Origin of the sequence: Pilimelia anulata (genome assembly GCF_014647895.1) — a bacterium.
Classification (GTDB): Bacteria; Actinomycetota; Actinomycetes; order Mycobacteriales; family Micromonosporaceae; genus Pilimelia; species Pilimelia anulata.
Genome location: NZ_BMQB01000004.1, coordinates 282,260 through 395,770 on the forward strand (window position 1 = coordinate 282,260; position 113,511 = coordinate 395,770).

A 113,511-nucleotide genomic window follows, 5' to 3' on the forward strand; every position below is an offset into this window, starting at 1 on the left:
GCGGACCATCCGGGTGCCGGCCGCGATGGTGGCCACACTGATGCTCGGGCCCGGCACCCGGATCACCACGGCGGCCGTGCGGCTGCTCGCCGACTCCGGTACGGCGATCTGCTGGGTCGGCGAGCACGGCGTCCGCTGCTACGCCCACGGCCTCGGCCCGCAGCGCGGCGGGACGCTGGTCATGCGGCAGGCGTACCTCGTCACCCGGACGCAGCACCGCCTCGCCGTGGCCCGCCGGATGTACGCGATGCGCTTCCCCGGCGAGGACGTCGGCACCCGCACGATGCAGCAGCTCCGCGGCCGGGAGGGCGCCCGGATCAAGAAGGTCTACCGCGAGCACGCCGTCCGCACCGGCGTCGCGTGGCAGGCCCGCCAGTACCGGCCGGGTGAGCCGTTCGCCGCCGGCGACGACGTCAACCGGCTCCTGTCGGCCGGGCACAGTTGCCTGTACGGCATCTGTCATGCGGCGATCGTCGGCATCGGCGCCAGCCCCGCCCTCGGCTTCGTGCACACCGGCGGCGCGACGTCCTTCGTGCTGGACATCGCCGACCTGTACAAGGCCGAGTACACGATTCCGCTCGCGTTCGACCTGGCGGCGGCGGGGCGGACGAGCGAGCGCGACATCCGGACCGCCTTTCGCCAGCGGGTCGCCGACGGGAAGCTGATGGCGCGGATCGTCGGCGACATCAAGCGCCTGCTGCTCGACGGCGAGCCGGTCGACGAGCACGACGCCAACGCGCTGTGGGACGACGAGGTGGGCGCGGTACCGGGCGGCGTCAACTGGGCCGGGACGTACGCCGGCGACATCGGCGCGCTCGACCTGATCGCGGTGACCGGGCCGGAGATCGAGGAGCCGAGGGTCGACTGGTGACGGTCATCGTGCTGATCGCGGCGGCCGAGGGGCTGCGGGGGCATCTGACGCGGTGGCTGGTCGAGGCGGCGGCGGGGGTGTTCGTGGGGAGTCCGAGTGCGCGGATCCGGGACCGGCTGTGGAACCTGCTCGCCGATCGGATCGGGGACGGGCAGGTGATCATGGTGGAACCGGCGGGGAATGAGCAGGGCTGGGCGGTACGGACAGCGAGGCGGGATCGGTGGGTGCCGGTGGACCTGGACGGACTGATCCTGATGGCCCGACCGCGCCGGTAAACCCCCAGCTCAGCAAGTGTCGTCCCCGCACGCGCGGGGATCTTCCCCCCGACTGCTGGGCCAGCAGCTCGGCGGCCAGGTCGTCCCCGCACGCGCGGGGATCTTCCCACCGTCGCGTCGACCCACCCGTCGCGCATCACGTCGTCCCCGCACGCGCGGGGATCTTCCCCCTTCGCGGACGGCGATGATGTCGGGGTCGATGTCGTCCCCGCACGCGCGGGGATCTTCCGCTCAGCCTGGCGATGCTGGAGCGGGCCATCGAGTCGTCCCCGCACGCGCGGGGATCTTCCGGGCTCGCGGTGTCCTTGAGCTGCCGGTTGCACTGTCGTCCCCGCACGCGCGGGGATCTTCCTTCGCGGACCATGTCGCGTAGCTCGTTCTTTCCGTCGTCCCCGCACGCGCGGGGATCTTCCGTCCGGCTGCCTCAACACCCTGCTCTGCTCGATGTCGTCCCCGCTCGCGCAGGGATCGTCCCTCATCGGCGTCAGCGGGCTGACCCCGTCGTCATCACCCGCCTGCGTGGGATGGTGCCCACCTGCACAAGCCGGCTCGCTCCCGGCCATCCGCGGTCAGAGGGCCGACCCTCGCGGGTGGCTTGCTCGGCTGGGTGAGCGAGTGCCGCGGGCCGCAAGGTCGGCCTGGTTGAATAGCGGGATGGTTGACCGGGACGTTTCATCGCGCGAGCGCCTGCTGTCGGGGATCCAGCCCACGGCGGACTCCTTCCACCTGGGCAACTACCTGGGCGCCGTCCGGCACTGGGTGGCGATGCAGGAGGAGTACGAGGCGTTCTACTGCGTCGTCGACCTGCACGCCATCACCATGGGCCATGATCCGGCGGTCCTGCGCCGCCGTACCCGCGTCGCCGCCGCCCAGCTCCTCGCCGTCGGCGTCGACCCCGAGCGCTGCGCCCTGTTCGTCCAGTCGCAGGTGCCCGAGCACGCGCAGCTCGCCTGGGTGCTGAACTGCATCACCGGGTTCGGCGAGGCGAGCCGGATGACGCAGTTCAAGGACAAGTCGGCCAAGCAGGGCGCGGACCGGTCCAGCGTAGGGCTGTTCACGTACCCGATCCTGCAGGCCGCGGACATCCTGCTGTACCGGGCGCACGCCGTACCGGTGGGCGAGGACCAGCGGCAGCACCTGGAGTTGACCCGGGATCTGGCCCAGCGGTTCAACCGGGAGTTCGGCGACACGTTCCGGGTGCCGGCGGCGCACATCGTGAAGGACACCGCGCGGATCACCGACCTGCAGGACCCGACGGCGAAGATGTCCAAGTCGTCGTCCTCGCCGGGGGGCGTGGTCGACCTGCTGGAGGAGCCGGCGCGGGCGGCGAAGAAGTTCCGGTCGGCGGTGACCGACACCGGGCGGGAGGTCCGGTTCGACCCGGAGGGCAAGCCGGGCGTGAGCAACCTGCTGACGATCTTCTCGGCGCTGTCCGGGCGGTCGGTGGCGGAGTTGGCGGCCGCGTACGAGGGGCGGGGGTACGGGGATCTCAAGAAGGATCTCGCCGACGCGTACGTGGAATTCGCCGCCCCGATCCGGGAGCGGACGGCCGCGCTGCTGGACGACCCGGCGCAGCTCGACAAGGTGCTCGCGGCGGGGGCCGCGCGGGCGCGCGAGGTGGCGGCGGGGACGCTGGCCGAGGTGTACGAGCGGGTCGGCTTCCTGGCCGCCGGCCGCGGCTGAGCCGTGGCGGTCCTGGTCGGGGTCGTGGTGAACGTCCCCCCGCCGCGCGGCGACATCCTGCACGAGCACCGGGTGCGCGCCGGCGATCCCCTGGCCGGCGAGGTGCCGCCGCACCTCACGCTGCTGCCGCCGGCCCGGCTGCCGGGGGAGCGGCTGCCGGGGTTGGAGGAGCACCTGGGCGCGGTCGCGGCGCGGACCGCGCCGTACGAGCTGCGGCTGCGCGGTACGGGCAGTTTCCGGCCGGTCAGCGACGTGGTGTTCGTGCGGGTGGTCGGCGGGTTCGCGGAGTCGGTGGCGCTGGCGGCGGAGCTGGCGGCGTTCGCGGGGCTGGCGCCGGAGTCGGGGTACCCGTTCCACCCGCACGTGACGGTCGCGCACAACGTGCCGGGTGACGTGCTGGACGGGGTGGAGGCGGCGCTGGCCGACTTCACGGCGGAGTTCTCGGTGACCGGGTTCCGGCTGTACCTGGGGGATGGCGGCGGGCGCTGGCGGCCGCGGCGGGCGTTCGGGCTGGCCGGGTGACGAGCCGGTGGCTGCGCGGGCTGGCGCGGGTGCGGCTGCGGTACGCGTGGTGTGATCACCTGTGGCGGGCGGGGGCGCGGTACGACGAGGTGTTCGGGTCGCGGCTGGCGGCGGCGATCGCGTACTACGGGTTCTTCGCCTGCTTCGCGCTGGCGCTGCTGGCGTACTCGCTGCTGGGGTACCTGCTCGCGTACGACGGGGACATCTTCCGGACCGTCGACGACTTCCTCAGCCAGAACCTGCCGTGGCTGGAGCCGCGGGCGATCGCGGCCAGCCGCGGGCACACGGGCCTGATCGGCCTGGTCGGGTTGATGATCACCGGGGTGGGCTGGATCGAGTCGATCCGGTCGTCGCAGCGGCACGTGCACGGGGTGGCGCAGCAGCCGGGGCACCCGGTGCGCCGGTGGCTGGTGGACCTGGCGCTGCTGGTCGGGCTGCTCGTGCTGGTCACGGTGTCGATGACGGTGTTCTACGCGCTGGAGAGCCTGGTCGCGCTGGCCTCGGGCGGGGCGTCGGCGGCGGTGGCGGTGCTCGGCTGGGTGTCGTCGGTGGCGCTGAACGTGCTGATCGCCGCGGCGCTGCTCGGCGGGGTGGCCCGGGTGCGGCTGAAGCTGGACCGGCTGCTGCCGGCGGTCTGGCTGGTCGCGGTCGGGATCACGCTGTTGAACACCGCCGGGCAGGCGGTGATCGCGTACGTCCGGCACAACCCCGCGTACAGCCTGGTGACGGGGGCGGCGGGGCTGCTGCTGTACCTGTACCTGTTCAACCAGATCCTGCTGTTCGGCGCCGCCTGGGCCGCGACGAGCGCCGGTCGCGGCCGGGCCGCGCGCTAGCCGGATGCTGGCGGCGTTCGGGCTGATCTGGGTGCTGGCCGCGCTGGGCTGGCTGGCCCGGCGGGCGGGGCTGCTGGATGGCGGCGCCGAGCGGGCGCTGAGCCGGTTCGTGCTGCACCTGGCGATGCCGGCGGCGCTGTTCGGGCGGGTGGCGGCGGGCGGGTTCGACCGGGGGCTGCTCGCGGCGGGGGCGGCGTTCCTGGCCGGGTCGCTGGCGGTGGGCGCGGCGGGGTACTGGGTGAGCGCGCGGTGGTTCGCCCGCGAGCCGGGGGAGCGGGCGATCGCCGGGATGGTCGCGGGGTACGTGAACTCCGCCAACCTCGGCATCCCGGTGGCGCTGCACGTGCTCGGCGGGTCGACGGTGGTGGTGGCGGCGATCGGCGTGCAGGTGCTGCTGCTGACGCCGCTGATGATCGTGCTGCTGGACCGGGCCGGGGGCGGCGGGCGGCCGCCGCTGGCCCGGCTGCTGACCCTGCCGCTGCGCAATCCGATCATCATCGCGTGCGCGGCGGGCGCGGGCGTCGCGGCGGCCGGGTGGTCGGTGCCGGCGTTCGTCGGGACCTGCGCCTCGACGCTCGGCGCGGCCGCCGTGCCGGCGGCGCTGGTCGCGCTGGGCATGTCGCTGGCCGCGCCGCCCGCGGACCCGCCGGTGGACCGGCGGGAGCTGGCCGCCCTCGGGGCGCTGAAGCTGGTGGCGCAGCCGGTGCTGACGTACGCGGTGGCGCGGTGGGGGCTGCACCTGCCGCCGGACGGGGTGCGGGCGGTGACGGTGTTCGCGGCGCTGCCGACCGCGCAGGTGACGTACGTGCTGGCGGCCGAGTACGGCACCGCCGTCGCGCTCGCCACCCGGGCGATCGTCGTGACGACCGCGCTGGCGATGGTGACGATCTGGCTGGTCGCGGCGGTCCTCCCGGCAGGGGGCTGAGCGGGCGTTTCGCCGCGCCGGGCGGCGGGGTTCGCGATGATCGGCGCATGGGGGCATTGGTGACCGTCCAGCTCGCCGAGGGGGCGCCGGAGTACGCGCTGCCGTGGCTGATCACGTTCGGGCCGCTGGCCGACGACGGGTCGTGGGAGCCGGTGGTGTGCGGGCCGTACGAGCGGGCGCACGCGCTCGGGCTGGCCGGTGCGGTGGCCGCCGACGACGAGGTGGTCGCGGTGGTCGAGCCGATGTGGCCGAAGGTGTCGGTGGACGAGATCCGGGCCGAGCTGGCCGCCGCCCGGCAGTGGACGGGCGCGGACGGGGAGTACGTGGGGGACCCGTTCGACGACGACCCGTACGCCGTCGGCTCGTACGTGGCCAGCCACCCGGAGCCGGCGGACGGCGACGGCGCCGACGCCGCAGCCGGGGAGGAGGCGCCGGAGCCGGCGGAGGTGCGGGCGGCGTTCGGCCGGATCTGGGCGGCGCTGCCGCGCGACTGAGCGGGGCCGCGCGGTCGCGGCGCGGCGGGGGTGCGGGGTGCGCTGGCGGCGGGCTGGCATACTCGCGCGCGTGGTGCTCTCCCGCAGGTGGGCGGCGTTGTTGGTCGGCGTCGGTGCCTGGTCCTGGCTGATCTGGCCGCGGTTCGCCGTGGCCATCTGGCGCGACGCCCGGTCGTGGTCCGGCGGGGTCGTCGGCGGCGGGGCACCCACGTCCTTCCTCTGGGTGCACGCCGCGCTCATCGCCGCCTCGCTGGTCCTCGGCACCGCCGTGGCCTGGTTGGGGATCCGCGCGTGGCGAGCCACCCGCGCGCCCCGCTGAGCCGGGGCGCCGACGATACGGAGTCGCCGTGGACCTCCTTCTGCACAGCCTGCGCTACCTGCACCTGCTGGGCTTCGCCCTGCTGCTGGGCGGCGCGGTCGCCCAGCTCGTGACCGGCCCGGTCCGGATCAACCGGGCGATGCTGTGGGGCGCGATCGTCCAGGTGGTGACGGGGGTGGGGCTCGCGGCGCCGCTGCGCGGCGGCGGGGACGCCGAGCCCGACCCGGCGAAGCTGGTGGTCAAGGGCGTGTTCGCCGTACTGATCTTCATCATGGTGTTCTTCTCCCGCAAGCGCGACGTGGTGGCGCGCGGGCACTTCCTCGCGATCGTCGGGCTGACCCTGGTGAATGCGGCAGTGGCGACGTTCTGGCGCTGATCCGGACAGCCGGGCACGAAACGATCACGATTGCCGTGCGGACCACAAAACACCTCGGCAGGGGTTACGCTCGGGCGGCCGGCACGTACCCGGGGTGAGGCACTCCCGGGGGCCGCCCGCGCCGGGGCGCCCGCGTGCCGCCCGAGCGAAGGAGCGCGCATGGCCCGTCCGACCGCCACCCGCCGCCTGCTGGCCGCGCTGCTGCTCGGCGGCCTCGTCGCGGGCACCGCCGCCTGCGGCGAGGCGCCGGACAAGGCGCCGAGCGGGAACGGGTCCGACAAGCAGTACACCGCGTGCATGGTGACCGACGTCGGCGGCATCGACGACCGGTCGTTCAACACCTCCGCGTGGCGCGGCATCGAGCTGGCGGCCAAGGAGGACGACTCGATCGAGAAGAAGTACGTCGCCTCCACGGCCGAGTCGGCGTACGAGCCGAACCTGACCGGCTTCCTGAACCAGGACTGCGGGTTCATCCTGGCCGTCGGCGGGCTGATGGCCGACGCCACGGCGAAGGTGGCCAGGGCGCACGCCGACCAGCAGTTCGGCATCGTGGACGCGGCCTCGGCGCTGCGCAACGTGTACTCGATGCAGTTCGACACCGCGCAGGCGGCGTTCCTCGCCGGGTACCTGGCCGCGGGGTACAGCAAGACCGGGAAGGTCGGCACCTACGGCGGCATGAAGATCCCGCCGGTGACCGTGTTCATGGACGGGTTCGCCGACGGCGTCGCCCACTTCAACAAGGTCAAGGGCGCCGACGTGAAGGTGCTCGGCTGGAACAAGGCCAGCCAGACCGGCTCGTTCACCAACGACTTCGTCAAGCAGGACGCCGGCAAGAAGGTCAGCGACGCGCTGGTCGCCGGCGGCGCCGACGTGGTCATGCCGGTCGCCGGCCGGGCCGGGCTCGGCACGGCCGCCGACGCGCAGCGCAACACCGGCAAGTACGTGGTGATCTGGGTGGACATCGACGGCTGCGAGAGCGCGGCGCAGTACTGCCGGTCGTTCCTCACCACGGTCGTCAAGAACATCCCGGACGCGGTGAAGGCCGCCGTGCTCAAGGGCGCGGGCGGGCAGGCGCTGGCCGGGGAGCCGCGGTACCTCGGGACGCTGGCCAACAACGGGGTGTCGCTGGCGCCGTACCACCAGTTCGAGGCGAAGCTGTCGCTCCAGGTCAAGAACGAGGTGGACGGGCTCAAGCAGCAGATCATCGACGGGAAGATCAAGGTCACCTCGGCGGCGCAGCCGAAGTAGCGGCGGCGTCGGGGAGGCGGCCGGATGCGGCTGGAGTTGCGCGGGATCACCAAGCGCTTCGGCGACCTGGTGGCCAACGACCGGATCGACCTGACCGTCGAGCCGGGCGAGATCCACGCGCTGCTGGGCGAGAACGGCGCCGGCAAGTCCACCCTGATGAACGTCCTGTACGGGCTGCACGAGCCGGACGAGGGCGAGATCCTGGTCGACGGCGCGGCCCGCCGGTTCCGGTCGCCGCGGGACGCGATCGACGCCGGGATCGGGATGGTGCACCAGCACTTCATGCTCGTCCCGGTGTTCACCGTCGCGGAGAACGTCCTGCTCGGCGCCGAGCGCACCCGCGGCCCGCTGGGCTGGCTGGACGCCCGCCGGGCCCGGCGCGAGGTGGCCGACGTCTCCGCCCGGTACGGGCTGCGGGTCGACCCGGACGCCGTGGTCGAGGACCTGCCGGTCGGCGTGCAGCAGCGGGTGGAGATCATCAAGGCGCTGACCCGGGACGTCCGGCTGCTCATCCTGGACGAGCCGACCGCGGTGCTGACGCCGCAGGAGACCGACGAGCTGCTGGCGGTGCTGCGGGCGCTGCGCGACGCCGGTACGTCCATCGTGTTCATCACGCACAAGCTGCGCGAGGTCCGCGCGGTGGCCGACCGGCTCACGGTGATCCGGCGCGGCCGGATCGTCGGCGCCGCCGACCCCGGCGCGCCCGCCGCCGAGCTGGCCGCGCTGATGGTCGGCCGGTCCGTCGCGCTGACCGTGACCAAGCCACCGGCCGCGCCGGGGCGGCCGGTGCTGTCGCTGGCCGAGCTGGTGGTGGTCGACGACCGCGGCCAGCGCGCGGTCGACGGCGTGGACCTGACCGTGCGGGCGGGCGAGGTGCTCGGCGTCGCCGGCGTGCAGGGCAACGGGCAGACCGAGCTGGCCGAGGCGGTGCTGGGGCTGCGCCGGGCGGCGGCGGGGCGGGTGGCGCTGTCCGGCACCGACGTCACCGGCTGGTCGACCCGGCGGATCCTCGGCGCCGGCGTCGGGTACGTGCCGGAGGACCGCAGCGCCGACGGGCTGGTCCGCGAGTTCACCGTCGCCGAGAACCTGGTGCTGGACACGTACCACCGGCCGCCGTACGCGCGCGGGCTCGCGCTGCGGCCGGCGGCGGTCGCCGCGGCCGCGGCGGAGCGGGTGGCGGAGTACGACATCCGGCCGCCCGCCGTGGACGCGCCGGCGGGCACGCTGTCCGGCGGGAACCAGCAGAAGGTGATCATGGCGCGGGAGCTGTCCCGGCCGCTGTCGCTGCTGGTCGCCGCGCAGCCGACCCGCGGGGTGGACGTCGGCTCGATCGAGCAGCTCCACGGGCGGATCCTGGCCGCCCGGGCCGCGGGTACGGCGGTGCTGCTGATCTCCAGCGAGCTGGACGAGGTGCTCGGGCTGGCCGACCGGGTCGCGGTGATGTACCGGGGGCGGGTGCGCGCGGTGCTGCCGGCGGACACGCCGCGGGAGCGGATCGGTCTGCTGATGGCCGGCGCCCCCGACCCCGGCGACGGCCGGGACGGTGCCGCGTGAGCGACGACCGGGACCCGACGGGCGGCAGCGGTGCGGCCGGCGGCGGGTCGCCGGACAAGGAGGTCGTGCGGGCCGAGCGGCACGCCGCGCGGGCCCGGGCCGACGCCGCGCTGGACCCGCCGGCCGCGCCGCCGGCCGGGCGGCACGAGCCGGACACCGTCGCCCGCCGCTTCCTGCACCACGTCTGGTCGGCGAACCCGGTCACCGTCACCGCGCTGGCCGTCGGCCTGGCGCTGCTCGCCGGCGGGGTGCTCGCAGTGCTGTCGGACCAGCGGGCGCTGGCCGCGTACGGGTACTTCCTCGCCCGGCCCGGCGACGCGCTGGGCCGGACCGGCGAGGTGCTCGCCGCGGCGTACGGGAACCTGCTCAGGGGGTCCGTCGTGGACCCCGGCACCGTCGCCGCGTGGCGGGCCGGCGACGCCGGCTGGCGGGACGTGCTGTACCCGATCTCGGAGACCCTGACGTACGCGGCGCCGCTGGTCCTCACCGGGCTGGCGGTGGCGCTGGCCTTCCGCGGCGGGCTGTTCAACATCGGCGCGCAGGGCCAGGCGACGACCGGGGTGATCGCGGCGGCGCTGACCGGCTTCCTGCTGCCGCTGCCCGTCGGGCTGCACCTCGTGGCGGCCGTGCTCGCCGGGGCGCTCGGCGGGGCGCTGTGGGGGTTCGTGCCCGGCTACCTCAAGGCGCGGACCGGCGCGCACGAGGTGATCAACACGATCATGCTGAACTACGTCGCGTTCGCGCTGCTCACCTGGGTGATCCGGCAGCCGGGCGTGCAGGACCCCGGCCGCACCGACCTGATCTCCCGCCCGGTCGACGGCAGCGCCCGGCTGCCCCGGCTGCTCGGCGGGGAGCTGCGGGTGGACGCCGGGCTGCTGCTGGCACTCGCCGCCGCGGCGGCCGTGGCCTGGCTGCTGGACCGGTCCACGGTCGGCTTCGCCGTCCGCGCCGTCGGCGCCAACCCGGACGCCGCGCGCACCGCCGGGATCGGCGTCGGCGGCACGTACACGCTGGTGCTCGCGCTCTCCGGCGCGCTGGCCGGGCTGGCCGGGGCGCAGTCGGTGCTGGGGGCGACGGCGAGCACGCTGACGCCGCTGGTGGTGGCGCAGATCGGGTTCGACGGGATCCTCGTGGCGCTGCTCGGCCGGGTCCGGCCGTGGGGCGTGGTGGCGGCGGCGCTGCTGTTCGGGGCGCTGCGGGCCGGCGGCAACGCGATGCAGTCGGCGGCCGGGATCTCGTTGGAGCTGGTGACCGTACTGCAGGCCCTGATCGTGCTGCTGATCGCGGCGCCGGCGCTGGTCCGGGCGCTGCTGCGGCTGCGGCCGGCGCGCGCCGCGGCGCCGCGGGCCGCGCTGACGAGGGGCTGGTGAGCGCGGTGGCGGCACCGGCGGTGCGGCGGGCGCGGCGGATCGGCGCCGGGCTGGTGCTGGCGGGGCTGGGCGCGGCGGCCGGGTTCGGGGCGGCGGCGGGCCCGGCGGCCGCGCGGTTCACCTTCGGCGAGGGGGCCGGGGGCGCGGGGGTCGGCGTACCGGGGCGCGGCGGGGCGGTGGCGTTCGGGGTGCTGGCGGCGCTGGCGGGCGCGGCGCTGCTGCTGCCCCGACCCGGCGCCGCGGACCCGGCCGGCGGTGCGCCCGCCGACGGCGCGGCGGGCGCCGGCGGCGGCGCGGCCGCGGGCGGCGGGAGCGCGGGCGGTGCCGGCGGCGAGCGGGTTCGGCGGCGGGTCGAGCGGGTGCTGCTCGGGGTCGGGGTCATCGGGGTGGTGCTGTCGTTCCTCTGCTGGCAGGTCTCGGCCGCGCCGGCCGGGCAGAACTTCCTGCCGCTGGCCAGCACCCTGCGCGGCACGTTCCTGCTCGCGCTGCCGCTGATCTTCGGGGCGCTCGGCGGGGTGCTGTGCGAGCGGTCCGGTGTGGTCAATGTGGCCATCGAGGGCCAGCTGCTGATGGGCGCGTTCGGCGGGGCGCTGCTCGGCACGCTCGCGCAGAGCCCCTGGGTCGGGCTGGTGGCGGCGGCGCTGGGCGGGGTGCTGGTCTCGGCGCTGCTCGCGGTGTTCGCGATCCGGTACCTCGTCGACCAGGTCGTCCTCGGGATCGTGCTGAACCTGCTCGCGATCGGGCTCACCGGGTTCCTGTACGAGCGGCTGATGCAGACCGACCAGGTCCGCTACAACGAGCCGCCGAAGTTCGCCGAGTGGCAGCTCGGCCCGCTCGCCGACCTGCCCGTGCTCGGGCCGGTACTGGGGCGGGGGACGCTGTTCGCGTACCTGGCTGTCGCGCTCGTCGTCGCGCTGCACCTCGGCCTGGCGCGCACCCGGTGGGGGCTGCGCACCCGGGCCGTCGGCGAGCACCCGACCGCCGCGGACACCGTCGGCGTGCGGGTGCGGCGGCTGCGGTACCGCAACGTGCTCGCCGCCGGGGCGGTCGCCGGGGTGGGCGGGGCGTCGTACACGCTGGTCAGCTTCTCCTTCACCAAGGACATGATCGGCGGCAAGGGGTTCATCGCGCTGGCCGCGCTGATCTTCGGCCGCTGGTCGCCGGTGGGGGCGCTGCTGGCGGCGCTGTTCTTCGGCTTCGCCGACCAGCTCCAGACGTACCTGGGGACGATCGACTCGGTGATCCCGAGCGAGTTCCTGCAGATGCTGCCGTACCTGGCCACGATCCTCGCCGTCGCCGGGCTCGTCGGGCGGGTCCGGGCGCCAGCCGCGGACGGCAAGCCGTACGCCGGGCACTGACACCGCGGACATGCCGCGGCGGGCCGCCCGGCGGCTAGAGTCAGCGGATGGGGATCGACTGGGGTGGGCTGCGCGACGCCGCGACGGCAGCGATGCGGCTGGCGTACGCGCCGTACTCCCGGTACCCGGTGGGCGCCGCCGGCCTCGCCGACGACGGCCGGGTCGTCACCGGGTGCAACGTGGAGAACGCGAGCCACGGGGTCACGCTGTGCGCCGAGTGCGGGGTGATCGGCGCGCTGCACGCCACGGGCGGCGGCCGGCTGGTCGCGCTGTCCTGCGTCGACGGCGTCGGCGAGCCGATCATGCCGTGCGGCCGGTGCCGGCAGTTGCTGTGGGAGCACGGCGGGCCGGAGTGCCTGGTCGACGCCGCGCCCGCGCCGCTGCCGCTGGCGGCGCTGCTGCCGTACGCGTTCGACGTCACCGACCTCAACGCGGCCCGGCGCGGCGACGAGCAGGCGCCGGCCGTCCCCGGCAAGCTCGCCGCCCGGCGCGGGCAGGGCACCGCGGTGATCCACCCGGACCTGGTGCACGGGGTGGAGATGTGGACGGGGTACTGGGAGCGCACCGAGCCCGGCCAGACCCCGCGCGACGGCGCCCCGCGCATCCTGGAGGAGGCGCCGACCTGGGGCAACGTCGCCGACGCCGTGGCCTGGGGGCGGGCCCGCACGCCGCGGGTGATCGTCATCGACGACGCCGGCACCGCCCGCTGGGCGGGCGAGGGGGAGCCGCCGGTGGAGGTACCCGAGCGGTGGGCCCCGGCGGGCGGCACGCGGTGACCGCGGCCGTCGACGTCATCCGGGCCAAGCGGGACGGCGGCGCGCTGAGCCGGGAGCAGATCGACTGGGTGGTCGCCGGCTTCACCCGCGGCGAGGTCGCCGACGAGCAGATGGCCGCGCTGGCGATGGCCATCCTGCTCAACGGCCTGAACCCGGACGAGCTGCGGCACTGGACCGCCGCGATGATCGCCAGCGGCGAGCGGCTGGACCTGTCCGGCGTCGGCCGGCCGACCGTCGACAAGCACTCCACCGGCGGCGTCGGCGACAAGATCACCCTGCCGCTGGCGCCGCTGGTCGCGGCGTGCGGGGCGGCGGTGCCGCAGCTCTCCGGCCGCGGCCTCGGCCACACCGGCGGCACGCTGGACAAGCTGGAGTCCATCCCCGGCTGGCGGGCCGCGGTGCCGCCGGCGGCGTTCGCCGCGCAGCTCCGGGACGTCGGCGCGGTGATCTGCGCCGCGGGGGAGGCGCTGGCCCCGGCGGACCGCAAGCTGTACGCGCTGCGCGACGTCACCGGCACCGTCGAGTCGATCCCGCTGATCGCCAGCTCGATCATGAGCAAGAAGATCGCCGAGGGCGCGGGCGCGCTGGTGCTGGACGTGAAGGTCGGCAGCGGCGCGTTCATGAAGAACCTCGCCGACGCCCGCGCGCTGGCCCGCACGATGGTCGACCTGGGCACGGCCGCCGGGGTGCGCACGGTCGCGCTGCTCACCGACATGGCCACCCCGCTCGGGTACGCCGCCGGCAACGCGCTCGAGGTCGCCGAGTCGGTCGAGGTGCTGGCCGGCGGCGGCCCGCCGGACGTGGTGGCGCTGACGCTGGCGCTGGCGGCGGAGATGCTCGCCGCGGCGGGCCTGCCCGACGCGGACCCCGCCGCCGCCCTGCGCGACGGGCGGGCGATGGACCGCTGGCGGGCGATGATCGCGGCGCAGGGCGGCGACCCGGCCGCCCCGCTGCCCCGGGCCCGGCACGTGCACGAGGTGCGGGCGGCGGCCGCGGGGGTGGTGGCGGCGGTCGACGCGTACGGCGTCGGGGTCGGCGCCTGGCGGCTCGGCGCGGGGCGCGCCCGGAAGGAGGATCCGGTCAGCGCCGGCGCGGGCGTGCTGCTGCGCCGCCGCCCCGGCGACCCGGTGCGCGCCGGGGACGTGCTGGCCGAGCTGCACACCGACGAGCCGGACCGGTTCGCGGCGGCCGAGCCGCTGGTCACGGCGGCGATCAGCGTCGGGCCGACGGCGCCGGCGGCGGGCGAGCCGGTGCTCGGCCGGGTCGCGTGACCGGGGTCGCATCACCGCCGGTGAATATCGACGATCGTCGGAGATCGGGCGTTCGGCCGAGGTCGCGGGGGCCGGAGCGCGGATAGGCTCGCCGCCACACCGCGACCCTCATTCGGCAGGCAACAATGACGATGCCCGTCCCCGTACACCACCCCCGGGCCGTACGCAACGCCAGCGAATCCGAGCTGCGCCGCCTCCGCCTGCCGCAGCCGCCGCCCGGCTTCCCGCTGGTCTGGGAGCCCGGCGACACCGTCGAGCTGCGCCCGACCGGCGACCTGGAGAACCGGCTCGCGGTACTCAACGTGGTGCTCGCCCGCTGCTTCGGGCTGCCGCAGGAGGCGGCGATGAGCTGGCTGCTCACCTCGCACCTGATGGACGCGGTGACCGAGCCGGAGTGGCACTTCCTGACCGCGGGGATCGGCGACCACCGGGCGTTCGTGCTGCACCTGGAGGCGGTGTACGGGCTGGCCTGGCTGCTCGGGATCAGCGGCCACCTGGACCCGGCGCGGCCGTCCGACGACCGGCTGGTCGCGCTGCTGCCGGACCTGCGGCGGCGGGAGACGTACGCACACTGGCGCTCGCGGACGCTGATCGCGCCCCGGCACCCGGCCGAGGTGGCGGCGGTGCTGGACCTGTACTACTGCCTGGACTGGGGGTACCTGGAGGCGGAGCGGCTGGGCGCGCCGCTGCCGGGGCTGATCGACGCGAACACGATCGGGCAGCGGCGGTGGGCGTTGGAGTGGAGCGTGATCTTCCACGGGCCGTACCACGACGGGGCGCAGGGCTGGGAAGAGGTCGACCTCTCCACCTGACGCTCAGTCCGGTGTGCGGAGCAGGGTGGTCAGGCGGACGCTGAACCGGGTCGCGAACGGCGTCGGTACGGCGCCGGGGCCCGCCGGGTCGGCGTGGTGGGCATTCGGGCCCATCGCCACCAGCGTGCCCACCTCGGCCGCGGACAGCCGCAGCGCGGCGGCGTGCGCGGTACTGCCGGCGACGGCGAAGCCGGGCAGCGCGGCGAGCCGGTCGGTCTTGTCCGGGGCGACCGTCAGCAGGTCCAGGGCGGCGACCAGCTCGGCCAGGTGGTCCGGCTCGGGGGTGACCACGAGCAGGGCGCCGCCGGGGGCCAGGACGCGGCGGAACTCGGCCGGGTTGCGCGGGGCGAAGACGTTGAGCAGGACGGCGGCGGCGCCGTCCGGCAGCGGCAGGCCGGACCAGGTGTCGGCGAGCGCGGCGCCGGCGCGCGGGTGGGCCCGGGCGGCGCGGCGCAGCGCCGGCTTGCTGGCGTCGAGGGCGAGGCCGAGCGCGCCCGGCAGGGCGTCGAGGACGGCGGCGAGGTGGTACCCGGTCCCGGCCCCGGCGTCGACCACCAGCGGCGCCGGGCCGGCCGTGGGGTCGGCGGCGGCCGCGGTGTCGGGGTCGGACGGCGGCGCGGCGGCGGGGCCGTCGGGAGGGGCCGCGGACTGTTCGCGGCCGGCGTCGAGGCCACGCGGCGGCGCGGCGGTGGGACGGGCGGTGTGGGCGGCGGCCGCGGCGGCGAGGGCGGCGGCGATCGGGCGGTAGTGGCCGGCGGCGAGGAAGTCGGCCCGGGCGGCGACCATCGCGGCGGTGTCGCCGGTGTGCGGGGCGCGGCCCGCGGTGAGGTTCACGTACCCCTGGCGGGCCACGTCGAAGCTGTGCCCGCGGGCGCAGCGCAGCGCCGCCCCGCCCGGCGCCAGCGCGCCCCGGCAGACCGGGCAGCACAGCCGCCCGGCGATGTCCTCGCGCACTCCGCCGCCTCCCCGCCCGTTCCCGCCCGGCGCACTCGCGCGGCGCCGCCGCGTCGGCGTCCGGACGGGCGCGGCGCCACTAGGGTGCACCCTATGGTCGCAGTCTCGTATGCCGACATCGTCCGGGCGCCGAAGGTCCTGCTGCACGACCACCTGGACGGGGGGCTGCGGCCCGCGACCGTCCTCGACCTGGCCGACGGGATCGGCCACCCGCTGCCGGCCGGCGACGCCGACGCGCTGGGGCGGTGGTTCACCGCGGCGGCCGACTCGGGGTCGCTGGAGCGGTACCTGGAGACGTTCGCGCACACCGTCGCCGTCCTGCAGACGGAAAAGGCGCTGCACCGGGTGGCCGCCGAGTGCGCCGCCGACCTGGCCGCCGACGGCGTGGTCTACGCCGAGGTCCGGTACGCCCCCGAGCTGCACCTGGAGCGCGGCCTGCGGCTGGAGCAGGTGGTCGAGGCGGTGCTGGCCGGCTTCGCCGCGGGCGCGGCGGCGGCCGGCGGGACGGTCCGGATCGGGACGCTGCTGACCGCGATGCGGCACGCCGCCCGCTCGCAGGAGATCGCCGAGCTGGCGGTGCGGTACCGGGACGCCGGGGTGGTCGGCTTCGACATCGCCGGCGCCGAGGCGGGCTTCCCGCCGACCCGGCACCTGGACGCGTTCGAGTACCTGCAACGGGAGAACTTCCACTTCACCATCCACGCCGGCGAGGGCTTCGGGCTGCCGTCGATCTGGCAGGCGATCCAGTGGTGCGGGGCGGACCGGCTGGGCCACGGCGTGCGGATCATCGACGACATCGCGGTGCCGGCCGACGGCGGCCCGCCGGAGCTGGGGCGGCTGGCGGCGTACGTGCGGGACAAGCGGATCCCGCTGGAGCTGTGCCCGTCGTCCAACGTGCAGACCGGCGCGGCCGGCTCGATCGCCGAGCACCCGATCAAGCTGCTGCACGACCTGCGCTTCCGGGTCACGGTGAACACCGACAACCGGCTGATGAGCGGCACGTCGCTGTCCCGCGAGCTGGCCCTGCTGGCCGAGGCGTTCGGCTGGGGCTGGCCGGAGCTGCGCTGGTTCACCATCAACGCGCTCAAGAGCGCGTTCATCCCGTTCGACGAGCGGCTGGCGCTGATCGACGGGGTGGTCAAACCGGGATACGCGGAGCTCATGGGTTAACGGGCGGGCCGAGGGGCGGGATACGGGCGGGCGGAACGGCTCTTCGGTGAAGGTTCGCTGCCCTACCGGTGATCGATGGATGTCCGAGCGGGCGGAACCTGCGGCCGCCGACCGGGCGAGGGGCCGGCCGGCCGGTGGACGCTCGGTGATTCATCGCAGTCATTAGCCCGATATTCCCGGAAACCTCCTCTACGGACGGTGAGCCGCAGTCTCCCATTTCCGAAGTAGACGGCGTATGCCGACATTTCCGGGACCCACAGGCTTCCCGCTGCCGTGGACTTTTCCTTTGCAGGGCGACGTGATGGAATCTCGTGGTCCGGCTCGTCATGCCGGTCGATCTTCATGCCCCGCTTCGGGTGTCATGAGCCAGGGCCCGACGTGGCCGGACCCCCACCCGGGGGCCCCGGCGCGGCGGGAAACGGCAGCCGGTCGGGCGTCCGGGTGCCGGAGCGCTCGTACAACGTGCCCGGTGACGGTGCGGCGACCGCCCGACGGGCGGCCAGCCGACACAGGGAAGGCGGTGACGTGAGCAGGGAGCCGACGGTGTCCGACACCGGAAGGTCGCGTCTTCGCCGGCCGATGAGCCGGCTGCGCGACGCGCCCATCTGGGCCAAACTCGGCCTGATCATGATCGTGCCGACGATCGCCACCGTGGTGGTCGGCACGACCGGCCTCATCGGCCACATCGAGACCCAGTCCGCGGCCGAGCGCGCCCGCAACCTGGCCGCCCTCTCCGAGACCGCGAGCCGGCTGGTCAACGACATCCAGCACGAGCGCGCCACCGCGGCCATGCTGCTGGCCAGCCGCGACGGCGCGGCCCGGGCGCGCAACCTGCAGGTGTACCGGACCGCGGCGGAGACCGCCGGGCAGGGCACCGCGCCGTACGAGCAGCAGCGCACGGCGCTCAGCGGCGTGCCCGCCAACGTCCGCGGCCTGCTCGACCAGATCGACTCCGAGCTGAGCTCGCTCGGCACCCTGCGCACCCAGGTCAGCGAGGGCAAGACCTCGCTGAGCGCCGCCGAGATCGACTACCAGACGCTGATCGGGTACCTGGTCAGCGTCCGCGACACCGGCGCCCACCTGGCCGGCGACAACGCCCTCAACGACCACATGCGGGCCGCCGCCGAGGTGTCCCGGATCAAGGACTTCGTGTCCCAGCGCCGGGTCGTCGTGCACCAGATCCTCGGCCTCGGCGTGCTCACCCCCCAGCTCCAGCTCGCGTACCTGAGCACGCAGACCGGCGAGAAGCAGGCCGTCGCGACGTTCAAGACGATCGCCTCGCGGGCCGAGCGGGAGCTGTTCGACCGGACGGTCTCCGGCTCCGGGCTGCGCAAGGCCGAGCGGTACCAGGGGTACCTCAACAGCCAGCGCGCCGACTCCCGGATGCCGGACCGCGACTTCACCGCCGACGAGTGGGACGCCGCCATGCGCGAGCAGGGCGAGCTGCTGCGCTCGGTGGAGAAGGAGCTGGACGCCGACGCCGTCGTCACCGCCACCGACATCCGCGACGCCGTCCGGCAGCGGGTGCTGCTGGAGACCGGCCTGCTGCTCGGGATGCTGCTGCTCGCCGTCCTGTTCGCCTGGCTGGTCGCCCGGTCCATGGCCCGGTCGCTGCGCGAGCTGAAGCACGGCGCGCTCGCCGTCGCCGAGAGCGGGCTCCCGCAGGCGGTGGCCCGGCTGCGCGACCCGTCGCTGTCCGCGCACCTGTCGCCGGCCCAGGCGGCGCTGCAGATCGCCGAGCCGCTGCCGGTGCGCAGCCGGGACGAGTTCGGCCAGGTGACCGAGGCGTTCAACGCGGTCCACCTGGAGGCGGTCAAGACCGCCGCCGAGCAGGCCGCGCTGCGCGCCTCCGTCGCCACGATGTTCGTCAACCTGGCCCGCCGGTCGCAGACCCTGGTCGACCGGCTGATCGGCCAGCTCGACCGGCTGGAGCGCACCGAGGAGGACCCGGACCGGCTCTCCGAGCTGTTCCAGCTCGACCACCTCGCCACCCGGATGCGCCGCAACGACGAGAACCTGCTGGTGCTCGCCGGCGCCGACTCCACCCGGGTGCAGCGCGAGCCCGCGCCGCTGACCGACGTGCTGCGCGCCGCCCAGTCCGAGGTGGAGCACTACACCCGGATCGACATCAGCACGGAGGACACCGACGCCCGGATCGCCGCGCACGCGGTCAACGACATCGTCCACCTCATCGCCGAGCTGTTCGACAACGCCACGTCGTTCTCGCCGCCGGACTCGCAGGTCGGCGTCGACGCCCGGCACGTCGGCGAGGACCTGGTCGTGCTCGTCACCGACCGCGGCATCGGCATCGGCGCCGAGCAGCTCACCGAGCTGAACCGCCGGCTCGCCGCGCCGCCGCAGGTCGACATCGCCGTGTCCCGGATGATGGGCCTCGTCGTGGTCGCCCGGCTGGCCAACCGGCACGGCGTCCGGGTCCAGCTCCGCAAGGCCGAGGGGCAGGGCACGGTCGCCGAGGTGCTGGTGCCCGCCGTGCTGCTCAAGAACACCGGCGAGCACCGGTCCGGCTCCGGTTCGGCGGCCGCCGCGGCGGCCCGCGGCCGGGCCGAGGCCGCCGCCCGCCGGGGCGACGCGCCGCCCGTACCCAGCCAGCCCACGGCCCCGCCGAACGGCGTCGAGCAGCCGCTCGGCCCGAAGCGGGTGCCGGCCTGGGCCGACCTCACCGGCGCCACGCCGCAGCTCCCGCCGCCGCCGGCCACCGGCAACGGCAACGGCAGCGGCCCCGGGCTGCCGCAGCGCAGCGAGCGGCCGCCGGCCGGCACGCCGCTCATCCCGCGGCAGGCCGGCTCGCCCGACGCGCCCGCCGGCACCCCCGGCGGCCCGCCGCCGATCCCGACCCCGCCGCGGCTGACCGCGCCGCCGGTGCCGCCGGCGCTGACCGCCGAGCCGACCCGGGCCGAGCTGCCGGCGGAGCCCGAGCACGACGACGTACCCGGACGGGGCGGCGACGCCCCGCCGGTCTGGCCGCCCCTGCCGGGCCGCGCAGGGGGTACAGTCCCGGGTGGTTCACCAGCGCCGGCCCGCGGCGGCGTACCGCTGGAGAACACGTCCGAGCTGCCCACGCTGACGTCACCGGCGGGGGTACCCGCGCTGCCGGTGGCCGAGGAGACCGTGGAGTTGCCGATCTTCCGCGAGCTGGAGTCGGCCTGGTTCCGCAGCCACCCGGCTGGACCGGACGGCGCCCTCGCGCTGCCCGGCCCCCTCGTGGACCCGGAACCCCTGCCGGAGCCCGAGCCGGAGCCGATCGTCCGCGCGGCGCCCGCCCCGCGACCCGTGCCGGACCGCGAGCCCGCGTACGCCCGGGCCGGCGAGGCCGCCACCCGCACCGAGCCGACGCCGGCCTGGCGCACGGCCGCCGACGACGGCTGGCGCGCCGCCGAGTCCGTCGCGGCCGCCGAGGCCCCGGAGAAGGAGACGACCAGCGCCGGCCTGCCCAAGCGCAAGCCGATGGCGCAGCTCGTCCCTGGCGGGATCGACGGGGACAACACGTCCGTGCAGCGCCGGACGCCCGAAGGGGTGCGCGGACTGCTGTCGGCGTACCACCGCGGGGTCCAGCGCGGCCGCGCCAAGCCAACCGATGAGGCAGCAAGCCCACCGAACGCCGGGCAATCCGCGAGGTCCGGCAAGGAGCGTGACGCATGACATCGACGCAGGACTTGAGCTGGTTACTGGCCAACTTCGCCGACCGGGTGCCGGGCGTGGCGCATGCCGTCGCCGTCTCGGCCGACGGGCTGCTGCTCGCCGCGTCCCGCGACCTACCGCGGGACCGGGCCGACCAGCTCGCCGCGATCGCGTCCGGCCTGGTCAGTCTCACCCAGGGCGCCGCGCGGTGCTTCGAGGGCGGGGCCGTACTCCAGACCGTCGTCGAGATGGACAACGGCTTCCTCTTCCTCATGTCGATCTCCGACGGCAGCTCGTTCGCCGTGCTCGCCGCGCGGAGCTGCGACGTCGGCCAGGTCGGCTACGAGATGGCCCTGCTGGTCGACCGGGTGGGCGAGGCGCTCACGCCGGCGCCGCGCCCGGCCGCCGGCATGATGGGCTGACGACAGTACGGCTGGAGCCACGCGGAGGGGTGATGAGGGGGTGACGGCAGCGATGGACGACCGCGGTGAGCCGACCGGCGCGCTGGTGCGCCCGTACGCCGTCACCCGGGGCCGGACCCGCCCGCGCCTCGAGATCGCCCTGGAGGCGCTCGTCGAGACCACCTCGCGGGGCCGCGACGGCGGCGGCCGCGGCGGGGAGCACCGCGTCATCGCCAGCCTGTGCGAAGGACGGGTTCAATCGCTCGCGGAGGTGGCCGCCCAACTGCGGCTCCCGCTGGGCGTGGCCAGAGTCCTGATCGCCGACATGGCGGCCGAGGGCCTCGTGGCGGTGTACGAACCGACCTCCCTGGAGGACGGCAATGACGCGGTGGGCACGGAATTGCTGGAGAGGGTGCTGAGTGGACTACGCAGACTCTGACATGGCCCGTCGCCCGAGTTCGGGCCGGGTGACGTCGGCGAAGATCGTCATCGCGGGTGGGTTCGGCGTCGGGAAGACGACACTCGTCGGCTCCGTCTCGGAGATCACGCCGCTGACCACCGAGGCGGTCATGACGGCCGCCGGGGTGGACGTGGACGACACCAGCGACGTCCCCGGCAAGACCACGACGACCGTGGCGATGGACTTCGGCCGGATCACGATCGACCGGGACCTGATCCTGTACCTGTTCGGCACGCCCGGGCAGACGCGGTTCTGGTTCATGTGGGACGAGCTGGTCCGCGGCGCCATCGGCGCGATCGTGCTGGTCGACACGCGGCGGCTCGCGGACTGCTTCGCCGCGATCGACTTCTTCGAGCACCGGCGGCTGCCGTACCTGATCGCGATAAACTGTTTCGACGGGATGCAGTACCACGACCCGCGGGACGTGCGCGACGCGCTCGCGGTGTCGCAGGACGTACCCGTGGTCGCGTGCGACGCCCGGAACCGGGAGTCCACCAAGCAGGTGCTGATCTCGTTGGTGGAGTACGTGCTCACCATGCGCCGCTCCCGCGCCGTCACCCACGCCTGACGACGGCGTTCCCGCCCGACCCCGCGGCGGTGCGTGCGAGACTGCCGGCGTGACGTTCCTCAGCCGGCGCCGGGACCGGAAGAAGAGGCCCCGGGAGCTGCCGTGCTGCGACCTGCTCGACGGCTGCGACTGCGCCTGGCTGTTGTTCGTACCGGGCCTGCTCCGACTGGTCGGCACCCGGACGCCGCCGGGGCGGGCACGCGCGGCGGCGGGGACGGCAGCCCGGGCCGGCGGGGCGGCGATCCGCGGGTACCAGCGGTGGCTCTCGCCGCGGCTACCGACGCGCTGCCGGCACGTGCCGACGTGCAGTGTGTACGGCGCCGCGGTGGTCGAGCGGTACGGGCTCTGGTCGGGCTCGCGGCTGACCGCTGAGCGGCTGGGCCGCTGCCGGCCGACCGTCCCGTACGGCACGCTCGACCCGCCGCCCTGACGCGGGCGGCGGTCGTCAGCGGTAGTCGTTCGGGTCCGGGTCCTCGCCGTGCGGGGTGCGGCTGAAGTCCCAGCCGCCCGCGCCGTCCCGGCCCGGCCGCCCGCCGACGGCGTACCCGCCGATCTCCTGGCCGCGCCGCCACCCCCGGAAGTAGCCGGTGGTGTGGGCGGCGATGCTGGACGGGTCGCGGACGATCCGCAGCGGCCGCTCCTCCTGCAGCGGGGAGCCGGGCACCAGGTTGGCCGCCGGCACCCGCCGGGGCAGCCCGGCCGAGGTCTCGTCGCCGATCGCCGGCTCGGCGGCCTCCTCGGCCGCCCGCCAGCCGGTGTCGGCGGTGAACGACCAGCTCACGTCGCTGGCCGCGGCGTCCCGCCCGGTGAACCACGCCGACCGGGTGGCCGCGAAGATCAGCAGGTCGCCGTCGCCGTCCCCGGCGATGGACTCGGGCATCGCGATCGGCGGCACCGGGTCGGCGACCACGCGCAGGGCCGGGGTGTCGGCGTGCGGGTCGCCGTACAGCGCGGCCGGGTCGATCCGCTGGGTGGCGGCCGGGCCGGGCATGCCGAGGGCGAGGTCGTCCAGCGGCGGCGGCTCGACCAGGCGCAGCGACGGCGGCTCCGGCGGCAGGTCGTCGGCCTGCCACGGCGGGGTGACCCGGCCGGGCGCCGGCGGCGGCAGCTCCGGGGCGGGTACGGGCGGCGGCCCGGCGTACGGGCGCGCGTAGTCGTCGGCCGGGTCGCCGGAGCCGACCAGCGGCCAGCTCGACCGGTCCACGATGGACCGGTCGCTCTCGGGCTCCGGGCGGCCGTTCGGCAGCGGGGTGACCGTGGGCCGGCCGGGGCCGGGCCGGACCTCCGCCAGCGCGCCGGGCCGGCTGTCGGGGATGGCGGCGGCGCCGGGGCGGCTGTCCACCAGCGGGCTCAGCCGGGGCTCGGCCGTGGCGGCCGGCAGCTCGCCGGCGGCGCGCGAGCGCCGGTCGGACCGGGACCGCTCGATCGCCGCCCGGGTGAGCCGCGGCTGGAACGGCTGGCCGTTCTCCGCCGGGCTGGTACCCGGCTCGGGTGCGGGCGCGAGCCGGGCGGCGGGCGCCGCGGGCAGCCGCGGCGGGGCCGGCGCGGCGGTGCCGCGCTGCACCGGTACGGCGCCGGAGTTCTCCGCCGCGGCCGCGGCGGCGAGCCCCCGCCCGCCGCGGGTGGGCGGCGGGGTGAGCCGGCCGGCCCGCCCGCGCGGCGCGTCGGGGATGCTCTCCCGGCGCGGCGCGTTCAGCGCCTGCCGGCGGACCTGGAACCGGGCGCCGGCCACGTGCGCCCGCAGCGTCTCGACCGCGGCCAGGCGCGCCTCGTCGTACGCCCGGACGGCGACGATCGCCGACCGGACCAGCAGCGCCGAGGTGTCCGCCCCGGCGGGCTCGATCCGGTCGGTCTCGGCGACGGCCACCCGCAGCGCGGTCACCGCGTTGTCGACGGCGCCGCGGTCCACGCCGGGCACCTCGGCCAGCCGCGCGACGGCGGCCTGCCCGGCCCGGCCGCCGACGGCCGCCGCCCGGGCGATGCTCGGTTCGGGCAGCGCCTCCAGGACGGCCAGGCAGGCCGGCGCGGACGGGTCCGGGAACGCCCGCAGCGCCGCCGGGAACACCTGGCGCAGCAGCTCGCGCAGCGCCTGCCCGGCGGCCTGCCGGGCGGTCACCAGCGCGCCCTGCGCCTGGAGCAGCGGGCCGGCGCCGACCAGCTCGGTGGGCGGCGGCAGGTTGGACGCCCACAGCGCCCCCGCCTGGAGCGCGCGGGCCAGGCCGACCGCCCGGCGCTCGCCGTCGGCGGCCGCCATCTCGTGCGCGGAGTCGTCGTCGGCGAACCGCTCCGCGTGGTCGGCCGCGGCCTCGTCGCCGGCCACCGCGAGCGGCTGGCCGGCGGTGCTGAACAGGCCCGCGAGCAGGTAGTCCGCCCGCTGGGTGGCCACGGCGACCTCGGCGCTGCCGGCCGCGCGGACGGCCAGCAGCGCGGTCAGCGCGGCGTACCCGTCGGTGTCGTCGGCGACCTCGAACACCTCCAGGAGCCGCCCGGCGGCGTCCACGACGGCCGCGGTCAGCGGGGCGTCGGCGCGGTCACCCGCGTCGTCGGTCGCGGCCAGGCCGCAGTACACCCGGACCAGTGCCACGCCCGTCGCCTCCTCCCCGACACCGCATTCGTGCCGACGATTGATGCTGCCTGCTGTGGGGTCAGTCGCGCCAGTCCACAACGGCCGAGATCTTGCCGATAATCGTGCGCCAGCCCAGACTTGCCTGCTGTGCCCCGATTTTCCGCATCCGTCGGCGGCCGAAGTAGCCGCGTACCCCGCCGTCGGAGGCGGCCCGCATGGCGTCGTCCAGGTCGTCCAGCGGGGAGCCGGAGGACAGCGCCGTGAGGACGGGCCGCAGCCGCAGCGCGTACCCGAGATCGCGCGCCACCTCGCCGGAGCGGATGAGCAGGTCGAGATCCCAGGTGTCGTGCCCGCCGCGGAGGTTCTCCACAACCAGGTCCAACTCGTACATATCATCGCGACTGACGACGATGTCCTCCGGCGTGATGCCCTCGGCCACGTCCGCCCACGTGCCCAGGTCGCTCAGGTCGTGCGGGGCACCCGACCGGATAAACGAGACGAGGGCCTCCGGGGTTTTGAACAGGATCAGGGAACCACGGTGCGTGAGGAAGAACGGCACCTCCTCGCCGGTGGCGTCGTCCTCGTCGGACTCGTCCGATTTGGTCGCCGCGGCGCTGTCCGCGTCCGCCCCGTCCTCGGCTTCCCCGCCCTTTTCGTCCCCGGGCTTGCCAGCCCTGCCGTCCTTCGTGCTGTCCTTGGCGGCGGCCTCCTCGGCCTCCTCCTCGGCGAGCGCGGCGGCGAACTCCTCGTCGAGGATCACCACCTCCTCGTCGTCCTCCTCCTCGCGGGCGGCGAACGGGTCCTCGTCCTCCTCGCGGCCCTCGACGTCGGTGCCGGGCAGGGCGGAGACCGGCTGGTACGTGCGCAGCGTGTAGCCCACGCCGGCCGGCAGGGCGATCTCCACGGGGGCGATCCCGCTGGCCGTCCACAGTGCGCGCTCGGTGTCGGCGACCTCCGCGCGCTCGGGCGCGCCGGACTCGTCGGCGGGCGCGCCGGACTCGTCGGCGTCGGGCCGGTTCGGCGACGTGTCGGCCACGGTGACCTCCGTTGTTCTCTGGCCGGCGGGCGGGCCGCGTCCGGCGGGTCGGCGGCCCGGGCGGGCCGCTCACGGTGGGTATCGGCGGCCCGGCGGGCCGCATCGTGATACGTCGCACACCCTAGTGCCCGCGGGCCGCCGCCGGGTGGCCGGGCCGACGATCATCGGCATTTCGCCCGGGCCGTGTGACGGGCGGACGGGCCGGTCAGTGGCCCTTCGGGTGCCAGACCGTCTTGGTCTCCAGCCAGGCCGTCAGCCGGCCGGTGCCGGGGTCGGCGGCGAGGTCCCCGACGCCGGGTCGGCGCACCCGGGTGAGGGTCTCCGCGGCGGCCACCTCGCAGTCGCGGGCGAGCCGCGCGTCGGCCACGCCGGTCAGGTCCAGGCCGTTGACGTCGCGGTGCGCGGCCAGCCACGGCGCCAGCTCCGCGGCGTGGCCGGTGAGCAGGTTCACCACCCCGCCGGGTACGTCGGACGTGGCGAGCACCTCGCCCAGCGTGATCGCCACGGTCGGGTGGTCGGCGGCGGCCAGCACGACCGCGGTGTTGCCGGGCACCAGGACCGGGGCGAGGACGCTGACGAGCCCGAGTAGCGCCGACTCGCCGGGCGCGACCACGCCGACCACGCCGACGGGTTCGGGCACCGACAGGTTGAAGTACGGGCCGGCGACGCCGTTCGCGCTGCCCCGGACCTGGGCCAGCTTGTCGGCCCAGCCGGCGTACCAGACCCAGCGGTCGACGGCGGCGTCCAGCTCGTCGGCCGGCACGCCGAGCGCGCCGAACTCGGCCCGCCGGGCCTCGAGTAGCTCCGCCACCCGGTACAGCACCTGGCCGCGCAGGTACGGCGTCGCCGCCGCCCACCCCGGCTGCGCCGCGCGGGCGGCGGTCACCGCGTCGCGCAGGTCCTTGCGGGTGGCCAGCGCCGCGTTCACCCCGTGCACGTCGTACGTCCGCCCCGACTCGCTGCGCGGGAACGCCCCGCCGATGAACAACTTGTACGTCTTCCGGACGGCCAGCCGCCCCGCCGTCGCCGCGTCAGGCAAGGTAGCCCTCCAGCCCGTGCCGCCCGCCCTCGCGCCCGTACCCGGACTCCCGGTACCCGCCGAACGGCGAGGCCGGGTCGAAGACGTTGAACGTGTTCGCCCACACCACCCCGGCCCGCAGCCGGTCGGCGAGCGCGAGGATCCGCGAGCCCTTCTCCGTCCACACCCCGGCGGACAGCCCGTACGGGGTGTTGTTCGCCTTCGCCACCGCCTCGTCGGGGGTGCGGAAGGTCAGCACCGACAGGACCGGGCCGAAGATCTCCTCGCGGGCGATCCGGTGCGCGGTCGACACGCCGGTGAACAGCGTCGGCGCGAACCAGAAGCCGCGTTCGGGCAGGTCGCACGGCGCCGCCCAGCGGGTCGCGCCCTCGTCCTCGCCGGCCGCGGCCAGGTCGGTGATCCGGGCGAGCTGCTCGGCCGAGTTGATCGCGCCGACGTCGGTGTTCTTGTCCAGCGGGTCGCCGACCCGCAGGTGGGCCATCCGCCGGCGCAGCGCGTCCAGCAGCTCGCCGGCCACCGACTCCTGGACCAGCAGCCGGGAGCCGGCGCAGCAGACGTGCCCCTGGTTGAAGAAGATCCCCTCGACGATCCCCTCGACGGCCTGGTCCAGCGGGGCGTCGTCGAAGACGATGTTCGCCGCCTTGCCGCCCAGCTCGAGGGTGAGCCGCTTGGTCGTGCCGGCGACCGCGCGGGCGATCCCGCGCCCCACCTCGGTCGAGCCGGTGAAGGCCACCTTGTCGACGCCGTCGTGCGCGACCAGCGCCGCGCCGACCGCCCCGCCGCCGGTGACGATGTTGACCACGCCCGGCGGCAGGTCGGCCTGCTGGCACACCTCGGCGAACAGCAGCGCGGTCAGCGGCGTCGTCTCGGCCGGCTTGAGCACGACCGTGTTGCCGCAGGCCAGCGCCGGGGCGATCTTCCAGGCGAGCATGAGCAGCGGGAAGTTCCACGGGATCACCTGGCCGGCGACGCCGAGCGGGCGCGGGTCGGGGCCGAAGCCGGCGTACGGGAGCTTGTCCGCCCAGCCGGCGTGGTAGAAGAAGTGCGCCGCGGCCAGCGGGACGTCCACGTCCCGCGACTCGCGGATCGGCTTGCCGTTGTCCAGCGACTCCAGCACGGCGAACTCGCGGGCCCGCTCCTGCAGGATCCGGGCGATCCGGTACAGGTACTTCGCCCGCTCCCGGCCCGGCATCGGCCCCCACACCCGCTCGTACGCGGCCCGGGCGGCGGCCACGGCCCGGTCCACGTCGGCGGGCCCGGCCTCGGCGACCTCGGCGAGCACCGCCTCGGTGGCGGGGTTGATCGTCTTGCGGGCGCCGTCGTCGGCCGGGGCGACGAACGCGCCGTCGACGAAGAGGCCGTAGGTGGGTTTCAGGTCGACGATGGCCGTCGACTCCGGCGCGGGGGCGTACTCGAACATGTCAGTCCACCGTCACGTAGTCGGACCCGTGGTATGCGCCCGTGGCCAGCTTGGCGCGCTGCATGAGCAGGTCGTTGAGCAGCCCCGACGCGCCGAACCGGAACCAGTGCGGGCTCAGCCACCGCTCGCCGGCGACCTCGTTGACCAGGACGAGGTACCTGATCGCGTCCTTCGCCGTCCGGATGCCGCCCGCGGGCTTGACGCCAACCTGGCGCCCGGTCAGCGCGAGGAAGTCGCGGACCGCCTCCAGCATGATCAGGGTGACCGGCGGGGTGGCCGCCGGCGCGATTTTGCCGGTCGAGGTCTTGATGAAGTCGGCGCCGGCGAGCATCGCCAGCCAGCTCGCCCGCCGGACGTTGTCGTACGTGCCCAGCTCCCCGGTCTCCAGGATCACCTTCAGGTGCGCGCCGCCGCACGCCTGCTTCACCGCCACGATCTCGTCGTGCACGGCGGCGTACCGGCCGGCCAGGAACGACCCCCGGCTGATCACCATGTCGATCTCGTCGGCGCCGGCCGCGACCGCCGCCCGCACGTCGGCCAGCCGGACGTCCAGCGGCGCCTGCCCCGCCGGGAACGACGTCGCGACGCTGGCCAGGTGGATGCCGCTGCCGCGCAGCACCGCGGCCGCGGTGGGGACCAGGGCCGGGTACACGCACACCGCCGCCACCGCCGGGCAGGCCGGGTCGGCCGGGTCCGGACGGCGGGCCTTGGCGCACAGCGAGCGCACCCGGCCGGGCGTGTCCGCACCCTCCAGAGTGGTCAGGTCGACCATCGAGATGGCCAGGTCGATCGCGTACGCCTTGGCGCTGGTCTTGATCGAGCGGGTGCCGAGCCGGGCGGCCCGGGCCCGCGCACCCACCTCGTCGACGCCGGGCAGGCCGTGCAGGAACGCGCGCAGGGCGCGGTCGGAGCGGGCGATCCCGGCCAGGGCGGCGTCGCGCGGGGTGCGCGTCCGGGGGCCGCTGTCGGGCCGGCCCGGCTGGTCCGGGCGGTCGGGTGTATCCGGTCGCGCCGGCTGTGTCGCCGTCATGGCCGCGAGTCTACGCTGCCGCACTGTGGTCGATCTTGCACTTTGGATGACCATCAGCCCCCTCGGGCCCACCCGCCCCGCGGGGTGCGCGCGGGGGGCGGGCGCCGCCGGTACCGTGATCGGGTGGACGTACTCGTCGTGGACAACCCGCTCGCGCAGGCCCGGCTCACCGTCATGCGGGACGTCCGGACCGATCCGGCCGCGTTCCGGGCCGCCCTCACCGAACTGACCACGATGCTGCTGTACGAGGCGGCCCGCGACTTCCCGTACGCCCTGTACTCGATCGAGACGCCCGTCGCCCCGACGCTCGGGCTGCGGCTGGCCGAGCCGCCGCTGCTGGTACCGGTGCTGCGGGCGGGGCTGGGCATGGCGGACGCGGCGCTCGGCCTGCTGCCCGGCTGCCAGATGGGGTTCGTGGGACTCGCCCGGGACGAGGTGACGCTGGCCCCGCGGGCGTACCTGGAGAGCCTGCCCGCCGACCTGACCGGCCTGCCCGCGCTGGTCCTGGACCCGATGCTGGCCACCGGCGGCTCGCTGGAGCACTGCTGCCGCCTGCTGGTCAGCCGCGGCTGCACGGACATCACGATCCTGTGCGTCCTGGCCGCCCCCGAGGGCGTGGCCCACCTCCGCGGGACGGGCCTGCCGCTGCGCGTGGTGACCGCCTCGATCGACGACCAGCTCAACGAGAAGGGCTTCATCGTCCCGGGCCTGGGCGACGCGGGCGACCGCCAATTCGGCCTGATGCCCCGCTGACCCCACCCCCGCCGGCGGTACCTCAGGGTGATCATGGGGTGGCTGGTCGGGTGGGGCGGAATGGACGGGGGTGCGCATGATCGAACAAGGTGGGCGCCCGCGGGAGGGGGAGTGCGGTCCGGGGCGCCGGGCGCGTAGCGTAGGCGGGCATGGAGCGGGTTGCCCTGGCGGAAGAACTGCTGTTGCTGGCGTACGACGATGAGACCGGCAAGGCCACCGGGTCGCGCATCGCCCTGGACCTGGGCATGTCGGCCGCGGTGCTGGTCGACCTGGCGCTCGTCGGGCGGCTCTCGCTGGACGGTCCGCGGCTGCGGCACACCGACGACGCCCCCACCGGCGAGGCCATCGCCGACGGCGTGCTCGCCCGGATCGCCGCCGACACCCCGCAGTCGCCGGCCGCCTGGCTCCAGCGGCTCCGGCACGGCCTGCGCGACGCGCTGCTGCGCGACCTGTGCGGCCGGGGCGTCATCCGGGACGTCGACGAGACCGCGCTCGACGTGATCCACCTGCACCGGTACCCGACCGTCGACCGCAGCGTGGAGAAGGACGTCCGGACCCGCCTCGCCGACGCCCTGACCGGCACCGGGACCGTGGACGAGCGGACGGCGGCGCTCGCCGCCCTGGTCGCCGCCACCCGGATGGAGCCGACGCTCGGCCTGCCCGCCGACGAGGTGCCGGCGGCGCACGCCCGGCTGGAGGAGATCGCGGCGAAGGCCGGGTTCAGCGGGGCGGTCATCGCGGCGCACTCGATCGTCCGGCCGTCGGTGGCGGCGCTGATCGGCGCGCTGTGCCGGGCCATCGAGACGGCCCTGGGCCGCACCCCGGCCCCCCGCTCGGCACCCCCGGCGGCCACCCCGACCCCCGACCCCACCCACTGACCCACCCCACCGGATCGGCCGCCGCCGGCGAGCCGGCCGCGGTCAGGGCTGGGGGAGCAGGGCGGCCAGCTCGGTGCGCAGGGCCGCGAGCTGCGCCGCCGCCGCGGCCCGGGCCGGCGCCGGATCGGTGCCCGGCACCGGTACGACCACCTCCAGGTACGCCTTCAGCTTCGGCTCGGTGCCGGACGGCCGGACCACCACCCGGACCCCGTCCGCGTGCACGGTCAGCACGTCCGCGCCCGGCAGCCCGTCGACCACCGCCGTCACCGCCCGCCCGAGCAGCGCCGCCGGCGGGCGGGCGCGCAGCGCGGCCATCCCGTCCGCGATGACCCGCAGGTCGCGGACCCGGATCGACACCTGGTCGGTGGCGTGCACGCCGTACGCGACGGCCAGCTCGGCCAGCCGGTCGGCGAGCGTCCGGCCGGCGGCGCGCAGGTCCGCGGCCAGCTCGCAGACCAGCAGCGCCGCGGTGATGCCGTCCTTGTCCCGGACCAGGTCGGGGGCGGCGCAGTAGCCGAGCGCCTCCTCGTACCCGTACGCCAGGCCCGGCGTCCGGACGATCCACTTGAATCCGGTGAGCGTCTCCGCGTACGGCCGCCCGTGCGCCGCGCACAGCGACCGCAGCAGCGTCGCGGACACGATCGTCGTGGCGAACGTGCCGGCCACCCCGCGCCGGATCAGGTGGTCGGCGAGCAGCGCCCCGACCTCGTCCCCGCGCAGCACCCGCCAGCCCCCGCCCGCGCCGCTGCCGCCCGCGCCCCTGCCCCCGCTGCCGTCGGCGGGAGTGCCGGCGTCGGGGTCGGGGATCGCCACCGCGCACCGGTCGGCGTCCGGGTCATTGGCCAGGGCCAGGTCGGCGCCGGCCGCGGCGGCGAGCGCCAGCACCCGGTCCATCGCGCCCGGCTCCTCGGGGTTCGGGAAGGCGACGGTCGGGAAGTCGGGGTCCGGCGCGGCCTGCTCGGCGACCACCCGCGGCGGGGCGAAGCCGGCCGCGGCCAGCGCCGCCGGCAGCACCGCGCCGCCGACGCCGTGCAGCGGCGTGTACGCCACGGTCAGCTCCCGCGGCCCGCCCGGCGCGACCACCGCCGCGGCCCCGGCCAGGTACCCGGCGACCGGGTCGACCACCGCGCCCGGCGGCCCGAGCGGTACCGCCGCGGCCGGGCCGGCCGCCGCGATGTGCCCGGCGATGGCCGCGTCGACCGGCGGGGCGATCTGCGCGCCCGCGCCGAGCGGCCCGCCGACCGTGCCGAGGTACACCTTGTACCCGTTGTCGGCCGCCGGGTTGTGGCTGGCCGTCACCATCACGCCGGCCGCCGCGCCGTGCGCCCGGACCGCGTACGCCAGCACCGGCGTCGGCAGCGGCCCCGGCAGCAGCAGCGCGGCCCGGCCGGCGCCGGTGGCGACCGCGGCGGTGCGGGCGGCGAAGTCGGCCGAGCCGTGCCGGGCGTCGTACCCGATCACCAGCGGGCCGGCCGCGCCGACCTCGTCGAGCCAGCGCACCAGGCCCGCGGCGGCGGCGGTGACGACGGCGAGGTTCATCCCGTTGGGGCCGGCCCGGCGGATCCCGCGCAGGCCGGCGGTGCCGAACTCCAGCGGGCCGGCGAACCGGTCGGCCAGCTCGGCGGCGCTCGCCGGCCAGGCGTCGAGCAGCGCGGTCAGCGCGGCCCGGTCGGCCGGGTCGGGGTCGGCGGCGATCCACTCCGCGACGTCGGCCCGCGGGTCCGTCCCCATGCCCACCTCCGTGCCGGTCCGACCCCGCCCGGTCCGACCCCCGCCCAGCGTGTCAGGCGACGCGGAACGTCCGCGCCATCTCCTCGAAGATCTTCTTGCTCTCGTCGAACCGCTCCTCGGGGACGGTGAGGTAGAACGAGTACGCCTGCCCGTTCACGGTCACCGCCCGCCATAGGCCGTGCCGCATCCGGTCGCCGCTGCCGCAGGTGTACTCCAGCTCGGCGGTCCGCCGCTTGCCCTGGCCGGCGCTGCGCAGGCCGAGCCGGGCGTACGGGTCGGCGCAGGTGGCCGTGCGGCGCAGGCCGGACTCGGCGATCTCCATGAAGCGCAGCGGGTCGGCGTCGGCCCGCTCGACCAGGATGCGGATCTTGCGCTGGTCGTCCCGCGGGTCGGCGAAGTCGACCCAGTTGCCGGCGCTGCTGCGCCGCCAGCCGCGGGGGACGTTGACGTTCACGCCCCGCTCGTCGTACCGCTGGGTGGCGAACTGGGCGGCGACCGGCGCGGGCCGGTTCATCCGCACGCTCGGCGCCCCGTCGTCGCCGTCGAAGACGGCCACCGCGCCCGCGATGAGCAGCAGGCCGGCGACGCCCGCGGCGGCGGCCAGCCGGGTCTGCCGGGAGGACCGGCGCACGGCGCGCACGGCCCGGCCGGCGAACGGCCGGACCCGGGCGCCGAGCCCGGCGTCCGCGGCGGCCCGGCCCGGCCCGGCGCCGGCCGGGCGGGTGCGCGGGATGCGGGTGAGCTGCCCGGTCGTCCGGGTGATCGGCTCGGGCGTCGGCGCGGGGTGCGCGCCGGTCGGGACGTCCACCACCGGGGCGGCGGTCGGCCGGGCCGGCGCGGTCCGGCCGCTGCGGACCCGCTCGGCCAGCGACTCGCCGGGGCCGAGCATCGCCCGGCCGCCGATCCCGCCGCCGGGCTTCGCCGGCGCCTCGGGCGCCGGGCGGCCGCGGCGGATGCTGGTCATCCGCTGGGCGGGCACGACGGCGTACGGGTCGGTCTGGGCGAACGCCGGCGCGGTGCTGGCCAGCGCCCCGGCGAGCAGTTCGCGCAGGGTGCTGCGGGCCTCGTCGACGGTGGTCCGGCGGCTCGGGTCCTTCTCCAGCAGCCCCATCAGCACGCCGCCGAGCGGGCCGGCGCGCAGCAGCGGCGCCGGCGGCTCCTCGACGACGGCGTGCATGGTCTCGATCGGGTCGCCGCGGTCGAACGGCGGCCGCCCCTCCACCGCCGTGTAGAGCGTCACGCCGAGCGAGAACAGGTCGCTGGGCGGTCCGAACGACTGCCCGATCGCCCGCTCCGGTGAGATGAAGTGCGGCGAGCCGAGGACCATGCCGGGCGTGGTGAGCTGCGCCCCGGTCGGCATGTGCGCGACACCGAAGTCGGTCAGCACGCACCGGCCGTCGGCGGCGATGAGCACGTTGGCCGGCTTGACGTCGCGGTGCAGGATGCCGGCGGCGTGCGCGACCTCCAGCGCGCCGAGCAGCGCGATGCCGGTCTTGGCGACGGCGCGCGGGGCGAGCGGCCCGTCCCCGACGATGATGTCGGCGAGGCTGCGCGCGTCCAGCAGCTCCATGATGATCCAGGGCCGGTCGTGCTCGGTGACGACGTCGTACACCTGGACTACCGACGGGTGGGACAGGCAGGCCGCGGCCCGCGCCTCGCGCAGCGTGCGGGCGTACATGGCCTCGCGGTCGCTGGCGGCCATGCTGGCCGGCGGCACCACTTCCTTCACCGCGACGTCGCGGTGCAGCAGGGTGTCGGTCGCCTGCCAGACCGTGCCCATGCCGCCATGGCCGATCACCGCACGCACGGTGTACCGGCCGCCAATCGTCGTCCCGGGCGCGGTGCGCCCGTTCCAGGTCGGGATCTGAGTCAAGGAGAACGCCGCCGGTTCACGAGTGGGACTGAGGGGTCGACCGCAGGGGGTGCACGCGCGCCCGGTCCACATTCTCACCGCGCCCGGGACCCGGCGCCAACGGGCCCGCGCCCGTGTCGCTGAATTGTGTCACCACCGACGGTCCGCGGGCGAGCCCGCAAAGCGGGGCGAGTGGTACACGGTGGTGGCAAGGGTGACGAGCGGGCGACACCCGATCAGCACGCGACACGATGAGAGTGCCCCCAGTGGTGACAGCGGACACACGCACAGGGTACAACCGGCGGCCCGCGCGCCGGGTGACGGCCGCGGTCGATGTCCGCGGCGGGGCGGCGGCCGCCGGGCCTACGATCAGCCCATGAGCAGTGGCCCGCAGCGCGGCAGTGAGTCCGGTTTTCCCATTCTGCCGGTCTACTCCGCGGACGACGCCCCGGCCGAGCCGGACCTCGGTGCGCCGGGTGAGTACCCGTACACGCGCGGTGTGTACCCCACCATGTACACGTCCCGCCCGTGGACGATGCGCCAGTACGCCGGCTTCGGCACCGCCGCCGAGTCCAACGCGCGGTACCGGCAACTGCTCGCCGCCGGCACGATGGGCCTGTCCGTCGCGTTCGACCTGCCGACCCAGATGGGGTACGACAGCGACGAGTCGATCGCGCACGGTGAGGTCGGCAAGGTCGGCGTCGCCATCGACTCCGTCGAGGACATGCGGGTGCTGTTCGCCGGCATCCCGCTGGACCGGGTGTCCACCTCGATGACCATCAACGCGCCCGCGGCCGTCCTGCTGCTGCTCTACCAGCTCGTCGCCGAGGAGTCCGGTGTGGCCGGTGACCAACTCTCCGGGACGATCCAGAACGACATCCTCAAGGAGTACATCGCCCGCGGCACGTACATCTTCCCGCCGAAGCCGTCGCTGCGGCTGGTCGCGGACACCTTCGCCTACTGCCGGGCGGAGATCCCGCGGTGGAACACCATCTCGATCTCCGGGTACCACATGGCCGAGGCCGGCGCCTCGCCCGTGCAGGAGGTGGCGTTCACCCTCGCCAACGGCGCCGAGTACGTCCGCGCCGCCATCGCCGCCGGCCTCGGCGTGGACGACTTCGCGCCCCGGCTGTCCTTCTTCTTCGTCGCCCGGACCACGCTGCTGGAGGAGGTGGCCAAGTTCCGCGCCGCCCGGCGGATCTGGGCCAGGCTGATGCGGGAGGAGTTCGGCGCCCGCAACCCGAAGTCGTGGATGCTGCGCTTCCACACCCAGACCGCCGGCGTGCAGCTCACCGCGCAGCAGCCGGAGGTGAACCTGGTCCGCGTGGCCGTCCAGGGGCTCGGCGCGGTGCTCGGCGGCACCCAGTCACTGCACACCAACTCGTTCGACGAGGCCATCGCCCTGCCCACCGAGAAGGCCGCCCGGCTCGCCCTGCGCACCCAGCAGGTGCTCGCGTACGAGACGGACCTCACCGCGACCGTCGACCCGTTCGCCGGCTCGTACGTGATCGAGTCGATGACCGACACGATCGAGGCGGCGGCGCTGGCGCTGATGACCCGGGTGGCCGACTTCGGCTCCGCGGTGTCGGCGATCGAGTCCGGGTTCCAGAAGCGGGAGATCGAGTCCTCGGCGTACCGGATCGCGCAGGAGATCGACGCCGGCGACCGGGTGGTGGTCGGGGTGAACCGGTTCACCGTCGACGTCGAGGAGCCGTACGAGCCGCTGCGGGTCGACCCGGCCATCGAGGCGGCCCAGGTCGGGCGCCTGACGGCGCTGCGCGCCGACCGGGACGGCGCGGCCGTCGAGTCGGCCCTGGGCGCGCTGCGCAAGGCGGCCGAGGGGACCGACAACGTGCTGTATCCGATGAAGGACGCATTGCGGGCGCGCGCCACCGTCGGTGAGGTCTGTCACGCACTGCGCGCGACGTGGGGGTTGTACCAGCCGGCCGATCACTTCTGAGCCTGCCCCGAAATCAGGTGCGATTCGGTCCGAACTGGGTAGGTTGCGGGAGTGCGGTGGCGCTGCGCGCCGGTGTCCGGTTATCGACAGCCATCCGGGTGGGCGGGCACGTTTGCGCCGGTCGTGGCACGGTGGAACCGATCGGGACACGCGTGTCGCCGTACGGCGCTGCGTCGTTGAGGAGGTGCTGTGGCAGCGATCAGCGACGCCGCCGGAGCCGACCCGCGCTTCCCGACGCCACCGACCGCCGTCCGCGCGCGTGCGCGCAACGACAGCGCCGCCCGGTACCGCACCCGACCATCGCTGGCGGTCGCCCGCGATGAACCCACCGCGTCGACGGCGCGTGGGGCAGGAGAGGACGCCCCCCGGCCATCGGCCCCCGTTCACCGAGATCGAGATGCCATCGTGACCACTGCGCTCACCAGGTCTTCCGGCGATGCCGGAAATGCTCTCACCAGATCGTCCGGCGATGCCGGAAATGCCCGCACCAGGCCGTCCGACGCCGCGTCGCACAGGGGCGACGGCGCGCCGCCCGGGCCCGGCGACGCCGCCCGCGCCCCGCGGCCGGACGCCGCGATGCTGCTCGGCCGCGAGCCCCGCGCCGGCCGGCCGCCGGTGGACCCGCTCCGGGAGCAGATCGACACCTGGCTCGCTACGCACAGCGAGGAACTGATCACCGTACGCCGGCACCTGCACGCCCACCCGGAGCCCTCGCGGTCGGAGTTCGAGACCGCCGCGCTGATCGCCCGCGAGCTGGCCGTCGCCGGCCTGACCCCGCGCCTGCTGCCCGCCGGCAACGGCGTGATCTGCGACATCGGCGCCGGCGACCGGATGATCGCGCTGCGCGCCGACCTCGACGCGCTGCCGTTGCAGGACGCCAAGGAGGTGGCGTACCGGTCGACCGTCCCGAACGTCACCCACGCCTGCGGCCACGACGTGCACACCACGGTCATGCTCGGGGTGGCCCGGGTGCTGGCCCTGCTCGACGCCGCCGGCGCGCTGCCCGGCCGGGTGCGGATGCTGTTCCAGCCGGCGGAGGAGTGCTTCCCGTCCGGCGCGCCCGACGTGATCGCCGCCGGCGGCCTCGAGGGCGTCACCGGCGTGTACGCCCTGCACTGCGCCCCGCAGCTCGCCGTCGGCACCGTCGGCGTCCGGTCCGGCCCGTTCACCGCGGCGGCGGACACCGTCGAGGTGATCCTGCACGGCAAGGGCGGGCACACCGCCCGGCCGCACGTCACCACCGACCTCGTCCAGGCCCTCGGCCGGGTCATCGTCGACGTGCCGTCGCTGCTCGGCCGCCGGGTCGACCCGCGGGCCGGGCTGTCGATGGTCTGGGGGACCGTCCGGGCGGGCGAGGCGTTCAACGCCATCCCCGGCGTCGGCACGGTCCGCGGCACGCTGCGGGTGCTCAGCCGGGACGCCTGGCACGGCGCGCCCCAGCTCATCACCGAGCTGGTCGAGGCGGCCGTCGCCGGCACCGGCGCCCGGGCGACCGTGAACTACGTCCGCGGCGTCCCGCCGGTGATCAACGACCACCGGGCGAACGCGATCATCGCCGGCGCGGCCGGCGCGGTCCTCGGCGCCGAGCGGGTGGTCGAGGCCGAGGTCAGCATGGGCGGCGAGGACTTCTCGTTCTACCTGGAGCAGGTCCCCGGCGCGATGATCCGGCTCGGCACGGCCGCGCCGGGTACCGAGGGCGCGCTCGACATCCACCAGCCCGGCTTCGACGTGGACGAGCGCGCCATCGGCGTGGGCGTCCGGGTCATGGTCCGGACGGCGGTCGCCGCGCTGGCGGGCGTCCACTGAACTCGATCGGGGGATCCGGCGGCGACGAACCGCCCGTTCCGCGCCACCGGATCTCCCGATCGTCAGCTCACCCCGCGGGGGGCGCGTCCGCGCCGGGCGCGGGTGCCCCCTCCGGTGCCGCGGCCGCCGACCGGACCGGTGCCGCGGGCGGTACCGCCGCCGCGGCCGGTGTCGCCACCGGGGCCGTCGCCGCGGCTGGTGTCGCCGGTGTCGCCGGCTGGGGGTCGGCGGTGGCCGGCGGGAGCGCCGTACGGCGGGCGCGGCGGCGCAGCAGCAGCACCACCAGCAGCCAGATCGGCACGCCCAGCACCAGCAGCCACGGCGCGACCGCCCCGAGGACCGTCGCCAGCACGCCCAGCGACGCCAGCAGCGCCCGCCATCCCGCGCCCAGCCCGGCCAGGAAGCCCGGCGCGCCGGGCTCGTCCGGCCGCGCCGCCGTACCGCGCAGCTCCAGCGTGATCGTGGCCAGCGCCGTCCGGTCGGCCAGCCGCCGCTGCCGGGCCTGGAGCGCCGCCAGTTCGGCCTCCCGGCGGGCCAGCTCGCCCTCGATCGACACCAGCTCGCCGACCGACCGCGCCCGGGCCAGCAGCGCCCGGGTCCGGTCGACGCTGGCCCGCTGGCTGGCCAGCCGGGCGTCGACGTCGACCACCTCCTCGCTGACGTCCTCCGTGCCGATCTCCCGGTGCTCCTCCCGGCCGACCCCGGCCACCCGGTCCAGCAGCTCGTCGAACCGGGCCGCCGGCACGCGCAGGGTCACCGTCGCCCGCGAGGCCGCGCCCGCGTGGCTGCGGCTGTCGCCGCCGGCGTACCCGCCGGCCGCCCGGGCCGCCGCGATCGCCCGGTCCGCCGCGGCGCCGACCCCGGCGCCGTCCACGCGGACCGTCACCGTCGCCGTCCGCACCACGCTGCGCTGGTCGGCCACGCCCGCCGCCGACAGCGGCGGCGCGCCGCCGGGCCGGCCCTTCGCGCCGCCGTCCGGCGCCGGGGCGGCCTCGCCCGCGAAGTCCCGGGCCGGGCCCACCGTGCTGCGGGACGGTTCGTCGGCCGTACAGCCGGCCAGCAGGACGGCCGCCGCGCCGATCAGCGCCAGGCCGGACACTCGTCGTACGTTCATCATCACTCCCCGATCGCCCACCACCCCGATGGGACGCCGGGCGGGTGGCCGGGCGTTCCGGCAAACTGGTCGAATGGGTAACAACTCGATGACGGTCGACGAGCTGTACCTGACGCCGCCGGACCGGTTCGTCGCCGCCCGCACCGCCGCGGCCGCCGCCGCCCGGACGGCCGGCGACCCGGCCGGGGCCCGCGAGCTGGCCGCGCTGCGCCGCCCGACGGTCGCCGCCTGGCTGGTCAACCACCTCGCGCTGCGCGACCCGGACGCCGTCGCCGCCCTCGACCCGCTCGCCGACCGGCTGCGCGCCGCGCAGCGGGCCCGCGACGGCGACGCGCTGCGCGACCTGGCGGGGGAGCGGCGGCGGGTGGTCGGCGGACTGGTCCGGCGGGCGGCGGCGCTGGCGGTGGAGGCCGGCGCGGCGCGGCCGGCGGCGGGGGCGCTGGCCGAGGTCGAGGCGACGCTGCAGGCGGCGCTGCTGGACGGGGAGGTCGCGGCGGCGGTCCGGACGGGGCGGTTGCAGCGGTCGGCGAGCCACTCGGGCTTCACCGACGTACCGCGCCCGGCCCTGCACGCGGTCCCCGACCCGCCCGCTCCGGCCGACCGGGCCGCCGCGGGCGGCGAGCGCGCCCCGGCGGCGCCCGACCGGACGACCCGGCCGCGCGCCGTCGCCGCGCCCGCGGAGCCGGACACCGCGGTTCCCGCGGCGGCGGCGGACGGCGCCGCACCGGCACCGGCACCGACAGCGGCGGCGGACGGCGCCGTCGCGGTTCCCGACGACGCCGTCGTGACGCCGGCGGCGGCCGCGGGGGACGACGAGGCCGCGCGGGACGAGGCCGCGCGGGACGAGGCCGCGCGGGCGGCCGAGTACGACGCGACGCTCGCCGCGCTGACCGCCGCCCGCCGGGCCGAGGACGACGCCGCCCGCGCGCTCGCCGACCTCGACGCCCGGCTGGGCGAGCTGCGCCGGGCGGCCGAGCGCCTCCAGCACGAGCGGCTCGCGGCCGTCACCGAGCGGGACCGCACGCGCCGGGACCGGCGGGAGATCCAGGCACGCCTGGGCAAACTGGACTGAGTCCGCAGTGGATCGCCCGCGGCGGAAAGCGATATCGACCACCGTCACGGGTTATCCGGGCCCGGGCGGGGCAGAATCGGCGCGTGACGCCCGAACACGCCGCCGCGATCAGCCGGTCGGCCATCCACTACCTCGGCGACGCGTTCACCGAGTGCCCGGTGACGGTCCGCCGGGCGCGGCAGCGCGGGCTGAGCGGCTGGTCGTACCACGTGGCCAGCCGCGGCGGCGTCCTCGGCGACGTCGCCGCCGGGACGATCACCGCCGCCCTCGGCATGCTCAGCCCCGAGCTGGTCGGCGACGCCTGGGAGTACGCCCGCCGGCTGCTGCCGCCGCTGGAGGTCGCCGCGCAGCGCGCCGCCGAGTGCTGCCGGTGGGGCAGCGAGCAGCTCGACCGCTTCCCCGGCGTGGGCCGGCTGGTGGCGCTGTCCGGCGAGCTGGTGGCGTCGGCCGACGGCACCGGGATGCCGCTGTTCGCCGCCTGGCGCGCCCACCCCAGCCCGGACGTCACCCCCGGCGCCCGGGCGGCCGTCCAGCTCAACCTGCTGCGCGAGCACCGGCGGGGGGCGTACCTGATCGCGGTCCGGGCGTCCGGGCTGACGCCGGTGGAGGCGCTGGTGGCGGGGCCGGACGGGGAGGCCGCGGCGGCGTCCTGCGGCTGGGCCGGCCCGTACCCCGACCCGGGGCCGCTGATCCGCCGCCGGATGTGGCTGGAGGCGGTCACCGACCGGCTGGCCGGGCAGCCGTTCGCGGCGCTGCGCCCGGCGGAGCGGGCGGAGCTGGTGGACCTGCTCGACGAGGCCGCCGCCGCCCACTTCGACACCCCCGCGACGCCCTGACCGCCCCGCCGCACCACCGGCTCGCCACCACCCACCCCCGCCGGCGCCCACCCCGCCTGCCACCGCCCGCCCTCCGGGACCGGAAAATCGGGGGACAGCGGGTCGGGGCGGGGGTTCAATGGCGGGCATGGAGCTACCCGCCGGCTGGACCCTCGACCGGCCCGGGGACGCCGACACCGCCGCGCTGACCGAGCTGGTCCGCGCCTGCGACGTCGCCGCCCTGGGCCACCCCGACTCGACCGAGGACGACGTCCGGGAGATGCTCGGCTCCCCGCACACCGCGCCCGCGGCCGACCACTGGCTCGTCCGGGACGGGGCCGGGGCGATCGTCGGCTGGGGCTTCCTGGAGAGCCGGCAGGGCGGGCAGCGGGAGCAGGTCGAGGTGTTCGTCGATCCCGCCCGCGGCGGGCCCGCCCGGGCGGCGCTGCTGGACCTGGTCGTCGCGCGCGGCGCCGACCGGGCCGCCGCCGCGGGGCGCGGCGGGGTGCTGCGGGCCTGGCTGTACCCCGGCGAGGAGGCGTACCGCGAGCTGCTCGCCGGCGCCGGCTTCGCCGAGGTCAAGCGGTACGCCCGGATGCGCGGCGCGGTCACCCCCGCCCCGGCGGTCCGGGCGCCGGGCGTGGCGGTCCGCCCGCTGCGCGCCGACGACGAGGACGACCTGCGGGCCTTCCACCGGGTCCTGGACAGCGCGTTCCGGGACACCGGCGACTACGAGCCGGAGGAGTACGCCGACTGGCGCCGCCGGATGGCCGCCCTGCCCCGGATCGACTGGGACGAGTGGCTGGTCGCCGAGGTCGACGGCGCCGTCGCCGGCGTGCTCCAGGGCGCCCCGCCGACCGAGGGCGACGAGGGCTGGATCCGCAACCTGGCCGTGCTCGCCGAGTACCGCGGCCGGGGCGCGGCCAAGGCGCTGCTCGCGGCGTCGTTCGCCGGCCACGCCGCCAAGGGCCGGACCCACGCCGGCCTGGGCGTGGACCTCACCAACCCGACGGCGGCGTACCGGCTGTACGAGGCGGTCGGCATGCGCCCCTCGTTCGAGGCGGTGGCGCTGGAGCGCCGGCTGCCGTAGCGCCGACCGCCCGCCGGGCGCCGGCGGTCAGGGGTGGGGCGTGCTGGTCGGGCGGGTACGCAGGGCGGCGACGTAGTCGTCCGGCGCGCCCGCCTTCTCGGCGGCGTTGGCGATCTCGGACAGGTACCAGGCGGTCGGCATGCCGCCCTCGTACCCGTTGAAGACGTACACCCACGCCGACTGGTCGCCGTCGAGCGTCGCGACCCGCACCGTCAGCTTCCGGTACGCGCCGGCCGCCACGCCCTCGACCTCGTCGAGTTGGGCGGCGTCCCAGGGATGGACGTCGTACAGGGCCACGAAGACCCGGTCGTCGGGCGACTCGGCCACCGTGGTGACCGCGCCCTCCCAGCCCATCTCGCCGTCGCCGGCGAAGGTGAGCCGCCAGTTGTCCAGCCACCCCACCCCGACCATGGGCGAGTGCGGACAGTACGCGCGCATGCGCGCGGGGTCCAGGTTTGAGCCGTAGGCGGCGTACAGGCGCACGGCAGTGACGATAGCTCGCCGGCGGGGCCCGGGAGAAGTAAGGGACAATGGCTCCGCGCGTGTCGACCCGCCGGGCCGGGGGAATCCGTACCCGGGATCGCCCGTCCGGCGCCGGTCGGCGGGCGGCGTCCGGCGGGCGGACAGTGGTCCGGCGGGGGCACAATGCGCGAGGGCGCGCGCCGACGGCCGGCGCCGCGCGGGAGGAGCGGGCGTGACGCAGATCGTGATCATCGGCGGTGGGCCGGCCGGGTACGAGGCGGCGCTGGTGGCCGCCCAGCTCGGGGCGGCGGTCACCGTCGTCGAGGCCAGCGGCGCCGGCGGGGCCTGCGTGCTGTCCGACTGCGTGCCGTCCAAGACGTTCATCGCCAGCTCGGACGTCGTCACCGGGTACCGCAACACCGAGTCCCGCGGCGTGTACGCCGGCGGCACCGCGGCCGTCCGGGTGGACGCCGACATCGTGCACGCCCGGGTGCACAGCCTCGCCCTGCACCAGTCCGCCGACATCCACACCAAGCTGGTCAAGGCGGGCGTCGAGGTCGTCGCCGGCGTCGCCCGGCTCGGCGAGGACACCCTCGGCCACAACCACCGGGTCCGGGTCAACCCGCACGACGGCGAGCCGTACACCCTCGACGCCTCGACCGTCCTCATCGCCACCGGCGCCACCCCGCGGGTGCTGCCGACGGCCGCGCCGGACGGCGAGCGCATCCTCGACTGGCGCCAGCTCTACGAACTGCCGGACCTGCCCGAGCACCTGATCGTCGTCGGCTCCGGCGTGACCGGCGCCGAGTTCGCCAGCGCCTACCTGGCGATGGGCGTGGCCGTCACGCTCGTGTCCAGCCGGGACCGGGTCATGCCGCACGAGGACGCCGACGCCGCGATGGCGATCGAGCGGGTGTTCCGCGACCGCGGCATGACCATCCTGAACAACTCCCGGGCCGCCGCGGTGGCCCGCACCGGCGACGGCGTGGCCGTCACGCTCGCCGACGGCGCGGCCGTCGCCGGCTCGCACGCCCTGATCGCGGTCGGCTCGGTGCCGAACACCGCCGAGCTGGGCCTGCCCGAGTACGGCGTGAAGCTGCTGGACAGCGGCCACGTCGCGGTCGACCGGGTGTCCCGGACCAACGTCCCCGGCATCTACGCCGCCGGCGACTGCACCGGCGTGCTGCCGCTGGCCAGCGTCGCCGCCATGCAGGGCCGGATCGCGATGTGGCACGCGCTCGGCGAGGCCGTCTCGCCGCTGCGGCTGCGGACCGTCGCCGCGAACGTCTTCACCGACCCCGAGCTGGCCACCGTCGGCGTCTCGCAGAACGAGGTCAACGCGGGCGTGGTACCGGCTCGGGCGGTGATGCTGCCGCTGGACGGCAACGCGCGGGCGAAGATGGCCGACATCACCGACGGCTTCGTGAAGCTGTTCTGCCGCCCGGCCACCGGCCAGATCATCGGCGGCGTGGTGGTGGCGCCGAAGGCGTCGGAGCTGATCCTGCCGATCACGATGGCGGTGGAGAACGGCATGACCGTCGACCAGCTCGCCCACACGATCACGATCTACCCGTCGGTGTCCGGCTCGATCACCGAGGCGGCCCGCCAGTTGATGCAGCACGTGACGGAGTAGCGGGCGAGCGTCGCCCGGCCGGTGCGCCGGCTGCGGCCCCGGCCGGCGGGGCGGGTCACCAGCCGGAGGGCAGGGGCTCGCCCTCGGCGTAGCCGGCGGCGGACTGGACCCCGACGACGGCCCGCTCCCGGAACTCCGCCAGCGACGCCGCCCCCGCGTACGTGCACGCGCTGCGCAGCCCCGCCACGATCGCGTCGAGCAGGTCCTCGACCCCGGGCCGCCGCGGGTCCAGGTACATCCGCGCCGCCGAGATGCCCTCGTCGAAGTACGCCTTCCGCGCCTGCTCGTACGCCGAGTCCTCGGCCGTCCGGGCGGTCACCGCGCGGGCCGAGGCCATCCCGAAGCTCTCCTTGTACCGCCGCCCGTCCGGATCGGTGTACAGGTCGCCCGGCGACTCGTACGTCCCCGCGAACCACGACCCGACCATCACGTTGGACGCGCCCGCCGCCAGCGCCAGCGCCACGTCCCGCGGGTGCCGCACCCCGCCGTCGGCCCAGATCCGCCCGCCGCGGGCCCGGGCGGCCGCCGCGCACTCGCGGACCGCCGAGAACTGTGGCCGCCCCACCCCGGTCATCATCCGGGTCGTGCACATCGCCCCCGGCCCGACGCCCACCTTCACGATGTCGGCCCCGGCGTCGAGCAGGTCGGCGACGCCCGCGCCGGTGACCACGTTCCCGGCCACCACCGGTACGGCCGGGTCCAGCCCGCGCACGGCCCGCAGCGCCTCGACCATCCGCTCCTGGTGCCCGTGCGCGGTGTCCACGACCAGCACGTCCGCGCCGCCGGCGAGCAGCGCGGCGGCCCGCGCGGCGATGTCCCCGTTGATCCCCAGCGCCGCCCCGATCCGCAGCCGCCCGCCCGCGTCGAGCGCCGGCGCGTACAGCGTCGCCCGCAGCGCCCCGTCCCGGGTGAGCAGCCCGACGAGCACCCCGTCGCGGTCCACCACCGGCGCGAGCCGGTGCCGCCCGGCCGCCAGTAGGTCGTACGCCCGCGCCGGCGGCGTCCCCGCCGGGATCGTCACCAGCGGCGCCGAGGCGACCCGGCCCACGCTGGCGAACCGGTCCACGCCCGCGCAGTCGGCGTCGGTGACCACCCCGACGGGCCGCTGCCCGGCGTCCACGACGACCGCGGCCCGGTGCGCCCGCTTGGGCAGCAGGTTGATCGCCTCGCCGACGGTGGTGTCCGGGGCGAGCGTGATCGGCGTCTCGTGGACGGCGTCCCGTCCCTTCACCCAGTCGATCACCCCGGCGACGACGTCGAGCGGGATGTCCTGCGGCAGCACGGCCAGCCCGCCGCGCCGGGCGACGGTCTCGGCCATCCGCCGCCCGGCCACCGACGTCATGTTGCTGACGACGATCGGCACGGTGGTACCGCTGCCGTCGTCGCTGGCCAGGTCGACGTCGAGGCGGGAGGCGATGGCGGACCGGCCGGGGGCCAGGAAGACGTCGCCGTAGGTCAGCTCATGGGTCGGCACGCTGCCGTCGAGAAACCGCACACCCCATCCTGCCCCCACTCCGCCGAATCCCGCGCCCGATCCGCCCGCTCACCAACAGGTACCGCAGCGCCCGAATGGGGGCTCGACCCGACCGGGCAGAAACGAGGGCGGCGGCGTTCGTCCGAGGACGGTGGGCGGACCCTCGTACGGGTCCTCGGGGTTCGCGCGGACACGCCAACAGTCAACGGCTGTGTCCTCGCTGATGAGGCAGACCAGCGACATGCCGTCGTACGGCGGGATGCGGACACCGGCGTAGTCGCGCACCATGGGGGCCGCTTCGTAGAGTGGCCCCTCCAACTGGGTGATCTCGTACGACGGATCCAGGCGCTGAATGACCCCGAACGCGTCCGTCGGGTAATTGCCGCGCGGAGCGCAGTGGCGCACCCAGCCGATGAGGCGCATGACATGGCGTCGCTCGACCGGATCCTTTTCGACCTTCACATCGAGGATTCGCCCGGAGTTTCGCTCACCTGGCCGGCAACCCGTGGCGTCCGCCATCGCGGGATCCGGCGCCGCGCCCACGGACGCGACCAGCACGAGCAAGGCTCCGAGTATCCGCGCGAGTCGGCTGGGACCTCGCCATGGCCGATCCTCCGTACCGGAGTCGCAGGTCATCGAGTGTTCAGTGCGTTTTGGCACGCTCGTCCTCCGGTGAGTCGGCACTGTTCGGCCAGCGGGTGATCGTGTTTGCTTTGCTAGGAAGCGGTGTGGGCGCGGTCGGTCGGGCTGAGCAGGCCCGAGCCGCCGATGGCGAACCCCAGCGCGAACCTCGTGTTCACCTGCATCCGGTCCATCAGCGCCCGGAGCGTGTACTGCACCGTCCGCGCGCTGATCCCCAGCGTCCGGGCGATCCCCTGGTCCGTCTGCCCCTGCATCAGCAGGATCACGATCGCCTTCTCCCGCTCGGTCAGCGGCGCCGGCCCGCGCTGCGTCCGGCCGTACTCCTCCGCCTTGTCGAACGCCCGCAGGTACATCGCCACCAGCGCCTCGACCACCGCCGGCTGCTGCACCTCCACCGCGCCGACCGAGAGGTCGCTGGGGTCGAGCGGGAGGATCGCCACCCGGCGGTCCGCGATCATCAGCTTGGTCGGCAGGTCGAGGGCGAGCCGGGAATCCGAGCCGGCCGAGTCCAGCGCGGCCGAGTGGGCGTCGACGCGCTCGCTGCTGTTGCCGGGGTGGCCGAGCGTGGTGAGGCGGACGCCGCGGTCGAGCATCGCCAGGTCGTGCGGTGCGGCGGCGGCGATGGCGTCGTCGGTGAACACCGGCTCCGGGTTCATGGACAGGTACTCGTGGTCGACCGTCACGGACAGGTCCGCCAGCCGGGTGCGGGCGGCGTCGCGGCCGTGGTGGGTGCGGACGCCGAGGCGGCCCACCGGCAGGTCGGCGGGGAGGCCGGCGGCGAGCAGGACGGCGCCGTGGCCGGTCCGGGAGGCGTCGTCCTGGCGGGCCTTGGCCCGCTGGTACCCGGTGCTCAGGTGCCGGTCGCGCAGCGCCGGCAGGAAGTCGTCGGGGTCGGCGGCCCGCCAGGTGCGGGAGCGGCCGCCGGGGGTGGTGAGGCCGCGGATGGCGTGCAGGGCGGCGAGTTCGTCGCGGGCCCGCTCGACGCGGCCGGCGGTGAGGCCCAGCCGCAGCCGCAGGCCGGTCTCGGACTGCGCGCCGGTGGTGGCGAGCGTCCGGTACACGAGGTCGGCGTCGGGGGTGGCACCGTACCGGGTCAGGACCGGTACGACGCGGTCGGCAACCGCGCCCCTCCCGGAGTCATCCACCGTCGTCGCCATGTCACCCGTAGCCTACGAGATGTCCGCCCCGCCGCCCATGGCCCGGGCAAGCCGCGCTCAGCCGGGCCCGCCCCAGCCCCGGCGGCCACAGTGGCCGGTGTAGCCGGGTCCGCCCCAGCCGGTGAACGCGGTGCCGTTGCCCTCGATCCGTGCGCGCATCTCTCGTCCCTCCGTGACCCCTGTGGGGCCGCTGCGCGGGCCGTCCGTCAACCCCCGTGGCTGGCGGGCCGGCCCGTGCGGCGGCGTACCCATAGGTTCGCCGGTGGGCGGCGGCGGGAGAACGGTTCCGCGCGGTGGGCGGGCGCGATTGCGCATTCTCGCAACGAGGTCGAGCGCATAAGGCGTGGATCGGACAGTACGATGTGGTGCGGATCACCCGTCGTGGTCCGGGTCACGCCCGGTCCGGCGGGGCCGCGTGGAGACCGCGGGTCAGCCGGTGATCGTGGCGAGGATGGCGCCCGCGGTGACCGTCTCGCCGACCGCCGCGGCGAGGTTGCCGACCGTACCGGCCCGGTGCGCGGTGATCGGCTGCTCCATCTTCATCGCCTCCAGGACCACGATCAGGTCGCCCTCGGCGACGGTGTCCCCGTCCGCCACGGCGATCTTCACGATCGTCCCCTGCATCGGCGAGGTCAGCGCGTCGCCGCCGGCCGCCGCGGCCGGCTTGCCGCCGCCGGCCCGGCGCGGCGCGGGGCGGCCCGCCGGTCGGGTACCCCCGCCGAAGCCCGCGGGGAGGCTCACCTCGAGTCGCTTGCCGCCGACCTCGACCACGACGGTCTCCCGCGGCCCGGCGGCCGCCCCGGCCGCGGCCGGGGCGGCGAACGGCGGGACGCCGCCGGCCCACTCGGTCTCGATCCAGCGGGTGTGCACGCGGAACGGCGCGTCGGTGAAGGCCGCGTCCCGGACGACCAGCCGGTGGAACGGCAGCGCGGTGGCCATGCCGTCGACGACCATCTCGTCCAGCGCCCGGCGGGACCGCTCCAACGCCTCCTGCCGGGTCTCGCCGGTGACGACGACCTTGGCCAGCAGCGAGTCGAAGTTGCCGCCGACGACGCTGCCGGACTCGATCCCGGTGTCCACCCGCACGCCCGGGCCGGCCGGCAGCCGCAGCGCGGTGACCGTGCCCGGCGCCGGCAGGAAGCCGCGGCCGGGATCCTCGCCGTTGATCCGGAACTCGATCGAGTGGCCGCGCGGCGCCGGGTCCTCGGTGTGCCGCAGGGGCTCGCCCGCGGCGATCCGGAACTGCTCCCGGACCAGGTCCACGCCCGCGGTCTCCTCGGTCACCGGGTGCTCGACCTGGAGCCGGGTGTTGACCTCGAGGAACGACACCGTGCCGTCGGCGCCGACGAGGTACTCGACCGTGCCGGCGCCGTGGTACCCGGCCTCGCGGCAGATCGCCTTCGCCGACTCGTGGATGGCCTTGCGCTGGGCGTCGGTGAGGAACGGCGCGGGTGCCTCCTCGACCAGCTTCTGGTGCCGGCGCTGGAGCGAGCAGTCCCGGGTGCCGACGACGATCACGTTGCCGTGGGTGTCGGCCAGCACCTGCGCCTCGACGTGCCGGGGGCGGTCCAGGTACCGCTCCACGAAGCACTCGCCGCGGCCGAACGCGGCCACCGCCTCGCGGGTCGCGCTGTCGAACAGCTCGGGGATCTCCTCGACCGTCCGGGCGACCTTCAGGCCGCGGCCGCCGCCGCCGAACGCCGCCTTGATCGCCACCGGCAGGCCGTGCTGCCGCGCGAACGCCACGATCTCGCCCGCGTCGGTGACCGGCTCCGGCGTACCGGGGACCAGCGGCGCGCCGGCGCGCTGCGCGATGTGCCGGGCGGTGACCTTGTCGCCCAGGTCCCGGATCGCCTGCGGCGTCGGGCCGATCCAGGTCAGGCCCGCGTCGAGGACGGCCCGGGCGAAGTCGGCGTTCTCGGCCAGGAAGCCGTACCCCGGGTGCACCGCGTCGGCGCCGGCCCGGCCGGCGACGTCGATCAGCTTGTCGATCCGCAGGTACGTCTCGGCGGCGCTGTCGCCGCCCAGCGCGTACGCCTCGTCGGCCAGCGTGACGTGGGGGGCGTCCCGGTCGCTGTCGGCGTACACGGCGACGCTGCCCAGCCCGGCGTCGCGGCAGGCGCGCACCACCCGAACAGCGATTTCACCGCGGTTGGCGATCAGGACCTTGCGCACGCCGTACTCCTCCCCGTGGGCTCCGCGCGGAGTCTACGCGGTGGCCGGCGCCCACAGGGACGTGATCGGGGTGCCCAGTTCGGCCAGCAGGACGCGCAGCAGCGGCAGCGACAGGCCGATCACATTGCCGTGATCGCCGTCGATGCCCTCGATGAACGGCGCGCTGCGCCCGTCCAGCGTGAACGCGCCCGCGACGTGCAGCGGCTCGCCGGTGGCGACGTACGCGTCGATCTCCGCGTCAGTGACCTCGGCGAACCGCACGGTGGTCGCGGCGACCCGGCCGACCCGCCGGTCGGCGGCCAGGTCGGTGAGGCTGTGCCCGGTGTGCAGGACGCCGCTGCGCCCGCGCATGGCCCGCCAGCGGGCCCGGGCGTCGTCGGCGCCGGCCGGCTTGCCCAGGATCGCGCCGTCGAACGCCAGCACCGAGTCGCAGCCGAGGACCAGCGCCGCCCGGGTACCCAGCGCGCGCAGGCGGGCCGCGACCGCGGCGCCCTTCAGCTCGGCGAGGGTGCCGGCGACGGTGTCCGGGTCCGACAGCGGGACGGTCGACTCGTCCACCCCGCTCACCACCACCTCGGCGGCGATGCCGGCCGCGCGGAGCAGGCCGAGGCGGGCGGGGCTGGCGGAGGCGAGTACGAACCGGGTCACACCGCCAGAACCTACCGGTCCGCGTCGTCCGGCCCCGCCCCGCCCGCCGCCGGGCAGCAGTCCGGGCCGTGGTCGGCGGGGGCGGCGCGGCAGCGGCGGGCCAGCAGGGCGAGGGCGCCGGCGGCGACGGTCACGATCGGTACGGCCCACCAGCCGAGCGCCCACCGGTCCGGCGCGAGCGGCCACGCGGCCGCCCGGGCGGCCGCCCCGGGTCCGGCGGTCGGGCCGGGTCCGGTGGCCGGATCCGGCCCGGCGGTTGCCGTCGGCGGCGCGGTGGCCGCCGCGGGGCCGGCCGGCGGGCCGTTCGGGTCGGGTGGGGCGGTGAGGGCGCGCAGCAGGTCGAGGGCGCCGTGGCCGTACTCCGGGTCGCGGCCGGGCGGGCCCCGGTCGACGGCCGTACCGGTCAGGCGCGCGGCCACCCCGTCCGCGGTGAGCTGCGGGTACCGCGCCCACACCAGCGCCGCCGCGCCGGCGACGACCGCCGCCGCGACCGAGGTGCCGCTGAGCCGCTGGTACCGGCCGCCGGGCGCGGTCGTCCGGACGTCCACGCCCGGCGCGGTCAGCGCCAGCTCGGGGCCGGCGACCGACAGCGGCGCGCGGGCCGCCGCCGGACCGGTGGCGCCGACGGCCAGCACGCCGGGGTACCGGGCCGGCGCCACCACGACGACGTCGGCCGGCCGGTTGCCGGCGGCGGCCACCACGAGGACGCCCCGGGCGGCGGCCGCCGCGGCGGCCCGGGCCAGGTCGCGCGACGGTCCGACGCTGCGGGAGACGTTGACGATCCGCGCGCCCCGGTCGACGGCGTACCCGATCGCCCGGGCGACCGGGCGCTCGTCGCCGGGGCGCCCCGGCGCGGACGTGCGCAGCGGCAGCAGCCGGGCCAGCGGGGCAACGCCGCCGGGTCCGGCGATCACGCCGGCCATGCCGGTGCCGTGGCCCTCGGCGTCGGCCGCGGCGTCGCCGGCGCCGGTGAGGTCGGCGCCGGGGAGGAGGTTGGCGGCGAGGTCGGGGTGGCGGTCGACGCCGCTGTCGACCACGGCGACGGTCACGCCGGCGCCGCGGGTGAGGCGGTGGGCGGCCTCGGTCCGCAGCGCGGCGAGGTGCCACGTGCCGGGTGCGCCGCGCTGAGTGGTGGTCGGTGCCGCGGCGGCAGGCATCGGGCCGGTTGGCGCCGCGGTGTGCGGTGCCGCGGCCGCGGCACCCGCGGTGGCCAGTGCCATGGCCGCGAGCCACGCAGCCGGGCGGGCGCCCGGATTCACCACCGTCGCCTCGATGGTCGCCCTGTTCGCCGCCGACCGGTGTGGGCGGGGTGGCGGGTCACCGGTTCAGGCCGATCGCCGGGCCGGGGTCGATCGGCGGCGGTTCGCCGGGGTCCTCGATCACGCCGCTGCGGTGCGGCGGCACCCTCCACTGCGGACCCTGCCGCGGGTACAGCGGCCGCCGCGCCGATTCCCCGCCGGCCACGGCCCCGGCGCCGCCCGGGATCGCGCCGGTCGGCGGCAGGCCCGGGACGGTGCCCGGCGGCCATCCGGCGGCGCCACCCGCCCCGCCAAGAGGGGTTCCGTGCGGACCGGCACCGGCCGGGCGCCCGGGTGGCGGTGCGCCGATCACCCCGCCGACCGGGTTCACCTGCCGCGCCGGGGTCGCCTGCGGCGGGTCGGCGCCGGTCACGGTACCGATCACGCCGGGTACCGCCCGCGGCCCCGCGCCGCTCCCGCCCCCGCCCGGCCGTCCGGGCCACGCCGGCGGCCGGCCGGGGCCGCTGCCCGGCGGCCGCTCGCCGCCACCCGGCCACGGTCCGGAGCCCGGCGGCCAGCCCGGCCCACCGCCCGGCGGCCAACCCGGCGGCCGGCTGCCGGGCGGCACCGACGGACCGGGCCACCCGCCCGGCGGCGCCGAACCGCCGGGGACCCCGCCGCCACCCCCGGGGACCACCCCGCCGGGTGATCCCCCGTCAACCGGCCCGCCACCGCCGACAACCCCGCTCAGCTCGGGACCGCCGTCGCCGCCCGGGTGGACGGTCGCCACCGGGATCACCGGCGGGATGGTCGGCGGGCGGACCGGCCGGTGGTCGGCCGGCAGGGGCAGGGCCAGCGGGGCGTTCTGCCGGTACGGGCTCGGCCGCCGCAGCGCGAACCGCGCCGCGACCAGCTCGTTGCTCAGCCGCCCCATCAGCTCCCGCGCCCGCGCGTCCAGCGCCGCCCGCAGGACGGCGTCCGGGTCCGCGCCGGGCGCCGCCGCCGGGCCGGGCCGGGCGGGGTACCGGGCGTGCAGCTCGCCCAGCTCCCGCTGGGCCACCCCCAGCGCCGTCGTCGTCGCCGCGGTCACCGAGAGGTTGGCCGCGGCGACGTCCCGGGTCCCCCGCATGTGGTCGATCAGGTAGTCCAGGTGCGCGGCGTACCCGGCGGCGGCGGTACTGCGCGCCGGCGGCCACGCGGCCACCAGGTCGGCGCGCACCGCGCGCAGCGCCGCCAGGTGCGCCTCGGTCAGCTCGACGATCCGCCGCCAGCCGGCGACCTGCCGCCACTGCGGCTCGCACCGGTGCCCGGCGAGCATCGCCCACATCGCGGGGGTGTCGTACCGGGCCCAGTCGGTCACGCCGGGGTCGCTCACGCCGACCCCCGGCCGGTGGGGAACGCTGCGGCGGCGCGGGCGTCGGCGGCGGCGTAGCGCGCGCCCGCCCGCTCCGCGGCCGCCGCGAGGCCGCTGCTGCGGTTGGCGTAGTCGTGCACCTGGTCGACGGTCCGGGCCTGCGCGTCCCGGTGCGCGCCGAGCAGCCCGACCAGCTCGCGGAACTCCGCGGCCGGCGGCGGGAGGTCCACGGCCAGTTCGGCACCGACGGCGACGAGCTGGGGTACGTACTGCCGCTCGACCTCCGCCCGCAGCGCCGCGGCCAGCTCGCCCAGCCGGCCGGGGTCCACCCGGATGCCGTCCCCCGTCGCCATCCCGGTGCCTCCCCGCCCCCCGACGATGTCACCCGCGAGGGTACTTCCCGGCCCGCGATCGCGCCGTCCCGATCAGCGGGGGTCGGGGCCCGGGTTCACTGTGGCCGGCCGGACCGGCGCCACCCGCCCGGCCCGCCGCGCGCGGGGCGCGGCCGGGCGCTCGCGGCCCAGGCCGACCGCGCGGCCGGCGGCGCGGGGGCGGGCGCGGCACGCGTGATCAGTACGCCCACCAGCGCCGCCACCTCGGCGGGCGTGGGCGTGCCGCGGACGATCCGCAGGGATCGATCGGGGTCGGGCCGGTCCTGCTCGGTCACCGGCCCAGCATAGGGTTCGCCGCCGCCGTGGCGGTGCGTGGCGCCGCTCACATACGGTGCGTAAGGTGCCTGCCCGCGCGCGCCCCGGCGGGTGCGGCCGGGTACGGTCGTCGGGATGTCCCCTGCGCAGTCCCAGATCGTCGCCGACCGGTATCGCCTCGTCGAGCCGCTCGGTCAGGGCGGCATGGGCAGGGTCTGGATGGCCCGCGACGAGCTGCTGCACCGCGACGTGGCCATCAAGGAGTTGATCCCGCCGTCCGGGCTGACCGAGGACGAGCGGCAGGAGATGCGCGAGCGCACGCTGCGGGAGGCCCGGGCGATCGCCCGGTTCAACCACCCGAACGTGGTGCGCATCTTCGACATCCTCCGGACCAACGGCGACCCGTGGATCGTCATGGAGTACGTCGCCTCCCGCTCCCTGCAGGACGTCATCGGGCAGGACGGCCCGCTCTCGGTCGAGCGGACCGCCGACATCGGCATGGGCATGCTGGCCGCGCTGCGGGCCGCGCACCGGGCCGGCGTGGTGCACCGCGACGTCAAGCCCGGCAACGTGCTGCTCGGCAACGACGGCCGGGTGGTGCTGACCGACTTCGGCCTGGCCACGGTCCCCGGCGACCCGGTGGTCACCCGGACCGGCCTGGTCCTCGGCTCGCCCGCCTACATCGCGCCGGAGCGGGCGCACGACGGCACGGCCGGCCCGGAGGCCGACCTGTGGTCGCTGGGCGCCACGCTGTACGCGGCGGTGGAGGGGCAGTCGCCGTACTCGCGCCCGTCCGCCATCGCCACCCTCGCCGCGCTGGCGACCGAGCCCCCCGCCCCGGCCCGCCGGGCCGGGCCGCTCAAGCCGGTGCTGAACGGCCTGCTCCGCAAGGACCCGGTCCAGCGGATCGACGCCGAGGCCGCCGAGCGGCTGCTGCGCCGCGCGGTCGGCCGCAAGCAGCGGACCAGCCTCAGCATGCTGCCGGGCGTCCGCCGGACCGTCGGCGACCGGACCACCGCGCTGCCCGCCGTGGAGCCGCGGCTGCCGGCCGCGCGCACGCCCGCGCCGACCGAGCCGCCGGCCACGACCGACGGCGCCCCGACGACGATGCTGGGCGGCGCCCCGGCCGCGGCGCGCGGGCTGGTCGTGGACCGGTCGGCCGCGCCCGAGTCCGCGGGCACCACCGTGATCGGCGACGCCCCGGCCGGGCCGCCCGCCCCGGCGCCGCGCACCGGCGGCGCCGACAAGGGCAAGCGGCCGGCCGGCAAGGGCGGCAAGAAGGGCAGGAAGTCCGGCAACCGCAAGCCGCCGCCCGCCGGCCCGCCGGCCCCGCCGCCGGAGCCGCCCGCGCCGCCGCCGTCGTTCGGCGCGCGGCTGGGCCGCCGGGTGGCCGTCGGGGGGGAGCTGGTGGTGCTGGCCGGCAGGGCCGCCGCCACCGCGGTCCGCCGCCGGCCGGTGGCGGCCGTGGCCGTGGTGGTCGTCGTCGCCGTACTGGCGGTGGCCGCCGTACTGCTGCTGCGCCCCGACAGCGGGCCGGGTGCCCGGCCCGGCGCGCCGGGCACGCCGCAGGCGACCGCGACCGGTGGCCCGTCCGGCGGGCCGACCGGGACGCCCGGCGCCAGCACGGCCCCGCCGGCGACCGCGCTGCCGGTGCCGGCCGGCTGGACGACGTACCGGGGCCGCGGCTACAGCCTGGCCATCCCCGCGGGGATGAGCCGGCAGTCCGAGGGCGAGGTCACGCTCCTGCGGGAGACCGGCGGGGCGTACCGGTTCGTGCGGATCCAGGAACTCGACTCGCGGGTGACCGACCCGGTGGCGTACTGGCAGCGGGAGATCCCGCGCCAGCGCGCCCAGTACGGCGGCTACCGCGAGCTGGGCGTGCGCCGGGTGGACTTCCGGTCCGGCGCGGCCGACTGGGAGTTCACGTACGAGGACAACGGGCGCAACCACGTGATCCACCGCGTGTTCACCACCGGCGGCCGGTCGTACACGCTGATGTGGCTGGCGGCGGACCGGCTGTGGCCGCAGAACCGCACCGGCCTGGACATCATGGCCGGCTCCTTCCGCGCCAACTGACCGGCGGCGCCAACTGGGCGCCGCCCGATGACGGCCGGCGCTCAGGGCGTCAGGAGGTCGTCCAGCAGGATCAGCGGCGCGGCGCAGTCGCGCAGCGCCGCGGCGACCATCGCGTCGTCCAGCACGGTGGCGGTCGCGTCCGCCCGGTCGCTGTCGGTGACCACCGCGGCGACCTCCAGCCCGCGCAGCCGGCGGCACAGGTCCGCCTCGCCGGGCCCGAGCACGTCGTACGCGGCGGCGAGCAACTGCGCGTGCTCCGGCTCGACGACGGCCTCCACGCTGGTCGTGGCGATGAGCAGCCGGGCGATCGCGTCGGTCTCGGCCGGGGCGAGGGTGGCGTACCGCGAGCGCACCTCGGCCACCGGCGGCGCCGCCGCGACGAACCGGCTCAGCGCGTCGGCGAGCTGGCCCCGCACCGGGGCGGTGAGCTGGTGCAGCTCGTACAGGTGCCGGCTGACCAGGTCCAGCAGCTCGTCGTCGGCGCCGGCCAGCACGATCAGCCGGAGCAGCGCGTGTACCGCGGCGGCGCGGCCGGTCACCCGGGGCAGCCGGACCCGCGGCGCGGCCGGGCCGAGCAGCGCGACCAGGTCGACGTCCAGCGAACGGATGTCCGGGACGGGCGTGCGCAGGGTGACCGTCCGGTCGGCGAAGCCGGTGTTCACCGGCCGGTAGCTCAGGGTGAACGGCGCCGGCGGCGTCGGCACGACCAGTCCGTCGGGGTGGGTGGCGGCGAACCGGTCCAGGAACTCCGCCCGGCTCGCCTCGTCGGCGGCCTGGTGGCCGGCGGCGACCGCCCAGGCGAACACCCACGCCGCGGGCAGCGGCTGCTCCGCGGCCAGGTACCGGCCCAGCCCCGCCACCAGCGGCGGGGACAGCCGGCCGAGCAGCGTCGGCGGGTGCAGGTGCGGGTCGGCGAGTGCGGCCAGGCCGTCCACCGTGGTCTCGAACGCGGCGGCCTGCGCGTCGAACGCGGTCAGGTGGCCGTACTCGCGGCGCAGCCGGTTGACCTCCGCGCCGATCGCGACGTAGTCGGCCAGGCCGTCCGGGTCGCCGGCCAGGTCGTGCAGCACCCGCCGCTCCAGCCCGGCCAGGTACAGCCAGAGGTGCGCCGCCGGCGTCTCGCCGGTCCGGCCGTCGGCGAGCCACTCCAGGTACGCGGCGCGCGCCCCGGCGGTGAGCGCGGCGTACGCGGGCGCGGCGTCGCCGGCCGGCGTCTCCTGGTCGAGCCGGACCCGGCGGACCGGCAGCTCGGGGTCGACGACGGCCGGTTCGGGGCCGGTCCGGTAGGCCGCCGGGACCGGGCCGCCGAGGTGGATGAGGCCGCCGGCGATGCGGTACCCGCGGACGGTCACGGGCGGGGCGTCGGCCGACAGCCACACCGCGGGGCGGGTGGCGGCGGGCAGTCCTGTCCCGGGGCGGGCCGTGGAAGTGGTCACGGGGTGCCCTTCATACGGGGTCGGGCGGGGGAGGGGGTGCGGTGCTACAGCGGGATGTTTCCGTGCTTCTTCGGGGGCAGCGTCTCGCGCTTCGTCGCCAGGGTACGCAGCGCGCGGACGATCTGCCCGCGCGTCTGCGCCGGCCCGATCACCGCGTCGACGTAGCCGCGCTCGGCGGCGATGTACGGGTTGGCGAGCGTGTCCTCGTACTCGGTGACCTTCTGCGCCCGGACGGCAGCGGGGTCGTCGGCGGCGGCCAGCTCGGCCCGGTACAGGATGTTCACCGCGCCCTGCGCGCCCATCACCGCGATCTGCGCGGTCGGCCAGGCGAAGTTCAGGTCGGCGCCGAGGTGCTTGGAGCCCATCACGTCGTACGCGCCGCCGTACGCCTTGCGCGTGATCACGGTGACCTTCGGCACGGTGGCCTCGGCGTACGCGTAGATGAGCTTGGCGCCGCGGCGGATGATGCCGTCCCACTCCTGCCCGGTGCCGGGCAGGAAGCCGGGGACGTCCACGAAGGTCAGTACGGGGATGTTGAACGCGTCGCACGTGCGGACGAACCGGGCCGCTTTCTCGCTGGCGGCGATGTCCAGGCAGCCGGCGAAGTGCATCGGCTGGTTGGCCACGACGCCCACCGGCCGGCCCTCGACCCGGCCGAAGCCGACGACGATGTTCTGCGCGTACAGCGCCTGCACCTCGGTGAACCCGGCGTCGTCGAGCACCGCCTCGATCACCCGGTGGATGTCGTACGGCTGGTTCGCCGAGTCGGGGATGAGCGTGTCCAGGGCGCGGTCGGCGTCGGTGAGCGCGAGGTCGGCCGGGGCGTCGTACGCGGGCGGGTCGTCCATGTTGTTGCTCGGCAGGTACGACAGCAGCGCCTTGACGTACTCGATCGCGTCCTGCTCGTCGCTGGCGAGGTAGTGCGCATTGCCGCTCTTGGCGTTGTGCGCCCGGCCGCCGCCCAGCTCCTCCATGGCGACGTCCTCGCCGGTCACCGTCTTGATCACGTCCGGGCCGGTGATGAACATGTGGCTGGTGCCGTCGACCATCACGGTGAAGTCGGTGACCGCGGGGGAGTAGACCGCGCCGCCCGCGCACGGGCCCATGATCAGGCTGATCTGCGGGATCACGCCGGAGGCGCGGACGTTGCGGAAGAAGATGTCGCCGTACAGGCCGAGGCTGACCACGCCCTCCTGGATCCGGGCGCCGCCGGAGTCGTTGATCCCGACCACCGGGCAGCCGATCTTCATGGCCAGCTCCATGACCTTGACGATCTTCTCCCCGAACACCTCGCCGAGCGAGCCGCCGAAGACCGTGAAGTCCTGGGCGAAGACGCAGACCTGCCGGCCGTCGACGGTGCCGTACCCGGTGACCACCCCGTCGCCGTACGGGCGGGTGCGGTCGAGGCCGAAGTTGGTGGACCGGTGCCGGGCCAGCTCGTCCAGCTCGACGAACGAGTCCTCGTCGAGCAGCAGCGCGATCCGCTCCCGCGCGGTCCGCTTGCCCCGGGCGTGCTGCTTCTCGACCCCGCGGGCGGACCCGGCGTGCACCGCCTCGTCGACCCGGCGGTCGAGGTCGGCGAGCTTGCCGGCGGTGGTGTGGATGTCGATGCCTTCGGTCTGCGCGGTCACGTGGGGATCGTAACGATCCTGCTTCCCGGCCGGACGTCGGCGTGTCAGCCGATCTTCTCCGCCGAAAGGCGAATTATGTCGGTATGGGTGCTTTTATCCTGTTTGGCGGCGTAGTCCTTCTCGGCGGGCTCGCCGGTCTCCTCGCGCTGCTCGGCCCCGACCGTACGGCGGACGCCCTCGCCGCCCGGCACGGCAGCCGCCGGGCCCGCCGGGGCGACTACCCGCCGTTCCGGGCCCAGCACCGGCCGCGCTCGCACCGCCGCCGCGCCGGCACCCTGACCCACCCGCCCGCGGGCCCCGGCCGCGCCGGCGCGGGCGCCGCCGTCCTGCTCCGCGGCGGCCCGGCCGCCGACGCACCGAGCCGGCCGTTCCGCGAGCCGACCCCCGTCCGGGTGTTCCCGGCCGCGGACGGCCGCCCGCCGGTCCCCGCCGCCCGCACCGGCGGCCTGTACGGCGTGCCCGCGCTGCGCGCCGCGGCCCCCGAGCCGGGCCCGGTCCCGCCCCGCCCGCGGGCGACCCCGACCACGGTCCGCTCCGCCGTCCCGCACTGACCCCGCGGCGCCGGGCACCCCGGGCCGCGCGGTCCACCCGGCGAGTGCGGCGCGCGCCCGGGTGGGCGCACTACGCTGGACCGGTGGGTGACATGCCGTACTCCGATCCGGACCGCCCGCCGCTGCACGGCCCGTCCCTGCGCCGGACGCTGCTCGTCCCCGGCGGGCTGTGGCAGCGGATCGTCCTGCACGAGGAGACCGCCTCCACCAACGCCGACGCCGTCGCCGCCGCCACCGCGGGCAAGCCCGAGGGCCTGGTCGTGCTGGCCGAGCGGCAGACCGCCGGCCGCGGCCGGCTCGACCGGGCCTGGCGCTCGCCGCCGCGGGCCGGGCTCGCCGTCAGCGTCCTGCTCCGCCCGGCCGAGGCCGCCGCCGACCGGGGCTGGCCGCCCGCCCGACCCGCGTCGTACGGCTGGCTGCCGCTGCTCGCCGGCGTGGCCGCCGTCGAGGCCATCCGCCGGGCCACCCCGCTGGAACCGGCGCTGAAGTGGCCCAACGACGTCCTGCTGCCCACCGACCCCGGCCCGGCCAAGGTCGCCGGCGTGCTCGCCGAGGCCGTGCCGTCCGCCGCCGGCCCCGCCGTCGTCCTGGGCATCGGGCTCAACGTCTCGCTGCGCCCGCACGAGCTGCCGCCCGGCACGCTGGCCACCTCGCTGCGGCTGGCCGGCGCCCCGGACGCCGACCGCGCGCCGGTGCTGCGCGCGCTGCTGCGCTCGCTCGCCGAGTGGTACGAGCGGTGGCGCGCCGCCGGCGGCGACCCCGCCGCCTGCGGGCTGTGCGAGGCGTACGTCGCCGAGTGCGCGACCGTCGGCGCCACCGTCCGGGTGACGCTGCCGGCCGGCGACCCGGTCGTCGGTACGGCCACCGGAGTGGACAGTGACGGCCGGCTCGTGGTCGCCACCCCCGACGGCCTGCACCCGGTGGCCGCGGGCGACGTGGTGCACGTCCGCCCGGTCTGACGGCACCTGCCGGCACCCGGCCGCACCCGCCCGACCCCCGGCCGCACGCGGACCGCGGGTCAGCGTGCCGCCCGTGTCGGGGGCCTGCGGCGGCCCGGCCCGGGATAGCCTCGGCGGCAGCCGCGGGTTCGTGGTGGTCCCGGCGGCGCCGCACTCCCGTGGAGGTCCCGATGCCGTTCCCACACGACGCGCTCGCCGAGAACGAGGAAGTCGCGCTGCACCTGCACCCGCACGCGAAGGCGCTCATCCGGCCGGCGCTGGTGGTGGTCGGCTCGCTGGTCATGCTGGGCGTCGGCCTGGCCTACCTGCCGCCGGGCCCGTCCGGCACCGTCAGCCTGTACGTCCTGTTCGGCCTCGTGCTCGTGCTGATCGGCTGCTTCGCCGCGGTGCCGTACCTGCGCTGGCGCACCACCCACTATGTATTCACCACCGAGCGGGTGCTCGTCCGGACCGGCGTCCTGCGGTGGGACCGGCGGGACATCCCCCTCAGCCGGATCAACGACCACGCGACGACCCAGCGGTTCGTCGAGCGGCTGCTCGGCTGCGGCACGCTCAGCATCGAGTCCGCCGGCGAGCGTGGCCAGATGGTGCTGGCGGACCTGCCCCGGATCGAGCGGGTGCAGACCGCGCTGTACGAGCTGGTCGAGGAGGACCGGCTGGCCCACCTGGCCGTCCCGGCGGCGCCGGACGACGACGAGCCGGACGGGACCCCGCTGCCGGGGCGCCGGTTCAGTCGGCGCGGGTGACCAGCGGCCCGGTCAGCGCGCTGAACTCGCGGTCGATGTCGTCGGCGTCGGCGTCCGCCCGCGGGGCCGGCACCGGCCGCCGCCCGCCGATGAAGACGAACGTGCGGTAGGACCAGAACCGGAACAGCGTGCCGAGGAACAGGCCGAGCACCTTCGCGGCGTTGACCGCCAGCACGCTCGTCATCGCCAGGCCGTACTTGGCACCGGCGAGGACCAGCAGCTCGATCGCCAGCCCGGCGAGGTTGAACAGCACGAACAGGGTGAACTCGCGCCGCTTCTGCGCCCGCGGCCGGTCCTGGTACGTCCAGTGCCGGTTCATCAGGTACGAGGTCACGGTGGCCACCGCGGTGGCGGCGACGTTGGCCTTGAGCTGGCCGGTGCTGAACACGGTGAGGATCAGCGCGTTGAACACCGCGAAGTTGACCACCGTGTTGGCCAGGCCGACGATCAGGAAGCGCAGCGCCTCCGGGCCGATCCGGCGCAGCCGCGACGGCAGCAGCCGGGCGAGGCCGGCCAGCGGGGCGGGCACCGCGGGGCCCGCGGCGGGGGCCGGGGCGGCGGTGCGGCGGCCGGTGGTGCGGGCCGGGCGGGGCTGCGGGGCGCGACTCCGCGTCGGCCGGGCGGACGCGCGGCTGCGCGGGCGCTGGGCGAGCGGTCGGGCTGGACGCATGCGGCCACCTTACGGGAGGGCCGGCGGCCGGGCCGGCCGCCGGTGGGGCGATGGGTCTTACGTCACCCCGATCAACGAGGATCGGCCGCCGGGTGCGCGACCTGCGGGGTTTCTGCGGTGAGGAACACAAATCGGCGGTACGACCAGAACCGGAACAATGTTCCCAGAGCGGTGCCGACGACGTTGGCGGCCACCAGGTCGGCCAGGTCCGTCCGGAAGGCCGGCCAGAGCGCGCCGAGGCCGTAGTGGCTGGCCGCGAGCACCGCCAGGGCGATCGCCAGGCCGACGGTGTTGAGCAGGAAGTACAGCCCGTACTCGCGGCCCAGGCCGGACCGGGCGCGGTGCCGCCAGGTCCAGAACCGGTTGCCCAGGAACGCCACGGTGGCCGAGACCACGGTGGCCAGCGTCTTCGCGACCAGCGGCTCCAGCCGGGCGTTGAGCGCGTAGAACAGCAGCGTGTCGACGGTGAAGGCGACGGCGCCGACGGTACCGAACTTGCCCAGTTCGTGCGCGAGGTGGCCGACCCGGGCCCACACCGCGGCCACGACCGAGCGCCGGCCCCCGGCGCGCGCCGGCGCCGGGTCGGCGAACAGGGCTTCTCCGCGGGGCACGGGCCAACGGTAGCCGAGCCGCGCCCGGGCCCCGGTGTCGGCGGTGTCACGGTTCGGCATGCATCGCGCCGCGGGGCAGCGCCCACGCGACCTCGGCGACCTCGACGTGCAGCCGCCGGCAGGCCGGGCAGGTGGCCAGGTGGGTGGCCACCTTCGACCGGGCCCGGTCGGCCAGGCCGCCGCGGACGTAGCTGCCGAGCTGCCCCGCCGCGGCGTGGCCGGGCGGGCCGGCGCCGGAGCTGATGTGCTCCTGCAAATAGATCTGCCGGAGCCGCTCGCGGGCGCGGTGGGCCAGCACGGACACCCCGTTCGGGGTGAGCCCGAGCAGGGCCGCGACCGCGGCCGGGCTGCCGCCCTCGACCTCGGTGTGCCAGAGGACCGTCCGCCACCGCTCGGGCAGCTTGCGGAAGGCCCGGGCGGCGTACCAGCGGTCCAGCGCGGCGACCGACGGGTCCTGGAACGGTTCGCCGCGCTCGTACCGGGTCGGGTCGTCGGTCAGCTCGACCCGGGCGGCGACCCCGGCGTGCGTCACCCGAAGGTGGCGCAGCGTGGTCAGGACGTACGGGAAGAACGCGCGCCGGGGACCGGACCCGCGGCGCATGGCGGCGAGCACCTTGGCGAACGCCTCGGCGACGAGGTCCTCGGCCTCGGTGCGGTCGCGGGTCAGGCCGTACGCCGCGCGCCGGGCCGCGGCGGCGTGCCGCTGGTACAACTGGGCGTACGCCCGGCTGTCCCCGGCGCGGACGGCGGCGAGGAGCGTGTCCTCGTCGCCCGGTGTCCCGGCCCGGCCGGGGGGCGGGGTCGGGTCGTGCGGTTGTGGATGGGTACGGCGGTGCGGCCCGGTGTGTCGGGGACCGGGCACGGGTGTAGCCATGCCGCCTCCGTTTGGGGGAGGGTTGGGGCGGAATGGTGAATTTTTACCGCTTCAGAGCGATTTGACGCAATTTTCGCCCCGCTCGGGAGTGTCGTGCGCTCCGCGATGTGCCGGGATGACCTCCACATGGCGGGTTGGTGAACGTACGCTGACCTGGGCTTGTGCATTTCTTCACAAGCCGGCGAGCTGCGGGGCCGCGAGTCGGGGTTTAGTCTGTTGCCCTACTTCCCGACACGCTGCCGCAGGCGTGCGAGGCCACCCACCCCACACCGGCCGGCGCACCCGGACAACGCGGTTCGCACCCGATCGGTTTTGCCGAGGAGATCCGTGATGAGTGCTCCGACCACCGTTCGCGGGCTTGAGGACGCGCCCACGTCCCATGCCGCGCTGCTCACCTGGGTGCGCGACGTCGCCGCGCTGACCACGCCGGACCGGGTGGTCTGGTGCGACGGATCCGCGGCGGAGTGGACGCGGATCACCGACGAGCTGGTCGACGCGGGCGTGCTGGTCCGGCTCAACCCCGAGCTGCGCCCCAACTCGTTCTGGTGTCGCACCGACCCGACGGACGTGGCCAGAGTCGAGGAGCGGACGTTCATCTGCTCCGTCGACGCCGCCGACGCCGGCCCCACCAACAACTGGGTGGACCCGGCCGAGATGAAGGCCACGATGACCGAGCTGTACCGGGGCTCGATGCGCGGCCGGACCATGTACGTCATCCCGTTCTGCATGGGCCCGCTGACCGCGGAGCGCCCGATGTTCGGCGTGGAGATCACCGACAGCCCGTACGTCGTCGCCTCCATGCGGGTCATGACCCGGATGGGCACGGACGTGCTGGAGCGGATGGGCGAGGACGCCGCGTTCGTGCCGGCGCTGCACTCGATCGGCGCCCCGCTGGAGCCGGGCGAGGCCGACGTGACCTGGCCGTGCAACACCGAGAAGTACATCTCGCACTTCCCGGAGAGCCGGGAGATCTGGTCCTTCGGCTCGGCGTACGGCGGCAACGCCCTGCTCGGCAAGAAGTGCTTCTCGCTGCGCATCGCCTCGGCCATGGGCCGGGACGAGGGCTGGCTCGCCGAGCACATGCTGATCCTCAAGCTCACCTCGCCCGAGGGCGTGGTCAAGTACGTCGCCGCGGCGTTCCCGTCGGCCTGCGGCAAGACCAACCTCGCCATGCTGGAGCCCACCATCCCCGGCTGGAAGGTGGAGACCCTCGGCGACGACATCGCCTGGATGCGGTTCGGCGACGACGGCCGGCTGTACGCGGTGAACCCGGAGTTCGGCCTCTTCGGCGTGGCGCCGGGCACCGACTGGAAGACCAACCCCAACGCCATGCGCACGCTGGCCGCGGGCAACTCGATCTACACCAACGTCGCGCTCACCGACGACGGCGACGTGTGGTGGGAGGGCATGGGCCAGCCGCCGGCCCACCTCATCGACTGGAAGGGCCGGGACTGGACGCCGGACAGCGGCGAGCTGTCCTCGCACCCGAACTCCCGCTTCTGCACCCCGATCGAGCAGTGCCCGATCCTCGCCCCGGAGTACGACGACCCGAAGGGCGTGCCGATCGACGCGATCCTGTTCGGCGGCCGGCGCAAGACCACCATCCCGCTGGTCAGCGAGGCCCGGGACTGGGTGCACGGGGTGTTCCAGGGCGCCACGCTGTCCTCGGAGACCACCGCCGCGGCCGTCGGCGCGGTCGGCGTCGTGCGCCGCGACCCGATGGCGATGCTGCCGTTCATCGGGTACAACGCCGGCGACTACTTCCGGCACTGGATCGAGATGGGCAAGGGCCGGGCCGGCGACGCGTCGCTGCTGCCCCGGATCTTCTACGTCAACTGGTTCCGCCGCGGCGACGAGGGGCAGTTCCTCTGGCCCGGCTACGGCGAGAACGGCCGCATCCTCAAGTGGGTCGTCGAGCGGATCGAGGGCACCGGCGGGGCGCGGGAGACCCCGGTCGGGTACGTGCCGACCGCGGCCGACCTCGACCTGGCCGGCCTGGACGTGGACCCGGCCGACATCGAGGCCGCCCTCCGGGTCGACCCGGAGGAGTGGAAGGCCGAGCTGCCGCAGATCAACGAGTGGTTCGAGAAGTTCGGCGACAAGCTGCCGGCCGTGCTGTGGTCGGAGCTGGACGCGCTGCGGGCGCGGCTGGGCGTCAACTGACGAAACGGGGCGAAACGGGGTCGCGGTCCGCCGCGGCCCCGTTCGCGCGTCCGGCCCCCTGGCGGGGGGTGGTTACGCTGGGTGGGATGTCTGTGCGAACTGCCGTGCGCCGCTGCCGCGTGCGCCTGTACCGCTCGCGGTTCGGGCTGTCCCGGTTCGGCCTCTTGCTGCGGTTGCTGCTGCGGCCGCGGGCGGCGGCGAAGGCGCTGCTGTACCCGCTGTACGAGCGGCGGCTCACCCGCGCCCTCGCGGGGGCCGCGGTGCCCCGGCACGTCGGGGTCATGTGCGACGGCAACCGGCGCTGGGCGCGTGAGATGGGGTACGTCGACCCCAACGACGGCCACCGGGCCGGCGCCGCCCGGGTCAAGGAGCTGCTGCGCTGGTGCGACGAGGCGGGGATCGGGCACGTCACGCTGTACCTGCTCGCCACCGACAACCTGCGCCGCCCGGCCGGCGAGCTGGACCCGCTCATCCAGATCATCGAGGACCTGGCCACCGAGCTGGCCGAGGCCGGCAACCCGTGGCGGCTGGTCATGGCCGGCGCCCTGGACCTCCTGCCGGCCGAGCACGCCGCCGCCCTCAAGGCCGCCCAGGAGCGCACCGCCGACCGGCGCGGCGCCGCCGTGGTCAACATGGCGGTCGGGTACGGCGGGCGGCGCGAGATCGCCGACGCGGTCCGGTCGCTGCTGGTCAGCCAGGCGGAGTCCGGCGGCACCCTGGCCGACCTGGCCGAGACCCTCGACGTCGAGGACATCGAGCGCCACCTGTACACCAGGGGCCAGCCCGACCCCGACCTGGTGATCCGCACCAGCGGCGAGCAGCGCCTGTCCGGCTTCCTGCTGTGGCAGTCGGCGAACTCGGAGTTCTACTTCCACGACGCCAACTGGCCGGACTTCCGCCACATCGACTTCCTCCGCGCCCTCCGCGCCTACTCCCGCCGGCAACGCCGCTACGGCACCTGACGGCGGGAGCGCGCCGGCGGACCCGGGGGTCAGCGGGTGGAGTCGTCCGGGATGACGATGGCCTCGCGGATCTCCACCGGGAGTTTCGGCTGGGCGTCGGCGCTGCCGTCCTTCGTGCCGCCGGCGACGATCCGGTCCAGGACCTCCAGGCCCGAGGTGACCCGGCCCAGCACCGTGTAGTCCGGCTTGATCTGGGCGACCGAGTGGACCAGGAAGAACTCGCTGCCGTTGGTGTCCTTGCCCTGGTTGCCCATCGCGACCGTCCCGCGCGGGTACGTCTCCTGCCCGGTCAGCTCGTCCGCGAACCGGTACCCCGGCCCGCCGATCTCGGCCTCCCAGATGTCCCCGCACTGGAGCACGCCGAGCTTCGCCGCCGTGGTCAGCCGCCAGCACCGGCTGCGGTCGTAGAACGTCTCCCGGACCAGGTGTACGAAGTTGTGCACCGCGCAGGGCGCGTTGCCGCGGTCGAACCGCAGCCCGATGTCGCCGTGGTTGGTCCGCAGCGTGAGGTGGACCGCGCCGGTGTTCGCCGCCTCGGCCGGTGGCGGGTCCACCGGTCGGGCCGCCGGGTTGTCCGGGGTGGGGATGAACGTGCAGGTCACGGGCGCGAGGCGGGGCGCCGGGGCGGCAGCGGCCGGGGTCGCGACGGCGGCGGGTACGACGGCGAGGGTCGCGGCGAGCGCGAGTGCGGCGGGATCGAGGCTCCTCATCCCGCCGAACCTAGCGGCCGCCCGGGCCGCGCGGAAGGGCCCTTGCAGCACCGGCCGAAGCCGGGTCGGTCAGGCGATGCGGCGGGTGTTCGGTCCCGTGTGGAGCATCGCGCGGACGTCCGCCGCCGGCAGCGGCCGGGCGAAGTGGTAGCCCTGGGAGAGCTGGTACCCGATCTTGCGCAGCCGCGCCGCCTGCGCCGCGCTCTCCACGCCCTCGGCGACCACGCCCAGGTCCAGGCCGTTGGCCAGGTGCAGCATCGCGATGGCGATCGTGGACTCGGTGTTGCTGTCAGTGATGTGGTCGATGAACGACTTGTCCACCTTGAGCACGTCCACCGGGATGGTCCGGAGCAGGCCGAGTGACGAGTTGCCGGTGCCGAAGTCGTCCAGCGCGATCCGCACGCCCAGCGCCGAGATCTCCCGCAGCGCCGCGCTGGCCAGCTCGCTGTCGAAGACCGCGGTCTCGGTGACCTCGATCATGAGGTGCCGCGGCGGCAGGCCGGTCTCGTCGAGGACCCGGGCGACCGTACCGGCGAAGCCCGGCTCGCGGAGCTGGCGCGCGGAGATGTTCACGCTCATCGTCCAGGTCTCGGTGACGTCCTCGGCCAGCCAGCGGACGGCCTCGTCGCACGCCTCGCGCAGGATCCACTCGCCCAGCGGGACGATCAGGCCGGTGCGCTCGGCGACCGGGATGAAGTGGTCCGGGCGGATGGTCCCGCGCTCGGGGTGCTCCCAGCGGACCAGCGCCTCGGCGCCGACGATCACCCGGTCGACCAGCCGGACGACCGGCTGGAACAGCAGCCGGAAGTGGCCCTCGGTGAGCGAGGTGCGCAGCTCGGCGCCGAGCGCCGCGTCCCGGTTGATCCGGACGTCCAGCTCGTCGTCGTACGTGGCGTAGCGGGACTTGCCGGCCTCCTTGGCCGCGTACATCGCCAGGTCGGCCCGGCGGATGACCTCGGTCGGGTCCAGGTCGGCGGTCAGCTCGGCGAGGCCGGCGCTGCACCGGACGAGCAGCGCGTGCCCGTCGACGATGACCGGCTGGCCGAGCGCCTCGGTGATCCGGTCCAGCACGGCCACCCCGTGCTCGCTGGCCAGGCCGGGCAGGAGCAGCGCGAACTCGTCGCCGCCGAGCCGGGAGACGGTGTCGCCGGGGCGGACGCAGGAGCGCAGCCGGCCGGCGACGTCCAGCAGCAGCCGGTCGCCGATGTGGTGCCCGAGCCGGTCGTTGATGGTCTTGAAGTCGTCCAGGTCGATGAGGGCGACGCTGGCCGGCTCGCCGCCGGCGGCGGTGGCGGCGACCCGCTCGGTGAACAGCCGGCGGTTGGCCAGGCCGGTGAGGTCGTCGTGGGTGGCCTGGTGGGCGAGCCGGTCCTGGGCGTCGCGCAGCTCGCGGACGGTGAGGTCCACCCGGCGGAGCAGCGCGGAGTTGTCCCGCAGGGCGGTGACCTGCCGGTACACGACGATGACGGTGAGCCCGACGGCGCTGGCGGCGACGATCAGCTCACCGACGCTGTGCCCGGCGACGACGAAGATCAGCAGGCCGTCGGTGGCGGCCACGGCCAGGTACGGCAGCCAGCCGGCGACCTTGGCGGTCCGGGTGCCGGCCCACGGCCGCTGCTCCAGCGGCGGCTGGCCCACGCCGGCGTACTGGAACATCGCGGCCAGCATGAAGCCGACCCCGACGAGCGTGATGCAGACGGTCGAGGCGACGACCGCCGCGCCGGCGGTCAGCGGCGAGACCGCGCCGATCAGCGCGCCGGCGCAGATCGTCCCGGCGAGCGTGTGCAGGGCCCGCCGGTCGACGGCGGTGACGCCGAACATGACCAGCTTGGCGATCGCCAGCACGGCGAGGAAGGCCAGCAGGACGACGGTGAGGGCAGCCGGGCCGCCGCCGATCCGGCTCCACTCCTCGGTCCGGCTGAACGACAGCCGCCAGGCGAACAGGCCGAAGCAGATCAGCATGATCGCGCCGTCGACGACGAACTGCTTGCGCTCGTGCGCGGTGAGCCGGTTCCGGGCGGGCAGCCGCAGCAGGGCGGTGAGCTGGGTGAGCACGCCGATGCCGTACGCCGCGATGGCGCCGGTGCTGGGCTCGGCCGGGTTGTTCGGGGTGTACAGGATGTTGTCGACGAGGTTGATCCCACCGCCGACGCCGACCAGGGCGATGGCGGCCGCCGACCAGTGCCAGAACCGCCGGGCGGCGGCGTTCAGGCCGGGCTGGCGGGCGACGTGCAGGCAGACGGCGGCGGCGAGCAGGCCGCCGGGCACCGTGATCACCCGGATCAGCCACGGGTTCGGCACGAAGCCGAGGGACTCGGCCGCGAGCGAGGCGGGGCCGAGCACGACGAACAGCACCCCGGTCCACACCGCCACGCGGTGCCACAGGGGGCCTCGTCCGTTCGGGGCCGCCATCACGGGTGCTCCTTTTGTCCTACCGGCCGGTCACTGGCCCATCGGCGCTGCCCGTGGCCAACTGAGCACTAGCGGTCACCTCCCCCGAACGGCCGACAGTGATCATCGGCCCCGCCCGGGTCTGGTATTCGCCCGTACCGGCGGTTAGCGTTCATGCCAGGGGGTGGGGGTTTCCCGACCCCACCGGCGGGTCGGGTCGCGGGCTGCGGATTGGTCGAGCTGCGGTGCGGGACCGGGCTTCCGGACTGCCGCGGGAGGGCACCCGTCCCGCGCCGGACGCCGGTCGTGGCGGGACCGGGCGGCGGGGTGCACCGCTCACCGGAGTGGGCGCGATGGAACTTCGTACGTTCGTCCTCGATACCTCGGTCCTGCTGTCCGACCCGGGGGCGTTCCGCCGGTTCGCCGAGCACGCGGTGGTCCTGCCACTCGTGGTGATCTCCGAGTTGGAGGGCAAGCGGCACCACCCGGAGCTGGGCTGGTTCGCCCGCGAGTCGCTGCGCATGCTCGACGACCTGCGGATCAAGCACGGCCGGCTGGACGAGCCGCTGCCCGTCAACGACGTCGGCGGCACCCTGCGGGTCGAGCTGAACCACGCCGACTCCTCCCTGCTGCCGCAGGCGGTGCGCAACGACAGCAACGACACCCGGATCCTGTCGGTCGCCCTCGGGCTCGCGGCGACCGCGCACGACGTGACGCTGATCACCAAGGACCTGCCGCTGCGGGTCAAGGCGGCGTCGGTCGGCGTGCCCACCGACGAGTACCGGCACGGCCAGGCGATGGACTCGACCTGGACCGGCATGGCCGACTGGGACCTCGGCGCCGACCAGGTCACCGCCCTGTACGGCGAGGGCAAGCTGGACCCGCGCGAACTGGGCGCCGAGGCGATCACCGCGCTGCCCGCGCACACCGGCCTGGTGATCTCGTCGCCGCGCGGGTCCGCGCTGGCCCGGATCCGGCCGGACCGGACGGTGCAGCTCGTCCGCGGCGACCGGGAGGCGTTCGGCCTGCACGGGCGCTCGGCGGAGCAGCGGATCGCGCTGGACCTGCTGCTGGACGACCAGATCGGCATCGTCTCCCTCGGCGGCCGGGCGGGCACCGGCAAGTCGGCGCTCGCGCTGGCGGCGGGGCTGGAGCAGGCGATGGAGCGGGGCAAGCACAAGAAGGTGATCGTCTTTCGGCCGCTGTACGCCGTCGGCGGGCAGGAGCTGGGGTACCTGCCGGGCAGCGAGCACGAGAAGATGTCGCCCTGGGCGCAGGCGGTCTTCGACACCCTCGGAGCGGTGGTGCACGAGAACGTCGTCGAGGAGGTCATGGCGCGCGGGCTGCTGGAGGTCCTGCCGCTGACCCACATCCGCGGGCGCAGCCTGCACGACGCGTTCGTGATCGTGGACGAGGCGCAGTCGCTGGAGCGGGGCGTGCTGCTGACGGTGCTGTCCCGGATCGGGCAGGGTTCCCGGGTCGTCCTGACCCACGATGTTGCCCAGCGGGACAATCTCCGGGTCGGCCGGCACGACGGCGTGACGGCCGTGATCGAGGCGCTGAAGGGGCACTCGATCTTCGCGCACATCACGCTGACCCGCTCCGAGCGCTCGGAGATCGCCGAAGTCGTGACCGATCTGCTTGAGGACATCCCGCGCTAGCCGAAGGGTGGGGTAGGCGCGGGCTCCGACTCGGGTTCACACCGGTCGGGGTCCGCGCAATCACCCGTGCGGACCGAGTGCCCTGGTCGATTTTCCGATAATGTCTGGATTTGGCTGGTGGGTTACTTCACATCGGCCGCCTCGGGGGGTAGCGCGCCGGCATCCGAGTGGGGAAATGTGTCCACCGGACGTGTGGCGTTCGGTGCCGCGTGCCGGGTGGACTCCGGCCGCGACGCGCGTGGGTGAGCGCCCCTGACGACGTGGCGCTGCCTGCGGCACCGCCCCAGACGAAAGGGACCTCCTCGTGAGTCCGCTGTGGAGCCGCCTGACTGTGCGCTCACTCTCCGTCGCCCTGTTGCTCACCGCCCTCGCCGGCGGCGTGTACGCGGGGTACGACCGGGACGACGAGCAGGCACCGGCCGCCGGGCCAGCACCCGAGCAGGTCGCGGCGCAGCAGGCCCTGGACGAGCGGGCGCGGCTGACCGTCGCCGCCTCCCGCCAGCGGGTCGCCCAGACCCGGGTCGCCCGCAACGCGCTCGCCAGCGCGCGGGCCGCCGCCGCGAAGGCGAAGCGGGTCGAGGACGCCAAGCGCCGCGCCGCCGAGGCGAAGAAGAAGAAGGCCAAGGACGCCAAGACCGTCGAGTACACCGGGCCGATCCCGGACTCCTGCGACGAGTACGACGGCAACCGCGCGATCGGCTGTGCCGAGCTGCTCAAGGCCGACTTCGGGCTGGACCAGATGCCCTGCCTGGACAAGCTGTTCAGCAAGGAGAGCGGCTGGAACCACCGGGCGCAGAACAAGAACTCCGGCGCGTACGGCATCCCGCAGGCGCTACCCGGTACCAAGATGGCCAGCGAGGGCAGCGACTGGCGGAACAACCCGGCGACGCAGATCCGCTGGGGCCTGGGCTACATCGAGGGCCGGTACAACAATCCGTGCGGCGCCTGGGCGCACTCGAAGCGCACCGGCTGGTACTGAAGCCGCGGGAACGACGCACGGTAAAGGGGGCGCCGGCCGGCGCCCCCTTTACCGTGCGCTCACGCGTCCGGCGTGGACGCCGGCTGCGGGTCGGGCGTCGGGGCCGGGGTCTCCTCGCGGTCGCCGCGCCAGCCCGGGTGCTGGTAGCAGGCCGGGTCCCACTGCCACGACTCGGCGTCGTAGTTGTCGATCCACTGGAGCCAGTCCGGCGCGTCGGCGCAGTCCGGCCGCGGCGCCGGCGGCGACGGGTCGACCGGTACGCAGTCCGTGGTGCAGATCGGCGACGGCGACGGGCTGCCCGGGCCGGGGTCGACCGGCTTGGGCTCGGCCGGCGGCTGCGGCTCGCGGATCGGCGGGATGACCGGGCGCGGCGCCAGCGGCGCGCCGACCGGCCGGTGCGGCTGGGCCCGGCGGACCGCCGCGGCGGCCGGCCGGCCCGGGGTCGGCGGGGTGGCCGTCGGGGCCGGGACGATCACGTCCGGCGCGGCCGGTGGGCGGGCCGGCGACGGGCCGAGCAGGCCGCCCCACTGGGGCAGCGTCGCGCAGTTGTGGCCGGTCGGCAGGTCGGTGCGGCCGCTGTCGAAGCGGCAGGCCCACCAGCGGGTGTTCAGGTCGCCGGCCAGCTCCCCGCGCGCGGCGGCGTCGAGCTGGTACTGCTCGCCCGCCGTGAGGTCCATGGGCGCCTCGTCGCCGTCGACCGCGACGCCCACGGTGGCGATGAGGGTGGCGGTGGCCAGAGTCCAGGCCATCGATCTACGCATAGCGCTAGTTTAGGGGCGAAAACACGCCGAACTGTCGATTCCTCGACACGCGTGTTCATTCACCCGTAGGCGACGCGCCGAGCCGGTGATCATCGTGGGGCTGGCGCGGGCGTGCGACCATGCGCGGCGAGGAGTACCGCGAAAGTGGGAGGCGGCCGTGCAGCGCAGGTGGTCCGGGCGAGTCGGCTCGGTGTCGGTCCTGACCGTGAGCGCGTCGGCGTTCCTGGCCGGGTGCGGGTCGGACCCGGTGGCGTACTGCGTCGACCAGTCCAACGTCGTCATCGCCGACCAGTTCTGCGACGACGACGACCCGACGTACGGGTGGATCAACAGCGGCAAGCACAAGACCAAGCTCAAGGCCGGGCAGAAGCTCAAGGGCGGCCAGCTCATCGCCCCGAAGGACAGCGCCGGCCGCAGCGCGGCCGGCCTGCCGGCGAACGGCGCGCTGGCCGGCAAGTCCGGCAAGGCCGGCGGGTTCGGCGGCGGCGGCCGCTCCGGCGGGTTCGGTAGCTGAGGCGGTGCGCCGCCTGCGGCTGCCCGAGCGCCCCGGCTGGGAGGAGCAGATCCTCGCCGACGGGCTGGTCTACTCGCCGACCCCGACGCCCGACGGCGGGCGGATCTCGTACTGGCGCGAGGGGGCGGCGTACGAGCTGACGCCCGCCGAGGTGGCGACGCTGGAGGCGGCCACCGCGGCGCTGTTCGAGATGTGCGTCGGCGCCGGCGACTGGCTGGCCGAGCGCCCGGACGTGCTCACCGCCATGGGCATCCCCGACTGGGCGCACGAGCAGGTCGTGGGCACCTGGCACGACGAGCCGGCCTGGCAGAGCGTGTACGGCCGGTTCGACCTGCGCTTCGGCGGCCTCGACCACCCGGACCCGGCGCTGCGCGTGCCGACCCTGTACGAGTTCAACGCCGACACCCCGACCTGCCTGGTCGAGTCCGCGTACGCGCAGTGGCGCTGGCGGGAGCAGGTGCGCCCGTCCGCCGACCAGTGGAACCAGCTCTACGAGCGGCTGGTCGAGGCGTGGCGGCGCAACCTCGGCCTGGCCGAGAAGCGGCTGGGGCACCGGCCGCTGGTGCACTTCACCTGCTCGTCGACCGAGTCCTCCGGCGAGGACGTGATGAACACCCAGTTCCTGCGCGACACCTGCGCGGCGGCCGGGTACGACACCAAGACCGCCTTCATGGAGGGTGTGCTGCTGGGCGCCGACGGCCGGTTCTACGACGGCGACGGCGTGCACCTGGACGTCGCGTTCAAGCTGTACCCGTGGGAGTTCATGGTCGCCGAGGAGTTCGGCCGGGCGGCCTTCGCCGACATGGCCACGATCGGCCGCCGCGACGGGTTCCGGCAGTACCGCGGCGGAACGGTGTGGATCGAGGCGCCGTACAAGATGATGTGGAGCAACAAGGGGCTGCTCGCGGTGCTCTGGGCGCGGTACGGCGACGACCCCGGCCGGGCCCGGCACCTCATCCCGGCCTGGTTCGCCGACCCGCCCGCCGGGCTGCCCGGCCCGCCGGCCGACCTGGCCGCGTACGTCCGCAAGCCGCTGCTCGGCCGGGAGGGCGCGAGCATCGAGATCGTCCGGCCGGGCGCCGCGCCGGAGACCGTCCCGGGCGAGTACGGCGCCGAGGGGTACGTCGTGCAGTCCTGGGCGCCGCCCCCGACCGTGCCGACCGGCGCCGCGTACGGCGAGGTGGTCCACCCGGTCCTCGGCGCCTGGCTGGTCGACGGCGAGCCCGCGGGCCTGGGCATCCGGGAGAGCGCGGGCCCGATCACCGACAACCTCAGCCACTTCGTCCCGCACGTCATCGGAGAGTGACATGTTCCTGGAGACGCTCGGCGACTACGCCGGCAACCTCGGCCACGCCGCGCTGATCCTGGCGATCGTGGCGCTGTTCGTCGGCGGCGGCTGGCACCTGCTGAACCTGATCACGCACGTCGACGACAACGCGGAGCTGTTCGAGCGGCGCAACGCGGCGTACCTGATCCAGCGGCTCGGCCTCAGCGTCGCCCAGGTGATCGGCATCCTGCCCGCGATCGAGCACTACGACCGGGCGCACTGGGGGGTCTCGGCCGGCTGGCTGGCGATCGAGTGCGCGTACGTGCTGCTCGCCGTCCTCGTCGCCCGGCCGGTCGTCGACCGGCTGGTGCTGCCCCGGGTGAACAACATGGAGCTGCTGCGCGGCGGCAGCCTGACCGTCGGCGTCACCGAGGCCGGCTTCTACCTGGGCACCGGGTTCGTGGTGAACGGGTCGCTGACCGGCGACGCCGGGTCGCTGCTGACGTACGTGACCAGCACGCTCGGCTTCTACGTGCTCGGCCTGGCGCTGGTCGCCGGGGTGTTCTGGCTGCACGAGCTGGTCACGCCGTACCACCTGCGCGAGCGCATCGCCGGCGGCTCGCTGCCGGCCGCGATCGAGGTGGCGGGCGTGCTGACCGCGCTCGGCATCGTCGTCCGCGAGGGGGTGGCCGGCGACTTCGACACCTGGGGCGCGAGCGTGGCCCGGTTCGGCGCGACGGTGGTGCTGGCGGTGGCGGCGCTGTACGCGTTCCGCTGGCTGATCGACCGGCTGGTGCTGCGCGGGCTCACCGTGCGGGCCACCCAGAACGCCGACAACCCCGTCGCCGCCACGCTGCTGGCCGGGCTGCTGGTCGGCGCGGCGTTCGCGGTCGCGGCGGTGGTCCGGACCCAGCTCTAGACATCCGTACCGTTTGTCCGGATGAGTTCGCCGGACGCGCGTCGGATTTCCCGCCCAGTACACGATTCCGCCACCCGCCGGGCAAGATGATGCCCATGACCGGGTACCCGTGGCCGATCGAGACGGCCACCCTCGACAACGGCCTGCGCGTGATCGTCAGCGAGGACCACCGGGCCCCGGTGGTCGGGGTGAACCTCTGGTACGACGTCGGCTCGCGGCACGAACCGGCGGGGCAGACCGGCTTCGCGCACCTGTTCGAGCACCTGATGTTCGAGGGCTCGGTGAACGTCGGCAAGACCGAGCACATGAAGATCGTCCAGGGCTCCGGCGGCACGCTGAACGCCACCACCAACCCCGACCGGACCAACTACTTCGAGAGCGTCCCCGCCGAGCACCTCGCGCTCATGCTCTGGCTGGAGGCCGACCGGATGGGCGGGCTCGTCCCCGCGCTCACCGCCGAGACGCTGGACAACCAGCGGGAGGTGGTGAAGAACGAGCGGCGGCAGCGGTACGAGGACGTGCCGTACGGCGACTTCTGGCTGCGGCTGCTGCCGCTGCTGTACCCGCCGGGGCACCCGTACCACCACGCCACCATCGGCTCGATGGCCGACCTGAACGCCGCCGCGCTGGAGGTGTTCCGCGACTTCCACCGCACGTACTACGTACCGCAGAACGCCGTGCTCACCGTCACCGGCGACAGCACCCCCGCCGAGGTGGTGGAGCTGGCCCAGCGGTACTTCGGCAACATCCCGCGCGGCGCCGACGTGCCGCCCGCGCCGGACGGGCGCGACCCCGCCCCGCTGGCCGGCCCGGTCCGGGACGAGGTCGTCGCCGACGTGCCCGCGCCGCGGGTGTACCTGGCCGTGCGCACCGCCCCGTTCGGCACCGAGGCGTACGACGCCGCCACCGTGCTCGCCGGCGTGCTCGCCGACGGCCGGGGCAGCCGGCTGTACCGGGAGCTGGCCGAGGGCCGGCGGCTGGCCCAGCCGGACTACCTGGCCGCGTACGGCGTCGACCTGGCCCACGCGCCCGCCCCGCTGATCCTCAGCGCCACCGCCCGGGCCGGCGTCGGCATCGACGAGCTGGAGGAGGGCCTGGTCGCCGTCGTCGACGAGGTGACCCGCACCGGCGTCACCGAGGACGAGGTGGCCCGCGCCCGGGCCCTGCTCACCACCGCCTGGTGGCGGCAGATGGAGACCGTCGCCGGCCGGGCCGACGTGCTCAGCCGGTACGCCCTGCAGTTCGGCGACCCGCGGCTGGCCGGCGACCGGCTGCCCGCCCGGCTCGCCGTGACCGCCGAGCGCGCCTCCGCGGTCGCCGCCGAGATCCTCGCGCCCGAGCGGCGCGCCACCATCCGCTACGTGCCCGAGGCCGCCCGCCGGGAGGAGACCGCATGACCACGCTGCTGACCGAGCGCCCCGGCCCCGGGGCGCCGCGCCCGTACACGTTCCCCGCGCTGACCCGGCTCGCCGTCGCCGGCGGCGAGGTCGTCGCCGCCCACCTGCCCGGCCAGCCGCTCGCGGTCGCCGCGCTGCTGCTCGACGCCGGCGCCGGCCGGGAGACCGCCGGCCGGGAGGGCGTCGCGGGCGTGCTGCTCAAGGCGCTGGAGGAGGGCACGGCCACCCGGGACGCCGCCGCGTACGCGCTCGCCCTGGAGGGCCTGGGCGCCGAGCTGGACACGCACGTCGACTGGGACTGCGCCGAGGTGAGCGTCACCGCGCCCGTCGAGCGGCTGCTCCCCGCGGCGGGCCTGCTCGCCGAGGCCGTCCGCACGCCGCGGCTGGACCCGGCCGACGTGGCCCGGGTCCGCGACGACGAGGCCGCCGCGCTGCGGATGCGCTGGGCCGGCCCCGGCCCGCGGGCGGACGCCATGCTGCGCGCCGCCCTGTTCGGCGACCAGCGGCCCGGCCGGCCGATCCACGGCGACCCGACCACCGCCGCCGCGCTCGCCGTCGAGGACGTCCTCGACCACCACCGGACCTGGCTGCACCAGCCCGGCGTGCTGCTCGTCGCCGGGGACCTGGACCGGCTCGACCTCCAGGCGCTCGGCGCGGTCGCGTTCGCCGGGACCGCCGGCGCCGTACCGCAGACCAGCGGGCTGATCGGCTCCGAGCTGGCCAGCGGCCGCCGGATCCTGCTGGTGGACCGGCCGGACTCGGTGCAGTCCACGCTCCGGCTCGGCCACCTCGGGCCGCACCGGGCGCACCCGGACCACGTACCGGTGCAGCTCGCCGGGACCGTGCTCGGCGGCGCGTTCACCTCCCGGCTGAACCACCTGCTGCGCGAGGTGCGCGGGTACACGTACGGCGTGCGCGGCGAGTTCGCCACCTCGCGCCGGTTCGGCCGGTTCACCGTCCGCGGCTCGGTGCAGACCGCGGCCACCGCCCCGGCGCTGGTCGACGCGGTCGGCGAGATCGTCCGGACCCGGACCGAGGGGGTCACCGAGGACGAGGTCGCGGTCGCCCGCTCGTGGCGGGCCGGGCAGCTCTCGGTCGAGTTGCAGACCGTGTCGTCGATCGCCGGCGTGCTGTCGTCCATCGTGGTGCACGGCCTGCCCGACGACCACGTGGTCCGGCAGCGGGAGAAGCTGCTCGCCGCGACCGCCGCGGACGTCTCCCCGGCCGCCGCGACCCACCTGCGCCCGGACGACCTGGTGCTGGTGGTGGAGGGCGACGCGGCCCGGATCCGGGCCGACCTCGTCGCCACGGGGCTGGGCGAGGTGGTCGACGTCGGCGCCGCCGCCGGGTAGCGCCGCGCGCCGGCGGTGCGCCGCGGGCGCCGCCCGCGGTGTCGTTGCCGGGCGCGGTGATCGCTCACTGTGCCCGGTCCGATGCCGACCGTCCGCACCGGACCCCGGATTCGCCTCCGCTATCGCCAGGAGCGGTGCGCAGTACCTATGATGCGGCGGCGCGCATTGATTCGCGCCGGTGGGCGTGGGCCGCGCACGGGCGCTCCCCGCCGGCGCGCGCCGGCCGGGTCGGTCCCCGCGAGGAGCGTATGGCAGTCGGCAACCGGTCGATCCGATCGAAGATCACCGCACTGGTGCTGACCCCGCTCGTCGCGGTGATGATGCTCTGGGGCTTCGCGCTCACCCTCACCGCCGGGCCCGCCATCAACCTGCTGCATTTCCGGACCGTCGCCCGGACCGTCGCCCAGCCCGCCGAGGTGCTCGTCACCGAGTTGCAGCGCGAGCGCCAGGTCTCGCTGATCTTCCTCGCCGGCCAGCGCCCGCTCGCCGCGCTGGACCGGCAGCGGCGGCAGACCGACGAGGCGGTCGCCGCGTTCCGCCGGCTGTCCGCCCTGCCCGGCGCCCGGGACGCGATGAACCCGCAGGCCCGGCACCGGGCCGACGAGCTGTTCCGGTCCGTCGCCGGGCTGCCGGCCAGCCGGACCCGGATCGACCGGCGGGAGACCGACCGGGTCGGGGCGCTGCGCGGGTACACCGCCGTCATCGACACCGCGTTCCGGCTGATGCCCGCGCTCACCGACGTCAGCGACGACGAGCTGGCCCGGCAGATGCGCACCCTCACCGACCTCGCCCGGGCCCGCGAGCTGCTCGCCCAGGAGGACGCGCTGGTCTCCGGGGCGCTGGTCGCCGGCCGGTTCGTCGACGGCGAGGCGAGCACCGTGAGCCAGCTCGTCGGGCTGCGCCGGCTGCTGTACACCGACGCGGTCGCGGCGCTGCCGGAGACCGGGCGGGCCGCGTACCGGACGCTCCAGGCGCTGCCCCAGTTCGAGGCGCTGCTGACGATGGAGGACCTGCTGGTCGACCGCGGCCGGACCGGCGACGCGCCGCCGGTCGACGGCCGGCAGTGGGCGGCCAACTACCGGGCGGTCGCCGACGCCGCCCGCGACTTCGAGGTCGGCCGGGCCCGCGCCGTCGCCGCCGCGGCCGAGCCGGTCGCCACCGACATCGTGCTGCGGCTCGCCATCGCCGGGCTGCTCGGGCTGCTCGCCGTCGTCGCCACCCTGCTGATCTCGGTCCGGATCGGCCGGTCGCTGGTCAACCGGCTCGGCCGGCTCCGGCACGCCGCCCTCGAACTGGCCGAGGAGCGGCTGCCCGATGTCGTCGCCCGGCTGCGCCGCGGCGAGGCCGTCGACGTCGACGCGGAGAGCCCGCCGCTGGGCGACGGCGCCGACGAGATCGGCGAGCTGGGGCACGCGTTCGGCGAGGTGCAGCGCACGGCCGTCCGGGCCGCGGTGGACGAGGCGGCGTACCGCAAGGGCACCGCGGACGTGTTCCTCAACATCGCCCGGCGCAGCCAGACCCTGCTGTACCGGCAGCTCGCCCTGCTGGACCGGATGGAGCGGGAGACCACCGAGCCCGCCGCGCTGGCCGACCTGTTCCGGGTCGACCACCTGGCCACCCGGCTCCGCCGGCACGCCGAGGACCTGGTGATCCTCGCCGGGGCGCCGCCCGGCCGCGGTTGGCGGGACCCGGTGCCGCTGGTCGACGTGCTGCGCGGCGCGGTCTCCGAGGTGGAGGACTACGCCCGGGTGGACGTCCGCGCGGTACCGCCGGCGGCCGTCGTCGGGCGGGCCGTCTCCGACGTCATCCACCTGCTCGCCGAGCTGGTCGAGAACGCCACCGTCTTCTCCCCGCCGCAGAGCCGGGTGCTGATCAGCGCGCAGGCGGTACCGGCCGGGATCGCCGTCGAGATCGAGGACCGGGGGCTCGGCATGCCCGCCGAGGCGCTCGCCGAGTGGAACCGGCAGCTCGCCGCGCCGCCCGCGTTCGACCCGGCGGCCAGCGCCCGGCTCGGCCTGTACGTGGTCGCCCGGCTGGCCGTGCGGCACGCGATCCCGGCGCAGTTGCGGCCCTCGCCGTACGGCGGGGTGACCGCGGTGGTGCTGCTGCCCGCGGCGCTGGTGGTGACCGACGAGGCCGGGCTGGCCGCGGCGCACCGGTCGGCCGGCCGCCGGCCGGGCCGGCTGCGCGCGGTGCCGCCGGCCGCCGAGCCGGCGCCGGCCGGGCGCCCGGCCGGCGCGCGCCGCCGGTCGGACCGCGACCTGCCGGCGGTGGCCGACGGGCGGGCCGCGACGGCCTGGGCGCCGCCGCCCGGCGCGGCCCGGCCGCGGACGGTCGCGCACGTCGGCGCGGGCGCGGTCGGGCCGCCGGTGACGCCCGGCGCCGACCGGGCCCGGTCGATCCCGGCGCCGCGCCCGCCGACCGACCCGCCGCCGGTACCCCGGGTGACCGCCGCGGGCGGGGACCCGCCGTCCGGATCGGACGACGGGGGCGACCCGGGGCTGTCGCTCGACGGGCTGCCGCGGCGGATCCGGCAGGCCAGCCTCGCGCCGCAGCTCCGCGGCGCCGGCGCCGACCCCGCCCCGGCCGCCCCGGCCGCGCCCGCCGCCCCACCGGCGGACGGGCGGCCGCCGGCGGAGATTCGGCGGATGATGAGCGAACTACAGGCGCAGACGCGGCGGGGGCGGGCCGAAGGGTCGACCGGGGCGGCGCGCGCGGCTACGGTGGCGGCGCGGCCCGACGACACGCACGACGGTCCGCCGTCGGCGTCCGGAGTGGAGGGGAGCGGGTAGTGGGGTTGCCGGGCAAGGAGTTGGACTGGCTCCTCGACGACCTGCTGGCCAGGGTGCCGGGCTGCGAGCACGCGGTCGTCCTCTCGGCCGACGGGCTGCTGATCGGCGCGTCCGCCGGGCTCAGCCGGGACAGCGGCGAGCACCTCGCCGCGATGGCGTCCGGCTTCGCCAGCCTGGCCCGCAGTGCCAGCCGGCACTTCGGCGCCGGGCAGGTGCGGCAGACGCTGATCGAGATGGACGACGCGTTCTTCTTCGTCACCGCCGCCGGCCCGGGCGCGTGCCTGGCCGTGCTGACCAAGGCGGACGCCGACATCGGGCTGGTGGCGTACGAGATGGCGATGCTGGTGGCCCGGGTCGGCCCGGACCTGTCGGCGACGGCCCGACCCGCCCCGGCGGCGGAGGCCGGCGATGGGCGTTAACGAGCGCCCCTCGGCCTGGTGGGACCGCGACGCGGGACCGGTGGTCCGCCCGTACGCGATGACCGGCGGCCGGGTCCCGGCGGCCCGGCGGTTCGACGTGGTGGCGCTGGTGCGGGCGGTGCCGATGGGCGGCGCCCTGCCGACGGACCTCCAGCCGGAGCACCGGGACATCCTCGCCGCCGCCCGTACGCCGATCACGGTGGCCGACCTGGCCGCCGAACTGGACCTGGCGCTCGGCGTCGTCCAGGTCCTCCTCAACGACCTGGCCGGCCAGGAGTTGATCTGCCTGCACGAGCCGGGGCGCGCCGCGGCGCTGCCGGACGAGAACGTACTCAAGGCGGTGGTCAATGGATTACGCGCACTCTGACCGCGCCGTGCCGCTGGCGCTCAAGATCCTCATCGCCGGCGGCTTCGGTGTCGGGAAGACCACGCTGGTCAGCGCGGTGAGCGAGATCCGGCCGCTGCACACCGAGGAGGTGCTCACCTCGGCCGGGGTCGACACCGACGACGTCTCCGGCGTCGAGCAGAAGACCACGACGACGGTGGCGATGGACTTCGGCCGGATCTCGGTCGGCTCGGACATCGTGCTGTACCTGTTCGGCACCCCCGGCCAGGACAGGTTCTGGTTCCTCTGGGACGAACTGGCCCACGGCGCGCTCGGCGCGGTGGTGCTGGCCGACACCCGCCGGCTGGCCGACTGCTTCCCGTCGGTGGACTACTTCGAGCGCCGGGGCACCCCGTTCCTGGTCGCGGTCAACTGCTTCGACGGCGAGCAGCGGTTCGCCACCCAGGCGGTGCGCAACGCGCTCGACCTCGACCCGGACGTCCCGGTGGTGCTCTGCGACGCCCGCGACCGGCGGTCGAGCAAGGACGTCCTGATCACCCTCGTCGAGCACGTGATGGACCAGGTGGCGCGCCACCCCGCGCCGGCGGACGCCGCGGGTCCTCGCTAGTCGGGCCCGGATCCGTCAGGATCCGGGGGTGACTTCCGCGGTGCGCCGGGCGTACAGCGCCGGCGTCCTCGTCGTGCTGGCGGCGCTGGACAACGTCGTGATCGGCCTCGTGCCGCCGCTGTACTCGCCGATCGCCGGGGCGCTGGGCGTGCCCGAGGCGGCGATCGGGGTGACGACGGCGGCGACGTACCTGGTCACGGCCGGCTCGGCGGTCGGCTGGGCGTACCTGGGGGACCGGTGGCGGCGCCGCCCGCTGCTGGTCGTCGGCACGCTCGGCTGGACGGCCGGCGCGCTCGGCACCGCCGCCGCGGGCGGCCTGCCCGGCTTCGTCGCCGCGCAGTTGCTCACCGCGCTGGGCCTCGGGGCGATCAGCGTGGTCGGCTTCAGCGCGGTCAGCGACCTGGTCGGCCCGCGCCGGCGCGGGCTGCTGCTGGCGCTGTGGGGGCTGTCGCAGGGCCTGGGCCTGCTGGTCGGCACGGTACTCAGCGGGGTGCTGGGGGCGCGCGACTGGACGGCGCCGTTCCTGCTGCTGGCGGCCGTGGGCGCGGTCGCCGCCGCGGCGTACCTGGGCACCGCCGACGTGCCCCGCGGCGGCGCCGAGCCGGCCCTGGCGCCGCTGTTCGCCGCCGGTGCGGGGTACGAGTACCGGATCCGCCCCGGCGACCTGCGGGTGATCACCGCCCGCCGGACGAACCGCTGGCTGATCCTGCAGGGCCTGACCGCCCAGGCGGCGTTCGGGTCGCTCGTCTGGCTGCCCCGGCTGTTCCAGGCCCGGGCGGAGGAGCAGGGGCTGGACCGGCCGACCGCGATCGTCGTCGGCAGCGTGCTGGCGGCGCTGTTCCAGCTCGGCGGGGCGCTGTCGCTGGTCGGCGGGCTGGTCGGGGACCGGGTGCAGGGCCGCCGGCCGGGCGGGCGGGCGCTGGTGGCGGGGGTCGGGGTGCTCGCCGCGGTGCCGCTGTACGTGATCCTGTTCCTGCTGCCGGTGCGGATCCCGGCGCCGTCGGGGGACGGCGCGGGGGCGGTCCTGCGGGCGGTGGTCGGCGGGGCGCTGACCTCGCCGGGGGTGGCGGCGGCGCTGCTGCTGGCGCTGGTCGCGGCGGGGCTGACGGCGGCGAACGCGCCGAACTGGTTCGCGCTGATCGCGGACGTGAACCCGCCCGAGCACCGGGGGACGGTGTACTCGCTGGGGAACCTCGTCAACGGGGTCGGGCGGGCCGGCGGGACGGCGCTGGCGGCGGTGGTGTTCCGGGCCGTGGCGGGGGCGTTCCCGCCGCCGCTGTCGTACGCGGTCGGGCTGGCGCTGTGCCAGTTGATGTTCCTGCCGACGGGGTGGATGTTCCTGCGGGCGGCGCGGACGGCGCCGGGGGACGCGGCGGCGGTGGCGGGGTTGCTGGCGGAGCGGGGGCACGCGGCCGGCCCGGCCAACAGGCCGGCCACGTGAGTTCTGGTTTCTTGCCGGGGGTCCGCCGGGGCGCGGGGGCGTTCGCTGCGGGGCGCGGGGGCGTTGGCTACGGGCGGGACGGGGCGGCGGGTGCCCCGGCAGGGGCGGTCAGGCTTGATCCCCTGCCGGGGCACCCGCCGCCCCGTCCCTCGCGTGCTGCCCTGACTTGCGGTCTTGCGGCTTGCGTATTTGCGGTTCTTGCGGTGGTCGTGCGCCGGGATGGTGCTTCTCTGACCGCTGTTGCTTTCTTCAAGAGACGCGGCTGTGTTCTGCGGTGGGGGCGGCCATGGCGGCGGCCAGGGAGACCTGGCGGAGGCTCCAGGCCGTGTCGGCGCCGGTACCGGGCTCGCGGCCCACCTCGAACTCCTCCTCGGTCATGGCCTGCAGGGCCGAGAAGGCCATGCCGATCAGGGCGGCCGCGGCCAGCAGGGTGATCGGGACCAGCAGCGAGAACGGGTTGATGCCGTCGACCGGGGCCGGGTCGCGGGAGAGCTGGACGTGCACCGCGGCCATGCCGGTGTAGTGCATGCCGCACACGGCGATCGCCATGACGGTCGCGGCGGCGAGGATCGGCCCCCAGCCCCTGACGACCGTGGTGAACCACAGGGCCGCGGTGGCGGCGACGACGGCGATCAGGCCGGAGACGGCGACCAGGCCGAAGTCGAACTCCATCACGCCGGCCAGCCGGACGCCGGCCATGCCGGTGTAGTGCATACCGAGGACGCCGAGGCCGGTGAACAGGCCGCCGCTGAGGATGCGCGGCAGCGAGGTGTGCTTCCAGCCGACCAGGAACAGGCCCACGCCGACCGGCACGACGCCCAGCACCATGCTGAGCAGGGTCAGCCAGGGGTCGAACCGGACCGGGCTGGCCGGCACCTCGAAGCCGAGCATGGCCATGAAGTGCATGAGCCAGATGCCGGTGCCGCCGATCGCGGTGGCGGCGATGAGCAGCCAGCGGGTGCGCCGGCCGCGGGTGCGCGAGTCCCGCGCCCTGGCCGTGCAGACGAGGCCGAGGAGCGACCCGAGGAACGCCATGAGGAAGGCGACGACGGGCGTGAACCAACCGTAAGTGAAGTGGTGAATCTCGGCCATGGTGGACACCTCAGTGAAGGGTAGAGGTCGGGGGTCCGGGCACACGTCAGTGCGATGTGGACGCTGCGAATTCAGCCATAGGGGCGGGTGCGATCGTCGCACATAAAGTGCGGCTCACGGCAAATGTGGGCCAAGTCATTGATGTCCGTGATGCATGGTCGCCGGACGGGGGAGGCCGTTTGTCCAGGTCACCCCGGTCATTCGGACAGGAACAACGAAACGGCGATCGCGGTATCGTACTTTCGGGTGGAAGTTATTCAGCTCTTTGGCTACCGTGGGGAGGCCACCACGTCGACGCACCCCGGCACGGCCGGGAGGGGGTGCGCGGCGGCGGCAGCCCGGGGAGGACCCGCTGATGGCCATGCCCGACAGCAGCACACGGGACCGGCGCGCCGCCATCGACGAGGGCCAGCGGCACGCGGCGCGGCGGCTCGACCTGCTGGCCTCGCTGCCCGAGCGGCACCCGTCCCGGGCGTCCGTCCGGGCCGAGGTGATCGAGGCGTGGCTCCCGCTGGCCCAGCACCTCGCCGGCCGCTTCGCCGGCCGCGGCGAGCCGGTCGACGACCTCGTCCAGACCGCCACGATCGGTCTGATCAAGGCCGTGGACCGGTTCGACCCGGATCGGGGCGTGGACTTCGCCGGGTACGCGATACCGACCATCGTCGGCGAGATCAAGCGGTACTTCCGCGACCGCACCTGGGACGTCCGGGTACCGCGCCGGCTGCAGGAGCTGCGGCTGGCGATCTCCGAGGCCACCGCCACGCTCCAGCAGGACCTCGGCCGTTCGCCCACCGTCGCCGACCTGGCCGGGCGGATCGGGGTCAGCGAGGAGGAGGTGCTGGAGGGCCTGGAGGGGGCGCGGGCGTACAACGCGGTCTCGCTGTCCACGCCGGCCAGCGACGGCGACCGGGCCACCGAGCTGGGCGAGATGATCGGCGCCGAGGACGACGGCTTCGAGGTGACCGAGCTGCGGGTGGCGCTCGGCCCCGCACTGGCCACACTGGACCGGCGCGAGCAGCGCATCCTGGTGCTCCGGTTCTACGGCAACCTCACCCAGTCGCAGATCGCCGCCCGGATCGGCGTTTCCCAGATGCACATCTCCCGGCTGCTGGCCCGGGCGCTGGTGCGGCTGCGCGGTCAACTGGCCGAGTGACCCGCGTCTCGATCGACGTTTACCGATCCGCGCGCGCGGGCAAAGACGGGCGCATGGACGTACTACTTTGGTTGCTCGCGGTGGTTCTGGTCGTCTCCGGCGTGGTGGCGCTCCTGCGCAGTCAGCTCCTCTGGGGCATCGTGCTGATCATTCTCGGACTGCTCGTGGGTCCGGGTGGGGTGAGTCTGTTCACCTGATGGTGGGCGGGCCGGCGCGAGCCGGCGGCGTGCCTGCGGGCCCGCCGCCGGCTCTCGTCGTTCGTGCGCCCGGACCGCCCGCGGCCCGGCGCCGGCGGCGTTTCCCGGGCGGCACCGACCGGGTAGGACACCACAAGGGGTGAACCGTGCGGCCGGCGGCCCCGTACACCCGGACGTGACATGCGTCGCATTGCCACGTTCGCAGGAGGTGTTGTGCCGATCACCGACACAGCTATAAACCGGGCAAAAGAGTGTTCTGTGGGGCGGTTTGCCCCAGTGCGACCGGCAGTCCCGGGCAGTGGACACCCGACTCTCAGCCGCCGCACAGCCACCCATGGCACGGTCGAGATCAGGCAGGCGGAATCACGGAGCGGGGTCACCCGTTGATAAGGCCGAGGGCGCTGACGGCGTGGCGACCGGGGGAGGACCAGATGAGCGAGCAGACCCCGCAGGCACCGCGGACCATCACGAACACCAGCGAGGGGATCGTGGAGACTCCAGAGAAGACGACCACCACCACCCTGCGTACCGACGAGGTTGCCGAGGAGCGCGACCTGGTCGGCGTGTATCTGCATGAGATCTCTCGCACACCGCTGCTCGATGCCGTCCAAGAGGTCGATCTGGCCAGGGCCATCGAGGCCGGCCTGTACGCCGACCACCTGCTCGAACGCGGGCGCAGCAAGCACGGCGCCACCGAGGAGGAGCTGGACGCCCTGGTCGCGGCCGGCGAGCGGGCCAAGGACCTGTTCATCCGGGCCAACCTGCGGCTGGTCGTCTCGATCGCCCGCCGGTACGTCCGCAGCGGCATGCCCATGCTGGACCTGATCCAGGAGGGCAACACCGGCCTGGTCCGGGCCGTGGAGAAGTTCGACTACGAGCGCGGGTTCAAGTTTTCCACGTACGCGACGTGGTGGATCCGGCAGGCGATCAGCCGGGCCATCGCCCAGCAGGAGCGCACCGTCCGGCTGCCCGTGCACCTGGTCGAGGACGTCAACCGGATGCGCAGCGTGACCCGGCAGCTCGTCCGGGAGCTGGGCAACGACCCCGAGCCCGAGCAGGTGGCGACCGCGCTGGGCGTGACCGTGGACCGGGTGCGCGAGCTGATGCGCTGGTCCCAGGACACGGTCTCGCTGGACACCCCCATCGGCGACGACGGCGACACCAACCTCGGCGACCTGGTCGCCGACAGCGACGCGCCGTCGCCGGAGGAGCTGGTCCTCTCGGCGCTGGAGCGGCAGCGGGTCGACCAGCTCCTGCACCAGCTCGACGACCGGTCCGCGGGCATCATGCGGGCCCGGTACGGGCTGGAGGACGGCCGGGAGCACTCGCTCACCGAGGTCGCCTCGCGGTTCTCGCTCTCCCGGGAGCGGATCCGCCAGTTGGAGATCCAGGCGCTCGGCCGGCTGCGCGAGCTGGCCCGCGCCGAGGGCCTGCGGGCCGCCTGACCGCCGGCACCGCCCGACCGACGCCGATCACGACCGCCGACCGACCACCGCCGACCGATAACGACAGTGGCGCCGCCCCACCGGGGCGGCGCCACTGTCGTTATCGGCCCGGCCGGCTCAGGGGCGGCCGTAGCCGTCGATGCTCATCATGCCGACCGGGGAGATCTTCACCGACTCGCCGTACGTCGGGGCGTGGATCACCTTGCCGCCGCCGACGTACACGCCGACGTGGCTCTGGCCGTTGTAGAACACCAGGTCGCCGGCGGCGAGGGCGGAGCGGTCGACTCTGGCCATCCCGTTCCACTGCATCCGGGCGTTGTGCGGCAGGCTGCGCCCGGCCTGGCGCCAGGCGGCCATCGTGAGGCCCGAGCAGTCGTACCCGCCGGGGCCGGCGCCGCCGAACTGGTAGGGCTTGCCGATCGCGCCGTACGCGAACGACACCACCGCCCCGGCGCGGCCGGACACCTTGGGCACCTTGCCCCGGTATCCGCCGCCGCCGGAGGTCTCGGTGCCGTACACCCTGCGGCGCAGCGCGTAGAAGTCGTCGAGGTCGGCCTCGATCTTCTCCTTGCGCTTGCCCAGGTCGCTCAGCTTGAGTTGCTGCCGGGCGGCCTCGGTGGCGAGCCGCTGATTGTCGGCCGCGTACGTCCGGGAGGCGGTGGTGAGATCGCTCACCCTGGCCTGCCGGCGCTGGGTGAGCTGGTCGATGACGCCGAGCCGGCGCAGCATGCTGTCGCCGTCCGGGTCGCTGAGCAGGGCGCTGGCCTGCTGGAGGTTGCCGACCTTGTACGTGGCCGACGCCGCCTGGGCGAAGTCGGCGCGGGCGGTCTCGACCTGCTTGGCCAGGCCGGGCATCCGCTTGGTCAGCTCGGCCACCCGCTTCTGGGTGGCCCTGAGGTCCTCGCGGGCCTCGTTGTAGTCCTCGGTCACCTGCTTGAGCACGGCGGACTGCTTGGTGATCTTCTGCTGCAGCTCGGCCTTGCTCGGGTCGGCGTGCGCGGGCGGTACCGCCGTGACGGCGCCGGCCAGCGCACCGGCGAGCAGGGCGCCGGTGAGGGCGCGCCGGGAGAGGGGTCGGGGGTGCACGTGGGCCACGGGAAGGAATCCTTATCGGGCTGTGCGACCGGCCGGGCCGGACGTGGGCCCGGCACCGCTGCGGGGTGCGCGGCGGCTGACGACCGGGCCGGTAAGTCGCAAACGTAGCTTGCACCCGGCCGACCGGCCAGGGTCGGGAGTACCGCCGGCCATGACCCGATCCGGTGAATTCCCGCCCAACATGGACACCCCGTGACGGGGTAAATGCTTACCGTGTAACGGTTGTCAGCCAACCGCTGCCGGTGCCGGATCGGCGGCCCGGGCCCTCGTGCTGACCACGTGCTCCGCCCAGAACGAGACAAACGGGATAGTTCCGGCAAGCATCACGAGCGCCATCAGCTTCAGGCTCCACTTCGCCCGGCGGCCGAGGTCGAACACGGCGATCAGGTACAGCATGTACAGGAAGCCGTGCGCCGGCCCCACGGTCTCGACGATCACCGGCTCGTCGGCCAGGTACTTCAGCGGCATCCCGACGACGACGAGCGCGATCAGCACGACGCCGACGACGTACGCGATCGCCCGGTACCGCAGCAGTGCACCCGCCATGACGCTCTCCCTCGTCCCGGCTCGGCCGGGGGTAGTCTCTCGCCCCGGCTCAGCCGGGGTAATCCGCCGGGCGGGCGCCGGGGTGGGCGGCCAGCCAGGCCAGGTAGTCGTTGTACGCCGCCAGCGCCGGGTCCGCGGCCGGCTCGCCGGCGGGGGCCGGCCCGGCGGGCCGGGCGGCGACCACCGGCGGGCGGAACCCGGCCGCGCGGTCGCGCGGCGGCGCGGCGGCCGCGCCCGGCCGCAGGGCGAGCTTGACCTCGCGCCACCAGAGGAGCACCACGAAGCCGGCGAAGATCGGCCACTGGACGGTGTACGCCCAGCTCAGCGCGTTGCCCGACGACGCCCGGCCGAACTGCCACCAGCCCAGGCCGAGGAACGCCGGCACCAGGACCGCGACCAGCCCGTGCCGGGCCAGCCAGGCGGGGGTGAGCAGGCGCCGCATGGCTCCGAGGGTAGCCCGCGGGCGCCCCCGGGCCGGGGCCGGGGTTTCGGGCGGGCGGCGGGCGGGCAGGCGGGGGGTACGGCCGAGCCCGGAGGTGCGCGATGGCGGAGTTGGTGGACGAGGGGATCGACCCCGGGCAGCTCAGCGAGGACGACCTGCTGCGCGAGCTGCGCAGCCTGCACCGCACCCGGCTGGACACGCTGCGGCACGGCGCCCGGCATGCGCTGACCAACCACCTGCGCCGGACCGCCGACCTGGAGGCCGAGTACCTGGCCCGGCACCCCGCCCGCGAGGTCGACCCGCACCGCCTGCGCGATGGCTGAGCGCCGGCCCGGCGCGCGGGCGGGCCGGCGGCGGGCTCAGCGGCCCCGGTGCTCGCCGACGGCGTCGGCGTGGCCCCAGCGGCCCGGCACGCCGCGGATCGCCAGGTGCCCGATCCGGTCCGGCAGGAACGGGTCCACGTGCAGCCCGGTCTCCTCGGTCGGCTCCAGGCCCAGCATGACCCGCAGCAGAAGCAGCGGGGCGCCGGTCGCCCACGCCTGCGGCGAGCACGCGGTCGGGTAGATGACCGGGACCTCGGTGGACCGGCGCGGGTACCCGGCGAACGCCTCCGGCAGCCGGAAGCCGACGTGCCGGGCCGCCTCCAGCAGCCCCACGGCCAGCCGGTTGGCCTCCTCCCGGCGCCCGTACCGGTACAGGCCCGCCGCCACCAGCGACGTGTCGTGCGGCCAGACCGTGCCGTTGTGGTACTCGATCGGGTTGTACGGCCGCTGCCCCTCGGCGAGCGTCCGCACCCCCCAGCCGGTGAACAACTGCTCGCCGCACAGGTGGGTGGCGAGCGCGCCGACCCGCTCGTCCGGCACGATGCCGCTCCACAGCAGGTGGCCGATGTTCGAGGTGAGCGTGGCCACCGGCTTCTTGTCGCCGTCCAGGGCGAGGGCGTAGTAGCCGTGCTCGGGCAGCCAGAACTTCTCGTCGAACCGGCGCCGCAGCCTGTCGGCGTCGGCGTCCAGGGCGTCGGCGTACGCCGGGTCGTTCCAGTACAGCCGGGCCAGCCGGGCGGTCCGGCGCAGCGCGTCGTAGCAGTACCCCTGGATCTCGCAGGTGGCGATCGGCGTGCGGGCGATCGTCGCGTCCGGGTGGACGATCGAGTTCCACGAGTCCTTCCAGCACTGGTTGTCCAGGCCGATGCCGGGGTTGCGGGTCTCGTACTCGACGAAGCCGTCGCCGTCCAGGTCGCCGTACCGCTCGATCCAGGTCACCGCGGCCCGGGCGGCGTGCTCCAGCGCGCGGACGGTCTCGGCGTCGCCGGTCCACCGCTCGTACTCGTCCAGCACGATCAGGAACAGCGGGGTCGAGTCGGCGGCCCCGTAGTACGGCGACTGCGGCCGCTCGCCGAAGTGCGCCATCTCGCCCAGCCGCAGCTCGTGCAGGATCTTGCCCGGCTCGGCGTCGCGCATGTCGTCCACGGCGGTGGCCTGCTGGGCGGCGAGCGCGCGCAGGGTGGTCCGGGCCAGCTCGGGGACGAACGGCAGCACCTGGTAGCTGGTGATCAGGCTGTCCCGCCCGAACACCGCCATGAACCAGGGCAGCCCGGCCGCCGGCAGCGACGCCGACCGGTCCGGGTACGGGTAGAAGCGCAGCGCGGCCAGGTCGATGATGCTGCGCCGGTACGTGGCCTTCAGGTCGGTCCAGTCGGTCTCGATCCGCGGGGCGGCGGCGAGCCACTGCGGCAGCGAGGCGGGCATGTCGGGGGAGTGGGCGCGCTTGGGCAGCGGCCGCTCCTCCTCCAGTGCCACGTCGACCTCGATGACGCCCTGCCAGGTCTCGTTCGGGCCGAGGCTGAGCCGGAACGTCAGCGACTCGTCGGTGAAGTACGCCCCCGGCGCCCGCAGGTGCGTCTCCCGGACGTAGTCGTCCCGTCTGTACCCGAGTGTGAGGGTGTCCACCTTCTGCACCCGGTACGACATGCCCTTCTTGTTCAGGCCGTCCTTGACCTCGAAGATGTCGGCGAAGTCGGCGTCGAACAGGAAGCTCAGCTCCAGCCGGACCGCCTCGTTGCCGTGGTTCTGGAGTTCGATCTCCTCGCGCATCCCGCGGGCCACCTCGCGCCGGCGGATGACCGACAGCGACGGGTTCCGGTAGATCGTGCCGGTGGGTTCGACCAGGAAGAAGGCGGCCTCGTCGTACTCGATCGTCTTGGCCGACAGGACGTCGAGCTTGCGCCCGTTGAGCCGCAGCTCCCAGCGCGACAGGTGCCGCATGTCCCGGTAGAACAGGCCGACGGCGGCGTCCGCGCCGGCGCGGAAGTCGCCCCGGCGGTCGCAGACGACGAAGGCGCTCCCCTGCAGGATGCTGATCGTTTGATCGGGCACGGCTCCTCCTGGCGGCCGGGGGCGGTCCGTACTACTTCATACCTTGCCGTGCAGCCCCATTCGGGCCAAGTGCCCATTTCGGGGATCTGGCTCAGTGCACCCCGGAATTCAGCATATTTTGAGGTTTGTCAGCCGAGTCCGGGGGGACGGCTGCGCCAGGAGGTGTCCAAATGGAGACGGAAGCCGACACTCGCCCGTTGCGGATCGCCATGGTCGCCCCACCCTGGTGCGAGGTGCCGCCCGCCGGCTATGGCGGCCTGGAGCAGGTACTGGCCCACCTCGTCGACGCGCTCGTGGACCAGGGTCACGACGTTACCCTGTTCGGCGCGGGGGAGCGGTCCACGACCAAGGCGCGCTTCGTCAGCACCGGCCCCATCCAGTACGACCGGATGAACTGGGCACTGCCCGAACTGGACCACATCGTCCGGGTGAACGAGATGCTCGACCGCGGCCGGTTCGACGTCGTGCACGACCACACCAACGTCGGCCCGCTGACCGCCGGCCAGCGCCGGATGCCCACGGTGGTCACCGTCCACAACCTGCCCCGCGGCCAGCTCGCGTCGTACCTGTCCCGGCTGGACCGCCGGATCGCGCTGGTGGCCATCTCGTACGCCCAGCGCCGGCTCGCCCCGCAGCTCCCGTGGTCGGCGGTCGTGCACCACGGCATGCCGGTCACCGGCACCACCCGCACCAGGCCCGGCGACGGACCGGCCCTGTGGCTGGCCCGGTTCTGCCCGGACAAGGCGCCCGAGCTGGCGATCGAGGCGTGCCGCCGCGCGGGCGTCCCGCTGGTGCTCGCCGGCAAGTGCCTGGAGCCCGGCGAGCAGCGGCACCTGGAAGAGGTCGTCCGCCCGCTGCTGCACGACGACGTCGAGCTGGTCATCAACGCCGAGCGGGCGGTGACCGCGGAGCTGACCGCGCGCGCCCGCTGCATGATCCTGCCGATCCGCTGGGAGGAGCCGTTCGGCATGGTGCTGATCGAGGCGATGGCCGCCGGTACGCCGGTGGTGGCCCTCGGCCGCGGCGCCGTCCCCGAGGTGGTGGAGCACGGCGTGACCGGCTTCGTCTGCCGCGAGCCGGAGGAGCTGGCCGACGCCCTGCGCCGGATCGACGAGATCGACCCGCGGGCGTGCGTGGCGCACGTCCGGCAGCGCTTCTCGCCCGCGCAGATGGCCCGCGGGTACGAGCACGTGTACCGCTGGTCCCGCCGCCGCACCCGCCCGGTGGACCCGCTGGCCGACCTGCGGGTGGCGCTCGACACCCCGACGCGCGAGCCGGCCTGACCGGCGGCACCGGCATGTGGGGGTTCGTGGCCGCGCACAGCCGCGGCGTCCTGACCACGCTCAAGCGCGACGGCCGCCCGCAGCTCTCGGTCGTCGACTACTGCTTCGACCCGGTGACCGGGCTGCTGCGCAGCTCGGTCACCGACGGCCGGGCGAAGGTCGCCAACCTCCGCCGCGACCCGCGGGCGAGCCTGTGCGTCCTCGCCCCGGACCTCGGCGCGTACGTCGTCGCCGAGGGCACGGCCACCTTCTCGGCGGTCGCCGCGCACCCGGACGACGCCGCGGCCGACGAGCTGGTCGAGGTCTACCGCGCGATCCGCGGCGACCACCCCGACTGGCCGGAGTACCGCGCGGCCATGGTCACCGACCACCGCCTCGTCCTCCGCCTGACCCTCACCCGCACCTACGGCCACGCCACCTGACCCGTACCCGCAAGCACCACCCACCCGCGCCGCACGACCCAGCCGAGCAGCGACCGTAGGGCCGAGCAGCGACCCGTGGGAAAGCCGACCGGGACGGACCCTCGCCCCTCCCACCCCCACGCCACGGAGCCCGCAATACTCCACCCGCCGCAGCGGGCCGCCGAAGTCAGCCCAGCGCCGCCTCGGCGTCCAGCGTCACCGCCGCGGCGTGCACGACCGAAGCGATCCGCAGCGCCTCGTGCACCTGCTCCCGCGACAGCCCCGCACCCCGCACGGCCTTCTCGTGCGACTCCAGGCAGGCCCCGCACCCCGTCACCGCGGACACCGCCAGGCACCACAGCTCGAAGTCGGCCTTGTCCACCCCGGCCTCGCGCGGCGCCGTGGCGATCGCCTGCATCCGCAGCCGCGCCGGGATGGTCGCGTACGCCTCGTCCCCGATGAGGTGCTTGGCCCGGTAGTAGATGTTGTTCATCGCCATGACCGCGGCCGCGGCCTTCGCCGCCGTCACGACCTCCGGCCCGATCACGGTCGCGGCCTCGTCGGCGACCGCCCGCAGCACCGCGGCGTTGCGCGCGGCCACCGCGCACGCCAACGCTGACCCCCACGCCTGCGCGGGGGTCAGCGTCGTCGCGTCGAGGACGGCACCGAGGTTGAGCTTGGTGTCCCTGGCGTACGCCGGCAGCGCCGCCCGGATGCCGTCGAGCGCCATGGTCAGCCGGCCAGCAGCGCGGTGGCGTCGAGCGTGTCGCCGCCCTTGTTCCAGTTGCACGGGCACAGCTCGTCGGTCTGGAGCGCGTCCAGGACCCGCAGCACCTCGCCGACGTTGCGGCCGACCGAGCCGGCGGTGACCATGGCGAACTGGATCTCGTTGTTCGGGTCGACGACGAAGGTGGCGCGCTGGGCGACGCCGTCCTCGCCGAGGATGCCGCACGCCTCGGCCAGCTCGCGCTTGAGGTCCGAGAGCATCGGGTACGGCAGGTCGCGCAGGTCCGGGTGCGCCTTGCGCCAGGCGTGGTGCACGTACTCGTTGTCGGTGGAGACGCCCAGCACCTGCGCGTCCCGGTCGGCGAATTCCTCGTTCAGCCGGCCGAACTCGGCGATCTCGGTCGGGCAGATGAAGGTGAAGTCCTTCGGCCAGAAGAAGACGACGCGCCACTTGCCTTCGTACTTCTTGTTGTCGATCTTCTCGAAGGCGTTCTCCGCGTCGAGCGAGACGCAGGCGGTCAGGTCGTACTCCGGGAAGTGGTCACCGACGGTCAGCACTGGGCTTCTCCTAGTAGCAACTTGCGGGTGGGCGTGCGAACAACCGAGTGTGACCGTAGCCGGGCGCACCGGCGAGTCCCCAGAAGAGTGCCGTGTGAAAGCAGTCACCGGGTGTGGCCCGATTGGCGGACGGCGCGATTGGGTATCGGCGGCCGTACGTGTTACAGACCCGGAGGTAGACATGCGGTTCAGCCGATCCCATACGACGATCAGTGTCTTCCTCGTGATCTGGCTGCTCATCGGCGTGCTCGCGGCCGCGCAGCGCGGCTACTTCTCCCGCAGCAACGCGAGCTGCGCCAAGCTGAGTGCCACAGCGCTCACGATCATCGCCGGCCCGCTCAACTACGTCGGCGCGAACCCGGCCATCACCTGTCGGCTGCCCGAGCCGTCGCAGTGACCGTCGGGATCGGATGACCCGGCCCGACCCGGGCCCCCATCCGGCCGCATCGCCGGCCGGACGCGGGGTCCGGGTCGGTCCGCGTACACAGGGTGAACGGGTGGCCGGCGAGCCTTTGTGGACGGTTCGTCCGACGCACGCGTGATCGTCACGCAGGGAAGTTCCAATTTCACGGCGAGTTGCCAACGGCGGCTCGCCGTAGGCATCCCCCGCCTGATTGGAGCCCCCATGGATCGTCGTCACCTGCTGCGCAGCGCCGTGGTCACCGGCGGTGCCGCCACCCTCGGCTTCAGCCTGCCGGCCCGCGCGCTGGCGTACCCGGCGCTGCCCGGCGCCAGCCCGTACGGCGCGGTCGGCGCCGCCGACGCCCGCGGGATCAAGCTGCCCGCCGGGTTCACCAGCCGGATCGTCGCGCGGTCCGGCCAGACCGTCGCCGGCACCGGGTACACCTGGCACAACACCCCGGACGGCGGCGCCTGCTTCGCCGACGGCAGCGGCTGGATCTACGTCAGCAACGCCGAGAACTCCAGCCCGAACGGCAAGGTCAGCGCCCTGCGCTTCAACAGCTCGGCGACGATCACCGCCGCGTACGCGATCGGCTCCGGCATGGCCCGCAACTGCTCCGGCGGCACGACCCCGTGGAACACCTGGCTGACCTGCGAGGAGGTGGACAACGGGTACGTGTACGAGACCGACCCGTGGGGCGTCAACGCCAAGGTGCAGCGGCCGGCGATGGGCCGGTTCAACCACGAGGCGGCGGCGTGCGACCCGGTGCGCAACGTCGTGTACCTGACCGAGGACAAGCCGGACGGCGGCTTCTACCGGTACGTCCCGACCGCGTGGGGCAGCGCGAGCGCGCTGGCCAGCGGCACTCTCCAGGTGCTCAAGCAGGTCGGCGGCGTGCTGTCCTGGGCCACCGTGCCGGACCCGGACGGCTCGCCGACCGCGACCCGGTACCAGGTCGCCGGGATGAAGGTGTTCAACGGCGGCGAGGGCGCGTACTACCGCAACGACAGGTGCTACTTCACCACCAAGGGCGACAACAGGGTCTGGGTGTACGACGCGGCGGCGAACACCGTGCAGACGGTCTACGACGACAACGTGCCCGGCGCGATGCTGACCGGCGTCGACAACGTGACCGGCGACGCGCACGTCGGCGACCTGTACGTCTGCGAGGACGGCGGCAACATGGAGATCTGCCTCATCACGCCGGGCGACGTGGTGGCGACATTCCTCCAGGTGACCGGGCAGAGTTCGTCGGAGATCTGCGGGGTGGCGTTCAACCCGGCGGGCAGCCGGATGTACTTCTCCTCGCAGCGCGGGACGACCGGCGCGGGGACGGGCGGGATCACGTACGAGATCTCCGGGCCCTTCCGCACCTCGCTCTAGCGGCGCGCGGCGCCCCCGCCCGCGTCGGCCGCGGCCTGCGCGTCGAGGCGGGCGAGGGCGTCCGGCCAGCCGACCGGCAGCGCGCCGGCCGGCACGGCCCAGTGGGTGAAGGTGACGCGGCGCATGGCGGGCGCGAGCGCGGCCATGGTGCCGCGGTGCGGTGCGGCGCGGGCGTACCGGTACAGGGCGTCGCGGCTCTCCCACGCCGACAGGGTGAGGAACGTGCGGCGCAGCGGGCGGGCGACCAGGGTCGCGCCGAGCGCGCCGGGCGCCCGGCGCACCTGCCGCCAGACGCCGGCCGTGTGCCGCAGGAACAGCAGGCCGTGCCACCACGAGCGGACCTCGAAGCGGGACGCCATCACGTACGCGGTCGCGGCGGGGTCGGGCGGGCGGACGGTGGTCCAGGGGAGCGTCGGCACGGCACTGGCCTCCTCATTATGGGTAGTGGCACTATCCGATAGTAGCGAGTAGAACTATCCATAACCAGAGGGGGACGGGTGCGGATCTCGGAGCTGGGCCGGCGCAGCGGCGTGCCGGTCGCCACGATCAAGTACTACCTGCGCGAGGGGCTGCTCCCGCCCGGCGTGCCGACGGCCGCGAACCAGGCCAGCTACGACGACGGGCACCTGCGCCGGCTGCGGCTGGTCCGGGCGCTGATCGGGGTGCGCGGGCTGAGCGTCGCGGCGACCAGGGAGATCATGGCGGGGGTGGACGCGTACGCCGGCGACACCCACCTGCTCCTGGGCCTGGTCCTCGGCGCCCTCCCCCCGGACGCGGGCGGGTCGGACGGTCACCCCGGTCGCGGCGCGGGCGCCGGCGGGCCGGGGGATCCGGCGGCGGGGGTGGACGCGCTCGTCGCCGCGCTGGGCTGGCGGGTGTCGGCGCACGCGCCGGCGCGGCGGGTGGTCGCCGACACGCTGGCGACGCTGCGGGCGATGGGCGAGGAGGCCGACTGGCGGCTGCTGCTGCCGTACGCCGAGCTGGCCGCGGCGACCGCCGAGCTGGACCTGGACCGGCTCGCCCGGGTCGACGAGCCGCTGGCCCGGGCGGAGCGGGCGCTGCTGCTGACGGTCCTGCTGGAACCGGCGCTGCTGGCGCTGCGCCGGCTGGCGCAGGAGCACGAGTCGGCCCGGCGCTACGGCGCCCCGGAGTAACCAGCGACCGACTGCCTTCTAAGCAGTTGCTCGTTCGTCGCCCGCAGTTGCTCGCTCGTCGGCCGGGCGGGTCGCCGTCACCGCCCAGACGCGGTGCGGGATCGACAGGACGTCGCCCGGGAAGTCCGCGGCGAGCAGCGCCCGCAGGTCCGCCGCGAACCGCGCCACCGCCCGCCGCGGCAGGCTCGCCCCCACCCCGGCGCTCGCCCGGATCCGGCCGACCCAGTCCGCCGGCCGGTACGGCACCGGCACGTCGAACGAGAACGTCTCGATCCCGGCGAAGCCGCCGACCGCCAGGTCGGTGAGCCAGCGCGGGTACAGGCCGGTGCCGCCGCCGAGGTACCAGGTCGGGTTGTGCCGCCGGATCAGCGCCTCCGTCGCCTCGACCACGTTGCCGGGCAGCGGCAGCCAGGAGAAGTGCGCGATGACCACCACCCCGCCCGGCCGCAGCAGCCGGTACACCTCGGCGGCGGCCGCGTCCGGCTCGAACCAGTGCCAGCACTCGCCCGCGGCGACCACGTCGAACGGCGGGTCGGCGGGCAGCCCGGTGCGCTCGGCGGAGCCGACCCGGTAGGTGACCGCGACGCCGGCGGTGGCGTCCAGCTCGCGGGCCCGGTCGAGCAGCGCGGGCGCCGGGTCGACGCCGGTGACGTCGGCGCCGGCGCCGGCGAACAGCCGGGCGAGGCTGCCGGTACCGGTGCCGAGGTCCAGCACCCGCCGGCCGGCGGCGGTGACGCCGCGGGCGGCGAGCCGGTCCAGCAGCTCGGGCGGGAAGCCGGCGCGGTGGCGGGCGTAGTCGTCGGCGGTGCGGCCGAAGTCCGGCGGGTCGGGTCGGTCCACCCTGATCCCCTCCTGCGGGCGAACGGTTCGGGTCAGGCCGCGGCGGGGAGGAGGTCGTCGGCCGCCGCGGCGCCGGCCGGCGACCAGGCCGCGTGGCCGCGGGCGGACCACAGCGGGACCAGGGGGAGGTCGCGCAGCGCGAGGTTCTCGGCGAGCCGGTGGTCGCGCAGGCGCGCCGCGGGGTCGCCGGCGGCCGCCGCACCGGCCAGGTACCCGGCCACCCCCGGCACGGCGGAGGCCAGGTCGCGCAGCACCGGGTCCGCGCTCGGGTACGGCAGCGCGTGGTCGACCAGGTACAGCCCATCGACCACGCCGACCGGCGCATCCCCGGCCGCGCCCGCGGGTGCGGCCGTCGGCGTTGCCGCCCCGGGTCGGACCCGGTTCGGCGCACCGGGGGTGTCGGGCGTCGGTGTGCCGGGCAGGGGTTCGGCGTGGATCGGCACCTGGAGGGCGTGGCCGAGGCGGTCCGCCAGCGCCGTCGCCCAGCGCGCCTGCGCCGGCCCGTACCGGAGCCGGATCGGGCCCGCCGGCGCGCCGCCGACCTCGCCCAGCGCCGCCCGGGCCGCCGCCTCGTCGTACAGGCAGGCCAGGCACGCCCGCTCGCGCGCCAGGGGTACCGCCGGCGGCAGCAGTGCCCGCAGCGGCGCGACCCGGTGCCCGAGCGCGCCGGCGGCCAGCGCCTCCCGGTCGATCATGAGCGACAGGGCGTGCCGGACGGTCGGGTCGGCGAACCGCCGGTCGCCCGGCGCGAAGCCGAGGTACGCGGCCGCGGGCTCCGGCCAGGTCCGGCTGCGCGGGCCGGGGTCGTCGGCCCGGTCCGGCGGTACGTCGGTGGCCAGGTCGAGGTTGCCGGCGCGGAGGGCGCGGCCCTGCGCGTCCGCCGCGAACACCCGCAGGTCCAGCCGCGCGGCGCGGGCCGGGGTGGGCCCGCTGTAGTCGGCGAAGCGCAGCAGCGTCGCGCCGCGGCCCGGCCGCCAGGCCCGGGCCAGCCGGTACGGCCCGGTGCCGACCGGCCGGCGGGCGAAGGCGGCCCAGTCGCCGCCGGCCAGCGCCGCCGCGGGCAGCGGCACCAGCGCGGGCGCCGCGAGGACGGCGGGCAGCTCGGCGAACGGCGCGTCCAGGCGCACTCCGACGGTGTGCGGGTCGACCTCGCGCAGCCCGGCCACCTCGCCGCTGCCGAGCGTGGCGCCGTGTACCCGGAGCGTGTCGGCGAGCAGGCTGCCGCTGCGCCAGCGCTGCGCGAGCCCCGCCCGCCAGGCGCCGACGAGGGTCGCTGCGGTGACCTCCGTACCGTCGTGGAACCGCCACCCCGGCCGCAGCCGGACGGTCCAGTCGCGCTGGTCCGGGCTGGTCACCGCGGCGGCGAGCCGGGGCACGGCGCGGCCGGCGGCGTCGACCTCGGTCAGCGGCGTCCACAGTGCCCGGCCGACCAGCCGGCCGGGGGCGTCGGCGACGAGACCGGGCAGCAGCGTCGCCGGCTCGGCCAGCCCGACAGCGGGGGCGCGGTCGGGCGCCGCCGCCCACGCGCCCGCGGCGACCGCCAGCGCGGCCGCGACGGTGCCGACGAACCATCGGGCGCGCATGCGCGGATTATGCCAGCCACGAGGTTGTCTGTGCTGACGCTCGTCCATATCCTGTCGGTGCCGGCGCGCCGCCCGTGGAGGAGTGTGGCCATGTCCGTAATGCGATCGTGGGCGTCCGGGAGCGGGCGGCCCTGGCCGGCGTTCGCCGGCGCGCTGACCGTGACCCTCGTCCTGACCGCCGGGCCGGCCCGGGCCTGCGACCCCGAGCAGCACCGGCACGCGGCGGCCGCCGCCGCGGCCGGGGGCCACGCCCACCACCGCGACGAGGGCGCGAGCAAGAACGTCAAGCTCGTCGGCACCGTGCCGGACGCCAAGGGCGCCATCTCGGTGAACTTCCTGACCTACGACGACGGCCGCGACGTGATGCTGGTGTCCGGCACGTTCGGCCTGAAGGCGTACGACGTGGCCGACCCGGCCCAGCCGAAGCCGATCGGCGCGTTCACCCTGCCGAACATGTGGGAGACCGAGAACACCGAGGTCGACCCCGAGCGCAAGCTGGTGTTCCTGGCCCGGGACCCGCGGGCGTTCGGCGGGAACACCGACACGGGCGAGTCCGGCGTCTACACGGTCGACGCGAGCGACCCGACGAAGCTGCGCCAGCTCAGCTACGTGAAGGTGCCGTCCGGGCACACGACGAGCTGCGTCAACAAGTGCCGGTACCTGTGGACCGGCGGCCCGTCCAAGGCCAAGAACATGCCCGCCGACTGGGGCGGCCGGCCGATCTGGGTGACCGACATGCGCGACCCGGCGAAGCCGACGGTGTACCCGGACCCGATCGACCTGAACCGCAACGACGGCAAGACCGACTACGTGCACGACGTCCAGCTCGACGCCGCGGGCGTGGCCTGGGTGTCCGGGCGCGGCGGCGTGCGCGGGTACTGGACCGAGGGCGAGCACGCCGACCCGGTGACCGGCAAGACCCGGACGGCGACCGCGAGCGACCCCGTCCCGTACGCCGGCGGCGGCATCGCCGAGACCGCGGCCCCATCCCGGTTCATGCACAACAGCTTCCGGCCGACCGGCAACCGCCGCGGCGACGGCGGGTCGGCGCGCGACGACCTGCTGTACATCACGGAGGAGTCGTTCGTCTCCGGCTGCGCCGGCGACGGCGTGCTGGTGATCGCTTCGATCGCCGGTTCGGAGAAGGGCCAGGCGTGGAAGTCGACGCCGCAGCAGCCGTACCGGCTGACCACCGTCGGCACCTGGAGCGTCGCCGGCCAGGACGGCACCGACAAGAACAGCGCCGACTGCTCGGCGCACTACTTCGACATCAGCGGGAAGATCCTGGCGCAGTCGTTCTACGCGCAGGGCACCCGGTTCCTGGACATCTCGGACCCGAGCAACCCGCGGCAGGTCGCGTACCACCGACCGGGCGACGCGGCGTCGTGGGCGCCGTTCTGGCACAAGGGCCTGGCGTACGTGGCGGACAACAAGCGCGGCGTGGACGTGCTGAAGCTGGAGGGCGTCGAGTGACGGGCGGTCGGGGCGCCGGACCGGTGCCCCGACCGCGCGGAGGCACCCGAATCCGCAGTCCGTGGCGCGGCGTCCCCGCAGCGGCGCGGAGGTGATGCATGATCGTCTCCGGTCACGAATGGCCGGCTGTCGGATAGCCGACATTCATTCGTTCACGTGAGTGCGGCGAAGTGTGATGCGTTTACGTTCGTCACTCGCTGTATCGCGGTTCCTGGGGCCGCGGTCCTGCTGTTCGCGGCCCGGCTTGCGTCGAACCGCGACGCCATTGGCCGAAACCACTGGTGAGGCCCACCTCGAGAGTTGACCGGGGTGCGCGCCTGCTCGTCGTGGGGTCCGTGGAATCGTGGTGGCAGTTGGAGTGCCTGCACGGAGCGTGACGAGCGAGACGATCAATGCAGCGCTTTGACAGCGCTCTTGGGCTCTGTCAATATGCACTTGCGCAGCGATGGACGTTCCTCAATTCTCAAGGAGTGCGTTAGCCGCGCAAAGCACCGCAAGCCAATTCGGGGAGGAATTGCAGTGCAAATGACGGCCAAAACAAGGTTTATTGCCAAGTCCGCAGTAGTCCTATTTCTCGGGGCCGGCGTGCTGATCGCGAGTGGGCCAGCTTACGGCGGTGGGACCGGCAACGTCGTACATAACTGCTATGGGCAGTGGTGGAACACGGCCTCAGCCCAAAAATGCAGCGTCGCCGGGGCATCGAGGCGTGGGCAGTACTATTCACGCACGACTTGCAGCGCCGAACCCGCTGATCGTGAGATTTGGGTCGGCCGCGACGTCGGCGACAGCAGGACCGAGCCGCTCTCGGACTGCCTGTTCAGTGCCACCTATGTGCACACTTCATTCAGCTGAATTGAGTTGGTGCAGCGCGTTATGGTAGCGGCGGCACTGCGACAGCAGTAGGCAACGTCGCCGGTTTCCTGATTCACGATCAGTGTGCCTATCCGCGACGCCTGCTGGTGGTCGTGTACCCTCTCACAGACTCCTGGATTCGTCACAGAAGGCGCCGGCATGACGTTAACGCTGGAAGATATCTCGCAAGGGTACGGACGACGCCCGGTGATCGATCGGCTCAGCCTCGAGTTGTCACCGGGTGTCGTCGGCCTGCTCGGCCCAAATGGTGCAGGTAAGACCACGCTACTGCGCACCATGGCGACAGTGATGCCCCCGAAGGCAGGCACCATGAGTCTGGGAGCAGTGACCGTGACGGGCGAGCGGCAGGTGCGCCTGGTGCGCAACCAGATTGGCTATCTGCCGCAAGACTTCGGGTATGAGCCCGGCATGCGGGTTCTCGATTTCGTACGTTACGCGGCTTGGATGAGAGGGATGCCGTCACGGGACTGGGACGCCGCCGCTCGCGTAGCTCTGGAAAAGGTAGATCTACACGACGAACGCCGAACGAGGATGAAGAAACTCTCTGGCGGAATGCGACGTCGTGCCGGTATAGCGTGGGCGATTGTCGGGGAGCCGCTACTGGTCTTGCTGGATGAGCCGACGGTTGGACTCGACCCCCGACAGCGCCTCCAGTTCCGGAGAATTGTCTCCGGATTGAGCTCGTCAATTGTGGTGCTGAGCACTCACCTGATCGACGACATCGATGCAGTATGCGATCGGGTGGTCGTTTTGCATGGTGGAGAGATCCGATTCGATGGAACTACTCGCGCTTTGGAGAATCTGGCACGCCACGAATTGCCGGGCAACAGCGCGCTGGAGCGCGCATATATGAGCTTGCTGCCCGACGAGGAGCAGAACTTGTGAGAAGCGCCTTGGTCCTGCACCTGAGGATGTCGCCGATTCGATGGATCTGGGTTCCGATGTTGGTACTCGACCTCGCCGTGCTTTTACTGCGCGGAAGCCACCACTGGATCGGGTCGTGGCCTGCCACCGGAGCCGCCGCGCAACTGCCGGCGTTCTTTCTCAGTATGTTGGCAGCAGGCGCTGCTGCCTGGTCAGCCGGGTCAACCACGCGCCACCGACTCGAGGAGCAACTGACTGCGGCCTCGAAGTCCCGAGTGAGATCCGAAGCCTACCGACTGTGCGCCACATTGATTCTGATGCTCATACCGTACCTGGCTGGTCAGGCCCTGGCATTCGGGCTCACCGCATGGACTTTTCCGTCGGGCTTGACCCTCTGGTTCGGATACTTCCTGATGGGGACTACGCTCCTGCTTCTCTCAACCGCGTGGGGATGGCTCTTCGGAAAGCATCTCGGTGCGGCGTTCGCTGCCGTATGTGCGTCGCTGAGCTGGGTGATGGCGGTACTGTTTTTTCTTATGTCATCAACCGACGGAATTGTCGTCGTGAGCGGGCCGGTGTGGCAGCAGGTCGACAATTCCGGCGCGCTCGTCAGGACGTTGACGGCGATCGGTCTGTGTGTGGCAGTCGTTTGGATTCCCGACATCGCTCGCCGGAAGCGGCAACAGTTCGCCCCGCTGTACTCGTTGACACTGGTTGTGGCCGTGTGTTTCGTCATCGGCAACACAACGGGCATCATCGATCGGAAACGTCCTGCGAACCCGCTGTGCACCGACGGTGCGGTGACGATCTGTTTGTGGCCGGAACACGAAAAGTATCTACCCATGGTTCAGGCGATCAGTAACAGGATAGATCGTCTTCCGGAGGGCTTCGCACTTCCTACGCGACTTCAGGAAAAGGGCGTTGGTCCGGCCGACTCCAGCGATGATCAGTCGCGGTACCCGGATGCGCACGGCGAATTTCTTATCATCGAAGGGAGCCGCTGGTCTGTGGCGTCGAGTGTTTCGACGGCGATCGTCAAGGAGACTTTTGCGAACTGCGACTGGGGTGCGATACAGAGCGCCAGGGACATCCGACCCGACGCTATCGCCAGTTGGACCGAGTGGTTTATCGCTGGTGGAGGCGGGCGTGACTACCGAACGAGCGGTGAGATGGATGACCTGCACCGGGCATGGCAACTCGCCGCGGATATCAGCCGCGACCTCCCGCCAGACGGTCAGGCGGCGTGGGTACGCAGAGAACTCGTGGACCTGAAAGCGCGATACTGTGCCACGCGGTAGCGATGCTCGCCTCAAGTGGCCGTTCCGTCCGTGCGCAACATTTGTGCGACTGCGGAACGGTGCGGCCGCAGTGTCGATTGGCCTGCTGCTCGGTATTCTGACCGCTGCTTTGGGCAAGTATGCGGTCGCATTACCGGCCGCGACAGAAGACCGCGCAGTCGTCCCCATGTGGCGATTGCTGGCCATGGGTGCAGGTGTGTTGCCGGCACTTGCTCTACACAGTTCGTTGGCGGACTTGGAGCAGCAGACGTCCACCATTCGCAAGATGGAGCGACGATATCTCGCCGGTGTGGCGACGGCGACAGGGTTAGCCTACCTGGCGGCAGCCGCGGTGACGTTGCCTATAACGTTGATAGCAGTGTTGGCGCGATCCATTGTTGGTTGGCTGGGCCTGTCGCTTCTCTCGGGCAGGTTTCTCGGGTGGAGATTGTCTTGGGGTGCACCAATCATGATCTTTGCTGTACTGGTCTACTGGGGGACCGGAGGTGATGGTCAAGTTTATGAGTGGTGGGAGTTCTCCGCGCGCCCGCACAGTGATTCGGCCAGCATGGCGCTGTGCCTCGTGCTGTTTGCCGTCGGCGTGTGTGCGCAGGCCATGACACCGTGGCGGATCCGGCGTCTGACATCGGTGCCGCAGGCCGGACGCCGGGGATCTCGCCCTCTGCGGCGACATACCTGACAACCCGCCGTGGAGTGCATCGTTGCGGCAGCCGGGCCGAGTCGAGCGCCGGCCTCGCCGGTCCGGTGCGCCGAGCCATTGGGCCGCGTTGACCGGCGATCCGCCGGGGGTCGCGGTCGTCCGAGCTCGCGGGGCGGCTGCGCCGGGGTGGTCGGGCGGCCGCTGGCGGGGTCGCGCGGAGCGCGCCCGGCAGGATTCGAACCTGCGACCAACTGCTTAGAAGGCAGCTGCTCTATCCGCTGAGCTACGAGCGCCGGGCCCGGGGAGGGCCGAAAGCAGGCTACCGTCTCGGCGGAATCGACGATGTGCCACGGGTCACCTGCTGACGTACCGGGGCAATCCGGGCTCAGTTCTCCACGTACGCGCCGAGCCAGCGCCCCCATTCGGTGAACAGGCGCTCGCGCACGTCCGGCGCGGACAGCGTCAGGTCGTGCAGGCCGCCCGCCACCCGGACGAGCGTCACGTGCCGGCCCAGCGCCGGTGCCCAGCGCGCCATGTGCGCGACATCCAGCACCGCGTCGGTGTGCCGTACCACGTCGTGCCAGCGGCCGCCGGTGTAGCTGCGGGTCGAGCTGGTGAGCAGGACCGGGGCGTCGATCGCCAGGCCCGCGCGCAGTCGCCGCTGCCCGTCCCGGATCGCGTGCAGCCAGCCGGCCCGCACCGGGAAGCCGGTCAGCGGCTTCCACGCCAGGTCGTACTCCCACGCGCCCCGCCGCGAGCGGTGCAGGCTCTCGCCGTAGTGCGCGGCCAGGCCGGCGGCGACCTGCTGCCGCGGCGCCGCCCGCCCGACCCGGGCCAGCGCGGTCAGCACCGGCCGGCGCATCAGCCAGGGGGCGCGGAAGTCGAAGAACGGGCTGTTCAGCAGCACCCCGTCGACCAGCCCGGCGGCCCGCCGGTCGTGCGCCCACAGCGCCGCGATCAGGCCGCCGGTGGAGTGGCCGAGCAGCAGCAGCCGGTCGTGCGCGTCGTCCTCCCGGATGATCCGGACGGCCTCGGTCAGCTCCGGGTCGTACTCGGCCAGGCTGCGGCAGAAGTTCGGCGTCTGGTGCGGGAGCAGGCTGCGGCCGTGCTTGCGCAGGTCGAGCGCGTAGAAGTCCCAGCCGCGGTCGACCAGGAAGTCGGCCAGGTGGGCCTGGAAGAAGTAGTCGACGAACCCGTGCAGGTAGAGCACCGCCCGCCCGCTCGGCCGCGGCGCCCGCCGCCGGACCAGCGTCGCGACGACCGGCCCCTCGTCGTCGGGCGCGAGGTCGAGGGTCATTTTCTCGTACGGCGGGCCGAGCAGGTCCGTCTCCATGACCGGATCGTACGACCGGTACGCCCCCGTTGGTGGCGCTTCGCACGGCGTCGCATTCCGGACGTGCCGGGCATCGCCGCCCTCGTCCACAGGACGGCTCCCGTCCACAGGGGAGGCGGTGCGGCGGTGGCGGCCGGCCCGGCCCGGCGGCGAGGGTGGCGGCCGAGGCGAGGAGGGCCGATGTTCGATACCTACGTGACGATCCGCGGGAACGTACTCGCGGCGCCGACCTGGCGCCGGACCCAGCGCACCCAGTCGCTCGTGGCCAACTTCAAGGTGGCGTCCACCGCCCGCCGGTTCGACCGGGACACGGGCGCCTGGGTGGACGGCGACAGCCTGCGCGTCCGGGTCAACTGCTGGCGCCGGCTGGCCGAGGGCGTGGCCGCGTCGGTGATGGTCGGCGACCCGGTGGTCGTGGTCGGCCGGCTGTACACCCGCGACTGGACGGACACCGAGGGCGCCAACCGGACCACCTACGAGGTCGAGGCGGTGGCCGTCGGGCACGACCTGTCCCGCGGGCGGGGCCGGTTCACCCGGCACCGGCCGGCGCCGGGCACGAGCGAGATCGTGGCCCCGGACCAGGACGAGCGGGTCCGCGGCGAGCCGGCCGCAGCGGTGGCGGGGCCGCCCGTCGCGCCGTACCCGGCGGGGGACGACGACTGGGACGACGCCCCGGTACCGGACGAGTCGCCCACCGACGCGCTCAGCGAGGTCCGCGGCGGCGGCTTCGACACCGACGGCCGCGGCTTCGGGGCGGTTCGCGGCCGCCCCGAGCGGGACGGCGGCGACGGCGAGCCGGCGGGGCACGATGGCGGCGGCGGGTCGGTCGACCCGGCGGACGGTCGGCCCGAGTGGGCGGCGGTGCCGGGATAGACCGGCCCGGGTACGGGCGGCGATAGGCTCGCGGCACGGCGGAAAGGACGGCGGCGGGTGAACGGGGATCGGGTGGACGGCGTGCGGGTGGACGGGCACGGGGTGGCGCGGGCGGCCGGGCTGGCGCTCGGCTTCGCGCTGGACGCGCTGCTCGGCGACCCGCGCCGGCTGCACCCGGTGGCCGGGTACGGCCGCGCCGCCGGCGCCCTCGAACGCCGCCTGCACCGCCCGACCCGCCGCGCCGGGGCCGGCTTCGCGGCGCTCGCGGTCGGGGCGCCGGTGCTGTTCGGCGCGGCGCTGCACGCCGCCACCCGGCGCCGGCCGGCGCTGCACGCGCTGGCCGTCGCCGCCGCCACCTGGACCGTCCTCGGCGGCCGCACCCTGCGCCGCGAGGGCGCCCGGATGGCCGCCGCGCTGGACGCCGGCGACCTGGCCGCCGCCCGCGGCCGGCTGGGCCACCTGTGCGGCCGGGACCCGGCCGCGCTGGACGCCCCCGACCTCGCCCGGGCGACGGTCGAGTCCGTCGCCGAGAACACCTCGGACGCCGTCGTGGCCCCGCTGCTGTGGGGCGCGGCGGCGGGACTGCCGGGCCTGCTCGGGTACCGGGCGGCGAACACCCTGGACGCGATGGTCGGCCACCGGTCGCCGCGGTACGCCCGCTTCGGCACGCCCGCCGCTCGGCTGGACGACCTGGCCAACCTGGTCCCGGCCCGGCTCACCGGGCTGCTGACCGTGGCGGCGGCGCCGCTGGCGGCGGGCGACCGCGCCGCGGCGTGGCGGGTGTTCCGGCGGGACCGGGCCGACCACCCCAGCCCGAACGCCGGCCAGTGCGAGGCGGCGATGGCCGGGGCGCTCGGCGTCCGGCTCGGCGGCCGCAACGTCTACGCGGGCCGGACCGAGACCCGGCCGCTGCTCGGCGACGGCCCGCGCCCGGCGGCGGCGCACGTGCGCCGGGCGGCGCGCCTGTCCGGCGCGGTCGGCGCGGCCGCCGCGCTGCTGGCCGTCGGCGCCGTGCTCGGCGCGGTCGCGGTCCGACGGCGGGTGGTGGCGGCGTGAGCGGCGGGCTGCTGGTCGCCGGGACCACGTCCGACGCCGGCAAGAGCGTCGTGACCGCCGGGCTGTGCCGCTGGCTGCGCCGGCGGGGCGTGCGGGTGGCGCCGTTCAAGGCGCAGAACATGTCCAACAACTCCGTGGTCGCCGTCGGCGCCGACGGCCGCGGCGGCGAGATCGGCCGGGCGCAGGCGATGCAGGCCGCGGCCTGCGGCCTGGCGCCGGACGTCCGGTTCAACCCGGTCCTGCTCAAGCCCGGCGGGGACATGACCAGCCAGGTCGTCCTCCTCGGCCACGCCGTCGGGACGGCCGCCGGGCGCGACTACCGCGCGTGGAAGCCGCGGCTGGCCGGCCCGGTCTTCGACACGTACGCGGCGCTGCGCCGGGAGTACGACGTCGTCGTCTGCGAGGGCGCCGGCAGCCCCGCCGAGATCAACCTCCGGGCCGACGACTTCGTCAACCTGGGCCTGGCCCGCCGGATGAACCTGCCGGCCGTGGTCGTCGGCGACATCGACCGCGGCGGCGTGTTCGCCTCGTTCTTCGGCACCCTGGCCCTGCTCGCGGCCGCCGACCAGGCGCACGTGGCCGGGTTCGTGGTCAACAAGTTCCGCGGGCACCGCGACCTGCTCCGGCCGGGCCTCGACGCGCTGGCCGGCCTCACCGGCCGGCCGGTGCTCGGCGTGCTGCCGTACGCGCCGGACCTGTGGCTCGACGGCGAGGACTCGCTCGCCCACGGCGCCGTCCTCGGCCGCCCCGCCCCGCCGCGCGGTACCCAGTGGCTGCGGGTCGCCGTGGTCCGGCTGCCGCGGATCTCCAACGCCACCGACGCCGAGGCGCTCGCCGCCGAGCCGGGAGTCCGGGTCCGGCTCACCACCGACCCGGCCGAGGTGGCCGACGCCGACCTGGTCGTCCTGCCCGGTACCAAGGCCACCGTCGCCGACCTGGACTGGCTGCGCCGGACCGGCCTCGCCGACGCCGTGGTCGCGCACGCCCGCGCGGGCCGCCCGCTGCTCGGCCTGTGCGGCGGCTTCCAGATGCTCGGCCGACGCATCCACGACGACGTCGAGAGCGGCCGCGGCACGGTCGACGGCCTGGGCCTGCTCCCGCTCGACACCACGTTCGCGGCGGACAAGACCGTGCGCCGCGCGGCCGGTACGGCGTTCGGCGGGGTGCCGGTCGCCGGGTACGAGATCCACCACGGGCGGGTCACCGCCGCCGCCGAGGGGCTGGCGCCGCTGCTGCTGGACGCCGCCCGCGGGCCGGAGGGGGCGCGGGTCGGCAACGTGCTCGGCACCCACTGGCACGGCGCGTTCGAGTCGGACGACTTCCGCCGGGCCTTCCTCACCGACGCCGCCCGGGCGGCGGGGCGGGCGGGGTTCGCGGTCGCCCCGGACACCCGGTTCGGCGCGGCCCGCGAGGCCACCCTCGACCTGCTCGGCGACCTGGTCGAGGAGCACCTGGACACCGCGGCCCTCTGGCGCCTGATCGACGGGGGCCCGCCGCGCGACCTGCCGTTCGTCCCGCCGGGCGCCCCCGACATCCCGGCGACGGCCACGCCGGATGCCGCGGGACCCGGCCGCTTCGGGCGGCCCGGCACCGCCGCGGCGGGTGGCGACGCCGAGGTCAGCGACGCCGTTCCGGACGCCGACCGGGCGGCGCGGTGAGCGGGCAGGGGTGCGACCCGGACGTGCACGCGCTCGCCGTCGCCGTCCGCGCCGGCCCGCCCAGGCTGGGCGCCGGAACCCGGCTGATCTGCATCGACGGGCCCAGTGGCACCGGCAAGACCACCCTCGCCGGGCGGCTGGCGGGGGCGCTGAGCGGCCGGTTCGACCAGCCGGCACCCGTGGTGTCCACCGACGACCTGCTCGCCGGCTGGGCCGACCAGTTCACCTTCTGGTCGCGGCTGGAGCGGCAGGTCCTCGCCCCGCTGCGGGCCGGGGTAGCCGGCTCCTACCGGCCGTACGACTGGGCGGCCGGGCAATTCCGCGACGAGCCGGTGGACGTGCCGGTGACCGGCGTGGTGATCGTGGAGGGCGTGAGTGCCGCCCGGGCGGCCATCCGGCCCGAGGCGACGCTGACGATCCTCGCCGACGCGCCCGCCGCCGTCCGGCAGGCGCGGGCCCGCGGGCGGGACGACCCCGCGACCCACGCGGCGTTGGAGCGGTGGTGGCGGGCCGAGGACGCGTGGTTCGCCGCCGACGGTACGGCCGCGGCCGTCGACCTCGTGTACCGCACGGGATGAGCGCCGCACCCGGTACGCCCCCTACGATCACGGGCATGACGACTCCGCTGACCGAGACCGACGTGCGCGCGGCGATCGCGCGGGAGCTGCCCGGCGTCCGGGCCGACCTGGAGCGGCTGATCCGGATCCCCGGCATCGCGTTCCCCGGCTTCGACCACGCCGAGGTCGACCGCTCGGCGGCGGCCACCGCCGAGCTGCTGCGCGGCTGCGGCCTCGACGTCGAGATCGTCCGCGCCGGCGGCCAGCCGGCCGTGATCGGGCGCCGCCCGGCGCCGCCCGGCGCGCCGACCGTGCTGCTGTACGCCCATCACGACGTGCAGCCCACCGGCGACCCGGCGCTGTGGGACGCCGACCCGTTCACCCCGGTCGAGCGCGACGGCCGGCTGTACGGCCGCGGCGCCGCCGACGACAAGGCCGGCATCATGGTGCATGTGGCGGCGCTGCGCGCGCTCGGCGACCGGCTGCCGGTCGGCGTGGTGGTGTTCGTCGAGGGCGAGGAGGAGTACGGCTCCGAGTCGCTGGAGGCGCTGCTGGAGGAGCACCGGCAGACCCTCGCCGCCGACGTGATCGTGATCGCCGACTCGGGCAACTGGGACATCGGCACGCCCGCGCTCACTACCTCCCTGCGCGGCATCGTGAACTGCTTCGTCGAGGTGCAGGTCCTGGCGTCGGCCGTGCACTCGGGGATGTTCGGCGGGCCGATCCCGGACGCGCTGACCGTCCTCGCCCGGCTGCTCGGCAGCCTGCACGACGACGCCGGCGACGTGGCGATCGACGGGCTGGTGGCGACCGAGGCGGCGCCGCTGGACCTGCCGCCGGAGCGGCTGCGCACCGAGGCGGGCGTGGTCGGCGGGCTGGAGTTCATCGGCACCGGCCGGCTGGTCGACCGGCTGTGGACCAAGCCGTCGATCGCCGTGCTGGGCATCGACGCTCCGCCGACGAAGGGCGCGCCGAACGCCCTCGTCCCGTACGCCAAGGCCAAGATCAACCTCCGGCTGGCGCCCGGCCAGGACCCGGCCGCCGCGTACGCCGCGCTGCGCACCCACCTGGAGAAGCACGCGCCGTGGGGCGTGCGGCCGACGGTCACGCTGGAGCAGGACGGCGCGCCGTGCGTGATCGACGCGGCCGGGCCGGTGTTCGACGCGGTCCGGTCGGCGTTCCGCACGGCGTGGGACGGCGTCGAGCCGGTGGACATCGGCATCGGCGGGTCGATCCCGTTCATCGCCACGTTCCAGGAGATGTTCCCGCGCGCGGCGATCCTCGTCACCGGCGTCGAGGACCCGCACTCGGCGGCGCACGGGCCGAACGAGAGCCTGCACCTGGGCGAGTTCGCCCGCGCCTGCCTCGCCGAAGCGCTCCTGCTCAACGCCCTCCCCGCCGCCCGCTGACCCCGGTGCCCCGCGCCGCCCTGCCATCAGCCGCCCGACGCCAGCCACCCAACCTCGGTCGGCCCGACGTCAGCGCCCAACCTCAGCCGGCCCGACGCCAGCCGTCCACCGTCAGTCGGCCCAAACGTCAGTCGGCCCGGCGTCAGCCGAGCGGGTGGTTGGCCGGGCGACGGGCCGGGGCGGCGGGCGACTCCGTCGCCGCGCGGGCCTCGCGGCGGGCCAGCCAGCCGAACCCCACCCACGCCATCGCCGCGAACAGCCACCACTGCACCACGTACCCGGCGTTCTGCCAGGTGCGCTGCCGCGGCGACGGCACCGGCACGAGCGCGTCGGTGGCCGGGTCGGGGGAGTCGGCGTCGCGCAGCAGGTACCCGCCGTACAGCGGGTACGGCAGCTCCGCCGCCAGCCGCGCCGGCGCGATCCGGCGCACCTCCGGCCGCCCGTCGATCCGGTCCGGCGGCGCCGCGCCGGACTCCGGCGGGGCGAGCCGGCCGACGACGGTCACCGGTCCGGTGGGCGCCGCCGGTACGGCCGGCCGGGTCCTGGCGTCGCCCGCGACCGCGGCCACCCAGCCCCGGTCGACCAGGACCGCCGCGCCGCTGGGCAGGCGCAGCGGGGTGAGCACCTCGAAGCCGCGCTCGCCGTCCAGCGTCCGGCCCCGGACCAGGATCTCCCGGCCGACGTCGTACGAGCCGCTCGCCGTGGCCCGCGCCCACCGCGCCGCGCCGGCCGGCGCCGGACCGACCCCGGCACCGCCGGCGCCGGGTGAGGCGGGGAAGGCGGGGCCGGGCGGGTCGGGGAGCAGGCCGGCCAGCGGCACCGGCGCCGCCGCCTCGGCGGCCGCGATGCGGTCGTTGGTGGCGGTCCGCTGGGTGTACCGGTCGTACTGCCACCAGCCCGCGAGCACCATCAGCGCCGACGCGGCCAGGGTGATGGCGGCGTAGCCGAGCCAGCGCGGGCTCGCCAGGAAGCGGTACACGCGCCCGAGGTTAGCCCGGGCGGGAACGGTGTGATTCGCGCCACTCGCCCGACCGGTAGGGCGTTCGGCGTGGCGGTCCGGCTCACCCGGTATCGTCCGGTCCCGGCGGTTCACCC

Annotated in this window: 103 protein-coding genes, 1 tRNA gene, 2 pseudogenes and 1 CRISPR repeat array (1 of these 107 running past the window's edge); of the genes and pseudogenes, 66 read left to right on the forward strand and 40 right to left on the reverse strand. The window is 75.2% G+C overall.

Going from position 1 to position 113,511, the window contains the following annotated elements:
- The 16 genes from cas1e to IEY94_RS11535 form a co-directional block, all read left to right on the forward strand.
- On the forward strand, nucleotides 1-871 hold the 3' portion of the coding sequence (cas1e, locus tag IEY94_RS11460) for a type I-E CRISPR-associated endonuclease Cas1e (RefSeq protein ID WP_189170090.1). It extends 119 nt beyond the left edge of the window; only the last 871 of its 990 coding nucleotides appear in the window; its start codon lies off the left edge, out of view; it ends in the stop codon at nucleotides 869-871.
- Entirely contained in the window at nucleotides 868-1,146 is a 279-nt protein-coding gene (gene cas2e / locus IEY94_RS11465) for a type I-E CRISPR-associated endoribonuclease Cas2e (protein WP_189170091.1), read from the forward strand. Before cas1e ends, cas2e begins: the two co-directional genes overlap by 4 nt.
- Before the next feature lie 18 nt (nucleotides 1,147-1,164).
- Nucleotides 1,165-1,620: direct repeats of the CRISPR family, unit length 28 nt; unit sequence GTCGTCCCCGCACGCGCGGGGATCTTCC.
- 180 nt (nucleotides 1,621-1,800) lie between these two features.
- Nucleotides 1,801-2,829: a tryptophan--tRNA ligase gene (gene trpS / locus IEY94_RS11470; protein ID WP_189170092.1), complete on the forward strand. Its 1,029-nt coding sequence runs from the start codon at nucleotides 1,801-1,803 to the stop codon at nucleotides 2,827-2,829.
- Between the two features lie 3 nt (nucleotides 2,830-2,832).
- Nucleotides 2,833-3,351, forward strand: coding sequence for a 2'-5' RNA ligase family protein (locus IEY94_RS11475; RefSeq protein ID WP_189170093.1), 519 nt, complete (start codon nucleotides 2,833-2,835; stop codon nucleotides 3,349-3,351).
- Nucleotides 3,348-4,184, forward strand: coding sequence for a YhjD/YihY/BrkB family envelope integrity protein (locus IEY94_RS11480; protein ID WP_189170094.1), 837 nt, complete (start codon nucleotides 3,348-3,350; stop codon nucleotides 4,182-4,184). The genes IEY94_RS11475 and IEY94_RS11480 overlap by 4 nt, the downstream gene beginning before the upstream one ends.
- A gap of 4 nt (nucleotides 4,185-4,188) precedes the next feature.
- Nucleotides 4,189-5,109, forward strand: coding sequence for an AEC family transporter (locus IEY94_RS11485; RefSeq protein WP_189170095.1), 921 nt, complete (start codon nucleotides 4,189-4,191; stop codon nucleotides 5,107-5,109).
- A gap of 47 nt (nucleotides 5,110-5,156) precedes the next feature.
- Nucleotides 5,157-5,603, forward strand: coding sequence for a hypothetical protein (locus IEY94_RS11490; protein ID WP_189170096.1), 447 nt, complete (start codon nucleotides 5,157-5,159; stop codon nucleotides 5,601-5,603).
- Between the two features lie 70 nt (nucleotides 5,604-5,673).
- The gene (locus IEY94_RS11495) at nucleotides 5,674-5,922 is read left to right on the forward strand and encodes an SCO4848 family membrane protein (RefSeq protein WP_189170097.1); all 249 of its coding nucleotides are present in this window, start codon (nucleotides 5,674-5,676) and stop codon (nucleotides 5,920-5,922) included.
- 28 nt (nucleotides 5,923-5,950) lie between these two features.
- Nucleotides 5,951-6,298, forward strand: coding sequence for a hypothetical protein (locus IEY94_RS11500; protein ID WP_189170098.1), 348 nt, complete (start codon nucleotides 5,951-5,953; stop codon nucleotides 6,296-6,298).
- 159 nt (nucleotides 6,299-6,457) lie between these two features.
- Nucleotides 6,458-7,546, forward strand: a complete 1,089-nt coding sequence (locus IEY94_RS11505; RefSeq protein WP_189170099.1) for a BMP family lipoprotein — start codon at nucleotides 6,458-6,460, stop codon at nucleotides 7,544-7,546.
- Nucleotides 7,547-7,570: 24 nt separating this feature from the next.
- On the forward strand, nucleotides 7,571-9,100 hold the full coding sequence (locus IEY94_RS11510; RefSeq protein WP_189170100.1) for an ABC transporter ATP-binding protein: 1,530 nt from the start codon (nucleotides 7,571-7,573) through the stop codon (nucleotides 9,098-9,100).
- Nucleotides 9,097-10,470, forward strand: coding sequence for an ABC transporter permease (locus tag IEY94_RS11515; RefSeq protein WP_189170101.1), 1,374 nt, complete (start codon nucleotides 9,097-9,099; stop codon nucleotides 10,468-10,470). The genes IEY94_RS11510 and IEY94_RS11515 overlap by 4 nt, the downstream gene beginning before the upstream one ends.
- Nucleotides 10,464-11,828, forward strand: coding sequence for an ABC transporter permease (locus IEY94_RS11520; RefSeq protein WP_189170263.1), 1,365 nt, complete (start codon nucleotides 10,464-10,466; stop codon nucleotides 11,826-11,828). The genes IEY94_RS11515 and IEY94_RS11520 overlap by 7 nt, the downstream gene beginning before the upstream one ends.
- A 47-nt stretch (nucleotides 11,829-11,875) precedes the next feature.
- A complete protein-coding gene (locus tag IEY94_RS11525) occupies nucleotides 11,876-12,604 on the forward strand; it encodes a cytidine deaminase (protein WP_189170102.1) in 729 nt (242 codons plus the stop codon).
- On the forward strand, nucleotides 12,577-13,875 hold the full coding sequence (locus IEY94_RS11530; RefSeq protein WP_229783629.1) for a thymidine phosphorylase: 1,299 nt from the start codon (nucleotides 12,577-12,579) through the stop codon (nucleotides 13,873-13,875). Before IEY94_RS11525 ends, IEY94_RS11530 begins: the two co-directional genes overlap by 28 nt.
- 131 nt (nucleotides 13,876-14,006) lie before the next feature.
- Nucleotides 14,007-14,687: a DUF4272 domain-containing protein gene (locus IEY94_RS11535; RefSeq protein WP_189170103.1), complete on the forward strand. Its 681-nt coding sequence runs from the start codon at nucleotides 14,007-14,009 to the stop codon at nucleotides 14,685-14,687.
- Between the two features lie 3 nt (nucleotides 14,688-14,690).
- Here IEY94_RS11535 and IEY94_RS23490 read toward each other — a convergent pair whose 3' ends face one another.
- On the reverse strand, nucleotides 14,691-15,641 hold the full coding sequence (locus tag IEY94_RS23490) for a putative RNA methyltransferase (protein WP_373291263.1): 951 nt from the start codon (nucleotides 15,639-15,641) through the stop codon (nucleotides 14,691-14,693).
- A gap of 93 nt (nucleotides 15,642-15,734) precedes the next feature.
- Between IEY94_RS23490 and IEY94_RS11550 the strand changes: the two genes are divergently transcribed.
- From IEY94_RS11550 to yidD, 6 genes are all read left to right on the forward strand, one after another.
- The gene (locus IEY94_RS11550; RefSeq protein WP_189170104.1) at nucleotides 15,735-16,811 is read left to right on the forward strand and encodes an adenosine deaminase; all 1,077 of its coding nucleotides are present in this window, start codon (nucleotides 15,735-15,737) and stop codon (nucleotides 16,809-16,811) included.
- 543 nt (nucleotides 16,812-17,354) lie between these two features.
- Nucleotides 17,355-20,471: a sensor histidine kinase gene (locus IEY94_RS11555; RefSeq protein WP_229783639.1), complete on the forward strand. Its 3,117-nt coding sequence runs from the start codon at nucleotides 17,355-17,357 to the stop codon at nucleotides 20,469-20,471.
- Nucleotides 20,468-20,872, forward strand: a complete 405-nt coding sequence (locus IEY94_RS11560) for a roadblock/LC7 domain-containing protein (protein ID WP_189170106.1) — start codon at nucleotides 20,468-20,470, stop codon at nucleotides 20,870-20,872. The genes IEY94_RS11555 and IEY94_RS11560 overlap by 4 nt, the downstream gene beginning before the upstream one ends.
- A gap of 52 nt (nucleotides 20,873-20,924) precedes the next feature.
- Nucleotides 20,925-21,290 carry a DUF742 domain-containing protein gene (locus tag IEY94_RS11565; protein ID WP_189170265.1) on the forward strand — a complete coding sequence of 122 codons (366 nt, stop codon included), beginning with the start codon at nucleotides 20,925-20,927 and terminating at the stop codon, nucleotides 21,288-21,290.
- Nucleotide 21,291: 1 nt separating this feature from the next.
- Nucleotides 21,292-21,879 carry a GTP-binding protein gene (locus tag IEY94_RS11570; RefSeq protein ID WP_189170107.1) on the forward strand — a complete coding sequence of 196 codons (588 nt, stop codon included), beginning with the start codon at nucleotides 21,292-21,294 and terminating at the stop codon, nucleotides 21,877-21,879.
- Nucleotides 21,880-21,928: 49 nt separating this feature from the next.
- A complete protein-coding gene (gene yidD / locus IEY94_RS11575) occupies nucleotides 21,929-22,309 on the forward strand; it encodes a membrane protein insertion efficiency factor YidD (protein WP_189170108.1) in 381 nt (126 codons plus the stop codon).
- 15 nt (nucleotides 22,310-22,324) lie between these two features.
- Here yidD and IEY94_RS11580 read toward each other — a convergent pair whose 3' ends face one another.
- The 5 genes from IEY94_RS11580 to deoC form a co-directional block, all read right to left on the reverse strand.
- Nucleotides 22,325-24,463, reverse strand: coding sequence for a serine/threonine-protein kinase (locus IEY94_RS11580; RefSeq protein ID WP_229783641.1), 2,139 nt, complete (start codon nucleotides 24,461-24,463; stop codon nucleotides 22,325-22,327).
- Nucleotides 24,464-24,524: 61 nt separating this feature from the next.
- Nucleotides 24,525-25,481, reverse strand: a complete 957-nt coding sequence (locus IEY94_RS11585) for a SatS C-terminal domain-containing protein (protein ID WP_189170109.1) — start codon at nucleotides 25,479-25,481, stop codon at nucleotides 24,525-24,527.
- Between the two features lie 205 nt (nucleotides 25,482-25,686).
- Entirely contained in the window at nucleotides 25,687-26,520 is an 834-nt protein-coding gene (locus IEY94_RS11590; RefSeq protein ID WP_229783643.1) for an aldehyde dehydrogenase family protein, read from the reverse strand.
- Nucleotides 26,513-27,940: an aldehyde dehydrogenase family protein gene (locus IEY94_RS11595; RefSeq protein WP_189170110.1), complete on the reverse strand. Its 1,428-nt coding sequence runs from the start codon at nucleotides 27,938-27,940 to the stop codon at nucleotides 26,513-26,515. Before IEY94_RS11595 ends, IEY94_RS11590 begins: the two co-directional genes overlap by 8 nt.
- 1 nt (nucleotide 27,941) lies before the next feature.
- Nucleotides 27,942-28,970: a deoxyribose-phosphate aldolase gene (gene deoC, locus IEY94_RS11600; protein WP_189170111.1), complete on the reverse strand. Its 1,029-nt coding sequence runs from the start codon at nucleotides 28,968-28,970 to the stop codon at nucleotides 27,942-27,944.
- Nucleotides 28,971-29,093: 123 nt separating this feature from the next.
- On the opposite strand from deoC, the gene upp reads away from it, so the two are divergent.
- Both upp and IEY94_RS11610 read left to right on the forward strand, forming a co-directional pair.
- Nucleotides 29,094-29,723 (forward strand): uracil phosphoribosyltransferase, encoded by a 630-nt coding sequence (upp, locus tag IEY94_RS11605; RefSeq protein WP_189170112.1) that lies wholly within the window; start codon nucleotides 29,094-29,096, stop codon nucleotides 29,721-29,723.
- Nucleotides 29,724-29,872: 149 nt separating this feature from the next.
- Complete coding sequence (locus tag IEY94_RS11610; protein WP_189170113.1) at nucleotides 29,873-30,601, forward strand: GOLPH3/VPS74 family protein; 729 nt, start codon at nucleotides 29,873-29,875, stop codon at nucleotides 30,599-30,601.
- 42 nt (nucleotides 30,602-30,643) lie between these two features.
- Here IEY94_RS11610 and IEY94_RS11615 read toward each other — a convergent pair whose 3' ends face one another.
- The gene (locus tag IEY94_RS11615; RefSeq protein ID WP_189170114.1) at nucleotides 30,644-32,332 is read right to left on the reverse strand and encodes a phospho-sugar mutase; all 1,689 of its coding nucleotides are present in this window, start codon (nucleotides 32,330-32,332) and stop codon (nucleotides 30,644-30,646) included.
- Nucleotides 32,333-32,384: 52 nt separating this feature from the next.
- Complete coding sequence (locus IEY94_RS11620; protein WP_189170115.1) at nucleotides 32,385-34,205, reverse strand: serine/threonine-protein kinase; 1,821 nt, start codon at nucleotides 34,203-34,205, stop codon at nucleotides 32,385-32,387.
- Nucleotides 34,206-34,560: 355 nt separating this feature from the next.
- Here IEY94_RS11620 and IEY94_RS11625 point away from each other — a divergent pair, with 355 nt between their 5' ends.
- Nucleotides 34,561-36,144 (forward strand): acyl-CoA mutase large subunit family protein, encoded by a 1,584-nt coding sequence (locus tag IEY94_RS11625; RefSeq protein WP_189170116.1) that lies wholly within the window; start codon nucleotides 34,561-34,563, stop codon nucleotides 36,142-36,144.
- Nucleotides 36,145-36,720: 576 nt separating this feature from the next.
- On the forward strand, nucleotides 36,721-37,950 hold the full coding sequence (locus IEY94_RS11630) for an amidohydrolase (RefSeq protein ID WP_189170117.1): 1,230 nt from the start codon (nucleotides 36,721-36,723) through the stop codon (nucleotides 37,948-37,950).
- Between the two features lie 67 nt (nucleotides 37,951-38,017).
- Here IEY94_RS11630 and IEY94_RS11635 read toward each other — a convergent pair whose 3' ends face one another.
- Nucleotides 38,018-39,064 carry a DUF4349 domain-containing protein gene (locus tag IEY94_RS11635; RefSeq protein ID WP_229783645.1) on the reverse strand — a complete coding sequence of 349 codons (1,047 nt, stop codon included), beginning with the start codon at nucleotides 39,062-39,064 and terminating at the stop codon, nucleotides 38,018-38,020.
- A gap of 73 nt (nucleotides 39,065-39,137) precedes the next feature.
- On the opposite strand from IEY94_RS11635, the gene IEY94_RS11640 reads away from it, so the two are divergent.
- The 3 genes from IEY94_RS11640 (at nucleotide 39,138) to IEY94_RS11650 (ending at nucleotide 42,041) form a co-directional block, all read left to right on the forward strand.
- Nucleotides 39,138-40,136, forward strand: a complete 999-nt coding sequence (locus IEY94_RS11640; protein ID WP_189170118.1) for a hypothetical protein — start codon at nucleotides 39,138-39,140, stop codon at nucleotides 40,134-40,136.
- An 83-nt stretch (nucleotides 40,137-40,219) separates the two neighbouring features.
- Entirely contained in the window at nucleotides 40,220-40,972 is a 753-nt protein-coding gene (locus IEY94_RS11645; protein ID WP_189170119.1) for an SCO6745 family protein, read from the forward strand.
- Nucleotides 40,973-41,099: 127 nt separating this feature from the next.
- Nucleotides 41,100-42,041, forward strand: coding sequence for a GNAT family N-acetyltransferase (locus tag IEY94_RS11650; RefSeq protein WP_189170120.1), 942 nt, complete (start codon nucleotides 41,100-41,102; stop codon nucleotides 42,039-42,041).
- A gap of 27 nt (nucleotides 42,042-42,068) precedes the next feature.
- Here IEY94_RS11650 and IEY94_RS11655 read toward each other — a convergent pair whose 3' ends face one another.
- Complete coding sequence (locus tag IEY94_RS11655) at nucleotides 42,069-42,524, reverse strand: gamma-glutamylcyclotransferase (RefSeq protein WP_189170121.1); 456 nt, start codon at nucleotides 42,522-42,524, stop codon at nucleotides 42,069-42,071.
- A gap of 211 nt (nucleotides 42,525-42,735) precedes the next feature.
- On the opposite strand from IEY94_RS11655, the gene IEY94_RS11660 reads away from it, so the two are divergent.
- On the forward strand, nucleotides 42,736-44,136 hold the full coding sequence (locus IEY94_RS11660) for an NAD(P)H-quinone dehydrogenase (protein ID WP_189170122.1): 1,401 nt from the start codon (nucleotides 42,736-42,738) through the stop codon (nucleotides 44,134-44,136).
- Between the two features lie 55 nt (nucleotides 44,137-44,191).
- On the opposite strand, the gene IEY94_RS11665 is transcribed toward IEY94_RS11660, so the two are convergent.
- The 9 genes from IEY94_RS11665 to IEY94_RS11705 all read right to left on the reverse strand — a co-directional run bounded on the left by IEY94_RS11665 (nucleotide 44,192) and on the right by IEY94_RS11705 (nucleotide 53,491).
- Nucleotides 44,192-45,631, reverse strand: coding sequence for a GuaB1 family IMP dehydrogenase-related protein (locus tag IEY94_RS11665; protein WP_189170123.1), 1,440 nt, complete (start codon nucleotides 45,629-45,631; stop codon nucleotides 44,192-44,194).
- 48 nt (nucleotides 45,632-45,679) lie between these two features.
- A complete protein-coding gene (locus IEY94_RS11670) occupies nucleotides 45,680-46,174 on the reverse strand; it encodes a hypothetical protein (protein ID WP_189170124.1) in 495 nt (164 codons plus the stop codon).
- Between the two features lie 152 nt (nucleotides 46,175-46,326).
- On the reverse strand, nucleotides 46,327-47,409 hold the full coding sequence (locus IEY94_RS11675; protein WP_189170125.1) for a helix-turn-helix transcriptional regulator: 1,083 nt from the start codon (nucleotides 47,407-47,409) through the stop codon (nucleotides 46,327-46,329).
- 429 nt (nucleotides 47,410-47,838) lie between these two features.
- The gene (locus IEY94_RS11680; protein ID WP_189170126.1) at nucleotides 47,839-49,584 is read right to left on the reverse strand and encodes an acetyl/propionyl/methylcrotonyl-CoA carboxylase subunit alpha; all 1,746 of its coding nucleotides are present in this window, start codon (nucleotides 49,582-49,584) and stop codon (nucleotides 47,839-47,841) included.
- A 33-nt stretch (nucleotides 49,585-49,617) separates the two neighbouring features.
- Entirely contained in the window at nucleotides 49,618-50,232 is a 615-nt protein-coding gene (locus IEY94_RS11685; RefSeq protein WP_189170127.1) for a Maf family protein, read from the reverse strand.
- A gap of 11 nt (nucleotides 50,233-50,243) precedes the next feature.
- Nucleotides 50,244-51,389, reverse strand: a complete 1,146-nt coding sequence (locus IEY94_RS11690; RefSeq protein WP_189170128.1) for a S8 family serine peptidase — start codon at nucleotides 51,387-51,389, stop codon at nucleotides 50,244-50,246.
- Nucleotides 51,390-51,549: 160 nt separating this feature from the next.
- On the reverse strand, nucleotides 51,550-52,845 hold the full coding sequence (locus IEY94_RS11695) for a hypothetical protein (protein WP_189170129.1): 1,296 nt from the start codon (nucleotides 52,843-52,845) through the stop codon (nucleotides 51,550-51,552).
- The gene (locus tag IEY94_RS11700; RefSeq protein ID WP_189170130.1) at nucleotides 52,842-53,177 is read right to left on the reverse strand and encodes a hypothetical protein; all 336 of its coding nucleotides are present in this window, start codon (nucleotides 53,175-53,177) and stop codon (nucleotides 52,842-52,844) included. The genes IEY94_RS11695 and IEY94_RS11700 overlap by 4 nt, the downstream gene beginning before the upstream one ends.
- Before the next feature lie 95 nt (nucleotides 53,178-53,272).
- Entirely contained in the window at nucleotides 53,273-53,491 is a 219-nt protein-coding gene (locus tag IEY94_RS11705; RefSeq protein WP_229783647.1) for an acyl-CoA carboxylase epsilon subunit, read from the reverse strand.
- A gap of 115 nt (nucleotides 53,492-53,606) precedes the next feature.
- Here IEY94_RS11705 and IEY94_RS11710 point away from each other — a divergent pair, with 115 nt between their 5' ends.
- A complete protein-coding gene (locus tag IEY94_RS11710; protein ID WP_189170131.1) occupies nucleotides 53,607-55,547 on the forward strand; it encodes a serine/threonine-protein kinase in 1,941 nt (646 codons plus the stop codon).
- 41 nt (nucleotides 55,548-55,588) lie between these two features.
- On the opposite strand, the gene IEY94_RS11715 is transcribed toward IEY94_RS11710, so the two are convergent.
- Together IEY94_RS11715 and IEY94_RS11720 are read right to left on the reverse strand one after the other, a co-directional pair.
- Nucleotides 55,589-56,983, reverse strand: a complete 1,395-nt coding sequence (locus IEY94_RS11715; protein ID WP_189170132.1) for a TerB N-terminal domain-containing protein — start codon at nucleotides 56,981-56,983, stop codon at nucleotides 55,589-55,591.
- Between the two features lie 44 nt (nucleotides 56,984-57,027).
- The gene (locus IEY94_RS11720; RefSeq protein WP_189170133.1) at nucleotides 57,028-58,614 is read right to left on the reverse strand and encodes an acyl-CoA carboxylase subunit beta; all 1,587 of its coding nucleotides are present in this window, start codon (nucleotides 58,612-58,614) and stop codon (nucleotides 57,028-57,030) included.
- An 83-nt stretch (nucleotides 58,615-58,697) separates the two neighbouring features.
- Between IEY94_RS11720 and IEY94_RS11725 the strand changes: the two genes are divergently transcribed.
- From IEY94_RS11725 to IEY94_RS11735, 3 genes are all read left to right on the forward strand, one after another.
- A complete protein-coding gene (locus tag IEY94_RS11725) occupies nucleotides 58,698-59,165 on the forward strand; it encodes a hypothetical protein (protein WP_189170134.1) in 468 nt (155 codons plus the stop codon).
- 83 nt (nucleotides 59,166-59,248) lie between these two features.
- Entirely contained in the window at nucleotides 59,249-60,124 is an 876-nt protein-coding gene (locus IEY94_RS11730) for a biotin--[acetyl-CoA-carboxylase] ligase (RefSeq protein WP_189170135.1), read from the forward strand.
- A gap of 170 nt (nucleotides 60,125-60,294) precedes the next feature.
- Nucleotides 60,295-60,870, forward strand: a complete 576-nt coding sequence (locus IEY94_RS11735; protein ID WP_189170136.1) for a PH domain-containing protein — start codon at nucleotides 60,295-60,297, stop codon at nucleotides 60,868-60,870.
- Nucleotides 60,871-60,931: 61 nt separating this feature from the next.
- On the opposite strand, the pseudogene IEY94_RS11740 reads toward IEY94_RS11735, so the two are convergent.
- The 3 genes and pseudogenes from IEY94_RS11740 to IEY94_RS11750 all read right to left on the reverse strand — a co-directional run.
- Nucleotides 60,932-61,387, reverse strand: a pseudogene (locus tag IEY94_RS11740) (GtrA family protein); the annotation flags it as partial.
- A gap of 224 nt (nucleotides 61,388-61,611) precedes the next feature.
- On the reverse strand, nucleotides 61,612-62,151 hold the full coding sequence (locus IEY94_RS11745) for a GtrA family protein (protein ID WP_229783649.1): 540 nt from the start codon (nucleotides 62,149-62,151) through the stop codon (nucleotides 61,612-61,614).
- A gap of 46 nt (nucleotides 62,152-62,197) precedes the next feature.
- Nucleotides 62,198-63,025 (reverse strand): sigma-70 family RNA polymerase sigma factor, encoded by an 828-nt coding sequence (locus tag IEY94_RS11750; RefSeq protein WP_189170139.1) that lies wholly within the window; start codon nucleotides 63,023-63,025, stop codon nucleotides 62,198-62,200.
- Between the two features lie 330 nt (nucleotides 63,026-63,355).
- Between IEY94_RS11750 and IEY94_RS11755 the strand changes: the two genes are divergently transcribed.
- Nucleotides 63,356-65,188, forward strand: a complete 1,833-nt coding sequence (locus IEY94_RS11755) for a phosphoenolpyruvate carboxykinase (GTP) (RefSeq protein ID WP_189170140.1) — start codon at nucleotides 63,356-63,358, stop codon at nucleotides 65,186-65,188.
- An 86-nt stretch (nucleotides 65,189-65,274) separates the two neighbouring features.
- Nucleotides 65,275-66,150, forward strand: coding sequence for an isoprenyl transferase (locus IEY94_RS11760; RefSeq protein WP_189170141.1), 876 nt, complete (start codon nucleotides 65,275-65,277; stop codon nucleotides 66,148-66,150).
- 29 nt (nucleotides 66,151-66,179) lie between these two features.
- On the opposite strand, the gene IEY94_RS11765 is transcribed toward IEY94_RS11760, so the two are convergent.
- Both IEY94_RS11765 and IEY94_RS11770 read right to left on the reverse strand, forming a co-directional pair.
- On the reverse strand, nucleotides 66,180-66,860 hold the full coding sequence (locus IEY94_RS11765) for a peptidylprolyl isomerase (RefSeq protein ID WP_189170142.1): 681 nt from the start codon (nucleotides 66,858-66,860) through the stop codon (nucleotides 66,180-66,182).
- 69 nt (nucleotides 66,861-66,929) lie between these two features.
- On the reverse strand, nucleotides 66,930-69,272 hold the full coding sequence (locus IEY94_RS11770) for a putative bifunctional diguanylate cyclase/phosphodiesterase (RefSeq protein ID WP_189170143.1): 2,343 nt from the start codon (nucleotides 69,270-69,272) through the stop codon (nucleotides 66,930-66,932).
- A 332-nt stretch (nucleotides 69,273-69,604) separates the two neighbouring features.
- Here IEY94_RS11770 and phoH2 point away from each other — a divergent pair, with 332 nt between their 5' ends.
- Both phoH2 and IEY94_RS11780 read left to right on the forward strand, forming a co-directional pair.
- The gene (phoH2, locus tag IEY94_RS11775) at nucleotides 69,605-70,912 is read left to right on the forward strand and encodes an RNA 5'-3' helicase PhoH2 (RefSeq protein ID WP_189170144.1); all 1,308 of its coding nucleotides are present in this window, start codon (nucleotides 69,605-69,607) and stop codon (nucleotides 70,910-70,912) included.
- A 304-nt stretch (nucleotides 70,913-71,216) separates the two neighbouring features.
- Complete coding sequence (locus tag IEY94_RS11780) at nucleotides 71,217-71,891, forward strand: aggregation-promoting factor C-terminal-like domain-containing protein (RefSeq protein ID WP_189170145.1); 675 nt, start codon at nucleotides 71,217-71,219, stop codon at nucleotides 71,889-71,891.
- Nucleotides 71,892-71,950: 59 nt separating this feature from the next.
- Here IEY94_RS11780 and IEY94_RS11785 read toward each other — a convergent pair whose 3' ends face one another.
- On the reverse strand, nucleotides 71,951-72,652 hold the full coding sequence (locus tag IEY94_RS11785) for a hypothetical protein (protein WP_189170146.1): 702 nt from the start codon (nucleotides 72,650-72,652) through the stop codon (nucleotides 71,951-71,953).
- Between the two features lie 157 nt (nucleotides 72,653-72,809).
- On the opposite strand from IEY94_RS11785, the gene IEY94_RS11790 reads away from it, so the two are divergent.
- The 10 genes from IEY94_RS11790 (at nucleotide 72,810) to IEY94_RS11835 (ending at nucleotide 83,706) form a co-directional block, all read left to right on the forward strand.
- A complete protein-coding gene (locus IEY94_RS11790) occupies nucleotides 72,810-73,166 on the forward strand; it encodes a hypothetical protein (protein ID WP_189170147.1) in 357 nt (118 codons plus the stop codon).
- A gap of 4 nt (nucleotides 73,167-73,170) precedes the next feature.
- Nucleotides 73,171-74,472 carry a glutathionylspermidine synthase family protein gene (locus tag IEY94_RS11795; RefSeq protein ID WP_189170148.1) on the forward strand — a complete coding sequence of 434 codons (1,302 nt, stop codon included), beginning with the start codon at nucleotides 73,171-73,173 and terminating at the stop codon, nucleotides 74,470-74,472.
- A 1-nt stretch (nucleotide 74,473) separates the two neighbouring features.
- Complete coding sequence (locus IEY94_RS11800) at nucleotides 74,474-75,352, forward strand: DUF350 domain-containing protein (protein ID WP_189170149.1); 879 nt, start codon at nucleotides 74,474-74,476, stop codon at nucleotides 75,350-75,352.
- A gap of 89 nt (nucleotides 75,353-75,441) precedes the next feature.
- On the forward strand, nucleotides 75,442-76,749 hold the full coding sequence (locus tag IEY94_RS11805; protein ID WP_189170270.1) for a M16 family metallopeptidase: 1,308 nt from the start codon (nucleotides 75,442-75,444) through the stop codon (nucleotides 76,747-76,749).
- On the forward strand, nucleotides 76,746-78,101 hold the full coding sequence (locus tag IEY94_RS11810) for a M16 family metallopeptidase (protein ID WP_189170150.1): 1,356 nt from the start codon (nucleotides 76,746-76,748) through the stop codon (nucleotides 78,099-78,101). Before IEY94_RS11805 ends, IEY94_RS11810 begins: the two co-directional genes overlap by 4 nt.
- A 248-nt stretch (nucleotides 78,102-78,349) precedes the next feature.
- On the forward strand, nucleotides 78,350-80,893 hold the full coding sequence (locus IEY94_RS11815) for a sensor histidine kinase (protein WP_189170151.1): 2,544 nt from the start codon (nucleotides 78,350-78,352) through the stop codon (nucleotides 80,891-80,893).
- Complete coding sequence (locus IEY94_RS11820) at nucleotides 80,893-81,312, forward strand: roadblock/LC7 domain-containing protein (RefSeq protein ID WP_189170152.1); 420 nt, start codon at nucleotides 80,893-80,895, stop codon at nucleotides 81,310-81,312. Before IEY94_RS11815 ends, IEY94_RS11820 begins: the two co-directional genes overlap by 1 nt.
- Nucleotides 81,302-81,679, forward strand: coding sequence for a DUF742 domain-containing protein (locus IEY94_RS11825; RefSeq protein WP_189170153.1), 378 nt, complete (start codon nucleotides 81,302-81,304; stop codon nucleotides 81,677-81,679). Before IEY94_RS11820 ends, IEY94_RS11825 begins: the two co-directional genes overlap by 11 nt.
- A complete protein-coding gene (locus IEY94_RS11830; protein WP_189170154.1) occupies nucleotides 81,660-82,265 on the forward strand; it encodes a GTP-binding protein in 606 nt (201 codons plus the stop codon). Before IEY94_RS11825 ends, IEY94_RS11830 begins: the two co-directional genes overlap by 20 nt.
- 28 nt (nucleotides 82,266-82,293) lie before the next feature.
- On the forward strand, nucleotides 82,294-83,706 hold the full coding sequence (locus tag IEY94_RS11835) for an MFS transporter (RefSeq protein WP_229783650.1): 1,413 nt from the start codon (nucleotides 82,294-82,296) through the stop codon (nucleotides 83,704-83,706).
- A 249-nt stretch (nucleotides 83,707-83,955) separates the two neighbouring features.
- Here IEY94_RS11835 and IEY94_RS11840 read toward each other — a convergent pair whose 3' ends face one another.
- Nucleotides 83,956-84,798: an MHYT domain-containing protein gene (locus IEY94_RS11840; RefSeq protein ID WP_189170155.1), complete on the reverse strand. Its 843-nt coding sequence runs from the start codon at nucleotides 84,796-84,798 to the stop codon at nucleotides 83,956-83,958.
- A gap of 361 nt (nucleotides 84,799-85,159) precedes the next feature.
- Here IEY94_RS11840 and IEY94_RS11845 point away from each other — a divergent pair, with 361 nt between their 5' ends.
- From IEY94_RS11845 to IEY94_RS11855, 3 genes are all read left to right on the forward strand, one after another.
- Complete coding sequence (locus IEY94_RS11845; RefSeq protein ID WP_229783715.1) at nucleotides 85,160-85,951, forward strand: SigB/SigF/SigG family RNA polymerase sigma factor; 792 nt, start codon at nucleotides 85,160-85,162, stop codon at nucleotides 85,949-85,951.
- Between the two features lie 53 nt (nucleotides 85,952-86,004).
- Nucleotides 86,005-86,148: a GPGG-motif small membrane protein gene (locus tag IEY94_RS11850; protein WP_189170157.1), complete on the forward strand. Its 144-nt coding sequence runs from the start codon at nucleotides 86,005-86,007 to the stop codon at nucleotides 86,146-86,148.
- Between the two features lie 431 nt (nucleotides 86,149-86,579).
- Complete coding sequence (locus tag IEY94_RS11855) at nucleotides 86,580-87,593, forward strand: sigma-70 family RNA polymerase sigma factor (protein ID WP_189170158.1); 1,014 nt, start codon at nucleotides 86,580-86,582, stop codon at nucleotides 87,591-87,593.
- Between the two features lie 117 nt (nucleotides 87,594-87,710).
- Here the strand turns inward: IEY94_RS11855 and IEY94_RS11860 are convergent, their stop codons facing one another.
- The 3 genes from IEY94_RS11860 to IEY94_RS11870 all read right to left on the reverse strand — a co-directional run bounded on the left by IEY94_RS11860 (nucleotide 87,711) and on the right by IEY94_RS11870 (nucleotide 89,676).
- A complete protein-coding gene (locus IEY94_RS11860; protein WP_189170159.1) occupies nucleotides 87,711-88,688 on the reverse strand; it encodes a C40 family peptidase in 978 nt (325 codons plus the stop codon).
- A gap of 225 nt (nucleotides 88,689-88,913) precedes the next feature.
- Complete coding sequence (locus tag IEY94_RS11865) at nucleotides 88,914-89,234, reverse strand: DUF3817 domain-containing protein (protein ID WP_189170160.1); 321 nt, start codon at nucleotides 89,232-89,234, stop codon at nucleotides 88,914-88,916.
- A 49-nt stretch (nucleotides 89,235-89,283) separates the two neighbouring features.
- Nucleotides 89,284-89,676, reverse strand: a complete 393-nt coding sequence (locus tag IEY94_RS11870; RefSeq protein WP_189170161.1) for a hypothetical protein — start codon at nucleotides 89,674-89,676, stop codon at nucleotides 89,284-89,286.
- A 101-nt stretch (nucleotides 89,677-89,777) separates the two neighbouring features.
- On the opposite strand from IEY94_RS11870, the gene IEY94_RS11875 reads away from it, so the two are divergent.
- A complete protein-coding gene (locus IEY94_RS11875) occupies nucleotides 89,778-89,999 on the forward strand; it encodes a DUF6158 family protein (protein WP_189170162.1) in 222 nt (73 codons plus the stop codon).
- A 36-nt stretch (nucleotides 90,000-90,035) separates the two neighbouring features.
- Here the strand turns inward: IEY94_RS11875 and IEY94_RS11880 are convergent, their stop codons facing one another.
- A complete protein-coding gene (locus tag IEY94_RS11880) occupies nucleotides 90,036-92,051 on the reverse strand; it encodes an amylo-alpha-1,6-glucosidase (RefSeq protein ID WP_189170163.1) in 2,016 nt (671 codons plus the stop codon).
- Nucleotides 92,052-92,221: 170 nt separating this feature from the next.
- Here IEY94_RS11880 and IEY94_RS11885 point away from each other — a divergent pair, with 170 nt between their 5' ends.
- Together IEY94_RS11885 and IEY94_RS11890 are read left to right on the forward strand one after the other, a co-directional pair.
- Entirely contained in the window at nucleotides 92,222-93,334 is a 1,113-nt protein-coding gene (locus IEY94_RS11885) for a glycosyltransferase family 4 protein (protein ID WP_189170164.1), read from the forward strand.
- Between the two features lie 14 nt (nucleotides 93,335-93,348).
- Nucleotides 93,349-93,756, forward strand: coding sequence for a PPOX class F420-dependent oxidoreductase (locus IEY94_RS11890; protein ID WP_189170165.1), 408 nt, complete (start codon nucleotides 93,349-93,351; stop codon nucleotides 93,754-93,756).
- A 166-nt stretch (nucleotides 93,757-93,922) separates the two neighbouring features.
- On the opposite strand, the gene ahpD is transcribed toward IEY94_RS11890, so the two are convergent.
- Together ahpD and IEY94_RS11900 are read right to left on the reverse strand one after the other, a co-directional pair.
- On the reverse strand, nucleotides 93,923-94,465 hold the full coding sequence (gene ahpD, locus IEY94_RS11895) for an alkylhydroperoxidase, AhpD family (protein ID WP_189170166.1): 543 nt from the start codon (nucleotides 94,463-94,465) through the stop codon (nucleotides 93,923-93,925).
- 2 nt (nucleotides 94,466-94,467) lie between these two features.
- Nucleotides 94,468-95,019: a peroxiredoxin gene (locus IEY94_RS11900; RefSeq protein ID WP_189170167.1), complete on the reverse strand. Its 552-nt coding sequence runs from the start codon at nucleotides 95,017-95,019 to the stop codon at nucleotides 94,468-94,470.
- 181 nt (nucleotides 95,020-95,200) lie between these two features.
- On the opposite strand from IEY94_RS11900, the gene IEY94_RS11905 reads away from it, so the two are divergent.
- Both IEY94_RS11905 and IEY94_RS11910 read left to right on the forward strand, forming a co-directional pair.
- Nucleotides 95,201-95,416, forward strand: coding sequence for a hypothetical protein (locus IEY94_RS11905; RefSeq protein WP_189170168.1), 216 nt, complete (start codon nucleotides 95,201-95,203; stop codon nucleotides 95,414-95,416).
- 228 nt (nucleotides 95,417-95,644) lie between these two features.
- A complete protein-coding gene (locus tag IEY94_RS11910; RefSeq protein WP_189170169.1) occupies nucleotides 95,645-96,805 on the forward strand; it encodes an alkaline phosphatase PhoX in 1,161 nt (386 codons plus the stop codon).
- On the opposite strand, the gene IEY94_RS11915 is transcribed toward IEY94_RS11910, so the two are convergent.
- Entirely contained in the window at nucleotides 96,802-97,224 is a 423-nt protein-coding gene (locus IEY94_RS11915; RefSeq protein WP_189170170.1) for a DUF3291 domain-containing protein, read from the reverse strand. The two genes, IEY94_RS11910 and IEY94_RS11915, sit on opposite strands and share 4 nt — an antisense overlap.
- A gap of 78 nt (nucleotides 97,225-97,302) precedes the next feature.
- On the opposite strand from IEY94_RS11915, the gene IEY94_RS11920 reads away from it, so the two are divergent.
- Nucleotides 97,303-97,959, forward strand: coding sequence for a MerR family transcriptional regulator (locus IEY94_RS11920; protein ID WP_189170171.1), 657 nt, complete (start codon nucleotides 97,303-97,305; stop codon nucleotides 97,957-97,959).
- Between the two features lie 18 nt (nucleotides 97,960-97,977).
- Here IEY94_RS11920 and IEY94_RS11925 read toward each other — a convergent pair whose 3' ends face one another.
- Complete coding sequence (locus IEY94_RS11925; RefSeq protein WP_189170172.1) at nucleotides 97,978-98,799, reverse strand: class I SAM-dependent methyltransferase; 822 nt, start codon at nucleotides 98,797-98,799, stop codon at nucleotides 97,978-97,980.
- A 32-nt stretch (nucleotides 98,800-98,831) separates the two neighbouring features.
- Entirely contained in the window at nucleotides 98,832-100,382 is a 1,551-nt protein-coding gene (locus tag IEY94_RS11930) for an ABC transporter substrate-binding protein (protein WP_189170173.1), read from the reverse strand.
- 90 nt (nucleotides 100,383-100,472) lie between these two features.
- Here IEY94_RS11930 and IEY94_RS11935 point away from each other — a divergent pair, with 90 nt between their 5' ends.
- The 4 genes from IEY94_RS11935 (at nucleotide 100,473) to IEY94_RS11950 (ending at nucleotide 105,569) form a co-directional block, all read left to right on the forward strand.
- Complete coding sequence (locus IEY94_RS11935) at nucleotides 100,473-101,855, forward strand: LVIVD repeat-containing protein (protein WP_229783655.1); 1,383 nt, start codon at nucleotides 100,473-100,475, stop codon at nucleotides 101,853-101,855.
- 1,011 nt (nucleotides 101,856-102,866) lie between these two features.
- A complete protein-coding gene (locus IEY94_RS11940; protein ID WP_189170174.1) occupies nucleotides 102,867-103,613 on the forward strand; it encodes an ATP-binding cassette domain-containing protein in 747 nt (248 codons plus the stop codon).
- Nucleotides 103,614-103,669: 56 nt separating this feature from the next.
- Nucleotides 103,670-104,890: a DUF7224 domain-containing protein gene (locus IEY94_RS11945; protein WP_189170175.1), complete on the forward strand. Its 1,221-nt coding sequence runs from the start codon at nucleotides 103,670-103,672 to the stop codon at nucleotides 104,888-104,890.
- A gap of 70 nt (nucleotides 104,891-104,960) precedes the next feature.
- Nucleotides 104,961-105,569 (forward strand): hypothetical protein, encoded by a 609-nt coding sequence (locus tag IEY94_RS11950; RefSeq protein ID WP_189170176.1) that lies wholly within the window; start codon nucleotides 104,961-104,963, stop codon nucleotides 105,567-105,569.
- Nucleotides 105,570-105,750: 181 nt separating this feature from the next.
- Here the strand turns inward: IEY94_RS11950 and IEY94_RS11955 are convergent.
- Both IEY94_RS11955 and IEY94_RS11960 read right to left on the reverse strand, forming a co-directional pair.
- Nucleotides 105,751-105,823: transfer RNA gene (locus tag IEY94_RS11955), tRNA-Arg, on the reverse strand.
- Between the two features lie 101 nt (nucleotides 105,824-105,924).
- Nucleotides 105,925-106,863: pseudogene (locus IEY94_RS11960) on the reverse strand (alpha/beta fold hydrolase); the annotation flags it as partial.
- 180 nt (nucleotides 106,864-107,043) lie between these two features.
- Here IEY94_RS11960 and IEY94_RS11965 point away from each other — a divergent pair.
- The 5 genes from IEY94_RS11965 to IEY94_RS11985 are packed head-to-tail and all read left to right on the forward strand — an operon-like array spanning nucleotide 107,044 to nucleotide 112,416.
- Complete coding sequence (locus IEY94_RS11965; protein WP_189170178.1) at nucleotides 107,044-107,736, forward strand: single-stranded DNA-binding protein; 693 nt, start codon at nucleotides 107,044-107,046, stop codon at nucleotides 107,734-107,736.
- A gap of 57 nt (nucleotides 107,737-107,793) precedes the next feature.
- Nucleotides 107,794-108,792, forward strand: a complete 999-nt coding sequence (locus IEY94_RS11970) for a cobalamin biosynthesis protein (RefSeq protein ID WP_229783657.1) — start codon at nucleotides 107,794-107,796, stop codon at nucleotides 108,790-108,792.
- A complete protein-coding gene (locus IEY94_RS11975) occupies nucleotides 108,789-110,450 on the forward strand; it encodes a cobyric acid synthase (protein WP_189170179.1) in 1,662 nt (553 codons plus the stop codon). The genes IEY94_RS11970 and IEY94_RS11975 overlap by 4 nt, the downstream gene beginning before the upstream one ends.
- On the forward strand, nucleotides 110,447-111,028 hold the full coding sequence (locus IEY94_RS11980; protein WP_189170180.1) for a uridine kinase family protein: 582 nt from the start codon (nucleotides 110,447-110,449) through the stop codon (nucleotides 111,026-111,028). The genes IEY94_RS11975 and IEY94_RS11980 overlap by 4 nt, the downstream gene beginning before the upstream one ends.
- Nucleotides 111,029-111,063: 35 nt before the next feature.
- Nucleotides 111,064-112,416: a dipeptidase gene (locus tag IEY94_RS11985; RefSeq protein ID WP_189170181.1), complete on the forward strand. Its 1,353-nt coding sequence runs from the start codon at nucleotides 111,064-111,066 to the stop codon at nucleotides 112,414-112,416.
- Between the two features lie 142 nt (nucleotides 112,417-112,558).
- On the opposite strand, the gene IEY94_RS11990 is transcribed toward IEY94_RS11985, so the two are convergent.
- Nucleotides 112,559-113,395: an SURF1 family cytochrome oxidase biogenesis protein gene (locus IEY94_RS11990; RefSeq protein ID WP_189170182.1), complete on the reverse strand. Its 837-nt coding sequence runs from the start codon at nucleotides 113,393-113,395 to the stop codon at nucleotides 112,559-112,561.
- Nucleotides 113,396-113,511 lie beyond the last annotated feature (116 nt).

Bases quoted from the DNA above. Each gene is read 5' to 3' on its own strand.
- IEY94_RS11625 (WP_189170116.1), top strand. From the start codon at position 34,561: ATGAGCAGTGGCCCGCAGCGCGGCAGTGAGTCCGGTTTTCCCATTCTG.
- IEY94_RS11945 (WP_189170175.1), top strand. From the start codon at position 103,670: ATGTTGGTACTCGACCTCGCCGTGCTTTTACTGCGCGGAAGCCACCAC.
- IEY94_RS11785 (WP_189170146.1), bottom strand. From the start codon at position 72,652: ATGCGTAGATCGATGGCCTGGACTCTGGCCACCGCCACCCTCATCGCC.
- IEY94_RS11765 (WP_189170142.1), bottom strand. From the start codon at position 66,860: ATGAGGAGCCTCGATCCCGCCGCACTCGCGCTCGCCGCGACCCTCGCC.
- trpS (WP_189170092.1), top strand. From the start codon at position 1,801: ATGGTTGACCGGGACGTTTCATCGCGCGAGCGCCTGCTGTCGGGGATC.
- IEY94_RS11675 (WP_189170125.1), bottom strand. From the start codon at position 47,409: ATGGCGACGACGGTGGATGACTCCGGGAGGGGCGCGGTTGCCGACCGC.
- IEY94_RS11770 (WP_189170143.1), bottom strand. From the start codon at position 69,272: ATGGCGGCCCCGAACGGACGAGGCCCCCTGTGGCACCGCGTGGCGGTG.
- IEY94_RS11490 (WP_189170096.1), top strand. From the start codon at position 5,157: ATGGGGGCATTGGTGACCGTCCAGCTCGCCGAGGGGGCGCCGGAGTAC.
- IEY94_RS11815 (WP_189170151.1), top strand. From the start codon at position 78,350: ATGGCAGTCGGCAACCGGTCGATCCGATCGAAGATCACCGCACTGGTG.
- IEY94_RS11965 (WP_189170178.1), top strand. From the start codon at position 107,044: ATGTTCGATACCTACGTGACGATCCGCGGGAACGTACTCGCGGCGCCG.
- IEY94_RS11560 (WP_189170106.1), top strand. From the start codon at position 20,468: ATGACATCGACGCAGGACTTGAGCTGGTTACTGGCCAACTTCGCCGAC.
- IEY94_RS11615 (WP_189170114.1), bottom strand. From the start codon at position 32,332: ATGGGGACGGACCCGCGGGCCGACGTCGCGGAGTGGATCGCCGCCGAC.
- IEY94_RS11935 (WP_229783655.1), top strand. From the start codon at position 100,473: ATGTCCGTAATGCGATCGTGGGCGTCCGGGAGCGGGCGGCCCTGGCCG.
- IEY94_RS11510 (WP_189170100.1), top strand. From the start codon at position 7,571: ATGCGGCTGGAGTTGCGCGGGATCACCAAGCGCTTCGGCGACCTGGTG.
- IEY94_RS11760 (WP_189170141.1), top strand. From the start codon at position 65,275: ATGTCTGTGCGAACTGCCGTGCGCCGCTGCCGCGTGCGCCTGTACCGC.
- IEY94_RS11755 (WP_189170140.1), top strand. From the start codon at position 63,356: ATGAGTGCTCCGACCACCGTTCGCGGGCTTGAGGACGCGCCCACGTCC.
- IEY94_RS11640 (WP_189170118.1), top strand. From the start codon at position 39,138: ATGGGTAACAACTCGATGACGGTCGACGAGCTGTACCTGACGCCGCCG.
- IEY94_RS11570 (WP_189170107.1), top strand. From the start codon at position 21,292: ATGGCCCGTCGCCCGAGTTCGGGCCGGGTGACGTCGGCGAAGATCGTC.
- IEY94_RS11910 (WP_189170169.1), top strand. From the start codon at position 95,645: ATGGATCGTCGTCACCTGCTGCGCAGCGCCGTGGTCACCGGCGGTGCC.
- IEY94_RS11905 (WP_189170168.1), top strand. From the start codon at position 95,201: ATGCGGTTCAGCCGATCCCATACGACGATCAGTGTCTTCCTCGTGATC.
- IEY94_RS11865 (WP_189170160.1), bottom strand. From the start codon at position 89,234: ATGGCGGGTGCACTGCTGCGGTACCGGGCGATCGCGTACGTCGTCGGC.
- IEY94_RS11525 (WP_189170102.1), top strand. From the start codon at position 11,876: ATGGGGATCGACTGGGGTGGGCTGCGCGACGCCGCGACGGCAGCGATG.
- IEY94_RS11630 (WP_189170117.1), top strand. From the start codon at position 36,721: ATGCTGCTCGGCCGCGAGCCCCGCGCCGGCCGGCCGCCGGTGGACCCG.
- IEY94_RS11840 (WP_189170155.1), bottom strand. From the start codon at position 84,798: ATGGCCGAGATTCACCACTTCACTTACGGTTGGTTCACGCCCGTCGTC.
- ahpD (WP_189170166.1), bottom strand. From the start codon at position 94,465: ATGGCGCTCGACGGCATCCGGGCGGCGCTGCCGGCGTACGCCAGGGAC.
- IEY94_RS11855 (WP_189170158.1), top strand. From the start codon at position 86,580: ATGAGCGAGCAGACCCCGCAGGCACCGCGGACCATCACGAACACCAGC.
- IEY94_RS11635 (WP_229783645.1), bottom strand. From the start codon at position 39,064: ATGAACGTACGACGAGTGTCCGGCCTGGCGCTGATCGGCGCGGCGGCC.
- IEY94_RS11850 (WP_189170157.1), top strand. From the start codon at position 86,005: ATGGACGTACTACTTTGGTTGCTCGCGGTGGTTCTGGTCGTCTCCGGC.
- IEY94_RS11565 (WP_189170265.1), top strand. From the start codon at position 20,925: ATGGACGACCGCGGTGAGCCGACCGGCGCGCTGGTGCGCCCGTACGCC.
- IEY94_RS11805 (WP_189170270.1), top strand. From the start codon at position 75,442: ATGCCCATGACCGGGTACCCGTGGCCGATCGAGACGGCCACCCTCGAC.
- IEY94_RS11505 (WP_189170099.1), top strand. From the start codon at position 6,458: ATGGCCCGTCCGACCGCCACCCGCCGCCTGCTGGCCGCGCTGCTGCTC.
- IEY94_RS11885 (WP_189170164.1), top strand. From the start codon at position 92,222: ATGGAGACGGAAGCCGACACTCGCCCGTTGCGGATCGCCATGGTCGCC.
- IEY94_RS11725 (WP_189170134.1), top strand. From the start codon at position 58,698: ATGGGTGCTTTTATCCTGTTTGGCGGCGTAGTCCTTCTCGGCGGGCTC.
- IEY94_RS11940 (WP_189170174.1), top strand. From the start codon at position 102,867: ATGACGTTAACGCTGGAAGATATCTCGCAAGGGTACGGACGACGCCCG.
- IEY94_RS11890 (WP_189170165.1), top strand. From the start codon at position 93,349: ATGTGGGGGTTCGTGGCCGCGCACAGCCGCGGCGTCCTGACCACGCTC.
- IEY94_RS11550 (WP_189170104.1), top strand. From the start codon at position 15,735: ATGGTCGCAGTCTCGTATGCCGACATCGTCCGGGCGCCGAAGGTCCTG.
- IEY94_RS11825 (WP_189170153.1), top strand. From the start codon at position 81,302: ATGGGCGTTAACGAGCGCCCCTCGGCCTGGTGGGACCGCGACGCGGGA.
- IEY94_RS11650 (WP_189170120.1), top strand. From the start codon at position 41,100: ATGGAGCTACCCGCCGGCTGGACCCTCGACCGGCCCGGGGACGCCGAC.
- IEY94_RS11810 (WP_189170150.1), top strand. From the start codon at position 76,746: ATGACCACGCTGCTGACCGAGCGCCCCGGCCCCGGGGCGCCGCGCCCG.
- IEY94_RS11735 (WP_189170136.1), top strand. From the start codon at position 60,295: ATGCCGTTCCCACACGACGCGCTCGCCGAGAACGAGGAAGTCGCGCTG.
- IEY94_RS11700 (WP_189170130.1), bottom strand. From the start codon at position 53,177: ATGGCGACGGGGGACGGCATCCGGGTGGACCCCGGCCGGCTGGGCGAG.
- IEY94_RS11870 (WP_189170161.1), bottom strand. From the start codon at position 89,676: ATGCGGCGCCTGCTCACCCCCGCCTGGCTGGCCCGGCACGGGCTGGTC.
- IEY94_RS11485 (WP_189170095.1), top strand. From the start codon at position 4,189: ATGCTGGCGGCGTTCGGGCTGATCTGGGTGCTGGCCGCGCTGGGCTGG.
- deoC (WP_189170111.1), bottom strand. From the start codon at position 28,970: ATGACGGCGACACAGCCGGCGCGACCGGATACACCCGACCGCCCGGAC.
- IEY94_RS11750 (WP_189170139.1), bottom strand. From the start codon at position 63,025: ATGGCTACACCCGTGCCCGGTCCCCGACACACCGGGCCGCACCGCCGT.
- IEY94_RS11930 (WP_189170173.1), bottom strand. From the start codon at position 100,382: ATGCGCGCCCGATGGTTCGTCGGCACCGTCGCGGCCGCGCTGGCGGTC.
- IEY94_RS11710 (WP_189170131.1), top strand. From the start codon at position 53,607: ATGTCCCCTGCGCAGTCCCAGATCGTCGCCGACCGGTATCGCCTCGTC.
- IEY94_RS11985 (WP_189170181.1), top strand. From the start codon at position 111,064: ATGACGACTCCGCTGACCGAGACCGACGTGCGCGCGGCGATCGCGCGG.
- IEY94_RS11875 (WP_189170162.1), top strand. From the start codon at position 89,778: ATGGCGGAGTTGGTGGACGAGGGGATCGACCCCGGGCAGCTCAGCGAG.
- phoH2 (WP_189170144.1), top strand. From the start codon at position 69,605: ATGGAACTTCGTACGTTCGTCCTCGATACCTCGGTCCTGCTGTCCGAC.
- IEY94_RS11610 (WP_189170113.1), top strand. From the start codon at position 29,873: ATGGAGCGGGTTGCCCTGGCGGAAGAACTGCTGTTGCTGGCGTACGAC.
- IEY94_RS11595 (WP_189170110.1), bottom strand. From the start codon at position 27,940: ATGTTCGAGTACGCCCCCGCGCCGGAGTCGACGGCCATCGTCGACCTG.
- IEY94_RS11690 (WP_189170128.1), bottom strand. From the start codon at position 51,389: ATGCCTGCCGCCGCGGCACCGACCACCACTCAGCGCGGCGCACCCGGC.
- IEY94_RS11830 (WP_189170154.1), top strand. From the start codon at position 81,660: ATGGATTACGCGCACTCTGACCGCGCCGTGCCGCTGGCGCTCAAGATC.
- IEY94_RS11535 (WP_189170103.1), top strand. From the start codon at position 14,007: ATGCCCGTCCCCGTACACCACCCCCGGGCCGTACGCAACGCCAGCGAA.
- IEY94_RS11800 (WP_189170149.1), top strand. From the start codon at position 74,474: ATGTTCCTGGAGACGCTCGGCGACTACGCCGGCAACCTCGGCCACGCC.
- IEY94_RS11845 (WP_229783715.1), top strand. From the start codon at position 85,160: ATGCCCGACAGCAGCACACGGGACCGGCGCGCCGCCATCGACGAGGGC.